The organism is Pseudonocardia nematodicida (genome assembly GCF_040105385.1).
Taxonomy (GTDB): Bacteria; Actinomycetota; Actinomycetes; order Mycobacteriales; family Pseudonocardiaceae; genus Pseudonocardia; species Pseudonocardia nematodicida.
On record NZ_JBEDNQ010000019.1, the window covers coordinates 1 to 85,916 of the forward strand.

An 85,916-nucleotide genomic window follows, 5' to 3' on the forward strand; every position below is an offset into this window, starting at 1 on the left:
GCGGCGGGGAGCGGGCGGGGTCTGGCCGGACCCGCGCCGGATCGGTGATCAGATCGTCCGGCGGGGCGGGAGCTCCGGCGGGCCGGGCAGCCGGCACGGTCTCCCGTCCGGCAGCGGGGCCCGTGCCGGACGGGGTCCGGCGCTCACCGGTGCACCGTCGTTCCCTGCGGGCCCGCGTAGTAGGAGAGCTGCTTGGCGAAGCAGTCGTCGGCGCCGAAGCCCTGGGCGTCGCACCAGGCGTTGGCGCCGGCCGCGGTGGAGTAGGGCTGCGCGACGACGACCACCCAGTAGTCGCTGCGCTGGAACACCGGCCAGTCCCCGGACCAGAGCAGCGCGGCACCCGGGTGCTGCGCGGCGAGACCGCGGTAGTGGTCGAGGATCGCGCGGTCGTCGTAGGAGACGCCGCCGTCGACGGTGCCCGCGCGCTTCGACGACAGCTGGGGCACCCAGTACCCGACGGTCGCCGCCACCCGGCCGGAGTCGATCGCGACCTGGTCGGCGAGCTGCACCGACGGCACCGGAGCGGTGATCACCGGCGGGACGGCGGGCTGCACGGTCGCCGGGACTCCGGCGCCCACCGGGGCCACCGGGGTCGTCGCGGCCGGGGTCGTGGCCCGGACGCCGGTCAGCAGGTCCGGACGCAGCGCGAACAGCGCCACACCGGCCGGCAGGACGGCGACCAGGAGAAGCACCGCGACGATCCACGGGGTCGACGAGCGGCCGGCGGGAGCGGGGGACCACCCGGCCGGGACCATCGGGACGACCTGCGGGAACGGGTGGTCGACGACCGGCGGAGCCGCCGGCGCGGCGGTCGTGGTCGGCAGTCCCGTCTGTGTGGCCGCGTCGTACCAAGTCCCCGGCTGCCTGGCCGCGTCGTTCCGGGGCCCCGCCTGCGTGGCGACGGGGTGCCGGTGTCCGGCCGGCCCGGACCCCGGGCGCGGGGCCGGACCGCGATCCGTCGCGGCGGCGGGAACAACCGGGAGGGCCGAGCCGGCCCGCTGCCGGGGGACGTCGACCTGGGGGGCGTGTACGCCTGCCGTGCGCTGCGCGGGCACCTCGACCGCGGCGGCGAACCAGCCCGCGTCGGCCGGAGCGGTGCTCCCGCCCGGGAACGCCGATCCCGTCCGCTGGCGTGGCAGCGCGAGCGGGGCGCGCTCGACCCCGCACCCGACGCAGAAGTGCAGCGTGGGCAGCAGCTCCGCACCGCACCGGCACCGCTCGACCATGACGACCCTCCTCCGACGACCTGCGGCCGGTCGCTCCGGCCGTGATGCCGGTACATCCGCCGGACGGAGGTCGCCGTTATCGGCCGTGCTGCTCCGAACGGCGTAGTTCATCTCTTTCGATGAGCGCCTCCGGCCCGGGGTGATCGACGGTTCCGGAGCGGATCGTCCGCTGAGCGAACGCCGCGCTCCGGAACGGTCGATCACCGGGGTTGGGAGCGGGACGCCCGGGATTCAGCTCAAGACCGGCCTCAGGCCGGGCTCCCGGCCGGTCGCGGCCAGGGTGAGGGCGCGGTCGTCCCACGCGTCGAGCGCGGCCGGGTCGTCGGTGAGCCGGACGACCGTGTCCCGCACGACCGCGAGCCCGGATGCCGGGGGCTCCGGAACCCCGGACAGCTCGACGGCCATGTCCAGGTGGTGCACCACCACCTCGACCACCCAGGTGGCGACGAAGTCGGACACCTCCAGGACGTGGCCCTGGAACTCCAGCCGGTACCCGGCGTCCAGATCGGACACCAGCCGGCGGAGCCCGCGGACCGTGGTGCGCACGTGCTCCAGCTGCCCGGACGGGCGGGCGTAGGCCGCGGCGACGGCGCGGGCGAACCGGACGTGCGCCCACTCCGGATGCTCGGCGCCCGGCAGCGGGGCGGACCAGTAGGTCGCCAGGTCGGTGTCGGCGTCCTGGGTGGTGCGGGCCGGGAACCCGGCGAGCATCTCGGCCAGCCCGAGGTGCAGGTGGGCCAGCACGTCACCGGCCACCCAGCCGCGGCACCGGCTGCGGGCGTGCAGCGCGTCGTCGTCGAGGTGGTCGAGCAGACCGCTCAGCCCGTCGAGCGAGGCGACGAAGGCGGTGCGGGCACGGTCGAGGGGATAGGGAGCCACCCGGTCAGGGTGCGTCAGCGGGCGGCGGCCAGCAGGTCGGCGGCCGAGCGGGTGCCGGGCTGCTCCCCCGCGGCGGCCATCTCCTCGGCCACCCGCAGCAGCTCGGCGTTCACCGGGGCCGGGACCCCGTGGGCCGCCCCGAGCGCCACGATCTCGCCGTTGAGGTACCGGGCCTCGATCGACCCGCTGCCCCGGCGCAGGCTCTGCCAGGACGACGACCCACCGCGGCCGCGGCCGCCCACCGGGCGTTCGGTGATGATCCCCTCGCGGCGGACCCGGTCGTCGTCGCCGGACCGGGCGGTGATCCCGGCGGCGGCCAGGACGGCCTCGCCCTCGCCGGTCGCCGCCCGCACGAGCTCCGCGAAGCGGGGGTCGTCCGCTCCGCAGGCGGCGTCCGCAGCGTTGCCCAGGTTGGTGAGCAGCTTGCCGTACTTGGCGTCCATCACCGCCTGGTCGGCCCGCGAGGAGAACCCGGCGGCGGACAGGTCGGCGGCGATCGCCGTGCTCGTCGCGTCGGCGCCGCAGGGATGGGTGCCGACGTCGAGCACGCCGGGCACCGGCACCGACGACGCGATCACCACGCCCGGCTCGTAGTGCTCCACCGGGAGGATCACCAGCATCGCCTGGACCCGCTCGAACCGTCGCGCCGCGGTGCGCTCGTTCGCGACGCCGTTCTGCGCGCACACGACGGTGATCCCCGGCGGGGCGACGGCGGCGAGCGACTCGACGACCGGTCCGGTGTCCTGCGACTTCACCGCCAGCAGCGCGACGTCGTCGGGCCGCCAGTCCACCTCGGAGACCGCCGCGACGGCGGGGACGGCCAGGGTGCGGGACCGGTCCGGGTCGTCGAGGCGAAGCCCGGCCGACCGGATCGCCTCGAGATGCGCCCCCCGCGCCACCAGCACGACGTCGCGCTGCGCCTCGTGCAGCAACCCGCCGATCGTCCCGCCGACGGCCCCTGCCCCGATCACCACGTATCGCACACGGGTGATCCTGCTCCACTCAGCCGTCGTGGCGTCGCACCAGGGTCGCCGGGGCCTTGCGCCGCCAGGCCTCCTCGATCAGCTCCGCGAGCGGGCCGGGGTCCACCCGGTCGAGGTCGACGAGGATCGAGCCGTGCCCGTCGTAGTGCGCGGTGGTGAAGAAGGCCGGGTCGCCGGATGCCAGCAGGGCCTCCTTCTCCTCGAGTGCGCACATCAGCACCAACCCACCCTCGGCCTCGGTGCGCAATCGGGCGAAGCCCTTCCCGCGCACCTTCAGTGCCGGCGTGCGGTACCAGGTCGACTCCTCGACCTCCGGCAGCGCGCACCCGATCCGCACGACGTCGTCCCAGCCGGCCATCACGTCTACAGGTGCCGCGCCAGGAAGGCGTCGACGGCGGCCTTCCCGTTCTCGACGTGCTCGGTGGCCTTCCAGCGCTCCACCAGCTCGGCGCCCGGGGCCAGCTCGGCGACCCGGCGCGACGCCGTCTCGGGGTGGAACTCGTCGCCGCCCATCAGCACCAGCCAGGGCGTCGTGAACCGGGCGAGCGCCTCGTCGGGCACCGAGAACAGCACCCCGCCGCCGTCATAGAGGTTGGTCCTGAACTGCTCCCAGTCCTGCGCCGAGGCCTCGGGGTGATCGGCCTCGATGCCGGCCCGCCAGTCGTCGAACATCTTCTCGAACCGGTGCTGGTTGCCGTCCCGCCCGATGGGCTGCAGGGTGACCGCGGCCCGGACCCGGTCCGGCGCGGTCGCGAGCAGGCTCGCGGTGTACGAGCCGCCGATGCACATGCCGAGCACCCCGAACTCGTCGACGCCGAGGTGGTCGAGCAGGGCGAGCTGGTCGGCGGTGTAGGTGGACCAGCCGTCGGTGCCGTGCACCTCGCCGGCCGAGGAGCCGGCGTTGCGCTGGTCCATCGCGATGACCCGGTACCGGCCGGACAGGTGCTCGATCGGGTTCCACGGGGCCCTGTCCCACGCGGAGATCGTCGAGCGGAGGCCGCCCGGCGCGATCAGCAGGACGGGGGAGCCGGCACCCCGCTCCTCGTAGTGCAGCGTCGCACCCGGACGTTCGAACGTCGGCATGGGGGAACGCTAGGCCACCCGAGGGGGTGTCCGCTTCTCCGGACGGCGCCGGGCCAGGACGACGGTGCCGTAGAGAACGAACGCGAGGCCGAGCACCAGCACCCAGGCGAACCCGGACCGGACGGTGTCGTCGAGCAGCGTGATCCCGACCATCCCCGGCACCACGACCTGCACGACCATGTAGATCGCGGTGACGGTGGCGATGTCACCGAGCTGCAGGGCGCGGGCGTAGTTGTAGATCCCGACCAGCGCCATGCCGCCGAGGATGTAGACCAGCGGCTCGCCGACCAGGCCGGAGACCGACACCCCGTCGGAGACGTGCAGCGCGCGGATGCAGACCGCCCCGCCGCCGAACCCCAGGCCGGCCAGCACCGCCGAGGGCCACGGACGGTGGCTGCGGGCGACGGCCAGCGTCGCCACCATGAGCACCACCAGGGCCCCGACGAGCACCGCGACGATCGTGTTGTGCCCGGCCAGCGACTCCTTCGTCTCGGTACCGGCGCTGGCCGCCACCAGCGCGAGCCCGAGGATGCTCGCCCCGATCGCGATCCGGTGTACCGGCCGCAGCCACTCACCGCGGAAGTACCGGGCGTAGAGCGCGGTCATCGCGATCGCGCCGGCCAGCGTCGCCTGCACCGCGAAGATCGGGACGTACTGCAGCGCGACGACCAGGCATCCCCAGGTCACCAGGTCCATGGCGCATCCGCCGAGGAACCGCGGGCGGGCCAGCACCGCGCTGGTCCGGCCGCCCTGGCGGGCCGCGTCGGCCTGCAGGACGGCGGCTGCGGTGCTGCACAGCATGGCGAGGACCGCGAAGGTCATCCCGATCAGCACGGGCGCCTCCGGGGCGCCCGTGGGCCACCCCGTGAACGGGCGTATCCGATGATCGGCACCGCCCGATTGTCGCCTACCGGCCGTCCACCCCGGTCGGGCGGGCGCCGGACGGCACCGGCTCCTCCGCGCCCGCCTGCGGGCTCAACTCGAAGAACCCGCTCATCAGACCGCTGCCCGCGCGCTCGCCGCGCTCCACGGCACTCTTCCACGGCGAGTCACCGGTGCGGGTCTCCCGGCGCTCCCGCAGCAGCGCCCGGGGGCGTTCGGTGAGCACGAGGACCACGACGGTCAGGGCTACTCCGACGAACAGCGGACCGCCGAGCAGCAGCGCCGGCCATCCGAAGGCCAGATAGCCGAACCCCAGCGCCACCGCCGCCATACCGATGACCGCCCCCGCCAACCGCGCCACCACGCGCTCCCCTCGTCTCCCGGCCACCCCCCGGTGACCAGGAGTGTTTGTATCACCTCGAGGTGCCACGAGCGGGCGACGCCACCGCGAGGGCGTCACACCGTCGCGCGGTCGGGTGACCGGGTGTCGCCGCGACACGGCGACATGGTGTCGCCATCGCGCCGTCGCCTCACCCCACCCGTCCGGGCCGGGTCCTCCGGAGACGCGGACCGGACTCCGGGTCACCGCATCGCGATGCGGGCGGGTTCCGCGGGAGGTGCCGAGCCGGCGTGGGGGCTCCCGGTTCCACGCCGGCTCGACGGTCTGAATCATCCCGTCCCGGCTCGGGGCACGGACGGGGTGGGGGTCACCAGGCGCTGTCAGGCCTGTGCAAGGGGTGAGCGACGGATCAGGCGAGCGGGCCTGTCCGGGTGGTGGGGAGCGGCGCCGCGGAGGTCGCCGACGCGGGCTCCTCCGGGGTCTCCGGCGTGGTCGGGACCGGTGCGGGGACCGTGCTCTCCGTTGCCGGCGGGGTGGTCCCCGTCGACGAGCTGGGGGGCGAGGACGACGACGGCGGCGGGGGCGGGGCCGAGCTGGACGCCGGCGGGGGCGCCGGCGCGGCGGGGGTGCCGGGCGTCGTCGGGGCCGGCGCGGCGGCCGGCGTTCCGGGGACCGTGCCGGCGGGGGTGCGGGCGCCTCCGGGCGCGGTACCGGTCGCCCGGGGAGTCGAGGTACCGGTCGCGCCCGGCGCCGAACCGGTCGTGGTCCCGGCCGAGAGGTCCGCGGCGGCGGGACCGGAGGTACCGGCCACCGGCTCGGCCGCCACGGTGCCCGGCGCGGCCGCGGGGGCCTCCGGGGTGCTGGTGCCCGGGGCCGTCGAGGTACCCGGCGCCGTCGGGGCCGCGCTGAACTCGCCGAGCGTCGACGACGAGGTCGGCCACAGCAGCAACGCCCCGGCCACCACGACCGCACCGGCCAGCCCACCGGCGCCGGCGAGCATCCGCTGCCGGGTCCGGGTCCGGGCGGCGGGAGCGGGCGCGTCCCGGGTGACGACGGTGTCCGGGACGGGACGGGCCGGAGCCTGCGGGGCGAGGGCCCGTGCCGCGAGGGAACCGGACGCCTCGGGGCCGCCGGACACGCCCGCGAACGGTCCGGAACGGGAGACCCGGGGTGCCGGGATGCCGGTGAGCGGGCTGGTGCCGGGGTCGAGCACGCCGACCGCGGCGACGGACGTGCGGGCGGTGCCGCCGTCCCGGTGCGCCGGGACCCGGCCGCTCGGGACGTGGCTGGTCGGAACGCTGCCAGCCGGAACGCTGTGGCCCGGAACGCGCCGGAGCGCGGACCCGGTCCCGTCCACGGTGGACCTGAGATCGTCCATGGTGGACCCGGGGCCGTCCACCGAGCTCCGGCCGGACCCGCCCTGCACCGGGATCCGGACGCCCGGCCAGGACGTCCCGGCGCCGGGTGCGGCGGCGAGCGCCGCACCCCGGGCCGCGTCGTGGACCGGGTCGGCGCCGACCACCACCGCGCGCCCCGCCGCGGCGGAGAGCACCTGGACGGCGACCGGCATCCGGGCCGCGCCACCGGTGAGCACGACGTCGGCCTCCGGCGTCGCGGCGAGCACCTCGGCCAGCAGGTCGGCGACCGGCTCGAGCACCGGGCGGGCGAGCTCGTCGATGTCGGAGCGGTGCAGCCGCACCGAGGTCCGGATCCCGGGTAGGTCGACGGGCACCGCAGCCGCGGTGTCCCTGGACAGCTGCTCCTTCGCGGCCCGGCAGTCCTCGCGCAGCACGGTCAGGTCGGCGAGCACCCGCGGGTCGTCGACGTCCATCGCGTCGAACGCGGCGGACAGGGCCGGGGAGGCGGTGCGGACGAAGCCGAACACGGCGTCGTCGACGTCGGCGCCGCCCGTCCGGCAGGTCTCCGCGGCCCCGGCGACCTCGGGCAGGGTGCCCGGGGTAGCCGGCGCCAGGACCGTCGCGGTGCTGCCGCTGCCGCCGAGGTCGAGCACCACGAGCGGCGCCGCGCCGGGGTGTGCGGACCGGTGCGCCAGCGCGACCGCCTGCGGCGCGGACACCAGGGAGACGGTCAGCCCGCGACGGGACAGCGCCCCGGCCAGCAGGTCGCGCTTGTGCCGGCCCCAGCCCGCGGGGTGGGTGACCGCGATCCGGGACGGGGCGTCGCCGTGCCGGGCGCTGACCTCGTCGACCAGCACGCGGACCAGCCGGGCACACAGGTCCTCGGCGCGGTGCGGGACACCGCCCAGGGACAGCGGCGTCGGGTCGCCGACCCGGTGCAGGAACCCGCGGGCGACCCGGTCCGGCGCGCCCGGGGCGCGCCGCCGGGCGGCGTCACCGCAGAGCAGGTCACCGGCCGGGGTGGCGACGAGCAGGGCGGGCAGCGCGTACCCGGCGCGACCGAGCCACACCGGCTCGGCCGTGCGGCCGTCGCCGGCGCCCTGGTGCAGCACGGCCGCGGTCACCGCGGTCGTGCCCAGGTCGATCCCGAGCAGGTAGGCCATGTCCCTTTCCCCTCCTCGCCGGCACGTGGAATGCGTGCCACTCCGGCGGGCCACGGCCCGAGAGTGGCAGCCCCCCGGGATTCGCGCCCTTCGCAACACCCCATCGATGGAGACCCGTCCGGTGTTAGCCCGTGCGGCCCAACAACCTCCGGGAGGGGGAGCGATCCCCTAACGCCCCCTCCCCGGACCCGGAGCGATCCCCGATGGCCGCGCCGGGCGCCGTCCCTAACTTTCTCCTCATCACCGGCCGACGCCCTCGGACCGGTAACCACCGACATCCGGAGGCACCTCATGTCGCTCATCGAGTTCATCAAGCTGCTGCTGGGCAACTCCTCGGAGAGCATCCAGACCCGCGACTGGTTCCAGAAGGACCCGGAGGCCGTCCTGGAGAAGCACGGCCTGGCCGACCTCTCCGTCGACGACGTCCGCGACGCCATCGTCATCGCCCAGGACAACGACACCGTCTCGTTCGACCGCAGCTACGACACCGGCTTCGACTGGAGCGCCAAGACCGGCGGCGGCTGGCACGGCGGCTCGGAGGGTGGCAAGGACGGCGGCCACCACGGCGGGCACGACAAGGGCCACGGCGACAAGGTCTTCGAGAAGGTCTCCGTCACGGACAACTTCTACGAGTACAACATCGACGACCGCGACACCGTCGTCGACAACTCGATCAACCAGAACGTCGACACCGGGGGCGGCAACTTCGCCCAGACCATCGACACCAACTCGGTGACCGCCTCCGGCGACGGCGCCGTGGCGGCCGGCGGCGACATCACCGACTCGACGATCACCACCGGCAACGGCAACCTGGTCGGCGACGGCAACAACGTGGTCGAGGGCGACGGCAACAACGTCGCGTTCGGCGACGGCTCGGCCTACTCGACCGGCGACATCTCCGCCTCCAACGGCGGCGCGATCTCCTTCGGCGGCAGCGCGTCGGGGAACCAGTCCTTCGAGGACTCGTTCAACGACACCACCACGAAGACCACCCTCGTGAACGAGAACTCCTTCGACAACTCGTTCAACGAGACGACGGACAACTCGACCAACACCGACCTGGTGGACAACAGCGAGACCAACGTCGGCTCGAACAACGACATCGACCTCACCGTCGGCTGACCGACGCACCGCCCGGGTGAGCGGGCCGGACCCGGCCCGCTCCCCACCCCCCGAACACACCTCCCGTCGCCCTCCTCGCGCGCGACGGCACCCCTGAGGAGACCGAGAAGCCATGTCCGCCGAGAAGTCGCTGATCCAGTTCATCCTGGACCTGCTGAAGGACCCGAAGCTGCTGGCCGAGTTCAAGGACGACCCGCACGGTGTGCTGTCGACCTGCGGCCTGACCGAGTTCGACGTGGAGGACGTCCGCGAGGCGATCCTGCTGATCCAGGACAACGACGAGGTCTCGTTCGACCGCGACTACGAGACCGGTGGCAAGTTCGGTGGCGGCAGCCACGGCGGCGGCGGCCACCACACCCCGCCGCCCCCGCCGGTCGAGCACGTCAAGCCGGGCGAGCACTCGCACGAGACCGCGGTCAAGTACCTCGAGAAGTACGTGACCAACAACCACTACACGTACAACATCGACGACCGCGACACCATCGTCGACAACTCGATCAACCAGAACATCGACACCGGCGGTGGCGACTTCTTCCAGGACATCGAGACCAACTCGGTCGTCGCGTCCGGCGACGGCGCGGTGGCCGCCGGCGGGAACATCTCCGACTCGACCATCACCACCGGCAACGGCAACATCGTCGGTGACGGCAACTCGGTGGTCGACGGTGACGACAACACCGTCGCCTTCGGCAACGGCTCCGCCTACTCGGTCGGCGACGTGTCCGCCGAGGACGGCGCCGGGATCTCCTTCGGCGGCAACGCCAGCGGCAACAAGTCCGCGGACAACTCGTTCAACACCGACGAGACCACCACGAACGTCAAGAACACGACCACGTTCGAGGACTCGTTCAACGTCGACACCGACAACTCGACGAACACCTCGGTCGAGGACAACAGCTCGACCGACATCCTGTCGAACAACGACGTGAGCAGCACCGTCGACATCGACAGCTCGCTCGTCTGAGCACGCTGCCCGGCCACTGAGCCGGGCGGAGCAACCCGCTCCACCGTACGACCCGGCCGGCCCCGGTCACCCACCCGTGGGTGACCGGGGCCGCCGTTGTTCGTGTATCCATGACGAGGACGTCACCGGCGGTGCCCGCACCGCTGCAGGAACGACAGGGGGGCATCGCGGCGTGGCGGTACCGGAGGCGGTCGGGCTGGTCGACCTCGCACTCAAGGCGGTCACCGCCTACGACCGTCCGGACCTGAAGCCCCGGCTCACCCACGCCAAGGCCCGGCTGACCGATCCCGCGGTGCGCGTGCTGATCGTCGGCGAGTTCAAGCAGGGCAAGAGCCAGCTGGTGAACGCGCTGGTCAACGCGACCGTCTGCCCGGTGGACGACGACATCGCCACCGCGGTGCCGACCCAGGTCGGGTACGGCGAGGACACCACCGTGACCCTGGTCCGCGACAAGGACGGCGGCGAGCACGCCGAGCGCACCTCGGTCCCGCTCGACCAGCTCGCCGACTACGTCTCGGAAGGGGGAAATCCCGGCAACCGCGCGGGCCTGACGCGTGCCGAGGTGACCCTGCCCCGCAAACTGTTGCAGAGTGGCCTGGTGCTGGTGGACACCCCGGGCGTCGGTGGGCTCGGCTCCGCGCACGGGGCCGCGACGATGTCGGCCCTGCCGACCGCCGACGCCGTGCTGCTCGTCTCCGACGCGAGCCAGGAGTACACCGCGCCCGAGCTCGACTTCCTCGAAGCGGCGCGCAAGCTCTGCCCGAACGTCGGCTGCGTCATCACCAAGACCGACCTGTACCCGCACTGGCGGCGGATCGTCGAGCTCGACGAGGGCCACCTGTCCCGCGCCGGGATCGACGCCCCGCAGCTGCCGGTGTCGTCGGCGCTGCGGCTGCACGCCGCCCTGACCCAGGACCTCGACCTCATCGCCGAGTCCGGTTTCCAGGACCTGGTGAGCTTCCTGCTGCGCAAGGTCGTGTCCCGGGCCGACGAACTGGCCCGGCGCTCCACGAGCCAGGACGTGCTCGTCACCTGCCAGGCGCTCGAGTCGAAGATGCGGGCCGAGCTGATGTCGCAGCGCGACCCCGAACGGGCCGGCGCGCTGGCGACGGAGCTGGAAGGGGCCCGGAGCCGGGTCGACGCGCTGCGCCAGCGGTCGGCCCGCTGGCAGCTGACGCTGAGCGACGGCGTCGCGGACCTGATCGCCGACATCGACTACGACCTGCGGGACCGGCTGCGTGCGGTGTCCCGCGACGGCGAGCAGCTGCTCGACGACGCGGACCCGGCCGACATCTGGGAGCAGTTCTCCGAGTGGTTCCACAAGCAGGTCGCGCACGCCGTCGCGCAGAACTTCGTGTGGACCACCGAGCGGGCGCGCTGGCTGGCCGAGCAGGTGGCCGAGCACTTCGCCGAGGACGTCGACGTCCACCTCCCCGAGCTGCGGATCGACGGCGGTGCGGTCGCGGGCAAGGTCGACGCCCTGGAGATGCCCGCCGGTGAGGGCTTCGGGATCGGGCAGAAACTGTTCGTCGGTGTCCGCGGTGGCTACGGCGGTCTGCTGATGGTCGGGCTGGCGACCACCATGGCCGGGATGTTCATCATCAACCCGTTCTCGCTCGCCGCCGGGGTGCTGTTCGGCGCGAAGACGGTGCGGGACGAGAAGAAGCGGCTCGTGCAGCGCCGCCAGCAGGACGCGAAGAACGCCGTCCGGCGGCACATCGACGAGGTGACCTTCCAGGTCGGCACGGACTCCCGGGAGAACCTGCGGCAGATCCAGCGCGAGCTGCGCGACCACTTCACCACCCTCGCCGAGGAGCTCTCCGAGTCGCTGGCGAAGTCGGTGGCGGCGGCGCAGACCGCGCTCAAGGACGACGCCGCCAGGCAGAAGCGGGTCGCCGACCTGGAGGCCGAGCTGGAGCGGGTCTCCGGGCTCGCCGACCGGGCCCGCACGCTCGTGGCCGAGGTGGCGGCGTGAACCCGCTGACCGAGCAGGTGCGCACGCTGCTGCGGCACACCCTCGCCGCCTACGGCGACTCCCCGCAGGCCGCCGGCTGGCTGCACCACCACCTGGACCGCTTCGACGAACCGCTGCGGGTGGCGATCGCCGGCAAGGTCAAGGCCGGCAAGTCCACCCTGCTCAACGCGCTGGTCGGCGAGCGGATCGCCCCGACCGACGCCGGCGAGTGCACCCGGGTCGTCACCTGGTACGCCGACGCGCCCGCGCCGGCCGTGCGGATGCGGCCGCGCACCGGCGGCCCGGACCGCCCGCTGACCCTGACCCGGCGCGACGGCGCGCTCCGGATCGACCTGCAGGGCACCCCGGTGTCCGAGGTGGACCGGCTGCTCGTCGACTGGCCGTCGCAGCACCTGCGGCGCACCAACCTGATCGACACCCCCGGCATCGCGTCGCTGTCGGCGGACACCTCGGCGCGGGCGGGGGAGTTCCTCACCCCGGAGGACTCGCCGTCGCCGGCCGACGCCGTCGTCTACCTGATGCGGCACCTGCACGCCGGCGACGTCCGGTTCCTGGAGTCCTTCCACGACCGCGGTGTCGCGCGGGCGACCCCGGTGAACACGATCGCGGTGCTCTCCCGGGCCGACGAGATCGGCGTCGGCCGGCTCGACGCGCTCATCTCGGCCCGCCGGATCGCGCGCCGCTACCGGGGCGACGACAAGCTGCGCGGGCTGTGCCAGACCGTCGTCGCGGTCGCGGGGCTGCTCGCCGAGACCGCCCGCACACTGCGCCAGGACGAGTTCGTCGCGCTGTCCGAACTGGCCGCGCTGCCTCGGTCCGATGTGGAGGCCCTGCTGCTGTCCGCGGACCGCTTCGGCCGCGGCGACCTCGCCTCGCCCGACCCGGCGACCCGGGTCCGGCTGCTGGAACGGTTCGGCCTGTTCGGGGTGCGGCTGGCCAGCACGCTGATCCGGCAGGGTGTCACCGACCCGACCGCGCTCGCCGACGAGCTGGTGCGCCGGTCCGGCCTCGACGAGCTGCACCGGGTGCTGCAGACCCAGTTCTCCGAGCGGCGCGACCTGCTCAAGTCCCGCTCGGCGCTGCTCGCGGTGGATCTCGTGCTGACCCGGGAGCCGCGTCCGGCGGCGGCGCGGCTGCGCACCGAGGTGGAACGGATCCTGGCCGGCGCGCACGAGTTCGTCGAGCTGCGGGCGCTGTCCGACCTGCGCGCCGGGAAGATCGTCTTCCCGCAGGAGGCGATGACCGACGCCGAGCGGTTGCTCGGCGGCGAGGGCGGCTCCGCGCCCGCGCGGCTCGGCCTGCCCGACGACGTCGGCCCCGGCGACGTGCACGACGCCGCGACCGAGGCGCTGCGGCGCTGGCGGCGTCGGGCCGAGAGCCCGCTGACCGGGCGGGCGTCGGCCGAGGCGGCACGGATCGTGGTGCGGTCCTGCGAGGGGCTGCTCGCCACCCGGTCCCGGCACCACGCCCACTACTGAGGCCGGGCAGGGCCACCCGTCCCACGCAGCGGCTCCAGCGGGCGCAGCCCGTGCCGGCGGGAGACCCAGACGGTCATGCCCGCGGTCACGACGAGCGTCGTCGGCACCGTCATCAGCAGCACCACCGGGTCGATCGCACCCTGGGCCAGGGAGTCGGTGTCGAGCGGCGCGATCGTCATCGCCGCCAGGTTGTTCGCGGTGTGCGCGACGATCGCCAGCTCCAGGCCGCCGGTCTTCCAGACCAGGAAGCCCATGCAGAGCGCGAAGACCGCGATGTCGACCTGCCCCACCCAGTCGTAGCCGTGGCCCGCCATGAACAGCGGCACCGGCAGCACGATCCCCCAGACCGGTGAGCGCAGCCAGGTGCCGAGCGCCTGCAGCGGCAGCCCGCGGAACGCGTACTCCTCGGCGGCGCACTGCAACGGCACCAGCACGACGACGACCGCGAGCACCACCAGGAGCGTCGCGTCGAACCGGCCGGCCGGCGACTCCGCGGCCGGGTCGAGCAGGTACAGCCCCCAGCTCAGGGCCAGGTACAGCGGCACGACGACCGCCGCCGCCTTCAGCAGCATCGCCCAGCGGACCCGCCCGACGACCGAGTGGATCGTCCCGCGCCGGCCGCCGCCCCACCGGACACCGAGCACGACCGCCGGGACCAGCAGGGCCAGCGATCCGAACAGGACGGCGATGTCGACCGGGTTGCGGGGGTCCTCGAACTCGGCCGACGGCATCGGGATCCCCGGGACGGCGAACGTCGCCAGCGCGAGGACGACGAAGGCGAGCACTGCCGCCGGCAGGTACAGCCCGAGGACGACGAGGACGGTCGTCAGCGGCCGCCACCAGCGGGCCGCACGCGGCTCGAGGTGCGCGAGCCGGTGGTACGGGAGCGGGGCCACCGTCGGCGGAGCGGTCGGGGCGGGTGCCTCGGTCATGATCCCCATCCTGCGCTCCGCGCTCGTGCGTGGTCGTCGCGGACGGGGCCGCGACGACCACTCACGGGCGCAGGATGCGCCGGAGCTCGTCCAGCAGCTCGCTGCGGCTGCCCACGCCGAGCCGCTGCCGGATCCGGGCCACGTGGTGCTCGACCGTCTTGGCGGAGATGAACAGCGTCCCGCCGATCTCGCGCTGGGTGCGGCCCTGCAGGACCAGCTCGGCGACCTCGATCTCGCGCTCGGAGAGCAGGGAGGGGGCCTGGCCGGCCTCGGCGCGGGTGCCGGGGCCGTCCCCGTCTCCCCCGTCCCTCACAGCGGACACCGTCGTGGCGCCGGGGGGCCGGGCCACCGGTGGGTCCGCCGCAGTGTCCACACCGGACACCCGGTCCAGGGTGGACGCCGAGGATCCGGCCGGGTCGGCGTCCGGACGCACCTCGGCCGCCGCCACCTGCAGCGCGCGGGCACAGGCCAGCAGGGTGGACGCGGCGCGCTTGTCCTCGGTGCGCAGCGCGGCCTGCCCGGCCAGCCGGCCGCCGTCGAACGACAGCCCGACGGCGTGCAGCCCGCGCGCGGCGTCCTCCACCGCCACCGGGTCGACCCGCCCCTCCAGGGCCCCCACCCAGTGCGGCGCCGCGGCGGCCATGGCGTGCGCGAACCGGCTGCCGCCGGCCGCGCGCTCGAGGGCCGCGGTCTGCACGCGGGCGGTCTCGACGTCCTCGGTCAGGACGGCGGCCTGCAGCTGCGCCCAGTGCAGCGGTGCGGACCAGAGCGCCGGCTCGCCGAGCCGTTCCAGCAACGCCGTCGCCTCGTCCAGGTGCGGCCGCACCCAGCTCCCCTCGCGCAGCCGGGTGGCGGCGGTGACCAGCTCGCCGAGCGGCTGCAGCACGAACAGGTCCACCGGGTGCCGGACGATCGCCTGCCGCGCCCGGGTCCAGGACCGCATCAACGCCCCGAGATCGGAGTTCCGGCGGGCGATGGCGACCTGCAGGGCCGCGGCCAGGAACTCGTCGCGGGGCTCCAGCGGGCGGTCACCGGCGTCGGCGTCGACCGCGCCGAGGCGCTCGGCGGCCGCGCCGGTCGCACCGCGCAGCAGCGCGATCCAGCCGAGCAGCAGCCGGTGCCGGGGCCTGGCCGGGGCACCGCCCAGCCCGGTGCGCAGCGCCCGGTCCAGCACCGAGGAGGCGACGTCGAACTCGCCGGTGTGCACCGCGACCAGCGCGGCCAGCGCGGCCGGCGTGTCCGGCAGCAGCGCCGCGCCGCGGGCGCTCTCCAGCAGCCCGGCGGCGCGCGCCAGGCCGGACAGCGCCGCGGTCGGCGAGCCGTCGACGGTGTCGAGCATGCCGCGCGCGATCAGGTCGTCGGCGCCGTCGACCAGGGTCGGGGCCCGGCCGGGGGCGAACCCGCCCGGTGCGGCGTCGAGCAGGTCACGGGCTTCGTCCAGGGCACCCGTCCCGATCAGCACCGGGACGGCCACCGCCGGGAGGCCCTCCCCGGAGACCGCCGCCGTCCACCGGTAGAGCTCCGCGCTGCGCGCCAGCAGGCCGCGCCGGGCCAGGACGGCCGCGGCGACGGCACCGGCCCGGACGGCGTCGTCGGGCTCGACGGCGTCGGTCGCCGACAGCACCGCGTCGGCGTGCGAGAGCGCGCCGTCGGAGTCGCCGGCCACCAGGTGCGCCTCGGCGCGCCGGGCCGCCACGGTGAGCGGTGCGGTGCCGGCCCGCACGGCCTCGGCGTAGAACCGGACGGCGTCCGGGTGCTCCTCGCGGGCCGCCTCGGCGGCCGCCGCCGCGAACACCGCTGCCGCCCGGTCGCCGCTCGCTCCGGACCCGCGCAGGGTGCGCGCGACGGCGAGCACGCTGCCGCCGCGGTCCAGCTCGATCTCCGCCAGCGCGCGGCGCAGCTCGGTGCGCCGGGCCGGGGGGACCCGCCCGCGCACCGCCTCGCCGACCAGCGGGACGACCCGGCCGTCGGGAGTGCACAGCCCGGCGGACACCGACTGGGCCACCAGCTCGTCGAGCTCGTCGATGCCGCTGCCGGCCGCGTCGAGCAGGCCGAGCAGCCCGCCGATCACCTCGGCCTCGAGCGGGGCGCCGAGCGCGAGGGCGGTGACCAGGTCGACGACCCGGCGGTCCTCGGCGTCCACGACGTAGCCGATCTGCTCGGCCAGCGCCGCGGGGACGCCCGCGGTGGGCGTCCCGGTGGCCAGCAGCCGGTCGACCAGGACGGGGGACCCGGCGGTGCGCTCGTGCACCACCCGGACGGCGTCGTCGGCGAGGCGCGACCCGGTGATCCGGGCGGCGCGCGCGGCGACACCCGCGGCGTCGAGCGCGCCGAGCACCAGGGGCGGTGCGGACGCGGCGAGTGTGCCACCGAGCCGGGCCAGCGCCCGGCCGCGCGGCCAGGGCCGGAACGCGACGACCAGGCGGGTGCCCGGTCGTCCGGCGAGCCGGCGCAGGAGGGCCAGGTCGTCGTCGCCGAGCTCCTGGGCGTCGTCCACGAGGGACACCGCGGCGGTCGTCGCGCCGCCGGGCACGCCCCACTCGACGGTCTCGCCCGCGTGCTGCCAGGCGCGGGCCAGCGCGTCGAGCACGGTGGACTTCCCGGAACCGGCGGGCCCGGTGACGGCGATCGTCCGCGGACCGGTGGGATCCTCGGCGACGGCGCGGGCCAGCGCGATCGAGTCCGGACCACCCGCCAGCGGGCCGGAGACGGCCGACGGCGCCGTCCCGGCCGGTGCCGTTGCTGTCACGCCGCCCTCCTCGCCGCCGGCCCCCGAAACGGGGGTCGCCGACGTTATCGGGTGCCCCTCGCGAGCCACCTCCCGACCCCGGGCAGGATCACCGGTGTGAGTTTCCCCCGAGGGAGTGACGAGACCTGGGCGATCGTGCTGGCGGGCGGGACCGGGTCCCGGTACGGGCGGCTCAAGCAGCTGGAGGAGCTCGGGGATGCGCGCCTGATCGATCACACGGTGGCGGCGGCCCGGCGGACCTGCGACAAGGTGGCACTCGTGCTGCCGTCCGGACTGGACTGGGACGGCGAACCGGTCGACGTGCTGGCCGTCGGCGGGGACCACCAGTCGGCGTCGCTGCGCCACGCGCTGGCCGCCGTCCCGGAGACCGCCGGGATCCTGGTGATCGCCGACCCGGCGCACCCGCTGGCCGCCGACCGGATCTTCCACGACGCGATCGCCGCGGTCCGGGCCGGCGCGGACGGCGCGGTGCCGGTGGTCCCGATGCTGGAGGTCGTGCAACGCGTGATCGACGGGGTCGTGGTCGAGACGCTACCCAAGGAGGACACCGTGATCGCCCAGTCGCCGCAGGCGTTCCGGGCCGACGTGCTGCGGGCCGCGCACGCCGACGCGCCCCGCCCGATCGAGAACTCCGGGATGCTCGCCGCGCTCGGGCACCGGGTCGTCACGGTGCCGGGGGACCCGGCGAACCTGCACGTCGCGACCGCGGTGGACCTCGCGGCCGTGCGGCGCCTGGCGGCGTCGGGTCAGGACACCCGGCGGGTACCGGCGCGCGGGCGGTCGAGGAACTCCGAGACCCGCGGGTGGTAGGTCGCCAGAATCGCGACGACCGTGAGCACCCCGGCGGTCACGCCGATCCCGACGGTCAGTGCGGGCCAGGTGGGGACCGTCGCCCCCGGTCCCGCCGGCGACGCGGGCACCGACGGCGGCAGCAACGCGACCAGCGCACCGACCCCGCCCGCGACCGCCAGCCCGAGCCGGGCCCGGCCGTACCCGGACCGCAGCCGGTGGGCGAGCGCGAGCGGCACCGCCAGCATGATCAGGACGAGCGCGGTGCTGGTCAGGACGCCACCGGTCGGTGGGGTCAGCGCGGCCGCGGACACCGCGGCGACCTGGAGCACGACGGCTGCAGCCCACCAGCGCAGGGCGCGGCGCACAGCGGTGGTCGAGTCGTCCATGGTGGGGACGACCCTACCGCCGGACCGGACATACAGCGCGAAACACACCCTCCCTCGTCGTACTCATGACGCTTTGGTTCGGCCATGCCGAACCAAAGCGTCATGAGTCGGGCGCGGGCGGGGCGCGGGCGGGTGTGTGAGGGGTGGGGCGAGGGGGCGGGGTCAGCGGTCGAGGACGCCCGGGGGGTCCTCGGCGGCCGGGACGGGGGAGCCGGCGGTGCCGAGGAGGCGCTGCCAGGCCGGGTGGTCGACGACGTCGGGCACGCTCTCGGTCTTCCGGTACCTCGCCAGCACCTCCACCGCCCGGGCGGCGTCGCCCTCGCGACCGGCCTGGACGGTCCGCGCCAGCTCCGGCCAGGACTCGCCGCCGAGCAGGCCGTTGGCGTCGTCGGCGCGGTGCGCGGTCTGGAACTCGGTCACGGCGGTGACGGTGCGCTCGTCGAACCGGCCGTCGGCGTTCCCGCGCAGGGTGCCGGCGTCGCGCAGCAGGTACTGGGCCGCCTGCACCAGCGGCCCGGTGTCGCCCTCGCGCAGCAGCGGCCAGCTCGCCTTGACCGCCTCGGACCGGGAGAGCCGGCGGTTGAGCAGGCCGGCGACCTCGGTGCGCAGCCGGGGGAGCATCCCGTACAGCCGGTCACCCGGGCAGAGGGTGTTCCGGTAGTCGCGGTGGCCGTAGAGCTCGGACGGGGCGATGCCGTACCTGTGGCAGATGTAGGCGCAGGTGGCCCGCAGCGAGTTCCACAGCGCCGGCGTCGGGTCGACCCCGGTATAGGTGCCCTCGTTCTCGATCCCGATCGCGATCACGTTCTGGCCGGGGCTGTGCGCGCCCTCGACGACCCGGCGGCCGCCGTTGAGCTCGCCCAGGCTCCACAGCCGGCCCTCCATGATGTGACCGCCCCGGGAGATCGTGAAGTGCTGCCCGGAGTCGAGCCAGCCGTTGCGGTCCATGTGGAAGTTCTGGATGCCGCGGGCCATCCGGTGCGCCTGCCCGACACTGAAGTCGCCCGTGTTCGGCCCGGCCGTGTGGTGCACCAGGATCCGGATCGGCCGCCGGTCCCAGATCTTGGGCGGGAACTTCGGCTTCCGCGCACCCCACTCGAAGCAGCGGGCGATGTAGGGCGCGCGCACGGCCTCCGCGCGCCCTCCGGCTCCGGCCGCCGGCCCGGGCACCCCGTCCGCACCGGTCCGGGCCGCCGAACCGGCCCGGGTCGCCGACCCCGGTGGCGTCGGTGGCTCGAGCTCGCCCGCGGCCGCACGTCCGGCGAACGCCGGGACGACCAGACCGGCCCCCGCCGCCAGGCCGGTCGTCAGCACGCCGCGCCTGGTCACGCGCAGCAGCCCCCGTGCATCGCTCATCGCCCCTGCTCTCCGGTGACCACCGCCCCACACGGCGGCCCCCTGCGTCACATACACCCCGGGCTCCCCGTGTGCCCCGGCTGTCACAGCGGTGCTTTATAACGAGCCGGTCGCGTCCGGTGCCCGGGGCGCGCCGGACCGCGGTGCCACACGGTCGGGTCGCGTCGCCGGGCGGATCGCCTTGCCTCTGGTTACCGGCTGGTAATACCCTGGAGTTCGGTTACCGGCCGGTAATGAGACTGGCCCTGGCAGGACGGCGGTGAGGGACGATGGGCCACTACAAGAGCAACCTGCGGGATCTCGAGTTCAACCTCTTCGAGGTCTTCCGGGTCCAGGATCATCTGGACACCGGCCCGTTCGAGGGCGTCGACGTCGACACCGCCCGCGGCGTGCTCTCCGAGCTCGCCGGGGTCTGCACCGGCCCGCTGGCCGAGCACTACGCCACGATCGACCGCCACCCACCGGTCTACGACCCGGCCACCTTCTCCGTCACCACCTCGCAGGAGCTCAAGGACGCCTACAAGGTCCTCTGGGACGGTGAGTGGTGGCGGCTGGGTCTGCCGGCCGAGCTGGGCGGCTACGGCATCCCGCCGTCGGTGCAGTGGGCCGCCTCCGAGATGATCCTCGGCTCGAACGCGGCGATCTTCATGTACATGGCCGGGCCGAGCTTCGCCGCCGTCGTGCACCGCAACGGGACCCCCGAGCAGCAGCGCTGGGCGCAGCTCATGATCGACCGCGCCTGGGGCGCCACGATGGTGCTCACCGAGCCGGACGCCGGCTCGGACGTCGGCGCCGGCCGCACCCGGGCCGTCCAGCAGCCGGACGGCTCCTGGCACATCGAGGGCGTGAAGCGCTTCATCACCTCGGGCGAGCAGGACTTCACCGAGAACATCATGCACCTGGTGCTGGCCCGCCCGGAGGGCGCGAAGGCGGGCACCAAGGGCCTGTCGTTGTTCCTCGTACCGAAGTTCCACTTCGACTCCGAGACGGGTGAACCGGGGGAGCGCAACGGCGCCTTCGTGACCGGCGTCGAGCACAAGATGGGCCTCAAGGCCTCCACCACCTGCGAGCTCACCTTCGGCGCGCACGGCACCCCCGCGGTGGGCCACCTGCTCGGCGAGGTCCACGACGGCATCGCGCAGATGTTCCAGGTCATCGAGTACGCCCGGATGATGGTCGGCACCAAGGCGATCGGCACGCTGTCCACCGGCTACCTGACCGCGCTGGAGTTCGCGAAGGAGCGGGTGCAGGGCGCCGACCTGACCCGGATGACGGACAAGACCGCCCCGCGGGTGACGATCACCCACCACCCCGACGTCCGCCGCAGCCTGATGCTGCAGAAGGCCTACGCCGAGGGCCTGCGCGCGCTCTACACCTACACCGCCGTCCAGCAGGACAAGGTCCGCCTCGGCGGGGAGGACGCGGAGCTGGCCGCGAAGGTCAACGACCTGCTGCTGCCGGTGGTCAAGGGCGTCGGCTCGGAGCGGGCCACCGAGCAGCTGGTGCAGTCGCTGCAGATCCTGGGCGGGTCGGGCTTCCTGCAGGACTACGCGATCGAGCAGTACATCCGGGACGCGAAGATCGACTCGCTGTACGAGGGCACCACCGCGATCCAGTCCCTGGACCTGCTGTTCCGCAAGATCGTGCGGGACAACGGGCAGGCGCTCGCGCACGTCGCCGGTGAGGTCGCGGCCCTCGTCGACTCCGAGACCGGCAACGGCCGGCTCAAGGAGGAGCGCGAGCTGCTGAAGTCCGCGCTCGGCGACGTCCAGGCGATGCTGGGCTCGCTGACCGGCCACCTCTACGCCTCGGCCGAGGACGTCACCAACCTGTACAAGGTCGGCCAGCACACGGTGCGGTTCCTGATGTCGCTCGGGGACGTGCTCGTCGGCTGGCTGCTGCTGCGCCAGGCCGGCGTCGCCCTCGAGGCGCTGGGCGCCGGCGACGGCGGTGGGAAGGACCGCGCGTTCTACGAGGGCAAGGTCGGGGTCGCGTCGTTCTTCGCCAAGACCGTGCTGCCGCGGCTGAGCTCGGAGCGGGCGATCGTCGAGCATGCCGACAACGCGCTGATGGAGCTGGACGAGGCCGCGTTCTGACCCCTGCGACGACGATGCCCCGGGCGCGGATTCCTCGCCCGGGGCATCGCCTCGTCACGAGCCCGTCACTGCGCGATGTAGCTCTCCAGCTGCTCGCGCTCCTGCTCCAGCATGTCGATCCGGGCCTTGACCAGGTCGCCGATCGAGACGATCCCGGCGAGCCGCCCGTCCACCAGCACCGGCAGGTGCCGCACCCGCCGTTCGGTCATGATCTTCGCGAGGTCACCGACGCCGTCGTGCGGCGTGCAGGTCACGACGTCGGCGGTCATCACGTCGGCGACCCGGGCGTCCAGCAGTGCGCTGCCCTGCTGGTGCAGCCGGCGCACCACGTCGCGCTCCGACACGATGCCCACCAGGCGGTCGCCGTCGACCACCGGGAGCGCACCCATGTTCTGTTCGGCGACGCAGCGCAGCACCACGGTCACCGGGTCCTCCGGCGACACGGTGGTCACCGCGTCGCCCTTGCCCTTGAGCACGTCCTCGATCCGCATCTCCGCAGTACCCCGATCCCTCGTCGGACACGGCCCGGGGATCAGGGTACGAATGTGATGCGGCTCTCGTCAGCCCCTGATGGAGATGATCACCGGATCAGCCGCCGCAGCGCACGATCGGCTGCGGGTTGTAGCGGACCGTGCGGGTCTCGCTCTCCGTCTCTCCGCTCTGCACGTTGCGCATAGTCCGGGTGTCGGTCGCGGTGAAGCCCGGCGCTCCGTTGCTCGCGCTGCACGGCTGCCCCGCGGGGATGTCGACGACCTGCGGCTCGGTCGGGTTGGTCCGCGGACCGGTCGCGGAGGTCACGTCCCACATCTTCTGGCCGTAGAAGGTCACCGTGACGTCGCTCGGCGTCCAGTTCGTCCGGATCAGCACCGCGGTCGGGCCGTCGTTGCGGAACTTCACGTCGATCACGTTGTTGAACACCGTCGCCTCGCGGGCCACCGGGTACCGGGAGATGTAGTAGCTGTGCTCCTTGTGCTCGATGTCGGTCATCCCGGCGAAGTACGACGCGTTGTACAGCGTGGTCGCGAGCTGGGAGACACCACCGCCGACGCCGCGGGCCGGGTGGCCGTCCTCGATGACCCCGGCCTCGACGTAGCCGTTCGCCTCGTTCCGCGGGTAGGTGAGCCCGTTCAGGCTGAACGTCTCGCCGGGCTGGACGATCTGGCCGTCGACCGCTTCGGCGGCGCGCCGGATGTTCTCGCCGGAGTCCGCGGCGAAACCGCCGGTGGTGAAGGTGCTGACCTCACCGGCGTTGCCCAGCGACTCCAGGTCCGCGGTGGTGATCTCGGCGGGCTGGTCGGCGTAGACCGCGACGACCTCGCGCGGGCCGTCGCCGGTCAGGACCGGCAGGACCTCGGCGAACGTCGCGTCGTAGTCGATGCCCCGGCCGTCCTCGGACGGGATGACCCGCGGCGGGGTCGAGGCGAAGTCCAGCTCGGCGTCGACGCCGGGACGCTCGGTGTCGGCCAGCTGGTCCGACGCCGCGTCCTGCAACACCTGCGTGCTGATCTCCGGCCGCAGCTTGACGGCGGCCTCCGGGTCCGGGGTGAAGCTCAGCGCCAGGGCGATCTGCTCCGGCGTGACGGTCGCGTTCGCGCCCTCGCCGGTGATCGTGAGCGGGCCGGACACCGCGGGCGTCGCGACCTGGTCGATCGCCAGCTGGACGTCCTCGGGGGTGGTGACGGCGTCGGAGATGATCAGCGGGAGCGCCACCGTCTCCCCGGAGGCCCACTCCGACTCGACGACACCGACCGCGGCATCGACGTCGAGCTCCTGGCCGGGCTCGGGCTGCACCGGCACCGGGGTCACGCCCTCGAACCGGACCGACCCCTCGGTCGGCTCGCGCATCACGAGCGGGGCCATCTGCTCCAGCGCGGTGCGGACGGCCCGGTCGTCGGTCGCGTTGACCACGCCGGCCTCGGTGGTGGTGAAGAACGACGAGATCCGGGTGATCGGGTTGAACGGCTGCGCACCGGCCTCGTCGAGGGTGCGCTCGTAGTCGACGCGCAGGCCGGCGGCCGTCGGGTCGATCTCGGTCTGGATCTCGCCGGCCTGGACGGGCACGGGCGCGCCGGCACGCGGCTCGATCGCCGCCTGCAGCTTCTCGGTGGCGGCGGCACGGGACAGCCCCCCGATGTCCTGCCCGGCGACGACGACGCCGCGCGGGACGCTGCCGGAGGTCGCCACCAGGTCGCCGACGTAGCCGAGCACGAGGACGCCGAGCACGGCCGCGGCGGCGATCAGGGCCTTGGGCTTCCTGCGGCCGGACCCGCCGTCGCCCGAGCCGGACCCGCCGCCGTCCGGGCCCGGTCCGTCCGGACCTCCCGGTCCGCCGGGCCCGCCCGGTCCGGTGGCTCCGGCCGCGCCGGCCCCGAGCACGGCCGTACCACCGACCATCATCCGCTCGGTCCGCTCGGAGGCGTTGCCGGCGTCGCCGGCCGGCGTGTGGGGCTGGTGGGCGGGCGGGACGGCGCCGCCGACCCGCGGCATGACCTGGGTGCGCTGCTCGCTCAGGGCGGAGACCCGGACGGTCTGCGGGTCCTCGGCCGGGCGGTTGGGCTGCGCCGTCGTCGGCGCGGCGTCCTGGGCCGGCGCCTGCGCAGCGGTCGTCTGCTGCGCACCCGGCTGGGCGGCGGGGTTCTGCGGGTGGCCCGTCGGCGTCGCACCCGCCTGGCCGGCGGCCGGGTCGGGGATCGGGGCGGGTTGGGTCACGGCCCCGGGCGCACCGGCCGCGGCCTCGTCACCGGCGGTCGCCGGGTCGGCCACGGACGGCTCGGCGGAGGACGGCTCCTGCTCCGGGGACACCGCCTGGTCGGCGATCGACCGCGCCGCGGGCGACGACGGCGGGGACTGCTCGGCCGCCTCCGCGGGGTCGGCCGGGCGCGGGGCCGGGGACGGCCGCGGCGCCGGGGAGGGCTTCTCGGCGGGACCCGACGTCCGGGCGGTCGGGCCGGGCGAGGGACGGCGGGCGGGCATCACCGGGCGGCTCTGGTGCGGCGCGGTGGCCTGCTCGGCTCCGGCGGCACCGTCGGTCGTGCCACGGTCCCCCGTCTTCGGGTCCGGCGCGTGAGCCGGATCCGGCGCGGGAGTCACCGGCTGGTCGGCGTCGCCGGACGGGGACTGACGCTCGGGCATGACGTGGGTTTCCTTTCCGCACTGCCGACGTTCTTCGACGTCGCCCGGGCCGAGTACGGCCGGGCCGACCGAACCGGGGTCAGAGGTAGAGACCGGTGCCCTGCGGGGCGGCGGCCTCGGTCGCCACCGCGTGCAGGTCCCGTTCGCGCATCACCAGATGACCGACTCCACCGACCTCGACCTCGTACTGGTCCTCGGGGGCGAGGAGGACACGGTCACCCGGCTTCACCGTGCGCACGTGCTGACCGACCCCGACCACCTCTCCCCAGACGAGACGCTTGGCGACCTGTGCGGTTGCCGGGATGACGATTCCGGCCGAACTCCGTCGCTCGCCGGCGCCCTCGATCTTCTTGATCATGACCCGGTCGTGGAGCATCTGGATCTCGAGTTTCGGCTCGGACACCTGCGGGATCCTACGGCCCGTCCGACGCGGTACCGGCGGCGCCCGGCCACTGCAACACGGGGCCCCGAACGTGGAAGGCCCCGCAGCGCAACCGAGTCGGGGGTCCGGTGGCGCCGCGGGGCTCACCTGGGCTTTCGCCGGAGGCCCGAGATCCGTTACACGCAAGTTGATAATCACTCGTCCGGACCAACGAGTGGATCGGACGTGGATCAGGCGTGGGCCAGCAGGTAGCGCCCGAAGTGCGGGACCGTGAAGGCGATCTGACCTCGCTGGGCGGAGAAGACGAGCCCCTTCTTCATCAGGCTGTCCCGGGCCGGCGACAGCGACGACGCCCGCCGGTCGAGATGCTTGGCGACACCGGAGGTCTCCACCGCGAGATCCGCGCCGTCGGTCAGCTCGGCCATGGCACGCAGGTACTCGCGTTCGGCCGGGGTCGCGCGCTCGAGACGGGAGCCGAAGAATCCGACGGCGAGCTCGGCCTCCGCCTCCGGGGAGGCCATCTCGACGTCCTTCACCCCGATCGGGTTGCCGGGGGCGGCGTCCCACGCGGCCTTGCCGTAGGCCTGGACGAAGTACGGGTAGCCGCCGGAGCGGCGGTAGAGCTCGTCGAGGGCGTCCTGGTCGAACGTCGCGTCCTCGCGCTCGGCCGGCGCCAGCAGCGCGAAGTCGGCGTCCTTGCGGTCCAGCCGGTCGATCCTGGAGTACTTGAACAGCCGCTCGGAGTACGACTTCGACGCGGAGAGGACCGCGGGGAGGTGCGGGAGCCCGGCGCCGACGACGACCAGCGGCACCCGGGCCTGGGAGAGCTCGTGGCAGGCGGCGCAGAGCGCGGAGACGTCCTCGGGACGCAGGTCCTGCATCTCGTCGATCAGCAGCGCGATGCCGGAGCCGACGTCCTGGGCCAGCTCGGCGACCTCGGTGAACAGCTCGACGAGGTCGATCTCGATGTCGCCGGAGTCGGCCCTGCCGTTGCGCACCGGGACGTCGATCCCCGGCTGCCAGCGGTCGCGGAGCTTGGCGCCCTCCGGCGCGGAGCGCAGGGCGAACGCCTTCAGGACGCCGAGGACCTCGTCGATCCGCTCCGGGGCACGGTGGCGCACCGCGAGGTCCCGGATCGCGCGGTGCAGCGCGGCGGACAGCGGGCGGCGCAGGTCGGCCTCGGGGCGGGCCTCGATCTTCCCGGCTCCCCATCCGGCGTGCATCGCCATCGAGCGGAGCTCGCCGAGCAGCACGGTCTTGCCGACCCCGCGCAGACCGGTGAGCACCAGGCTGCGCTCCGGCCGGCCACGCGCGACGCGCTCGAGCACGACCTCGAAGGCGTCGACCTCGCGGTCCCGGCCGGCGAGCTCCGGTGGCCGCTGACCGGCTCCGGGAGCGAACGGGTTACGCACCGGGTCCATGTCGCGAACGGTATCCGCCGGTCTTGCCGAAACCGTAGACGAAGGTAGGAAGCGCCCCGGCGTGTCGGACCGATCCACCCGGGCGGCGCAGCGCGATGACGACTACGCAGAGTGGCGAGAGAGCCCGTCTGCCCCGATTCCGGGGACGCCCGGTCGGCCCGTCCGGAACGGTCGGTGCGCTGGGCGGGGGTGAATGACATGCATGTCGTCACGATCCGGTGGCCTCGCCCGTCCCGGCTTCCCCCACCCGCCACGAGCAGCGACACTGAGTGACACGGACAACCCGGACGCGCCACGAGCGACACGAAGGCCGACACGAAGGGAAGCGCCGTGACCCGACACCGAGGACGACACCGCGCCACCGCGACCCACCCCGCGACCGCGACCCACCACTCCGTTCTGCGCATGCGCCCGATCACCCACCGCCGCCGCGTCCTGGACGGGCTGCGCGCACTGCTCGCCGGGACCCGCCCCGGCTGGTGAGAGACGGCGGGGGCGCCCCCCGAACGCCCCCGCCGCACCACCGGCTCCCCGAGCCACCACGGTCCGGGCCGCCGCGCTCCGCTCGGGCCCCCGCGCTCGCGGGCCGCTCGACCGCCGAGGGGTACACCAGCGCTGTCGTGGCGCCGCAGATCCGCTCTCAGATACCCCTCGATGCCCGTGCGGTGCGGCCGGCCGAGCCGGCGTGGCCCGGGGGCGGGTACCGGTGGCCGGGAACGCGGCCGCTCAGCGGTCGCGGCGCTCCGGGTCGTCGACGACCTCGCCCTCGATCACCGGACCGGCGCCGGGACCGTCTCCGGACCCCGGCCCGGACTCCGGGGCGCCGGGACGGGCACCGCCCGAGGCTCCCGGCGCGGCGGGCCCGGTAATCGTCGGGCGCGGCCGGTCGGTGGCTCCCGGACCGCCGGCCTGCTCGCCGTCCACGACCGTCTCGCCGTCGACCACGGTCGCGCCGTAGCGGATCCGCGCGGTCCGCAGCCCCGGCGCGGCCCGCTCGGCGGCGCTCACCATCCGGCGCCGGGCCAGCGCGCGGGTCGGCGGGAACACCAGTGCGAGGCCGAGCAGGTCGGTGATCAGCCCCGGCAGGAACAGCAGCACACCGCCGAGTGCGATCAGCAGGCCGTCGGTGGCCTCCTCGTGCGCGAGCCTCCCCCGCTGCACGGCGGTGGCCAGGGCGCGGGCGGCGCGGATCCCCTCGCTGCGGGCGAGCAGCAGGCCGAGGACCGAACCGGCGAGCAGGACCACCAGCGTCCAGCCCAGCCCGATCCAGGACGCCAGCGCGACGAGCGCCAGCACCTCGAGAACGATGTACCCCAGGACGAACGGCATGCCCGGACAACGCGCGGGCACGCCGTTCTGCTCCCGATCCGCCCGAATTCCTTCCGACGACGCGGGTCCGGTCACCGGTCTCACCAGGTGAAGGCGACCCCCGGGTCCTCCAGGAGGGTGCCGACGTCGGCCAGGAACCGCGATCCCTCCGCACCGTCCACCAGCCGGTGGTCGAACGACAGCGCGAGCCGGCACACGGTGCGGACGGCCAGCTCGCCGTCCACCACCCACGGCGCCGGCTTGATGGACCCGACGGCGAGGATCCCGGCCTCGCCCGGGTTGAGGATCGGTGTTCCCGAGTCCACACCGAGGACGCCGACGTTGGTGATCGTGAACGTGCCGCCCACCAGGTCGGCCGGCGCGGTCCGCCCGGCGCGGGCGGTCTCGGTCAGCTCGGCGAGGGCCTCGGCGGTGCCCCGCAGCGTGAGCCGGTCGGCGTCCCGGATCTTCGGTACGACGAGCCCGCGCGGGGTCGCCGCGGCGATCCCCAGCTGGACACCGGCGTAGTACACGATCTCGCCGGCCCGTTCGTCCCAGCTCGCGTTGAGCGCGGGGGTGCGGGCCGCGGCCAGGCAGACCGCCTTCGCGACGAACGCCAGCGGGGTGAGCTTCACCCCGGCGAACTCGCGGGAGGCCTTCAACTTCTCGCGCAGCGCCATCATCCCGGTGACGTCGACGTCGAGGAACTCGGTGACGTGCGGGGCGGTGAAGGCGCTGGACGTCACGGCGGCGGCGGTCGCCTTCCGGACCCCGCGGATGGGCTCGCGCCGGTCGCCGGCACCGGCGGCCCGTGCGGGGGCCGGCGCCGCGACACCGGCCCGGCCCGCGGCCGCGTCGGTGGCGCCGGCGGCACCCGGGGCGCCGGCGACCGCGGCACCGGCCGCCGCACCGACGGCTGCCGGGACCCCGGCGGTGCCGTTCGCACCGGCGAGACCGGAGCCGGCGGCGGCACCGGGCACGCCCGGGGTCGGGGACGCGGCTGCGGCGCCGGGCACGGCCCCGGAGCCGGGTGCGCCCGCACCGGCGGCGGCTCCGGCCGCGGCGGACCGGACGTCGTCGCGGGTGATCCGGCCGTGCGGCCCGCTGCCCGTGACCGTGCGCAGGTCGACCCCGGACTCGCGGGCGAGCAACCGCACCGGCGGCGGGGCGAGCGGCACGAGCCCGGCGCTCGGTCCGGTCCCGGCGCCCGGCCCGGCCGCCGCCCCGGGGCCGGGGCCGGGAGCGCCGTCGCGAACGGCACCGGCGCCGGGCTCGTCGGCGACGTCGGCCCGGACCTCGGCGGCCTCACCGGGGCCGACCGCGGCGGCGGCCGCCGCACCCGCCGGAGCGGGGGTCACCGGTGCACCCGTGTCGCCCGGGGCCCGGCGGGGCCGGCGCTTCGCGGCACCCTGCCGCGGCCCGTACCCGACGAGCGTCGCGATCCGGCCGTCCTTGCCGGCCTCGCCGATCTTCGCCCCGCCCTCGTCGGACGGGTCGTCGGTCGCGCCGGCGCCGGCCGCCGCCGTCTCGATCGCGATGATCGGCGTGCCCACGGTGAGCGTCACGCCGGGCTCGGCCAGCAGCTCGTGCACCGTCCCCGCGTAGGGCGAGGGCAGCTCCACCGCCGCCTTCGCCGTCTCGATCTCGACGATCACGTCGTTCACCGCGACCGTGTCGCCCGGCTCCACCCGCCAGGAGACGATCTCGGCCTCGGTCAGTCCCTCGCCCACGTCGGGCAGGTTGAACAGCTCACGCATCGGTTCTCGTTCCCCTACCAGGCCAGCGAGCGGTCGACGGCGTCCAGCACCCGGTCCAGGTCGGGCAGGTAGTCGTCCTCCAGCCGGGACGGCGGGTACGGGGTGTCGAACCCGGTCACCCGCAGCACCGGCGCCTCCAGCGAGAAGAAGCACTCCTGCCCGATCCGGGCCGCGACCTCGGAGGTGATCGACGACTCGGACGGCGCCTCGGACACCACGACCAGCCGCCCGGTGCGCCGCACCGAGTCCGCGACCGGACCCAGGTCCAGCGGGGACAGCGTCCGCAGGTCGATCACCTCGAGGTCCTGGCCGTCCTCGGCGGCCGCGGTGGCCGCGTCCAGACAGGTCTTGACCATCGGTCCGTAGGTGGCCAGGGTCAGCGTGCTGCCCGGCCGGACCACCCGCGACGAGTGCAGCGGCGGCGCCGCGGTCACGTCGGGGTCGACCTCGCCCTTCTCCCAGTACCGCCGCTTCGGCTCGAAGAAGATCACCGGGTCGTCGCCCGCGATGGCCTGCTGGATCATCCAGTAGGCGTCCGCCGGGTTCGAGCAGGCGACCACCTTCAGGCCCGCGACGTGCGCGAACAGCGACTCCGGGGACTCCGAGTGGTGCTCGACGGCGCCGATCCCGCCACCGAACGGGATCCGGACGACGACCGGGACCGGCACCCGGCCCTGGGTCCGGTACCGCAGCTTGGCCAGCTGGGACACGATCTGGTCGTAGCCGGGGAACACGAAGCCGTCGAACTGGATCTCGCAGACCGGCCGGAAGCCGCGCACCGCGAGCCCGACCGCGGCGCCGATGATCCCGGACTCGGACAGCGGCGTGTCCAGCACGCGCTCCTCGCCGAAGTCCTTCTGCAGGCCATCGGTGATCCGGAAGACGCCGCCGAGCCGGCCGACGTCCTCACCCATGATCAGGACCTTCGGGTCGCGTTCCATCGCGGCCCGCAGGCCGTCGTTGAGCGCCTTCGCCAGGGTCGTGGTGCTCATCGCCGGCCCTCCGACGTCTCGAACGACGCGTGGTAGTCCAGGTACTCGTCGCGCTGGCCGTCGACCTGCGGCGACGACGCCGCGTAGACCTCGGAGAACATCCGCTCCGGGCCGGGCTGGGGCATCGCCCGGCAGAACGAGCGGATCCGGTCGCCGAGCTCGTTCGCCTCGGCGTCGATCGCGTCGAAGAACTCCTGCTCGACGCCGTGCCGGCGGGCCAGGTGCACCCGCACCCGCTCGATCGGGTCCTTCAGCTTCCACAGCTCGACCTCGTCGGCCAGCCGGTAGCGGGTGGCGTCGTCGGAGGTGGTGTGCGAGTCCATCCGGTAGGTGAAGGCCTCGATCAGGACCGGGCCGTTGCCGGTGCGGCACTCCTCCAGCGCCCACCGGGTGACGGCGAGGCAGGCGAGCACGTCGTTGCCGTCCACCCGGATGCCGGGGAAGCCGTAGCCGCGGGCCCGCTGGTAGAGCGGTACCCGGGTCTGCTTGCTCAGCGGCACCGAGATCGCCCACTGGTTGTTCTGGCAGAAGAAGACCAGCGGCGCGTCGTAGGCGGCGGCCCAGACGAAGCCCTCGTGCACGTCGCCCTGGCTGGTGGCGCCGTCGCCGAAGTAGCAGATCGTCGCCTCGCCGGTCTCCGGGTCACCGACCTTCGACTCGAAGCGCTGGCCCATCGCGTACCCGGCCGCGTTCAGGCACTGGTTGCCGATGACGATCGTGTACGGGTGGAACCGGCGGCCGGTGAAGTCCCAGCCGCCGTGGTCGGTGCCCCGGAAGATGCCGAGCAGCTCGGTGGGGTCGATCCCGCGGGTCCAGGCGACCCCGTGCTCGCGGTAGCTGGGGAAGCACATGTCGTCCGGGCGCAGCGCCCGGCCGGAGCCGACCTGCGCGGCCTCCTGCCCGAGCAGCGGCACCCAGATCCCCAGCTCGCCCTGCCGCTGCAGGGCGTTGCCCTCGCGGTCGGCCCGGCGGACCAGGACCAGGTCCCGGTACAGGCTCTTGATCTCGTCGAGCCCGATGTCGCCGGCGAAGCGGTCGAACCGCTCGTCGGGAACGCGCTCACCCTCCGGGGTGAGCAGCTGGACGAGTTCGGGTCCGCCCTCGTCCACCCCCTTCAGACCGGCGACGACCTGTGTGTGGGTGGGGCGGGACCTCGGATCGGTCGGCACCCACGCCTGCGGTTCCTCCACGGCGTACCTCCTCGCTGTCGCCGGGCCGGGGTGACGGCCGGGGGCGACTCTGCCTCGCGCCGTGGCCCGCGGGGTGGGCGGGCCCGGGACGCGCCTGTGCGTCACCGGCGATCCTGGCACGAACACCCGCGACGGGGACACCGATCACCCCGCCCCGTCCCGCGGAGGTCCACACACGACGACCCCGGCACCACGGGTGCCGGGGTCGTGATCGGACCGCACGGGCGCGTCAGGCGCCCTGCTGGCCACCGGGGTTCGGCGGCGGGAAGGCCGGAGGCTGCCCCGGCTGCTGCTGCCCGTTGCCCGGGGCCGGCGGGTTACCGGCGGCCGGGCGGCCGGGGCCTCCGGCGTCGTACCGGGGGCGCCGTAGCCGAGACCGGGCTGCGGGATGCCCGCGACGTCCTTGGCCTTGCGGGCCGCGCCGGCGATCTGGTTCGTGTACTTGCCCCCCGTCTGCTTGTCGACGAACTGGGCGGCGGAGTCCAGCGCGCGGCCAGCCTTGTCCGGGTTGGATCGGGCGTAGCGGCGGGCGGCCTCGGCCGCACCGGCGAGGACGGCGAGTCGGCGGAACAGCGACATGTTCGTGGACCTCCCTGAGGGTGCGGTTGGTGCACCACACGGTAGGCCAACGCCGGCCGACCGGCCCGGAGTTCCCGCCCGGCCGGGTGAGGCGGCCGGGTCAGGTGCGCGGCAGCCGTCCCATCAGGAAGAACTCCGGGTTGGGGCGCAGCGCCGTGAGGTGGGCGAGCCGGTTCGACATCGCGAACAACGCGGTGATCGCACCGACGTCCCAGATCTCCTCGTCGGACAGCCCCGCGGCGCGGGCGGCGTCCAGGTCGGCCCCGGTGAGCTCCTCGGAGGCCCGCGCGACGACCAGCGCCAGGTCGACGATCGCGCGTTCCCGCTCGGAGAGCTCCACCGCGTACGGGTTGCTGGCGACCCGGTCGGCGATCTCCGGGTCCTTGTAGCGGATCCGCAGGATCGCCCCGTGCGCGACGACGCAGTAGGTGCAGTGGTTGGCCCCCGAGGTGGCGACGACGACCAGCTCCCGCTCCGCCCTGCTCAGTCCGGCCGTGTCGGACCCGGGGTCCATCAGCGCGTCGTGGTAGTCCAGGAACGCCCGGAGCTCGGCCGGCCGGCGGCCCAGCGCGCGGAACACGTTCGGGACGAACCCCGACCTCTCCGCGATCGCGCCGATCCGTTCGGCCAGGTCCGGCGGCAGATCCTCGAGCTCGGCGTGGCCGAACCTGCTCACCTCGTGCTGCGACTCCGCGGGCATGGTCGCCGAGGCTACCCAGCCCGTCGCCGAAGAGCAGCCGATTCCGACCCCGAGGGGCTTTCCGGACGGAGCCGGGTGGGGGACCATGAGCCCGCATGGGGGTCCCGGAGCAGGCGCGAGCGCAGCTCGCCGGCTGGTGTCACCGGCTGCTGCCGGAACAGGAGCGGGAGCACCGCCGGATCGGCTACACGACGGTCGGGAGCACCGTCACCATCCTCGACCGCCGGCCCCCGGCGTTCCCCGAGCTCGGCGCCGCCTGGTCGTCGACCTCGCTGGCCCGGCTCCGGGCCGACGATCCGGAGCCCGGGCTCTGGACGCTCTACCTGCCGTCCGACCCGGCCTCCGGACGGCGCTGGCGCCGCGTCGACCCACCGGGCGACGACCCGTTCGCGCTGCTGGAGCGGGTCGCGGACGAGATCCGGGCGGTCGGCTCCGGCTGACGCACCCGCTCCGGCCGACGCACCGGCGCCGGCGTTACCGGTCGGCCTCGCGGGACACCGGGACCACCGGACGGTGCGCGGGGGCCATCGCGGACGGCGCCGACGGCCGGCGCTCCTCGTCGCCCGCACCGGGCGACGCCTCCGCCGACTCGGGCGGTCCGCTCCGCGGTGCCGGGACCACCGGCTGCTCGACCGGACCCGGCTGTTCGGGGACCGACGACACCGCGGGCTCCGCGGCCCCGCCGGCCGTCCCCGCGGTGCCGCGCAGGAAGCGCGCCGAGGCCTGGTTCAGCACCTCGACCAGCGTCGTGCCGGAGGACGCCGCGCGCGGCTCGTCCCCGACCACGGCCAGCACCCGGGGGGCGGCCGCGGTCAGCAGCAGGCCGTCGGCCTGCATCGCACCGGCGCCGAGCACCACCACCAGGTCCGCCGAGTCGGCCTGCGGCAGGGCCGACAGCAGCGCGTCGGACCCGACGACGTGCAGCAGCCCCGACCCGGGCACCTCGCTCGCGGCGTCGGCCGCCCAGGTCCGGGCCAGCTCCGGGTGCGTCCCGGCGAGCTCGCCGAGCAGCCGGTCCAGCTCGGCGCGGTCGGTCACCTCGCGGTGCGCGCGGACCAGGTCGTCGAGCGCGCTCGCGTAGGCCTCCGGGTCCCGTGCCCGCAGCGCGGCCACCGCGGCCTCGTGCTCGGGGGACCGGACCTCCTCCGGAACGGCACCCTCCACCGCGGCGGCGAGTCGCTCGATCTCGTCGGCGGCCTCGATCGGGTCGCCGTGGTCGTCGTAGTCGGTGATCGCGCGGGCGATCCGCTCGGCCGCGGCGAGGTCGGGGACCGACAGCGGCGAGTCCTGCTGCAGGAACAGCACGTCGTGCCGCAGCGCGCCGACCGAGCGGGCGGCCGCGGCGACCCGGTCCAGGATCTCGATCAGTGCCGGGAGGTCGTGCGGCGAGCGCGGGACCGGCAGGTCGAGCACCGCGCACAGCCGGGCGATCTCGTCGTCCCGGCGGGCCAGGTACAGGTGCTCGACGACCGCCCGTACGTGCTCGTGGCTCTGCGGGACACCCCCGTCGACCCGGAAGCAGCGCAGCAGCGGCTCGGCGTCCCGCTGCGCCTGCGGGCGGAAGTACGCGCGGGCCCGGCCGCCGCCCTCGAGGTGGTCGAGGTACCGGCGGATCGTGTCGTCGGCACCCGGCGGGAGCGGCTCGACCTCCTGGACGCCCGCGCCGGTCAGCTGGTCGCGGTCGTCGCGCTGGCGGGCGGCCAGGTTCTGCAGCGACTCGAACTCGGCGCGCAGGCCGTGGTGCACCAGGCGGCCGGTGACCTCGCGGGCCCGACCGGCGTCGGCGGAACCGTCCCCGGAGAGCTTTCCGAGCGACCCGAGCACGCACCGCGAGACCTGGGTGACCGCCGCGCGCCGGTCGGCGTCGAGGCCGCGCAGCAGGCCGGGCACGATCCGGGCCTCCCCGGAGTCGGCCCCGGCCACGATCCGCGCCGCGCGCTCGCAGCACCCGGTGACCTCGGCGGTCGTCGGCAGCGCGGACGTCGACGGCAGCTCCTGGCCGGCGCGGGCGTCGCGGTCGGCTCCCGCGGTGGCCAGCAGCCGCCGGAGCCGGCGCAGGTCGGTCGAGCGGAGCCCGGGCAGCCGGTCCACCACCCGTCCGGCGACGGCGGCGGGGACGGCTCCGCGCACGTCGTCCAGCCGCCGGGCGTCGGACCCGGTCAGCAGGACGCGCATGCCGTACCCGGTCAGCTCACCGAGCGCGTGGGCGAGCTCCTCGGCGCCGGTGTCGGACAGCACGACGAACGGCCGGTCGGCGACGACGGACACGAAGGTCTCCGACTCGTCGTCCCGGCGAGGGGGTGGTGGCGCCGGGGACTCCAGCGCCGTCGACAGGGTGCGCAACCCGGCCGGGATCCGGCCGTCGCGCACGTCGCCGGCGATCCGCGACGTCGCCGACCGCACGGCCGGCCGGGAGTCGCCGCTGCCCGCCAGCCGTTCGACGAACGCGACGAGCGCCTCAGGGTCCGTGCCCTCGGACACCCGGACATCGAGCATCTCGTCCCCCACCTCCGCCGCACCGTCGGCGCCGCCCGTCGCGGCGGCGCTCACGATGTGTATCGCCGTGGTGCGCACGGTGTTCCGTACGCTCCGTCGGATCCGGCCGTTCCACCGCCGCCGTCGTCACCGACCGCGACCGTCGAGCGTCCGTCCGGGGCACGCCCCGGCGGCGGCCCACCACGGGAGTGGGACGCCGATCCCGCCCGGAGGCTACCTGTCACAGGCGTCACGCTGGTCCCTCTGACGGTGAGGGATTCGTGACGCCACACCGCTGCGACCGGCGGTCACCCTCCGGTGCCGCGTGCGACCCCCGGACTGGTCCATCAGGGTGGATTTCGGCCACTCTCCACAGACGACACACGACGGAGCCCCCGCCCGGGTGGGCGGGGGCTCCGTGGGCGGGTGTGATCAGGCGCCGAGACGCTGCTTCAGGGCCTCGAACTCGTCGCGGATCGAGGTCGGCAGGTTGTCGTCACCGATCGTGGCGAACCACTCCTCGATCAGCGGGATCTCGGCCTTCCACTCCTCGACGTCGACGGCCAGCGAGGCCTCGACGTCGGCGAGCTCGGCGTCGACCCCGTCCAGATCGATCTGCTCGGCGGTGGGCACGAAGCCGATCGGGGTGTCCACCGCGGCCGCGGTGCCCTCCATCCGCTCGATGCACCACTTGAGGACCCGGCTGTTCTCGCCGAAGCCCGGCCACAGGAACCGGCCGTCGTCGCCGCGGCGGAACCAGTTGACGTAGAAGATCTTCGGGAGCTTGTCGGCGTCCGCGCCCTTGCCGACGTTCACCCAGTGCGCGAAGTAGTCGCCGACGTTGTAGCCGAGGAAGGGCAGCATCGCCATCGGGTCCCGGCGCACCTGGCCGAGCCCGCCGGCCGCGGCCGCGGTCTTCTCCGACGACATGGTGGCGCCCATGAAGGTGCCGTGCTGCCAGCTACGGGCCTCGGTGACCAGCGGGATCGTCGTCTTGCGACGGCCGCCGAACAGGATCGCCGAGATCGGCACGCCCTTCGGGTCCTGCCACTCCGGCGCGACGACCGGGCACTGGTCGATCGGCACGGTGTAGCGCGAGTTCGGGTGCGCGGCGTCGGTGCCCGCCCCGGGCGTCCAGTCGTTGCCCTTCCAGTCGGTCAGGTGGGCCGGGTCGCCCTCCAGGCCCTCCCACCAGATGTCGCCGTCGTCGGTGAGGGCGACGTTGGTGAACAGCGCGTTGCCCTTCTCGATCGTGCGCATCGCGTTCGGGTTGGTCTTCCAGTTGGTGCCCGGCGCGACACCGAAGAAGCCGAACTCCGGGTTGATCGCGTACAGCCGGCCGTCCTCGCCGAACCGCATCCAGGCGATGTCGTCGCCGACGGTCTCGGCCCGCCAGCCCGGCACGGTCGGCTGCAGCATCGCGAGGTTGGTCTTGCCGCAGGCGCTCGGGAACGCCGCCGCGACGTAGTACGCCTTGTCCTCGGGCGAGATCAGCTTGAGGATCAGCATGTGCTCGGCGAGCCAGCCCTCGTCGTGCGCGATGGCCGAGGCGATCCGCAGCGCGTAGCACTTCTTGCCGAGCAGGGCGTTGCCGCCGTAGCCGGAGCCGTAGCTCCAGATCTCCCGGGTCTCCGGGAAGTGGCTGATGTACTTGGTCTCGTTGCACGGCCACGGCACGTCGGCCTGGCCCTCGGCGAGCGGGGCGCCGATCGAGTGCAGCGCCTTGACCCAGCGGTCGTCGGCGGCGTCGAGCAGCGGGAGGATGTGCGACCCCATCCGCGTCATGATCTTCATCGAGATCACGACGTACTCCGAGTCGGTGATCTCGACGCCGAGCATCGGGTCGTCCGAGTCCGTCGGCCCCATGCAGAACGGGACGACGTACATGGTCCGGCCGGACATCGAGCCGCGGTACAGCTCGGTCATGGTCGACTTCATCTCGGCCGGGGCCATCCAGTTGTTGGTCGGCCCGGCGCCGCGCTCGGTCTCGGTGCAGATGTAGGTGCGCTCCTCGACCCGGGCGACGTCGTCGGGGTCGGAGGCCGCGTAGAACGAGTTGGGCTTCTTCTCCGGGTTCAGCCGGGTCAGGGTGCCCGCCTCGACCAGCTGGTCGGTCAGCCGGGTCCACTCCTCCTCCGACCCGTCGCACCACACGACGCGGTCCGGGGTGGCCAGCTCGGCGATCTCCTGGACCCAGGCCGCGATGCCCTGGTTGGTCGTCGGTGCCTTGTCGATTCCCGGAACGGTCGCTGCAGTCATGTCGTCCTGTTCTCCTCGCCGGCCCCGGCCCCGCCGCCCGGGGAAGTACTGCGTGCCCGTACCGGATCGGCACGGGCTGCTGCGGGAAAAGGTGAGAGCCGAGGCTACCTGCGAAAAGCGAGCCCACACACGGGCGGACTTGAGAGGTCAGGCACAACACCGATCAGGTAAATCGATCCAGAACACATTCGGGCGCCCCGATGTCCTCGCTGGTGACGGGCATGTCACATGGACGCAACCGGGCCCGTGTGACGTATTCGGAGGATGCCCGCGGCCGTTTTGTATTACATGCACACGAGACCCTCGCGGAAATTCATTTCCGACGGCCGAATGGTCCGTTTCAATGCATTATCGGGACCGAGTTCCGTCCTTCGGGAACCGAAGGGTCAGCGAGCCCCGGCCAGCGACGCCGCGGCACGGGCCAGCTCCGGCACCATCACCGGCAGCCGGTGCGCGGTCACGTTCCAGTAGCGCGCGGCCGGGTCGGCGGCCCGCCAGGCGTCCGCGAACCGGACGACCGCGTCCGAGTCGACCCGGCGGCGCGGCCGGGGCCGCATCCCGCAGCGCTCGCGGACGCCGGCGTCGAGCGCCCGCCAGGCGTCGTCCGCGGTGGTGTGCACGGACACCTGGGGCGCGGCATCGTCGTGGCCGTCCTCGCCGAGGACCAGGGTGTAGGCGCTGACCACCTCGTACGGCACGGATCGCCTCCACGACAGTCGGATCGGGCGGCGGCCGCACGCCGGTCGCCGGGGTCGTCGTAGTGAACCAGCCGGGGGAGGCCGTCTCGGCCGATCGGGGCCCGGACGGGTCGGCGCGTCGCCGGAACCACCCGTTCGGAAGGGCAGGCGGTCGCCCATCACCGTCACGGGTGGTCGCCCACCGCTCACTGCGTGCGACCAACGGTGCGGTCTGCGCGCCGCCGCGTCGGGCCGGAACCGCCATGATCACGAACTGTGGAACCCGGGTGCCGGTCGAGTGGCACCCGGGCTCCACAGAAGAGGATCTTCGGCCCGCGCGGGCCGGTCAGCGACGGCTGCCGGCCGGGATCCGGGCCGCGCCGTCCGCGCCGGCGGTGCCGGCCGCCGGGGCGGCGGCGGCGACCGCGTCCGGCGAGATCGCCCGGTGGGCCCGGCGCAGGCCGAGCCCGGCGGTCACCAGCACCACGGCGACGACGGCCGCGGCCGCACCCGCCGCGACGTCCACCCCGGTCACGAACGCCGCTCGGCCGGAGTCGAGCATCTCCGCCGCCGCGCCCGCGGGCAGCGAGCCCGCCGCGGCGACCGCGCCACCGAGGGTCTCCCCGGCCGAGGCCGGCGCACCGTCCGGCAGGACGACCCCCGCCCGGTAGACCGCGGAGAGCACGCCGCCGACCAGCGCCGTTCCGAGCACCGCGCCCACCTCGTAGGCGGTCTCGGACACCGCCGAGGCGGCGCCGGCCTTCTGCGGGGGCGCCGCGGCGAGGATCGCGTCGTTGGTGACCGTCTCGGACAGCCCGATCCCGGCTCCGATGAGGACGGCGGCGGTCATCAGCAGCACCACCGCCGAGTCGCCGTGCAGGAACAACGCCGTCACGAAGCCGGCGAGCACCAGCGCCAGCCCGACGGTCACCAGCTGGTGCAGCGGGAACCGGCGGGCGAGCCGGGCCGCCGCCAGCCCGGCGACGATCGTCACCAGGAAGCCGGGCAGCAGGAACAGCCCGGCCTCCAGCGGTGAGGCGCCGACGACGAGCTGCAGGTACTGGGCGGCGAAGAACAGCAACCCGGTGAGACCGAACATCGTGGCCGCGTTGGCCAGCGCGCTGTAGCGCAGCACCGGCCGGGAGAACAGCTCGAGATCGATCAGCGGGTCCCGGCCGGCCCGGACGCGGCGCCGGTAGTGCGCGACGAACGCGACACCGGCACCGACCCCCACCACGACCGACACCGCCGCGGCGGGGGTGAGCCCGTCGGCCCCGACCAGCTTGACGGCGAGCACCAGCGGACCCATCGCCAGCAGGGACAGGACGACGCCGACCAGGTCGAGCGCACCGGGGGCCTCGGCCCGCGACTCGGGAAGCACGACGGGCGCCACGAACAGCAGCACCACCATCGGCGGCGCGCTCATGATGAAGATCGAGCCCCACCAGAAGTGCTCCAGCAGCAACCCGCCGACGATCGGCCCCATCGCCGCGCCGGCGGCGAAGCCGGTCGCCCAGACCGCGAGCGCCAGCCGGCGCCAGGTCCGGTCGACGAACACCGTGCGCAGCAGGGCGAGCGTCGAGGGCATCAGCATCGCGCCGAACACGCCGAGCAGTGCCCGGGCGGCGACGAGCTGGCCGGCCGAGGTCGCGAACGCCGCGGCCAGCGAGACCGCCCCGAAGCCGGCGACACCGATCATGAGCAGCCGCCTGCGGCCGATCCGGTCGCCGAGGGTGCCCATGGTGACGAGCAGGCCGGCCAGGACCAGCGGGTAGATGTCGACGACCCACAGCAGGGTCGACGCGTCCGGGCGCAGCGCCGCGCTGAGCTCGGGCAGCGCGACGCCGAGGACCGTGTTGTCGATCGACACCAGCAGCGTCGGGATCGTCAGCGCCGCCAGCGCCAGCCAGGCTCGCAGGCCGGGTCGGGCCGCGCCCGGGGCGGTGATCCGGTTCGGCTGGGCGGGGGCGTGCCGGGACGTCACTGCGACTCCTTCCGGGCGGCGCAGCGCGCCGCAGGCTATACCGTCTGGACGGTAATGTTTATACCGTCCAGACGGTACAGTCGCCAGGTCGTGGCGCTGTGTTCCGGCGCACCACGGCCGGCGCCCGGCCCGGACCCCGGGTGCCCGCCCCCGGCGACGCGTTCCATCCCGGACATTCCCCGGCGTGCCACTAGGCTGCGCGGATGGCCGGGCGGGGACAGCGCAACGAGAACGCCCCGGGGTCCGCGCGGGACCGGGTGCTCGACGCCTACGAGACGCTGCTGATCGAGCAGGGCCCCGGCGGGGCGACCCTGGACGCGGTGGCGGCGAGCGCCGAGGTCTCCAAGGGCGGGCTGCTCTACCACTTCAACTCGAAGGAGTCGCTGGTCGCCGGGCTGCTCGAGCGGCTGCGCGACCGCAGCGCCCGCGATGCGGCACTGATGCGTGCCGACCCGGCCGGTGCCGTGGCCTACTACCTGCGGACCTCGGTGCCCGGCGGCGGGTCGCCGGTGGGGCTGACCCGCACCTACCTCGCGACGCTCCGGATCGCCGACGGCAGCGGCCCCGGCGAGGCCGCCCGGGAGACCCTGGCGACGGTGGACGCCGACGGCCTGGCGGCGCTGCGCGAGGAGATCACCGACCCGGTGCTCGCCTGGCTGGTGCAGCTGGTCGGCGACGGCCTCTACCTGCGCACCCTGACGGGCGCCCCGCTCACCGGCGGGGTGTCACCGGACGAGCTGCACGACGCGCTGCGGACGATCCTCGCCGACCGGTCCTGACCGTTTCGTGACCTCGCGCGCGGAGCGCGTCGATCGTGTCGATCGGGGTAGGCTCGTCCCCTGCTCACGCTCGGGGAGGGGCCCACTGTGGAGGGAACCGGCAGCTACATCGTGCTGGTGCTGATCGGCGTGCTGATCACGGTCGCCGTCGGGCAGATCCTGCTGCGCTCGGGACAGCCGTTCCTCGAGGACGTCTTCCAGAAGAAGGAGACCGCGGACTCGCTCAACCGGCTGCTGGTGGTGCTGTTCCACCTGCTGACGCTCGGCGTGCTCGGGATGATCTCCGTCGTCCCGCTCGGTGACGACTGGTCGACCGCGCAGACGATGGTGTTCCGGATCGGCGTGGTGCTGCTGATCGTCGGCCTCGCCTACGGCATCTCGATGCTGGTGCTGCTGCGCATCCGCGAGCGCCGCCGGCAGGCCGCGGTGTCCGCCGCGATCGACGAGAAGCTCGCGGAGCAGCGCCAGAACAGCCGGGGCGGTCGCACCCGGCGGGCCGACGCCACCGGGCCGGGCGAGGCGCGCTCGGCCCCCGGCGACGAACCGGGCGACTGACCTTACGCACACCACACCCACCCCGCCGTGGAGCCGTCACCGGCCGGGCGGTGCGGTGCGGTGCGGTGTCACCAGCCGGCGCGGTCGGTGAGGACGCCGAGCGGACCGTCGCCGGACGTCGACGACGCCGTGTCGGCGAGCCCGTCGCCGTCCAGGTCGGTCCAGAGCACCGGGCCGTCGAGCCCGTCGATCACCAGGGTGTCGGGGACGCCGTCGCCGTCCGCGTCGCGGGCGGCGGGCCCGGTCACCGGGACGGCCGCACCCGGCAGCGGGTGCGGCGCACGCGGGACCGGGACCGACGCCCACCAGGGGGCCGCGGTCCAGCCGGCCGTGGCGGCGCCCGCCACGACGCCGGCCGTGCCCCACGGGAAGCGCGACCGGTCGTCGTCCGGATCAGGCCGCACGACCGGCTCCCGCCCGGCGCGGACCGGCCCCGGCCGGCGCCGGCACCCGCACCGCCCGCTCCACCGCCAGGGTCCGGCGCAGCAGCTCGCGGTCCGCGGCGGCGAGCACCGCCGCGCGCACCCGCCGGGCGAGCTCGTCCGCCCGGGCGGCCCGGACCGTGCGGACCCGGGCCAGCGTCACCGCACCGATCACCAGCACCAGCCCGGCCAGCGCCAGCGCCAGACCGGGCCCGGCGGTGGCGACGACCTGACGGAGACCGAGGACCCCGGAGACCAGCGAACCCGACCCCAGCCAGACCGGGAGCAACGTCCCGGTGAGCGTCGCACCGGTCACCCTCGGTGCACGACGACCGGGCGGAATCCTCCGGACCGACGACCGGGGGAGCGCTCCGGCCGCGGCCGAGGCGAGAAGCGGCGCGCCGGATCGTGACGGAGGGTGAATGACATATGCCATACCTGCGCCCGTTCGGCCCAACGAGACGGTGGCGTACGCGCGACGCAGGGCCGGGCCGCAACGGCGCGCCCAGTCGTCGTCGAGGGCCGTGCCGGCGGGTTCCAGCGCCGTCGCCCACCACGCCGGGTCGGCCGACCGGCCGGGACGCCGCACCGCCCGCCTCGCCACGGCGTCGACCTGCGACGACAGCGCCTCGGCGCAGTCCATCCGGGCCATCGCGAGTGCCGGACGCAATTCGCCGAGAGGGTCGACCCGGGCACGGAACAGCGGCATGGGCGGAAGTGTCGCCGGCACCCCGGATGATCGGCTCCGTAGGACTGCGGAACGATCACGAGGGGCGGTCGCGACGGCGCTACCGTTCCATGAACCACATCCCGGATCCGGACGAATCAACCGACCGGGGCAACCCCCCGGACGTCCGATGCGTCTGAACGGTCGGGTGACCCCGACCGCCCGAACCGGCACGAAGACCGCAACCGGACCGTGACGTCGTCGTTGGACGTACCGAGCGGACCTGTATGGAGGAAGTGTGAGCGCCGTTACTCCCGCCCGCCCGGCCGTCGACCCCGAGATGGCCGCGCCCGCGCGCCCGGGGCACCAGACCGGCTCCGGGACGGGACAGACGCCCTTCCCGGCGAGTGCCCCCGCCCGTGGTGCGGCTGCCCGCGCCGTGGAGCAGCCGATCGACGGCCCGGAGGGCTTCCGCCGCCCCCGGCCCCGCCCCGCGCCGCGCCGCAGCCCGAACCCGGCCGTGTCGGTGATCGTCCCGACCCGGAACGAGGCGCGGAACCTGGAGATCGTGCTGCCGGCCATCGCCGCGGTGCGGCCGGCCGTGCACGAGGTGATCGTGGTCGACGGCAACTCGACCGACAACACCGTCGCCGTCGCCCGTCGCACGCTGCCCTGGGCCCGCGTGATCACCCAGACCCGCAAGGGCAAGGGCAACGCGATGGCGTGCGGGTTCTCCGCCGCGACCGGTGACGTCCTGGTCATGTTCGACGCCGACGGCTCGGCCGACCCGAACGAGATCCCGGCGTTCGTCAAGGCGCTGGTCGACGGCGCCGACTTCGCCAAGGGCAGCCGGTTCTGCAAGGGCGGCGGCTCGGACGACATCACGCTGCTGCGCAAGTCCGGCAACGCCGGCCTGAACACGGTCGCGAACCGGCTGTTCGGCACGAAGTACTCGGACCTCTGCTACGGCTACAACGCGTTCTGGGCCGACCTGCTCCCGCAGCTCGAGCTCCCGGACCCGGCCGCCCCGAAGCCGGAGGACGGCTCGATGATCTGGGGCGACGGTTTCGAGATCGAGACCGTGCTCAACTGCCGGGTGGCCGCGGCCGACCTGACGATCACCGAGGTGCCGTCGGTCGAGCGTGAGCGCATGTTCGGCGAGACGAACCTGCGGACCTTCGCGGACGGCACCCGGGTGCTGCGTACGCTGATGGCCGAGCACCGTCGCATGGAGCAGCGCCGCAAGGCCTCGGGGTACTCCCGCTAGATCGGCCCCGCCTCGATCGGCCCTCGATCGGCCCTGCCCGAGAACCCGGCCCCTGCCGACCCCGGCGGGGCCGACCTTGAGGAGCGAGTACGCCGTGAACGCCCTGCCGACCGCCACCGTGGTCGTGTGCGTCTACACCGAGAAGCGCTGGTTCGACATCAAGGCCGCCGTCGAATCCGTCGAGGCCCAGGACGTCACGCCGGTGGAGACGATCGTCGTCGTCGACCACAACGAACGGCTGCGCGAACGCGCCGAACACGAGTTCGGCCCGCGCGGCGTCGTCGTGGTGGCCAACGAGCGCGCCCAGGGCCTGTCCGGGGCCCGGAACACCGCCGTCGAGCTGGCCTCGGGCGAGGTCATCGTGTTCCTCGACGACGACGCGGCCGCCCGGCCCGGCTGGCTGGCCGCACTGCTCGCGCCGTACACCGACCCGGACGTGATCGGCGTCGGCGGGATCGCGCACCCGAAGTGGCCGGACGGCCGCCCGCGCACCCTGCCGGGCTCCGCGCCGACCGATCCGGACGCCACCGGCGAGCTCGACTGGGTCGTCGGCTGCACCTACACCGGCCAGCCCACCGAGCGCTCCGAGATGCGCAACCTGATGGGCTGCAACATGTCGCTGCGCGCCGAGGTGTTCAAGCGGGTCGGCGGGTTCGCCGAGGACATGGGCCGGATCGGGAAGAACCCGCTGGGCTGCGAGGAGACCGAGCTCTGTATCCGCGCCCGGCAGGCCTACACCGCCGACGGCCGGACGCCGCGGATCCTGTTCGAGCCGCGGGCCGCGGTCGACCACCGGGTGTCCGACGACCGCGTGTCCTGGCGCTACCTGCTGCGCCGCGGCTGGGCCGAGGGGATCTCCAAGGCCGCGGTCTCCAGGGTCGTCGGGACCGGGGACTCGCTGTCCACCGAGAGCAGCTACACGATGAAGGTGCTGCCCAAGGGCGTGATCCGCGAGGCGAAGGACCGCAACCCGGCCTCGGCCGCGGCGATCGTGGCGTGCTTCGGCGTCACCGCCGCCGGGTACGTCCGGGGCCGGCTGCCCGGTGCGACGGCGCACGTGCGGCTGCCCGCCGCCGGCGAGAACCCACCCGGTGCCTGAGCCGGCGACCGACTCCCGCCGGGCCCCCGGCACCCGGATCCGTTCGTACGTCCACCAGCGCGTCCGGCTCTCCGAGGGCCAGGAGGCCGCGTGGGAGCGGCTGTGGCCGCGGCTCGGCGGTGAGGTCTCCGACGTGCTGCCCGGTGCGTGCGAGTCGTCCTGGGACCCGCACGTCGCATTCGGACGGTCGGCGCCGCTGGTCCTGGAGATCGGCCCCGGGATGGGGGAGACGACCGCGGCCCTGGCGGTCGCGGAGCCGGGGATCGACCACCTGGCCGTCGAGGTGTTCGAGCCGGGCCTGGCCCAGCTGCTCATGCGCGTCGAACAGGCCGGTCTGACCAACCAGCGGGTGCTGCGCGGTGACGCCGTCGAACTGCTGGACCGGGCGATCGCCCCGCGGTCGCTGGACGGCCTGCGGATCTTCTTCCCGGACCCGTGGCCCAAGCGGCGGCACCACAAGCGACGGTTGATACAGCCGGACTTCGTCCGGCTGGCCGTGTCCCGGCTCGTCCACGGTGGACGGCTGCATCTGGCCACCGACTGGCCGCACTACGCCGAGCAGATGCGGCGGGTGGTCACGGCGGAGCCGGCCCTGCGACCGGATGACGCCTTCCCCGTTGGGCCGGACGGTTGGCAGGCCCGTCCGTCCTGGCGGCCCGTGACCAAGTTCGAGGACCGCGCGCACGCCGAGGGCCGCCCGGTGCGTGATCTGGTGTACACCGCAGTTCACGGATGAGCTACCGATGACACACTCAGAGTCACCGACTACCGTCGGAGTGTCCCCCGACACGCATCCCCGCCCGAGTGACCCCCGAAGGACGCCCGTGACGACGGTGGAGCACGCCGCGAGCAGCCCGCAGCCCGCGAACCCGACCAGGCCGGTCCGCCGTCCGCCCGGGTTCCGGCCGAGCCCGACGCCGCGTCCGGTGCCGTCCGAACCGGCCCGGCCCGCGGACCGGTCCGACCCGGCGCGGCCGGGGACGTCCGACCCCGCCCGGCCCGGCGAGGCCGAGACCCGGGCGGTGACCGTCGTGCCGCTGGTGGGGGCGGTGGAGGGTACCGAGAGCAGCGGACGCGGAACGAGCATCGGCGCCGAGAGCAGCGGACGCGGAACGAGCATCGGTCCCACGCCGCCGCCCGCGCAGCCGAACGGTGGCGGGAGTGCCGACGCGGGTGCGGAAGCCACCACCGTGGTCGGTCGCGGCGACGCCGCCCCGGTGCCGGAGGCCCCGACCCTCAGCACGCCCCTGCGGGGATCGTCGGAGCAGAACAGGCCGACCCTCGCGACCCCGGCGCCGGAGGGCGCGACCGTCGCGACACCGCTGCCCGAGCGGGCCACGGTCGCGACGCCGCTGGACGGCCCCGCGCCCCGCGCCCGGCTGACCGTGATCCCCGCGCACCCGGCCCGGACCGGGACCGAGGGCCCCGCGGCCGCGACGGCCGTCGTCCCGGCCAACAGCACGCCGCGCCCGGCCGGTGGCTGCCCCGTCACCGGGCACCCCGGTGGGGGGCATCCCACCCCGGCCGCCGTCCCGGACGAGCGCAACCCGGCCCCGGCCGACCCGGACGCCGCCGAGGACTTCCTGCGCCAGGTGTACGCCGAGACCGAGCCGCCGGCGCCGTTCGCCGACCGGCTGCGCCAGGTCCGGGCCGAGATCGACCGGCACGGCACCTACACCCACACCGCCCACGAGCTCGTCTTCGGCACCCGGATCGCCTGGCGGAACTCCGCCCGTTGCATCGGCCGGCTCTACTGGCAGTCGCTGCAGGTCCGCGACCTGCGGCACCTGCAGGACCCGGCCGACGTCGCCCAGGAGAGCGTCGGGCACCTGCGGGCGGCCACCCGCGGCGGGAAGATCCGGTCGACGATCACGGTGTTCGCGCCGGACCGCCCCGGCCGGCCGGGCCCGCGGATCCGCAACGACCAGCTGGTCCGCTACGCCGGTCACCGCAACCCGGACGGCAGCGTGGTCGGCGACCCGTCGCAGACCGAGTTCACCGACCGCGTGGTGGCCATGGGCTGGCCGCGGCCGCACCCGCGGGGCCGGTTCGACGTGCTGCCGCTGCTGATCACCGGTTCGGACGGCCGGTCCCGGCTGTTCGACGTGCCGCCGGACGCGGTGCACGAGGTCCCGCTGCGCCACCCCGAGCACCCGTGGTTCGCCCGGCTCGGGCTGCGCTGGCACTCGGTCCCGGCGATCAGCAACATGCCGCTGGACATCGGCGGCATCGTCTACCCGGCCGCCCCGTTCAACGGCTGGTACCTCGACACCGAGGTCGGTGCCCGCAACCTCGCCGACCCGGACCGCTACGACCTGCTGCCGGAGATCGCGGCGCGGCTGGGCCTGGACACCCGCTCGGTCCGCACGATGTGGCGGGACCGGGCGATGGTGGAGCTGGTGCGGGCGGTCACCTACTCGTTCGACGCCGACGGCGTCACGATGGCCGACCACCACACCGAGTCCGAGCGGTTCCTGCGGCACGTGGCCCGCGAGGAGGCCGCCGGGCGCAGCTGCCCGGCGGACTGGAGCTGGATCGTGCCGCCGATGTCGGGCTCGCAGACCCCGGTGTTCCACCGCTACTACGACACCCCGGACGCCGACCTGCGCCCGGCATTCCTGGACCCGCACCGCATCTGACTCTCTCCGGACCTCGCATCCCGGCGCCGTTCGCGCACCGGCTGCAGGTGGTGCGCGGTCGGTCCCCGGGGTGCGGGACCGCAACCGGCCTCAGGCCGGCGGCGGGGCCAGGCCCGGCACCTGGCGGGTGCGGCCGCGGAACTCGGCGACGACCTCGCCGGCCGAGCCGTCGGGGCCGTCGGGGCCGTCGGGGCCGTTCGCGATCCGGACGGTGACGTCGTAGAGCCCGGACCGACCGGCCAGTGCCCGCTCGACCGCCTCGGCGACGAGCACGTCCCCGGTGCGGGCCGGGCGCAGGAAGGTGATGTCGGCGCCGGAGGCCACGGCCGAGACCCCGTGCGCGTTGCTGGCGTAGGCCATCGCCGCGTCGGCCAGCAGGAACAGGTACCCGCCGTGACAGATCCCGTGTCCGTTGGCGTGGTCGTCGCCGACCGTCATGGTGGCGGTCGCGCGGCCGGGCGCCACCCCGCTCAGGTCGACGCCCGCGGCCCGGGCCGCCCGGTCGGCCGCGCGCATCGCGGCGGCCGCCTCCTCCGCGACCCGCTGCGGTCCGGTCACCGTCTCGCTCGTCCGCGCCGACTCACTCATGCGCACAGTCTCACCCGGGATCGCCCGATCCGTCCTGGTCCGGCCCACCGGCGTGGATGATCGCCGGCTCCCGGCTAGGCTCGCCCCATGAACGGCGGGGCGAACACCGGTACGGGCCACTACGGAAAGGCCGCACCGACCGGTCCGCTGGAGCGGGTGCTGCTCGTCTGGGACGCCCCGAACATGGACATGAGCCTCGGCTCGCTGCTCGGCGCCCGCCCGACGTCGGCCTACCGGCCGCGGTTCGACGCCGTCGGCCGCTGGCTGCTGGACCTGGCCGGCGTCGAGGCCGAGGCCGAGGCGTGTGTCTTCACCAACGTCGCGCCGGGCAGCATCGAGACCATCCGCCCGTGGGTCGAGGCGCTGCGCAACGTCGGCTTCGCCGTCTTCGCCAAGCCGAAGACCAGCGAGGACTCCGACGTCGACGACGACATGCTCGCCCACATCGACCTGCGGACGGGCGAGGGCCGGCTGCGGCACGTGGTGGTCGCCTCCGGCGACGGGCGCGCGTTCAAGGACCCGCTGGAGAAGCTGGTCGAGGGCGGCACCGACGTCACGGTGATCGGCTTCCGGGAGTACGCCGGGTTCGCGCTGTCCTCCGAGGTGATCTCCTTCCTCGACCTGGAGGACATGGACGGGGTGTTCCGCGAGCCGCTCCCGCGGGTCTCGCTCGACACCCTGCCCGACGAGGGCGCCTGGCTGCCGCCGTTCCGGTCGCTGCGCTCGCTGCTCGAGCGGCGCTGAGTACGGAGCCGGTGGTGACGGTTCTGCAGCGGCTCACCGCACCGGTCGCGCTGAGCTGCGCGCCCGGCTTCCCGGTCGTCCGGGACGCGGTGCTCGACATCGACGACACCGGCCGGATCGCCTGGTTCGGTCCGGCCACGTCGGCGCCGGCCACCGACGCCGTCGTGCGCCCGCTGCCCGGGCTGCTGATGCCGGGGCTGGTCAACACGCACTGTCACACCCCGATGTCGGTGCTGCGGGGGATGGGCGGCGACCTGCCGCTGATGCCGTGGCTGACCGACGTCATGTGGCCCGCCGAAGGCCTGCTCACCGAGGACGACGTGCACGCCGGGATGCTGTCCGGCTGCCTGGACCTGCTCCGGACCGGCTGCACCACCAGCGTCGAGATGTACTTCTTCACCGACGCGCTCGCCGACGCGGTGCGGACCGCCGGCTCCCGCGCCGTGCTCACCCCGGGGATCATCGCCGCGCCCGGCTGGGACCGGCTGGGCAGCTGGGAACAGATGCGCGACGCCGTCTCGGCCCGGATCGACGCCCACGGCCTGGTCCCGGACCCGGACGGCCGGATCGAGCTGGGCTACGGCCCGCACTCGGCGTACACGCTGCCGCCCGGGGCGCTGGAGTCGGTCACCGCCGCGGCCCGCGAGCGCGGCGCCCTGGTGCACACCCACGTCGCGGAGTCCCGCGGCGAGGACGCGGCGGTCCGCGCCGAGCACGGCTCGGTCCCGGCGATGCTCGACGCCGCCGGGGCGCTCGGGGGCCGGGTGCTGGCCGCGCACGCGGTGCACCTGTCCGACGACGACATCGGCGTCCTCGCCCGGCACGGCGTCGCGGTGGCGCACTGCCCGGGCTCCAACGCGAAGCTCGCCGCGGGCACCGCCCGGCTGCTGGACCTGCGCCGGGCCGGCGTCCGGGTGGGGCTGGGTACCGACGGTCCGGCGTCCTGCGACGACCTGGACCTGTGGCAGCAGGCCCGCCTCGCCGGGCTGCTGGCCCGGGTCGGGGCCGGCGACGCGGCCGCGCTCACCGCCGCCGACGTCCTGCTGATGGGCACCGCGGACGCCGCCGCCGCGATCGGCCGCGACGACCTCGGCGTGCTGGAGCCGGGCCGGTGGGCGGACGTCGTGCACGTCGACACCGACGACTCGGCCTTCGTCGCGCCGTCCGACGACGCGCAGCTGGTGTCCAACCTGGTCTGGGCCGGGGGGTCCCGGCTGGTGCGTGACGTGTGGGTCGGCGGGGAGCAGGTCGTCGCCGACGCCGAGCCGACGAGGGCGGACCGCCGCGCGTCCCTGGACGCGGTCCGCTCGATCTCGTCCCGGCTGCGCCACGAGCTCGCCCCCGCCCGGACCTGACACCCGCCACCACCGACCCGCATCCCGGTACGCGCACCCCGTCCACCGTCCCCGCACCGACTACAGCCGGTGCGAGAACGCCGCAGGTTGCGGGACCGTCGGCCCGGTGCGGGACGGCGCCGCGTGCGAGGCCGGCGCCCGGGGTGCGCGGAACGGCACCGCGCTCCGCGGAACGGCGCAGACGCGATCGAGGGGTACGTGAGCGTCGTGACGCGATGATCGAACTGATCCCAGGCACCCCTCGGCTGCGCCCGGGCGACCGAGGCCGGACGGTCAGGGGCCGAGGTGGGCGGCCAGGGAGGGTGCGGTGAAGCGGCGCTCGGGGTCGAAGCGGTCGCGCAGCGTGCGGAAGGTCTCCCAGCCGGGGTAGGCGGCGGCGAGCTCGTCGGGACCCCACTCGTGCCGGGTGGTCCAGCAGGGCCGGCCGCCGGCGTCCTCGAGCACCGCCGCGGCCAGGCGTCGCACGGGTTCTCCGGCGGCGCCCCGCGTCCGGACGCGCAGGTAGGCGGTCTCCCGTCCGCTCGCCGGGTGCAGCAGCCCGGTCTCGGCGGCCCCGAGCCGCACCCGCACCGGGCGCAGGTCGTGGCCGCGGGAGGCGACCGCCGACCCCAGCTCGGCCAGCGCGGTCGCGAGCGCCGCACGCGGCAGCGCCCACTCGGCGAGGTCGGGGTCCCAGGGCTGCGGATCCGGCAGCACCTCGTGCGGCGCGCCGACGGTGCCGGGGGCCCACCGGGGCGGCGGTGGCCATGCCCGTCGCGACGACGCCCACCAGGTCGACGCCACGCGGGACACCGCCCGTCCCCAGCTCTCCGCGGCGGGTCCGGAGCCCGCGTCGCCGGCGTCGACCGGACCGGCGGGATCGTCGGCGAGGGTGGCCCAGCGCAGGACGGCCTGACCGGTCCGGACCGAGACGTCGCACTCGGTCCACAGGTGTCCCGACAGGCCACCGTCGGCGAGGATCTCCTCGGTGCGGGTCGTGGTCTCGTGCACCCGCAGCCGGCGCAACGGCACCGTGCGGAGTTCCAGCGCGGTCAGCACGCCGAGCGCGCCGAGGCCGCACCGGACCGCGTCGAGCTCGGCGCCGGTCACGTCGCGGACCGTGCCGTGGCCGTCGACGAGCCGGGCCGAGACGACCTGTGCGGACAGCGATCCCTCGGCGGGAGCGCCGCCGTACATGCCGAGCTGGACCGCGCCGGCGACGGTGGCCCGCGGCGCGTCCGGCACGGTGGCCAGCGCCCGTCCGGCCCCGGCGAGGAAGGTGCACAGGTCGACCAGCGTCTCGCCGGCCCTGACCCGCACGGTGCCGTCGGTGTCCGGGCCGGGCTCGGACACCTGGATCACCCCGGTCAGCGCGGAGGCGTCGATCAGCACGTCCTCGGTGCGCACGAGCGGGCCGGCGAGGCGCCCGCCGGCTCCGGTCGGACGGACCGGGTTCCCGCGCTCCGCGGCCCGGCGCACCGCGGTGACCACTCCCGCCTCGTCCAGCGGGCGGTCGGTGCGACGGGGTCCGGTCGCCGCGGCATCGGTGCTCATCCCGTGCAGAGTAGAACGCCGGAGGTCACCGTGCGGAACGATTCGTGCGCCACGCGTCCCCATCGGACACTGCTGGACGGTGACGGGTGTGACCGAGGTGACCGACGTGTACGCGTGGGAAGCACGAGAACATCGACGACCCACTCTTGTCACCCGGACGACTGCCGGATACGGTCACCGTCCGTGGCGATCTTGTCGCCATCCGAGGCCGGGTCGACGTCGCCCCGAGCCCGCCCGACCGCCCGGAGCCGCGCTCCCCACGGCTCCGGTCCGGCGCGGCCACACCCTCCGGTTCCGCACGACCGTGCCGGAGGCACGCCATCGGCACCTGCCGGAGGCACGCCATCGGCACCTGCCGGAGGCACGCCATCGGCATCCTGCCGGAGGCGCACGTGCGAGGGCCGGGTGCGGCGTCGGCTCCCTCCGACCTCCGTACCCGGCCCTCGCCTTGCGTGCTGACGACCCTGCTCCCCAGCCGGCTCGCCATCACCCCGCGGCCCCAAGATCTCCGCGGGACGTCGTCCCCGGTGTCCGTCCGGTCGTCGCCGGACACCACTCGAGTCCCGGCCGGCACCACCGGTCGGGTCCGTGCCGGCGCGTGGGCGTCCCGGGACGCGCTCCGGGACGCCCGCGCCGTCAGGCGCTGCGCGTCAGCCGGTGTCGCCCGGTGCCGCCCAGCAGGTCCTCGATCGCGGCCCGGTCCGCGGCGCGCTCGGCGTCCCGCCGGCGACGGAGCATGGCCATCGCGGTGTCGCCCGGCTCGTTCCACCGGTCCCGGCCCACGGGCTCCGACGGTGCGGGGACCGGGGCGTACAGCGGGTCGGAGTGGAACGCGGCCACGGTGTCGGCGGTGCGGCGGGCCGCCGGTGTCGCGGGGCGGCGACCGCGGACGGTGCCCCGGTGCACCCGCCGGACGCCCCGGCCGGACGAGCCCGAGCCGTGCGGCTCCCGCCAGCCGCCGACGGTGAGCGCGTGGAAGATCGGGGTCTCGTGCTGGATCTCGGCGTGCGACTCGTGCCGCCCCGGGAACGGCCACCTGTCGGCCGCCTCACGTCCCCGCCGGATCGACGACTCGAGACCACGGGGTCCGCTGAACCCTCTGTCGAACTCGTACACCGCCGTACCTCCTGCTTCCTGAGTCGATCGTGAGCCGGAGCGTGATCACCCGAAGCCCGTATCGCACGTACCGCCGTTCGGCCCACTCACTCGGTCAACGGGTGACACACGACCGGGGAAACGGCGCGGGAGCGGTCGTTACAGGCTCTCGGCGAGTTCCCCTCGGACGGGTGTCGGACGCGATCCGTCACCATCCACAGCGTGTACGGAAAGTGACGGATCGGCGCACTCCTGGAGCAGTGGGTAGCCGTTGACCGCCACGCCCCGCGCCGGCCGCGGCGCCGGCGGGGCGGGGAGTGCCGGGCCGACGTGCGGATGACGCCGCCGCGGAACCGAGGGTGATCACGCGGCCACCGTTCCGTGTCCGTACTCGACCGTCGGGCGTCCACGGCCGGGGCGGGTCTCGACGTTCCGTGAGCGATCGGCCCGCTCGCTGCGCCGTCCGCACGCCTGCTGGGCCGTCCGTGCGGGGCCGGACGAGGAACCCGTGCGGTCCGGCGAGGACGCGGCGGGTCCCCGCCGGCACCTGCCTCACCGGGGAGGGCCGGCGTCGGTGGCTCCGGGAGCACGGGACCGGGCGGGGGACCCGGAGCGTCCGGCACCGCCGCCGACGGGCATCTCGAGGACAACGTCCTGCAGCCGCTGCTGCTCGGCCGGGGTGGTGATCGCCGCGACCCCGTCGCGGCATGACCTGCCGACGGGACGTTCCGGTGGGACGATCGCAGACGTGCGGTATCTCCTCACCGGCGCGACCGGGTACATCGGGGGACGGCTCGCCCCCCGCCTGCTGGGACACGGCCCGACGGACGAGGGGTTGAGCCCGGACCCGGCGAACGGCCCGGTGCGTCTGCGCTGTCTGGTCCGCGACCCGGGCAAGCTGGCCGACGTCCCGTGGGCCGCCGACGCCGAGATCGTCCGGGGAGACCTGCTCGATCCCGAGAGCGTCCGGGCGGCGTGCCGGGACGTCGACGTCGTCTACTTCCTGGTGCACTCGCTGTCCGATGCGGACTTCGCCGCGACCGACCGGCGGGCCGCGCTGATACTCGCCGAGGCCGCCCGGGACGCCGGCGTGCAGCGGATCGTCTACCTCGGCGGACTGCACCCCGACGGTGACCCGTCGGCCCTCTCGGCGCACCTGGCGTCCCGGGTGGAGGTGGGCGAGACGCTGCTGCGCTCCGGGGTGCCGACGATCGTGCTGCAGGCCGCGGTGATCCTCGGCTCCGGATCGGCGAGCTTCGAGATGCTGCGCCACCTCACCGAGCGGCTGCCGGTGATGGTCACCCCGCGCTGGGTGAGCAACCGGATCCAGCCGATCGCGGTGCGCGACGTGCTGCGCTACCTGGTGCGGGCCGCGGAGCTGCCGGGCGACATCAACCGCACCTTCGACATCGGCGGGCCGGAGGTGCTGACCTACCTGCAGATGATGCAGCGCTACGCCGCGGTCGCCGAGCTCCCGCGGCGGCGGGTGCTGCCGGTCCCGGTGCTGTCGCCGGCGCTGTCGTCGCACTGGGTGAACGTCATCACCCCGGTGCCGAAGTCGATCGCGAAACCGCTGATCGAGTCGCTGGTGCACGAGGTCGTCTGCTCGGAGCAGGACATCCTGGATCTCGTGCGCGACCCGCCCGGCGGGCGGATCGGCTACGACCGCGCCGTGGAGCTGGCGCTGTCCCGGATCACCGACGGCCGGGTCGAGACCCGCTGGTCGGGCGCCACCGTGGCGGACGTGCCGTCCGACCCGCTGCCCAGCGACCCGGACTGGTCGGGCGGCAGCGTCTACGTCGACGAGCGCGAGCAGGCCGGCACGGCGTCCCCGGCCCGGCTGTGGCGGGTGATCAAGGGGATCGGCGGTCAGCGCGGCTGGTACTCGTTCCCGCTGGCGTGGTCGGTGCGCGGCTGGATGGACCGGGCGGTCGGCGGGGTCGGGCTCGCCCGCGGCCGGCGCGACCCGGACGAGCTGCACACCGGCGACGCGCTCGACTGGTGGCGGGTCGAGCACATCGTGGAGCCCGGCGGGTCCGGGGACGAGGGGCTCCTGAGGCTGCGCGCGGAGATGCGGGTGCCCGGCCGGGCGTGGCTGGAGATGTCGGTCCGCCCGGCCGGGACCGGCTCGGTCTACCGCCAGCGCGCCGTGTTCATCCCGCACGGGCTGCCCGGCTACCTGTACTGGTGGTCGGTCGCACCGTTCCACGGGATCGTCTTCGGCGGCATGGTCCGCAACATCACCCGCACCGCGGAGCGCTCCGGCGACGGCGAGGTCGCGGAACCGGAGAGCCGGCGTCCGGCCTGGCTGCGGAGCGGCCGGCGGCGCGGGACCGACCGGGCCGCCTGACGAGCGATCTTCACCCGCCCGGCCCAGTGTGATCTGACTGATCGTCACTCTCCGCTCCGCCACTCGTTGTCGTCTGCAGTACGAGAAGCAGGTCGGAGCCCCCGTGTGTCGCGGTCGGTGACCGGCCGCGGGAGAGGAGCGGCGGGTGCACGTCCTGCGGACCGTGGTGCCGGACGCGTTGCTGCTCGACCCGTCCCGGCGCGGAGCCGGGGAGTCCCGGAAGGCCGTCCGGCACCCGGACCCGGCCGCGTTCCCGGTGCGGCGACGCCGGCGGATCGCGCACGGCGCGGTGTACGGACTGCACGGCCACGGCACGGGCGCGGTGCTGCTCGGCGTGCCCTCCGGGACCGGCTACGCGGTCGTGATCGACACCCGTCCGCGGGCCGAGACGTTCGGCCGGGTCGCCGTCGCCTCGCTCGACGGGCCCCGCGCGCTCCTGGTGCCGGCCGGTTGCCTCTACGGCGTCCAGGCACTCACCGACCGAGCCGCGGTGGAGGTGCGGTCGGCCACGCGCGAGCCACGCGCGCAACGACTCTCCGCCGACCCGGACGACCCGGACCTGCAGCTGCGCTGGCTGGTGCCGCGGCTGCTCCGGACGCCACGCGAGGACCGTTCCTGGGCCGGGCTGTGCACCCGGCTCGGCGCCCCGCCCGGCCCACGACGGGACCGCGTCTCCCTCTGGTGACCCCACCGACGTGAGGACGGACACAGGTGTGACGCCCTCCGTTCCACCGGAAAAGTCACGATTGGATCACGTAACCTCGGACGAATCGCCCCGGTCGACGCCGACCGGGCCGCTCCCTCGGGCGCCCCGCACTCCCGCCCCCGGATCCCCACCGAGGAGTACCCCCGTGCTCAGTGAACGTGAGACCCGGCGACTGCACGAGATCGAACTGCAGTTCCGCCTGAACGATCCGCGCCTGGTGCGCCGCTTCGCCGTGCTGCACCAGGTCGTCCCGACCTCCCCCCGCGCCGGCGGGCTGCTCGCCGGGCTCGCCGGGGCCGGGAGCCGCTCCGTGCACGGTGCCGGCCCGCTCCCGTCCGCGCTGCTCGCGCTGTCGTTGCTGGTCCTGCTCGCCGGCGCGATCGCGGTGAACGTCCCGGCGGTCATCGCCGGGACCGTCCTCGCCGCCGTCGCGCTGGCGACCGCGGCGACGGTGTCGCGGCCGCGTCCCGGCACCGCCTGACCCGCTACCCGGTCACCTCCAGCAGGCCCAGCCGCTGGGTGGCCCGGGTCATCGCCACGTAGAGGTCGGCGGGGTTCCGGGCCCGGATCCGCTCCGGGTCGACGATCACCACGACGTCGAACTCCAGCCCCTTCGACGACGCCGGCGTGTGCAGCGGCACTCCCGGGTCCCCGAGGCCGCCGGTGCCCGCCGCGATCACCGCGAGCGTGCCGCGACCGGCCCTGGTCCGCTCCCGCTCCACGATCCGGCGCAGCTCCCCGGCGAGCCGGTCGGCGGGGACCTCCGCGGACCACGGGCTCTCGCCCGTCTCCCGGACCGACTCGGGCGGCCGGTGGCCGGGCGCGTACCCCGCCAGTACCTCGGCGGCCCGCTCCATGATCTCGGCGGGCGTGCGGTAGTTGACCGTGAGCGACCGGTGCGTCCAGCGCGTGCCGAGGTAGGGACCGAGGACGTCGCCCCACGCCCGCGTCCCCGCCGCCGCGCCACGCTGCGCGAGATCGCCCACCGCGGTGATCGACCGGGACGGGCAGCGGCGCAGCAGGACGTGCCAGTCCATCGCCGAGAGCTCCTGCGCCTCGTCGACGACGAGGTGCCCGTACCGCCACTCCCGGTCGGCCGCCGCCCGCTCGGCCACGGTGCCGGCGAGCCCGGGTACGTGCCGGGCCGCGAGCACGTCCGCGGTCACGAAGTCGGTCGGGCGCAGCTCGTCGGGGTCCTCCCCGGCCAGGTCGCGGTCGTGCGACTCCAGGAAGCTCAGCACCTCGCCGGCGTAGCGCCCGTCCGGCTCCGCCGGGGTGCTCCGGGTGGCCTCCGGCAACGGTCCGAGCAGCTCGGCGAGCTCGTCGAGCAGCGGGGCGTCCGCGACGGTCCACGCCGCGCCGAGGTCCCGGTGCAGCGTCCCCAGCCCGTCGCCGGCCGCGGCCAGCCGCTCCGGCGCCGCGTACAGCTCGGCCAGGCAGCGCTCCGGGGCCAGCTCCGGCCAGAGGAGTTCGACGGCCTGGTGGAAGGCCCGGTGCGCGCGCAGCTCGTCGCGCAGGTCGCGGCGGAGCTCCTCGGAGAGCCCGGCGGCGCCGGCCGGGTCGATCTCCGGCAGGTCGCCGAGCCCCTCGAGCAGCTCGGCGAGCTCGGGCGGGTCCTCCAGCTCCTGCTCGAGCCGCTCCAGGCCCTGCGCGACGAGCAACGTGCCCAGCGTGTCGCGGAAGACCGGCCGCGCGGCGTTGTGCGTCCGGCCGGTCTCCCGGGCCCGTCGCCGTGCCTGGGCGGCGGTCTCCCGGTCGATCTCGACGGTGACGTCCTCGAGCACGATCGCGATCGGCTCCTCGGGCAGCTCCTGCCGGTCGGCGACGGCGCGGCGCAGCACGTCCACCATCGCCAGGTCGCCCTTGGTACGCGCGACCGCGTCGTCGTCCAGGGCGGTCGCGACGACACCGTGCGCCAGCCGGCCCGGCGTCGTGAACACGACCGCGGACTCGCCCAGCGCCGGCAGCACGCCGCCGACGTAGTGCACGAACCCGGCGCTCGGGCCGACGACGAGCACGCCGCTGCGGGCCAGCTTCTCGCGGTGCGAGTAGAGCAGGTAGGCGATCCGGTGCAGCGCGACCGCGGTCTTCCCGGTGCCGGGACCGCCCTCGATGACGACCGTGCCCGCCTGCGGCAGCCGGATGATCTCGTCCTGCTCGGCTTGGATCGTCGTCACGATGTCGCGCATCGTCGACCCGCGCGGCGCCCGCAGCGCGGCCAGCAGCGCCGGATCGGACGCCGTCCCGGCGTCGGCGTCGGCCAGCGCCACGCGGTCCAGGACGTCGTCGTGCAGGTCGAGGACCCGCTCGTCGGGCGCGGTGCCGCCGATCCGGAAGTGCCGCCGCCGTCGCACGCCGAGCGGGGTGACCGGGGTCGCGCAGTAGAACGGCCGGGCCGCGGGCGCCCGCCAGTCGACGAGCGCGCTCTCCGAGCTCGCCGGATCGGTGAGCCCGATCCGTCCGATGTAGCTCGTCTCTCCGCCGGCGTGGTCGAGGCGGCCGAAGCACAGCCCGGACCGCGCGGCGGTCAGCGCCGTCATCCGGTCCGCCCAGCGCTGCACGGACACGTCCCGCTCCCAGCGGGCACTGAGCTCCTCGCCCGGCGCCGCGGCCAGCGAGCCCCGGGCCTGCAGCCCGGCGGCGGCGAGCTCGTCGGCGAGCAGCGCGTGCAGCCGGCGGATCCGTGCGGTCTCCGCCGCGAGCTCGTCGGCGGGAGACGGTCTGTCGCGCAATTCCGAACCCGTGCTAAGATTAATTTGCAGAGGCGCGGATTCCCATTCTGAAGGCACCCATCAGAATAGCGCGACCGCCTTTTTTACCTCTACCCGTGTGCGAGATCCGAGAACCGGCTGTAGTGCAGCTGGTGCGCGACGGTGATCGTCGTCGTCGGGCCGTTACGGTGCTTGGCCAGGATCAGGTCCGCCTCGCCGGCGCGCGGGTCGTCGTTCTCGAACGCGTCCGGGCGGTGCAGCAGGACCACCATGTCGGCGTCCTGCTCGATGGAGCCGGACTCACGCAGGTCGGACAGCATCGGCCGCTTGTCGGTCCGCTGCTCGGGGCCACGGTTCAGCTGGCTCATCGCCACCACCGGGACCTCGAGCTCCTTGGCCAGCAGCTTGATCTGCCGGGAGAACTCCGAGACCTCCTGCTGCCGGGACTCGACCTTGCGGCCCGAGGTCATCAGCTGCAGGTAGTCGAGGATGATCAGCTTCAGGTCGTTGCGCTGCTTGAGCCGGCGCGCCTTGGCCCGGATCTCCATCAGCGTCAGGTTCGGCGAGTCGTCGATGAACAGCGGCGCCTCGGAGATCTCCGACATCCGCCGGGCCATCCGGGTCCAGTCCTCGTCGGACATCCGCCCGGCACGCATGTCGGCCAGCCGGATCCGTGCCTCCGCCGAGAGCAGACGCATCACGATCTCGGACTTGCTCATCTCCAGCGAGAAGAACGCGCTGGCCATCCCGTTCTTGATGGAACACGAGCGCGCGAAGTCCAGACCGAGGGTCGACTTGCCCAGACCCGGCCGGGCCGCGACCACGATCATCTGGCCGGGGTGCAGGCCGTTGGTGACCTGGTCGAGGTCGGCGAACCCGGTCGGCACGCCGGTGGACTGGCCGCCGCGCGAGGCGATCGCGTCGATCTCGTCCATCGTGGGCTGGAGGAGCTCCTCCAGCACCGTGTAGTCCTCGGTGGTGGTGCGCTCGGTGACCTCGTAGACCGCGGCCTGGGCCCGGTCGACGACATCGTCGACCTCGCCCCCGTCGGCCCCGTGGTAGCCGAGCTGCACGATCCGGGTGCCGGCCTCGACCAGCCGGCGCAGGATCGCCTTCTCCCCGACGATCTCGGCGTAGTACGCCGCGTTCGCCGCGGTGGGGACGGTCGCGATCAGCGTGTGCAGGTACGGCGCACCGCCGAGGCGGACCAGGTCCCCGCGCCGCTGCAGCTCCGCGGACACGGTCACCGCGTCGGCGGGCTCACCGCGGCTGTAGAGGTCCAGGATCGTCTCGTAGACGGTCTGGTGGGCGGGCCGGTAGAAGTCGTCCGGCTGCAGCACCTCGACGACGTCGGCGATCGCGTCCTTGCTCAGCAGCATGCCGCCGAGCACCGACTGCTCGGCCGTGAGGTCCTGCGGGGGCTGGCGGTCGAACGTGCCGTGCCCGCCGCTGTCACCGGAGCCGCCGCCCTGCTCGCCGTCGCGAACGGCACGCGGCCGCCCGGTGGGACGGTCGTCCGTCAGAGCCATACGCAGCGTCACCCCCGGTGAACATGTTACCGAACACGCGTTCGACGCGCGAGCGGTGCTCGCCCGTCCGCACGGATCTCCCTCTCCCAGCGGCGGCGCGCGCCGTGTCCGCCGGGACGTCCGGCACGCGGGGTGTCCCGCCGGGCCGGTCGGACCGAGGCTAGGTCGCCCGGGCAGGCACTCCTAACCCGGCTGGGGGTGGATCTGGGGATGAACTGTGCACGGAGACCGCCCGTCCCGGGACGGTGCTGTGGACAACCTGGGGAGAACAGCCGGATTTCCGCCGTATCTGCTGCTCAGAGGCGCATTCGCCGATGTGGACAACATCGGCGTGGCGTGTCGTCGCACGGCCCTCGGACGGCGTGTCGGGCCGGCTCGGAGACCGTTCGCCGTCCGGCGCATCCACAGGCCCGTCCGACGAGTACGGCGTCACTTCTCGGCGTGTCGCCTGCGTGACAACGGATCCGGTCCGTGTCCGCCATCCGGGGTGGAGTGTCCACTCCCGACCCCGGAGTCCGTCGCGACGATCTTCGCGAGCACCGTCCCGACATGCAGAAGGGCGGTGCCCGGAGCTCGTGGCTCCGGACACCGCCCTGACTACTGCGAGTGGTCACCCACCCACGGTCATGCCGGTCGCGCTCAGTTCGTGACGACCGCGATGGGCAGCTCGGTGGTGACCTCCGGGTGCAGGCGGACCTGCACCTGGTGCTTGCCGAGGGTCTTGATGTGTCCGGGGACGTCGATGGTCCGCTTGTCGAGCACCGGACCACCGGCCGCCTTGACCGCGTCGACGACGGCGGTCGGGGTGACCGAGCCGAACAGGCGACCGCTGTCGCTCGCCTTGGCCGGGACGGTCACGTTCAGGTTCTTCAGCTGCGAGTCGACCTGCTGGGCGTGGCCGAGGTCGCGGATCTCCCGCGACTTCTGCGCCCGGCGGATCTGCTCGACCTGCTTCTCGGCGCCACGGGTGGCGACGACCGCGAGCTTGCGCGGCAGCAGGTAGTTACGGCCGTAGCCGTCCTTGACCTCGACGATGTCGCCCGGGCCGCCCAGGTTGGGGACGTCGGCGTTCAGGATGAGCTTCACGTGTCTCCCCGTCCTCAGCGCGCGGTCGAGGTGTAGGGCAGCAGCGCGACCTCGCGGGAGTTCTTCACCGCGACGGCGACGTCCCGCTGGTGCTGCCGGCAGTTGCCGGTGACCCGACGGGCACGGATCTTGCCCCGGTCGGAGATGAACTTGCGCAGCAGACCGGTGTCCTTGTAGTCGATCTGCTGAGCCTTGTCCTTGCAGAACGCGCAGACCTTCTTCTTCGGCTTGCGCACGATGGCCTTGGCCATGGTGGTGCTCCTGTGTGTGAGTCGAGCGCCCCGCCGGGGCGGGGGAGTGGATCAGAAGGGGGGCTCGTCGTCGGACGCCGCGCCGCTGCCGGCGGGCGGGGCCGAACCCCAGGGGTCGTCATAGCCGCCGGAGTTGCCCCCGCCGGAACCGCCGCCCTGCTGGCCGCCGCCGCCGTCGTAGCCGCCACCGCCGCCGCCACCGAAGCCGCCGGAGCCTCCGCCCCGGCTGACCTTGTTGACCTTGGCGGTCGCGTAGCGCAGCGAGGGGCCGACCTCGTCGACCTCCATCTCGACCACGGTGCGCTTCTCGCCCTCACGGGTCTCGAAGGACCGCTGCCGGAGACGCCCCTGCACCACGACCCGCGAACCGCGGGTCAGTGACTCGGCGACGTTCTCCGCCGCCTGGCGCCAGATGTTGCAGCGCAGGAACAGCGCCTCGCCGTCCTTCCACTCGCCGGACTGGCGGTCGAAGGTGCGCGGGGTGGACGCCACGGTGAAGTTCGCGACCGCGGCGCCGGAGGGGGTGAACCGCAGCTCGGGATCCGCCGTCAGGTTGCCCACGACGGTGATCACGGTTTCGCCGGCCATGACAGCCCCTCTCAGCTCGCGACGGGCGCCGGAGTGCGGACGACGTCCTTGCGCAGCACCTTGGTGCGCAGCACGGACTCGTTCAGGCCCAGCTGGCGGTCCAGCTCGGCGACGGTGGCCGGCTCCGCGGTGATCTCGGTGACCGCGTAGATGGCCTCGCCCTGCTTCTTGATCTCGTAGGCCAGCCGGCGCTTGCCCCAGACCTCGATCTTCTCGACCGATCCGCCGTCGCTCTTCACGACGGTGAGGAACTGCTCCAGGGACGGCTGCACGGTGCGCTCGTCCAGGCTGCCGTCGAGGATGATCATGACCTCGTAGTGACGCATGAGAACCACTCACCTCCTATGGACTCGAAAACGGTCACGACCCCGACGGCCGTGACAGGAGGTTCTCAGTGCCCCCCGACAGTTCTGCGTCCGCGACCGGTGGCCGCGCACGGAACTGCAGGAGGACCGGACGAGGCTACCAACCGCGATCCGGTCGCCGACCTGCGGGTACGGCGGATCCCCAGATCGCTGGGATGGGCCGTGGCCGCGGGGCCGGTGAAGGTGATCGGGACCGACACCGACACCGAACCGGGAGCCCACGTGTCCGACGCCCCCTACTACCGCAGCCACGCCTGGATCCTGTCCGGGATCATGAACACCCCGGGGATCCTCGTCCTCCGGGACCGGCGGCTGTCGTTCGTCTCCGACGAGGGCCCGGTGTTCGACGAGCCGCTCTCCGCGGTCACCGACATCCGATTCCCCTGGTACGAGTTCACCGGCGGCTTCCGCGCAACGGTCGCGGGGACCCGGCGGCGGATCTCGCTGGTCCGGCCGAACGGGGCCGGTACCGCGACGGCCTCGATGTTCGACACCTACGTCGGGGACGCGGTCGTCGCCGCCGGCGCGGTGCACGACATCGCCGACGGGCGCCGCGCCGGCAAGGCCTGGCGCGCCCTGCTCCTGGACGGGGCCGCCCCGTCCGCGCACGCCGGATGACCCCGCTGTCCCCTCGTCGCCATCACCGGGCGCACGTCCGTGCCCCGCATCCCACCCGGAGCCGTTCCGTGCGCCTGCCGCCGACCACCCCGACCGCGACGACCCGGTTCCTGACGGTCACGCTGCTCGCCGCCGCCCTGCCGGCCGCCGCCGGCTGCGCCGCCGTCGTCCCCCGCGACCAGGTCGCGACGACGATCGCGACGCAGCTGGGGCAGCAGGGGTCACCATCGACGGCGCCGCCGTCACCTGTCCGGACGACCTCGACGCCGAGGTGGGCCGCAGCACCCGCTGCGAGTTCACCACCGGTGGTCAGCCGGTCGACGCCGTGGCGACGGTCAGCGCGGTCGAGGGCGACACCGTCGAGTTCGACATCGGCACCGAGGCGCGCCCGATCGCGGCCGGGCTCCTCGCGACGACCGTCTCCGACCAGGTCGCCGCCCCGAGCGGATCACCGGTCGAGGACACGGTGTGCGACGGCGAGCTCGCACCACGCGTCGACGCGGTCCAGACCTGCACGCTGACCATGGACGGCGAGCAGCTCGCGGCCCTGGTGACCGTGACCTCCGTCCACGGCGGGCTGGTGAACTTCTCGATCGAGCAGGCCTGACCCGCGGGCACCACCGGCACCGGGCCGCGACGGGGGCGGCCCGGTGTCGGTGGTGCTCGCTACCGTCTGCGGCATGCAGATCGGAGCGCACGTCCGGGACGCCGAGGACCCGCTGGCCGCCGCCGCGGAGGTCGGCGCCGAGGTGATCCAGCTGTTCCTGTCCGACCCGCAGGGCTGGAAGAAGCCGCCGCCGCACCCGCGCGCGGCCGAGCTCGCCGCGTCGGACGTCGCCGTCGTGGTGCACGCGCCGTACACGGCCAACGTGGCGTCGACGAACAACCGGATCCGCATCCCGTCGCGCAAGATCGTGCAGCAGCACCTGGCCGGCGCGGCCGAGGTCGGCGCGTTCGGTCTCGTCGTGCACGGCGGGCACGTCACGAAGGACGACGACCCCGCGGTCGGGATCGACAACTGGCGCAAGTTCGTCGAGCGGCAAGCCGGTGAGCACGGGTTCGACGTCCCGGTGCTGATCGAGAACACCGCCGGCGGGGACAACGCGATGGCGCGGCGGTTCGACATGCTCGGCCGGCTGTGGGACGCGGTGGGCGAGTTCGGGGTCGGGTTCTGCCTGGACACCTGCCACGCGTTCGCCGGCGGCGAGGAGCTCGCCGGGGTCGTGGAGCGGGCACGGGCGATCACCGGGCGGATCGACCTGATCCACCTCAACAACTCGCGCGACGAGTTCGACTCGGCCCGGGACCGGCACGCCAACATCGACTCCGGGACGATCCCGCCGGACGAGCTGGCCGCCGTCGTCGCCGAGGCCGGGGCGCCGGTCGTGGTGGAGACCCCGGCCGAGGGCCAGGCCCGCGACATCGCCTTCCTGCGGGAGAACGCCTAGCTGGAGGGGTCAGGCGGTACCGGCGAACCAGCCCGAGGGCGTGACCCCGGCACCGACCTGCAGCCGCGGCGCGTACTGGTCGAAGTAGACGCGCGCGGTGAGCTCGCGGCGGCTGCGCACCCCGACCTTCGCGAACACCGACTTGAGGTGGTCCTGCACGGTCCAGGCCGACAGGTGCAGCGTGCGGGCGATCTCGGCGGTGTCGGCCCCGCGCAGCACCAGCCCGACGACGTCCCGCTCCCGCGGGGTCAGCCCGAACGCGGCGGTCACCAGCGGAACGATCTCCGGCGGCCGGGCCTCCTCGATCGTCACGACGATCGAGCCGGCCGTCCCGTCCGGGCCGCTCAGCGGCGACGCGTGCGCGACCACCCACTGGCCGGACCGGGTGCGCAGCCGGGTCCGGGGCAGCCGGGCCAGGTTCCCGGCCGCGAACCGGCGGGCCGCCCCGATCAGGCCGAGCAGCGGGAAGGGCAACGCACCCCCCGGTTCCCCGCCGAGGTCCGCGAGCCGCTCGGTGACTCCGGGGCCGCCGTGCATGAGCTCCCCGTCCCGGCCGACGACCAGCACCGCGGGCCCCTCGGTCCGGTAGGTGTCGTCCGCCGACGCCGACGCCGCCCCGGCCACCAGGCCCGCCCGCATGCCCCGGCCGAACAGCCGGCCGACGTCGCCGGCGAACTCCTGCTCGGCCTGGCTGAACCCGCGGCCGTCGTCGCGGAACAGCGCGACGAAGCCCCAGTGGGCGCCGTCGGCGGGCGTGGTGAAGCGCAGCTCGTCGCCGAAGCCGTAGATCGGCGAGAAGAACTCGTCGAACCGGCGCAGCCGGCGCAGGTCACCCCCGGTCTCGGCCAGTGCGGTCGTGGTGCCGCCGGGGCGGCGGAACACGTCGAGGGAGTTGTAGAGGTCCACGACCTCGTACTCGTGGTGGGCCCACAGGTCGTCGTTCTCGTCGGTGAGGTCGGTCTTGACCACACCGGTGACCAGTTCGGTGGCCGGGTCGACGGTGGCGAGGCAGGCCGCGGAGAACGGGAGCGCGGGCCGCAGCACCTCCAGCGCGGCCAGCGAGAAGCCGCGCGCGTCCAGCCCGGCCGAGGCCAGTGCGGTCAGTCGTTCCCGGACACGGGCCGGAGCAGCGGAGGGCACCCGTCGAGTGTCGTTGCACAACGGTGCGTCAAGCATCGTCAAAACTGCTGAGCTGACGACTCCCTTCGCAGGTCAGAGACATGATCCCAGGTTTCTGGGGTGCTGCTCGCCCAGGCTCCGGGGATGGGGCGCGGGCCGCGGGGACGGCACCGTCGGCGGTGTCCGAGCCCGCGCCGTCTCCCGGGAGCCCCTGCATGACCACCGAAGCCCAGCGTGCCCTCCCCGTCGGCGATCTCGCCGCGGCCGTCGACGGACCGGTGTTCGTGCCGTCCGACGCCGGCTTCGGCGACGAGGTCACCGGGTTCAACCTCGCCCACCTGCCCACCCCGGCGGTGGTCGTCGGCGCGACCGGCGCCCAGGACGTCGCCGCGGCCGTGCGCTGGGCCGCGCGGCACGGCCTGCACGTCGCGGTCCAGGCCACCGGGCACGGCCTGACGTCCGATCTCGACGACGTCCTGCTGGTCTCGACCCGCCGGATGACCGATCTGGCCGTCGACCCGGTGGCCCGGCTCGCCCGGGCCGGCGCCGGGGTCCGCTGGCGCGCGGTGATCGACGCGGCCGCCCCGCACGGCCTGGCCCCGCTGAACGGCTCGAGCTCGGGGATCGGCGTGGTCGGCTACACCACCGGCGGCGGGCTGGGCCCGCTCGCCCGCCGGCACGGGTTCGCCGCCGACCACGTCACCCGGTTCGAGATCGTCACCGCGGACGGCCGGGTCCGCCAGGTCGACGCCGCATCCGACCCGGACCTGTTCTGGGCGGTCCGCGGCGGCCGGGAGAGCTTCGGCATCGTCACCTGGATCGAGTTCGGGCTGGTCGCCCAGCCCCGGTTCCACGGGGGCGGGATCTTCTTCCCGGGCGAGCGGGCGGACCGGTTGCTGCACGCGTGGCGGGACTGGGCACCGCGGCTGGGCGAGGACACGTCGACCTCGATCGCGCTGCTCGCCCTCCCACCGGACCCGGCGCTGCCGCCGCCGCTGCAGGGCCGGTTCGTCGTGCACCTGCGGTTCGCGCACCTCGGCGACGCGGGCGAGGGCGAGCGGCTGCTCGCCCCGATGCGGGCGATCGCGGAGCCGTTGCTCGACGGCGTCGCCGAGATGCCCTGGGCGGGGGTCGACGCCGTCCACATGGACCCGACCGCGCCGATGCCGGTCTGGGACCGCGGTGTCGGGCTCGGCTCGCTGCCCGCCGAGGCGGTGGACGCGATCCTCACCGAGGCCGGGCCGGACAGCTCGTCACCGCTGGTGCTGGTGGAGCTGCGCCTGCTCGGCGGGGCGCTCGCCCGGCCCGCCGCGGTGCCGAACGCGGTCGCCGGCCGGGACGCCGCGTTCTCGCTGTACTGCCTGGGCGTGCCGGCGGGCCCGGAGGCCGCGGTGGCCGTCCCGGCGCGGGCGACCGCCCTGATCGAGGCCGTGCGCCCGTGGACGGCCGGCGGGCTCGTCGCGCTGGCCGGTCAGGCGGGCCCGGACCCGGTCGTGGCGCTGTGGGACGACGACGACCGGGCCCTGCTGCGCGAGCTCAAGCGCCGGTACGACCCGGCGGGGGTCCTCGGCGGCCCGGTCCGGGCCTGACCCCGGGTCTGCTACTTCCAGGCGAACACCGGCTGTTCCAGGTGCGCCACCCGGGTCGGCCGGCCGTGCAGCACGACCTCCCGGAACTGGTACAGCACCGCCCCGGTCGGCGCGTGCACGAAGCGGTCGAACAGCGGCACCTGGATCACCGGGGCGTCCGACTCCGGGATGGTGAGGAACCGGGGCTCCCGGTCGATCTCGGACAGCGGGAGCCGGTGCAGCTCACCGACCTCGTCCGGGTTGGGCACCGGCTCCCCGGCACCGCCCGCCCACAGCACCACCGGCGTGATCACGTAGCCGGACCGGGTCGGGTAGTCGTCGAGCAGCCCGAGCACCCGGTCCGGGCCGAGGGTCAGCCCGACCTCCTCGGCGACCTCGCGGCGGCCGGCCTGCTCGGCGGTCTCGCCGGCGTCGACCCGGCCGCCGGGCAGCGCCCACTGTCCGGAGTGCGCGCGCAGTGACCGGGCGCGGCGGGTGAGGACGAACGCGACCTCGTCGGCGAGCGGGCCGTCGCCGCTCGCGCCCGGAACGGGGAGCAGGGTCATCGTGACGGCCGCGGCGCGGCGCCCGGCCCGTTCCCCGGCGGTGGCGCTGCCCCGCGGCGCGGGGGCCGCGGTCAGTGCCGCCTCGACCCGCTCCCGCAGCCGCTGCGCCACCCGGTCCGGGACCACCGCGTCGTCGCCCATGCCCCTGATCGTCGCGCACCGGCCCGCCCGCCGCGCCCGCGTCGAGACCCCCGTCACGATCCGGGCCCTCCCACCTCCGCCGAGATGCAGCTCAGGGCTGGACCGGCACCGCCCACACGACCGTGGTCTGCATCTCGGCGCGGATCCGAGGCGCGGCGGGGGGCGCCGCGTCAGCGGCGGGCCGGGTCCGGCCGGGCGGTGTGCGGGCCCGCCGGCCAGACCGGGTCGGGGTCGCGGCCGGGTTCGGGCGCGCGGCGCAGAATCTGCCGCACCACCAGCACACACAGCGCGACCACCACGGCGTCCCGCACGAGCACGGTGACCAGGAAGGGCTCCATCGGCAGGCCCTTGTTGGCCTCGCCCAGGTACTGGTACATCCGCGGCACCCAGACCAGCGCGTCGACGGTCATCCAGGCCAGCAGCAGCCGCCAGCGGGGCAGCGCGAGCACCGCCAGCGGGACCAGCCACAGCGAGTACTGCGGGCTCCACACCTTGTTGAGCAGCAGGAACGCGGCGACGGTGAGGAAGGCCAGCTCCGCGACGGCCGGCGGCCGGGGCGCCCGCACCGCCAGCAGCGCGATCGCGGCGAACGCCAGCGCCATCAGCACCGCGGTGACCGCGTTGAGGATCGCGGGCGGCTGCCCGTCGGCGAGCGGGCCGTCGAACCCGGACCACCCGGTGAACCAGTTCAGCGCGTACCAGATCGAGTCCGGGTCTGCGGGCCGCACGCCGTTGAGCCGGAAGAACTCCGCCCAGCCGCGTGGCCAGGCGAGCGCGACCGGGAGGTTGACCAGGACCCAGGCGGCCAGCGCCGCCCCGATCGTCCAGGCCGCGCGCACCAGGCCGCCGTCGGCCCGGCGGCGCCAGCCGACGAGCAGCACGGGGAGCAGGAGCAGCAGCGGGTAGAGCTTCGCGGCCCCGCCGAGCCCGAGCAGGATCCCGGCCCAGCCCGGCCGGTCCCGCCGGAGCGCGAGCAGCGCGCCGGTCGCCAGCGCGACGGTGAGCGCGTCGAAGTTGGTGAACACGTGCACCAGCGCCAGCGGTGACAGCGCGACCAGGGCGGCGTCCCACGGCCGTTCGGGGCGCAGCGCCAGCACCGCCCACACCACGGTCAGCCAGGCGCCGGCCAGCCAGAACGCGGTGATGTCGAAGTAGACGACGACGTCGAGCGCGGTCGGCAGCGGCAGCCGCTCGGCCAGCCACTGCCAGCCGTCGGTGAGCTGGGCGTTGAGGTACTGGAAGAACCCGGTGAGCACCGGGTACTCCATGTAGCGCTCCACCGTGCTGCCGTCGTCGCGGGTCTCGAACCAGGCGTCGCGGTAGGGGACGCCGTCGTCGGCGAGGCCCTCCAGCCCGTACAGCGGGACGGTGTCCGAGTAGCACATCGCGACGTACTGACGGTCGTTGCGCCAGTCCAGCGCCAGCGCCCCGTCGTCGGTCCGGTACTGCTGCAGGCAGGCCGCCTTGCCCAGCCAGCTCAGCGCGAGGACGGCGACCGTCAGCAGCAGGACGACGCGCAGCGGCGTCCAGTACCGGGACCGGCCGACGAGCGCGTGCCGGCCCATCGGGCCGCCGACCACCCGGCTGGCCGAGCGCGCGAGCGGTTCGGTCCAGCTCGGGACGTCCCGGTCACCGGAGCCGTCCCCCGTGCGCGACGCCCGGGGCGGGGCGTCACCGGAGCGGCCGCCTCGGCTCAGTTGCCGTCCCCGTCCGAGCCGTCGCCGTCACCGCCGTCCGAGTCGCCGCCCCCGCCGCCGTCCGGTCCGCGGCCACGGTCGGAGAACCGTTCCTCGCCCCCGCCGTCGCCGTCTCCGCGATCGCGGTCGCGCTCCTCGCGGGCCTGCTCCTCGTCCCGGTCGCGGTTGCGGTCGTCGCCCTCGCGCTCGGAGTCGCCGCGGCCCTGCTCGGACTCGCGCTGCTCGCCGCCGCCGTTGCGGTCGGTGTCCCGCTCGGCTCTCGAGACCTCGCGGACCGGCGCCTGGCCGATCGGCTGGAAGTCGGAGAACTGCTCGACCGGGGTGCCGGACAGCATGTCGCTCATGTACGACTGCCACATCGAGCCGGGAAGCATCCGGCCGAAGATCGGGCTGCCCGACGAGTTCTGGATCGGGGAGTTGTCGTCGGTGCCGACCCAGACCGCGGTGGACACCGACGGGGTGTAGCCGACCGTCCAGGCGTCGTTGTTCTGGCCCTGCTGGGCGCTCTGCACCGTCCCGGTCTTGACCGCGGTCGGGCGGCCGTCGCCGAGCCCGATCCGCGACGAGCTCGCGACGTCGATCATGGACTCGGTGACGTTGCGGGCCACGCCCGACTCCATCACCTGCTCGCCCGGGTCGGCGGCGCCCCGGTCGAAGATGACCCGGCCGTCGCCGGCCGTCACCCGGGTCACCAGGAACGGCTCGTGCCTCGTCCCGTCGTTGGCGAACGTCGCGTAGGCGGCCGCCATGTCCATCGGGTGCACCTCGCGGTCGCCCAGCGAGATGCCTCCGGTCGGCTCCTGGAGCAGGTTCTCCGGGATGCCCGCCTGGTGTGCGGCGGCCGCGACCTGCGCGGGTCCGATGTCGAGCGCCATCCGGTAGAAGATCGTGTTGATCGACTGCGTCATCGCCTGCTTGACCGAGCAGTTGCCGCAGCTGACGCCCTCGGAGTTGGCGACCTCGGTCCCGGCCAGCGTCTGCGGCGAGGACCCGTCGTAGGTCGCGCCCAGGCCGATCGGGTCGGCGGCCTGCAGACCGGCGGCGACCACGAACGGCTTGAACGAGGACCCGGGCTGCTTGAGCACCGCGGCGTAGTCCAGGCCGACGCCGTTCGCGCCGCCGTAGTAGGCGAGCACCGCGCCGGTCTTCGGGTCCACCGAGACCAGCGAGGCGCGCAGGTTCTCCGGCTGGCCGTCCAGCTCGCTCTCGACCGCCTCGGCGGCCTCCTGCTGAGCCCTCGGGTCGATGGTCGTGGTGACCGTCAGCCCCTGGGTGTTGATCTCGGTGTCGGAGATGCCGAGACGCTCCAGCTCGGCGCGGGCAGCGTTGTAGACGTGCCCGCGGTGGTCACCCGGGATACCTCCGCCGGCCTCGTTGGACGGCTCGCGCCACTCCGGGAAGACCTGCCGGCCGCGCTCGGCCGGGTCCAGCCAGCCCTCCCCGACCATGCCGTCGAGCACGAAGTTCCAGCGCTGCTCGGTCACGTCGGGGTTCTTCGCCGGGTCCCACCGGCTCGGCGACTGGATCATCCCGGCGAGCATCGCGCCCTCCGAGACGTCGAGGTCGGCGACGTCCTTGCCGAAGTAGGCCTGGCTCGCGGCCTGCACGCCGTAGGTCCCGCGACCGAGGTAGATCGCGTTCAGGTAGTTCTCCAGGATCTGTTCCTTGGTCATCTCCTTGGAGATCTTCGCCGCGAGCACCACCTCGCGGAACTTCCGGAACAGCGAGAACTGGTCCTGGCCGGTGGTCACCTTGATGTACTGCTGGGTGATCGTCGACCCACCGCCGATACCGCCGGTGAGCTGGTTGATGACCGCACGCCCGATGCCGGTGACGCTGAAGCCCGGGTTCGAGAAGAACGACCGGTCCTCGGCCGACAGCACGGCCCGCTGCACCGACTCGGGCACCCGGTCGAGCGGGACGCTGGTCCGGTTGACGTTGTCCGGGCGCACGGTCGCCAGCGGGCTCTCGTCGGCGTAGGTGAACGTCGCGACCTGGGTGACGGCGATGTCCTCGGCGCTGGGCACGGGATACACCAGCCACCCGATCGCGAAGGCGACCAGCGGGCCGATCAGCGACAGGGCGCCGAGGGCGATCAGCGCGTTCCGGATCCGGCGACGCCGTGTGCTCGGCCGGCCGTCACCGTCCCCGCCGGAGCGGCGGTTCCCACCACTCTTTCCGGGCGGACCGGGCGGGCGGCCGTTGCCTCCGCCACCCGGGCGCGAGCCGGCCCGGGCCGACGCCGCGGCGCCTCCGGTGCGCCGCGTGTTCGAGCGGTGCGGCGGGGGTGGCGGCGCGGCGGGGCCCGGCATGCCGGCGTTCATACCGGCGTCGTGCGTCAGCAGCGGCGGCGGCGCGCCGGGCGGACCGGGTGGTGGACCCGGTGGTGGACCGTGTGGGTGACCGGGCGGCGGACCGGGGCGGCCCTGCGGCCCGGGACCGCCCGGCGGACGGCCGGGCGGCGGCGGCGGGGGACCGGCACGGCGCGGAGCGCCGCCGGGGCGGGGCGCCGGCGGGGGGAGCGGGCGCCCGTGGGGAGGCGGGGGCCCGGGCGGTGGGCCCGGCGGTGTGCGCCGGGGGTCACGCTCGTCGTTCACCTGGCGGCTCCGAATGCATCGCTGGTCCGCCGGGTCCCGGGGCGGGGGCGTCCGGGACGGCGGGGGTCGGAGAGGAGTCGGTACGGGTGCGCGCCGTGCGCGTCACCGGCGGCGACCGGGTCGTCGGAGGTGTGGGGGTCGGCCATCGGTCTCAGCCGTCCGCCGTCCTGCGTCCGCGGCGGGGTCGGCGGCCGGTGCCGAGGACGAACGAGCGGACCAGGTGGTTCCATGCACAGGTTCCGCAGACCTCGACGACGTGCACGGTGAACTCGGGATGGTGGGCGGCGAGCAGCTCGAGGTCCTCGGTGGACCGGGCCGACCCGGAGACGTGCCGCAGGCTCTCGCCGAACACCCAGGACACCTGGACGAGCCGGTCCTTGCGGCACACCGGGCAGCTGTCCTCGACCGGTGCTCCGTGGAAGCGGGCGGCGCGTTGCAGGTAGGCGCCCGCGTCGCACACCGCCTCCTGCCCCACCCGGCCGGCGCGCAGGTCGGCCAGCAGCGCGCGGCGCTGCAGGGCGTAGTCGACCACCTGTCGCGGGCTGAGCACCCGACCAGGGTACGCGCGGCCGTCCACCGTGGGAGATCGCCGTCCTCCCCCGGCGCCCGCCCGCGACACCGTCGTCCGCTGTCCTGCCTGTGAAAACGATCATTCGCCGGGCACGCCGATGTATCGGACCGATATGCTGGGCGCACGGATCCGCACCGGTGCGACCACGGGGGACAGGAGGGTGTGCGGAGTGCTGGAGTTCGCGATCCTCGGTCTGCTCCAGGACGGGCCGTTGCACGGCTACGAGTTGCGCAAGCAACTCGGTCGCCGGCTGGGCGGGTTCCGGGCATTCTCCTACGGGTCGTTGTACCCGGCGTTGCGCCGGCTGGTGCGCGCGGGACTCATCGCCGAGGCACCGGACCCCGAGGGGCCCGGACACGGCGCCGGCTGGTCGCGGCGCGGCCGCCGCGTCTACCGCATCACCGCCGAGGGCAAGGAGCGATTCGCCGACATGCTGGCCGACGCCGGCCCCCAGGCGTGGGAGGACGGGAGCTTCGGCGTCCACCTGGCCTTCTTCTCCCGGACACCGGCCGAGACCAGGATCCGGATCCTGGAGGGGCGCCGGCGGACCGTGGAGGAACGCCGGGACGGACTGCGCAGCGCGCTGAGCCGGACCGGCGAGCAGATCGACCGCTACACCCGTGAGCTGCACCGGCTCGGGCTGGAGAGCTCCGAGCGCGAGGTGCGCTGGCTGAACGAGCTGATCGCCACCGAGCGGGCCGAACAGGCCGACGCGTCGGGGGGACCGGCCGGGCGGCCGCACACGACCATCACCGGCGACGACGCCGGCACGGCCGCCGGACCAGGGTCCGGCGGGGAACGACAGGACGAGACAACAGGAGGAGCCTGACATGAGCCAGGTTCGGGTCGCGGTCGTCGGCGTGGGCAACTGCGCCGCGTCGCTGGTGCAGGGCGTCCACTACTACGCGGACGCCGACCCGTCGACCCAGGTCCCCGGCCTGATGCACGTCGACTTCGGTGGCTACCACGTGCGTGACGTGACGTTCGTGGCCGCGTTCGACGTCGACGCCAAGAAGGTCGGCCAGGATCTCGCCGATGCCATCTCGGCCAGCGAGAACAACACCGTGAAGATCTGCGACGTGCCACCGCTCGGGGTCACCGTGCAGCGCGGCCCGACGCTCGACGGGCTGGGCCGCTTCTACCGGGAGACGATCACCGAGGACGACGCCGAGCCGGTCGACGTCGCGCAGGCGCTGCGGGACGCGCGGGCCGACGTTCTGGTCTCCTACCTGCCGGTGGGCAGCGAGGACGCCGACCGGTACTACGCGCAGGCCGCGCTGGACGCGGGCGTCGCGTTCGTGAACGCCCTGCCGGTGTTCATCGCCTCCGACCCGGAGTGGGCCGAGAAGTTCCGCGCGGCCGGCGTGCCGATCATCGGCGACGACATCAAGTCGCAGGTCGGCGCCACCATCACCCACCGGGTGCTGGCGAAGCTCTTCGAGGACCGCGGCGTGCAGCTCGACCGCACGATGCAGCTCAACGTGGGCGGGAACATGGACTTCCTGAACATGAAGGAGCTGGAGCGGCTCGAGTCGAAGAAGGTCTCGAAGACCCGCGCCGTGACGTCCCAGGTGGACCGGGACATGGGCAAGGGCAACGTGCACATCGGCCCGTCCGACTACGTGTCCTGGCTGGACGACCGCAAGTGGGCCTACGTGCGGCTGGAGGGCCGCGCCTTCGGTGACGTGCCGCTGAACCTGGAGTACAAGCTCGAGGTCTGGGACTCGCCGAACTCGGCCGGGATCATCATCGACGCGGTGCGCGCGGCCAAGATCGCCGCCGATCGCGGTATCGGTGGCCCGATCCTCTCGGCGTCGAGCTACTTCATGAAGTCCCCGCCGGAGCAGTACCGCGACTCGGTGGCGCAGGACCGGGTGGAGTCCTTCATCCGGGGTGACATCGACAGCTGATCAATTCTCTCGGGGACGGCCCGGTTACTGACTGCGCAGGTCAGGACCGGGCCGTCGCCGTTTCCGGATGTTGATATTTCCTGTCCGGAATGTTCTCGTTATACGTCGTGAGCGCAGTCATGTACGAAATGTGCGCCACGTCATTTAATTGGGCGATATGTGTTCGTAATGTGCCGTCCCGGCCCTGGCGCGATCGCCGTCCACCCGGGATGGCGGGCGCAGGGTCACCGCCCGGGTGAGGAACGCGGGCGGGCCGCCCGGCCCCGGTCGCGCGCCCCGCCGCTCCCGGCCTCCGGGCGGTGCGACACCTGCGAGGACGTTCCCCCGTGTCCCAGCGACCCGCTCCGGCGCTCCGCGTCGCCGTCGTGGCTGCCACCGCAGCCGCGGCCGCCGCCCTGTCCGTGCTCCCCGCCGCCACCGCGGCGCCCGCCACGGACGCCACCACCTCCGCCCCCACGACCGTCACCCGGGACGTCGCGCCGGCCGCGTTCGCGCTGCCGGCCGCACCGGCGGCCGGCTCCGGACCGGCCGTCACGGCCGTGGCCGACGCCGCCGCGGCGACCAGCCCCGCCGCCGTGCGCACCAGCGCGGTCTCGACCGCGCTGGCCCAGCTCGGCAAGCCCTACAGCTGGGGCGCCACCGGTCCCGGTGCGTTCGACTGCTCCGGTCTGGTCAGCTACGCCTTCGCCCAGTCCGGCAAGGACCTGCCGCGCACCAGCCGTGCCCAGTCGACCGTCGGCTCCCCGGTGTCCCGCGCGAACCTCGCGCCGGGTGACCTGGTCTTCTTCTACAGCCCGGTCAGCCACGTCGGCATCTACATCGGTGGCGGCCAGATCGTGCACGCCTCCACCAGCGGGCAGCCGGTGAAGATCAGCAACGTGGACGCGATGCCGTTCAACTCGGCCCGCCGCGTCTGACGCGGTCGCGACCCCGCCGGCCCCGGACCCGCGCCCCCGCGCACGGTCCGGGGCCGTCGTCGTCCCGTCCTGTTCTTCCGGGAGCCGGGCCACGTCGGCTACACCTGCCCGGTGACCACCGAGCCCCGCCCCCCGACCGCCGACGCGCTCGCGGACCGCGTCGCCGGACTGCTCGCCGACCGCCCGCGGATCCTCCTCGGACTGGCCGGCAGCCCCGGTAGCGGGAAGACCACGCTGGCCGCGGCGCTGGCACGGCGGCTGGGCCCGGCCGCCGTCGCGCTGCCGATGGACGGGTTCCACCTCGCGAACAGCACCCTCGACCGGCTCGGGCGGCACGACCGCAAGGGCGCGATCGACACCTTCGACGGGGCCGGGTTCGCCGCCCTGCTCGCCCGGATCGCGACGACGACCGGCGAGACCGTCTACGCGCCCGGTTTCGACCGGTCCGTCGACGAGCCGGTCGCCGGGTCGATCGCGATCTCCCCGGAGCACCGGATCGTGCTCGTCGAGGGCAACTACCTGCTGGTTCCCGACGAGCCGTGGGCCCGGATCCGTCCGCTGCTGACCGCCGCGTGGTTCGTCGAGACACCGTCCGACGAGCGGCTACGGCGGCTGGTCGACCGGCACACCCGGCACGGCCGCTCGCCCGCCGCCGCCACCGCCTGGGCGCACGACGTCGACGGGGCCAACGCCGCCCTGATCGAGGCGACCCGCTCGTACGCCGACCTCGTCGTCCCGGGCACCGCCGGTGCCGGGTGCGTAGGTTCGGGCTCATGATCTCTCCCCGCCGACCGCTCGCCCTGGTCACCGGTGCCTCCCAGGGCATCGGGGCCGCCGTCGCGCAGCTGCTCGCCCCGCGCTACGACCTGCTGCTCGGCGGCCGCGACGAGCAGCGGCTCGCCGCGGTGGCCGAGAGCCTGGCGGCCGGGCCGGGCACCGTGACCCCGCTGCCTCTCGACCTCACCGACGACGACGCGCTGGCCGGGGCGCTGTCCGGCATCGAGCGGCTGGACGCGGTGGTGCACTCGGCGGGGACCGGGGAGCTCGGCACCGTCGCCGAGACCCCGGCGGCGCTGTGGCGGCACATGTACGACGTCAACGTCGTCGCGGTGGCCGAGAGCACCCGGCTGCTGCTGCCCGCGCTGCGCGCCGCCGGCGCCGACGGCGGGGCGGACGTGGTGCTGATCAACTCCGGCGCCGGGTTCACCGCGAAGCCGGGCTGGGTCTCCTACGCGGCGACGAAGTTCGCGTTGCGCGCGTTCGGCGACGCGCTGCGCGCCGAGGAGGCCGGCAACGGGATCCGGATCACCTCGGTGCACCCGGGCCGCACCGACACCGCGATGCAGCGAGGGGTGGTCGCGCACGAGGGCGGGACCTACGACGGCTCGAGGTTCCTGCGCCCGGAGTCGGTGGCGGCCGCGGTGCTCGCGGCGCTGACCGCGACCCGCGAGGCGCAGCTCACCGAGATCATGGTGCGGCCGCAGGGATGACACCCGGCCGCGCGACCCCGTGCAGCTCCTCCAGCACGGCCCGCACCGGTGGGGTGTGCGCGGCGGCGTCGCGCACCACGGCCAGGATCGAGCGCACCGGCGACGGCCGCACGACCGGCACCGCGCACGTCCCCGGCTCGAGGCGGGCCGCCCCCAGCGCGGGCAGCACGGTGATCCCGACCCCGGCCGCGACGAACGCGATCGCGGCCGGGTAGTCGTGCGCCTCGACGTGGAACGGCGGCCGGAACCCGGCGGCGGTGCACGCCTCGACCAGGGTGAGCCGGCACCGCCCGCGGGCGAAGTCGTTGTCCACCCAGCGCTCGCCCGCGAGCTCGACCAGCTCGACCTCGTCCCGGCCGGCCAGCGGGTGGGTGTCCGGCAGCACGACGACGTACGGGTCGTCGAGCAGGTGGTGCACGGTGAACCCGGGCCAGGCGGCGTAGTCGGCGCGCTCCACGGCGATCTGGACGTCCGACCGGTCGGCCGGGTCGTCGGGCAGCCACTCGCGCAACGCCAGATCCAGCCGGACGCCGGGGAACTCACCGGTCAGCCGGTGTACCACCCGGGGCAGCCAGGCGGCACCGACCGACGCGAAGTAGGACAGCGACAGCGTCCCGGTACGGCCCGCCCGCAGGTCCCCGACGACCATCTCGGCCTCCCCGATCCGGGCCAGCACCGCGTCGGCCTGCTCGGCGAGCACCAGGCCGGCGGCGGTGACCCGCAGCCCGCGGCCGGAACGCTCGAACAGGGCCAGCCCGGTCTCCCGCTGCAGCGCGGTGACGTGCTGGCTCACCGCTGAGGGCGTGTAGCCGAGGTTCGCGGCCGCGGCCTGGACCGAGCCGCTGGCCACGACCGAGGAGAAGACCCGCAGACGGTGGGTGTCGAGCATGGCCGGACAGTACAGAGGGACTGAATGGTCCGGTAGATGAAATCGCTGGTACTGAACTGTTGCCGGGCGCAGGATCCTCCTCGTGACCCGCACACTCGCCCCGCACCACCCGCTGTTGCCACTCGCCGCCGCCGCCGTGACGGTCGTGCTCTGGGCTTCGGCGTTCGTCGGCATCCGGGCCGTGGGACACGACCTCTCGCCGGGCGCGCTCGCACTGGGCCGGATGCTCGTCGGGTCGCTCACGCTCACCGTGATCGTGGCCGCGGTACGCGCCCGGAGCGGCCGCCGGGGCCGCATCCCGGCACCCCTCCCGCGCGGCCGGCTGCTCGTCGCGGTCGCGGTGTGGGGCACGGCCTGGTTCGGGCTCTACAACATCGCCCTCAACGCCGCCGGGCGACACCTCGACGCCGGGACCAGCGCGCTGCTGGTCAACATCGCCCCGGTGGTGGTCGCGGTGCTCGCCGGGCTGCTGCTGGGGGAGGGCTTCCCGGCCCGGTTGCTCGCGGGGATCGCCGTCGCCTTCACCGGCGTGGCGCTGATCGCGGTGACGACCTCCACCGGCGGTGACCTGACCGGCGTCCTGCTCGGCCTGCTGGCCGCGTTCACCTACGCCGGCGCCGCCACCGGGCAGAAGCGGCTGCTGGTCCGCATCGACCCGTTGACGGTGACCTGGGTCGGCGCCGCCGCCGGTACCGTCGCGCTGCTGCCGTTCGCGCCCCGGCTGGTCGCCGAGCTCGCCGACGCCCCCGGCCCGGCCATCGCCGGGGCCGTCTACCTCGGCGTCTTCCCGACCGCGATCGCGTTCCTCACCTGGGGATACGCGCTGTCCCGCACGAGTGCGGGCCGGCTCACGGCCTCGACGTACGCGGTGCCGCCGCTGGTGGTCGCGATGTCCTGGACGCTGCTCGGCGAGGTCCCGGCCGTGCTGGCGCTGGTGGGCGGTGCGGTGTGCCTGGCCGGCGTCGCGATCGCCACCGGCCGCGGTTTCCAGCGGGCCACCGGCTCATCGGTGCCCGACACGCCGGTGCCGGCATCGACCGGACGACCGACGCCGGGCGCCTGAACCCCGGCTACTCTCGGCTGCATGGGGGACGAACAGGAGAACAGCCAGGAACTGGTCCGGGTGTCGGACGCGGACCGTCAAGAGACGGCGGATCGTCTGAAGCTGGCCCAGGACGAGGGCCGGCTCTCGCTGAGCGAATACGACGAGCGACTGCGCGCCGCCTACGCCGCCGCGACCCGGGGCGAGCTGGACCAGGTCGTCGCCGACCTGCCGAAGGTCAAGCGCAAGCACCTGCCCTCGGTCCGGGCCGATCGGGCCGAAGCCCAGAAGGCAGAGTCGAAGCGCGCCTACCTCAAGGAGTGGCGGTCCTGGGCCGGCGTCGCGGTGCTGCTCACCGCGATCTGGGCGATCACCTCGATCGCATCCGGTCAGCTGAACTTCTTCTGGCCGATCTTCCCGATCGGCATCTGGGGCGCGGTGCTCGTGGCGCACCTGTTCTGGGGCGACGACGAGGACGACTGACCCGGACCCGCACTACAGTCGCCGCATGCTGGATCCGGGCCGCGTCGACCTGTCCGCGCTCGCCGACGCGCTCGACGACCGGTCGCCGGACATGCGGTGGTTCCTCGACCCGGCCACCGGTGAGGTCGGGCCGTACTCCGAGGACGACCCGGACGGCGGGGAGCCGCCCGGGCACTTCGTCGAGATCGAGCCCGTCACCAGCAGCGAGTCCTACCGCGACATGGCCGACTTCACCGCCGGAGTCCAGCACCGGCGGGCCGCCGACCTGCTGGACCGGGCGATCGAGGGCCGCGGCGCGTTCCGCCGGTTCAAGAACACCCTGTTCGAGTTCCCCGAGGTCCGCGACCAGTGGTTCCGCTTCCGAGACGCCCGGGCGCGGCGCCGGGCGATCGACTGGCTCGCCGACTCCGGGCTGATCACCGACGACGACGCCGGACGGGCCCGGGCCCAGCACCCCGATCCGGACCCGTCCAACGACGACGTGCCGGCCGCCGTCGCCCAGGACCTGGCCGGGTTCTACGGGGACCGGCTGCGCCAGGTTCTGCTGTTCGGGTCCTGGGCCAGCGGCGAGGGGTCCGTGGAGTCCGCGCTCGACCTGCTCGTGGTGCTCGACGACTCCACCGGTCACGTCCGGCCGTGGGACGAGGTGCGCGCGATGGACGACCTGCTGTGGCGGCACTGCGAGCGCTCCGGCCTGACCATCAGCGTGCTCCCGGTCGGGCAGGGCGAGCTCACCCGGCCCGGCGACCCCACGGTGATCCGGGCCCGCGGCGAGGCGGTGCGGCTGCTGTGATCCAGGGGCTGCTGTGAGCAGGACCGGCATCGCCCGGGCGCGGACCGAGCTCGATGCGGCCCGGCTGCTCACCGAGCACGGCTACGCCGACGCCGCCGTCTCCCGCGCGTTCCACGCCGCCTTCCGGGCGGCCGAGACCGCGCTGCTCGTGCTGGGGGAGACCCGGGCCGAGCACTCCGACGTCGTCAGCGCGTTCGTCCGGCGGGTGGTGCGGGAACGCTCCCTCGACCCGCGCGCCGGGCAGCTGCTGCGTTCGCTGTTCAACCGGCGTGGGCTCGCCGACCACTCGGACTCGCCGGCGCCGGAGTCGGAGGCGAAGGCCGCGGTCGAGGACGCGTCGTTCGTGGTGGACGCGGTCGCCGCGTGGCTCGCGGAGCCGGGCCTGAGCAGCCCGCCCGATCCGGCGAGCGGTGCGACCCGCCGCCCGGCGAAGCCCCCGCGGCACCACCCGCGCTGACCGCGCGCCGGGTGCGGGACCCGTCAGAAGAAGTCGCCGCCGAAGTCCCCGAAGTCGCCGCCGCCGTCGAACATGCCGCCGTCGCCGCCGTCCATCCCGCCGGGGTCGTCCATCCCGCCGTCCATACCGCCGCCGTCCATGCCGTCGGCACCGGCGAAGGCGGCCTGGTCGGCCCCGGCCATCCCGGCGAACATCGAGCTGAACAGCAGCGCCGACCCGACGCCCCAGGCACCGGCGACCAGCGCCGGCTTCCACCACGGCTCGGAGTACCAGCCCCGCGGGACCGGGCGCCCGGCGACGGTGCCGCCCGGGTAGAAGTGGCTGTTGCGGTCGGTCGGCTGCGGTGAGGCGCCCAGCGTGCGGCCCTCGACCTGGACCTCGCGCTCCTCGGTGACCTCACCGGCCCTCGCCTGGCCGGGCAGCGGCGGCAGCTCGGGACCGGGGTCCATACCCATCGCGGTCCGGGCGGCGCGCACGTAGTACAGACCCTCGTAGGCGGTCTCGGTGACCTGCCGGCACTGCGCCTCGGTCTTCGCCTGCTCCATCTGCGACCCGGCGGCGGTGTACCGCTCGGCCGCGTCCGCGAGGGCCTGGCGCGACGGCTCGTCGTTGCCGACCAGCGACAGCACCTGCCCACCGAGCCGCTCCACCCAGCGGCGGGCATCGGCCTGCGCGTCCTGAAGCCGCGCCGCCTGCTCGGCGTTGCGCCGGCGGACCAGCCAGACGACGGCCGCCACGGCCGCCAGCGCCACGATCAGCGTCAGCAGTGCTCCGGTCATTTCGGACACCTCCGCCCCGCACAACGACCGGCCGGGGAACTTCGTTCCCGTGGCGGCTCCGCCGCTCGTGAGTGGTGATCGCGGTGGGCACCGCGATAACCACTCACGAGCGCGTCAGCGCACGATGTTGACCAGGCGACCCGGCACGACGATGACCTTCTTCGGCTCCGCGCCGTCCAGCGCGGCGACGATCTTCTCGTCGGCCAGCGCGGCGGCACGGATCTCGTCCTGCTCGGCGTCGGCCGCGACGGTGACCCGGGACCGGACCTTGCCGTTGACCTGGATCGGGTACTCGACGGTGTCGGCGACCAGGAAGCGCTCGTCGGCCTCCGGGAACGGCGCGTAGGCCAGCGAGCCGTCGTGGCCCAGCTTCTGCCACAGCTCCTCGGCCAGGTGCGGCGTCAGCGGCGCCATCATCAGCACCAGCGCCTCGGCCACCGGCCGCTCGACGGCCGTTCCCCGCTTGGTCAGCACGTTGTTCAGCTCGATCAGCTTCGCCGCGGCGGTGTTGTAGTGCAGCGCCGGGTAGTCGGCCCGGACGCCGGCGATCGCCTTGTGCAGCGCGCGCTGCACCTCGTCACCGGGCTCGTCGTCGACCACGGTCGGCTCACCGGTCTGCTCGTCGACCAGGTTGCGCCACACCCGCTGCAGAAACCGCTGCGGGCCGACGACGTCCCGCGTCGACCAGGGACGCGAGGCCTCCATCGGACCGGTGTACATCTCGTACAGCCGGAACGTGTCCGCGCCGTAGCGGTCGCACATCTCGTCGGGCGTCACCACGTTCTTCAGCGACTTGCCCATCTTCCCGTACTCCCGGGTGACCGGCTCGCCGTTCCACGTGAAACGGCTGGTGCCGTCCGCCCCGATCTCCTCGGCGACCTCCTCGGCCGGCACGTACATGCCGCGCGCGTCGGTGTAGGCCCACGCCTGGATGTAGCCCTGGTTGAACAGCTTCCGGAACGGCTCCTCGCTGCTCACGTGGCCCAGGTCGAACAGCACCTTGTGCCAGAACCGCGAGTACAGCAGGTGCAGCACCGCGTGCTCGACGCCGCCGACGTACAGGTCGACGCCGCCCGGGTCCTCCGGAGACCGCGCCAGGTCCTTGCCCACCCAGTACTGCTCCGCCTCCTTCGAGACGAACCGGTCGGCGTTCTCCGGGTCCAGGTAGCGCAGGTAGTACCAGCAGGAGCCGGCCCACTGCGGCATCGTGTTCGTCTCGCGGCGGTAGGCCTTCGGGCCGTCCCCCAGGTCCAGCTCGACGTTCACCCACTCGCTCGCCCGGGACAGCGGGGGCTCCGGCTCGGAGTTCGCGTCGTCGGCGTCGTAGGTCTTGGGCGAGTAGTCGTCGACCTCCGGCAGGACGACGGGCAGCTGGTCCTCCGGCAGCGAGACCGGGCCGTGCTCGTCCCACACGATCGGGAACGGCTCACCCCAGTAGCGCTGCCGGGAGAACAGCCAGTCGCGCAGCTTGTACTGCACGACGCCCTCGCCGTCGCCGCGGGCCGCCAGCCAGTCGATGATCGTCCGCTTGGCCTCGGCGATGCCCAGCCCGTCCAGGCTGACCTCGTCGTTCGCCGAGTTGATCGCCGGGCCCTCGCCGGTGAACGCCTCGCCGTCGTAGCTCTCGCCGCCGGGGCCCGAGCCCGGGTCGACGGTGCGCACGATCGGCAGTCCGAACGCGGTCGCGAAGTCCCAGTCCCGCTGGTCCTGGCCGGGCACCGCCATGATCGCGCCGGTGCCGTAGCCCATCAGCACGTAGTCGGCGACGAACACCGGGACCGGCTGCCCGTTCACCGGGTTCACGGCATACGCGCCGGTGAAGACGCCGGTCTTGTCCTTGTTCTCCTGGCGGTCCAGTTCGGACTTGCGCCCGGCCTCGGCCCGGTAGTCCGCCACGGCCTCGGCCGGGGTCGCGGCGCCGCCGGTCCAGCGGGCGTCGACGCCGGCGGGCCAGGCCGCCGGGACGATCTTCTCGACCAGCGGGTGCTCCGGGGCCAGCACCATGTAGGTGGCACCGAACAGCGTGTCCGGACGGGTGGTGAAGACCTCGATCGCGTCGGCCCCGTGCTGCACCGGGAACCGCACGCGCGCGCCCTCGGAGCGGCCGATCCAGTTGCGCTGCATCGCCTTGACCGACTCGGGCCACTCGACGCGGTCCAGGTCGTCGGCCAGCCGGTCGGCGTAGGCGGTGATCCGCATCATCCACTGCTTCAGGTTGCGGCGGAAGACCGGGAAGTTGCCACGCTCGGAGCGCCCCTCGGGGGTGACCTCCTCGTTCGCCAGCACCGTGCCCAGGCCGGGGCACCAGTTGACCGGGGCCTCGGAGATGTAGGCCAGCCGGTGCGAGTCGATCAGCGCGCGGCGCTCGCCCTCGGACAGCTCGGTGTACGGACGTCCGTCCGGAGTGGAGCGCTCGCCCGACTCGTACGACGCCCGCAGCTCGGCGATCGGGCGGGCGCGGCCGGCGTCGGCGTCGTACCAGGCCTCGAAGATCTCCCGGAAGATCCACTGGGTCCAGCGGTAGAACGGGATGTCGGTGGTGGACACCGAGCGGCGCGGGTCGTGTCCCAGGCCCAGCTGGCGCAGCTGCTCCCGGTACCGGGCGATGTTGGCCTCGGTGGTGGTCCGCGGGTGCGTCCCGGTCTGCACGGCGTACTGCTCGGCGGGCAGGCCGAACGCGTCGAACCCCATGGGGTGCAGCACGTTGTGCCCCGTCATCCGCAGGTAGCGACCCAGCACGTCGGTACCGATGAAGCCCAGCGGGTGCCCGACGTGCAGCCCCGCCCCGGACGGGTACGGGAACATGTCCATCAGGTAGAACTTCGGCTTCTCCGAGCCGGGCTCGCCCGGGTTCGGGGCGTGGAAGGTCTGCTCGGCCTCCCAGAAGTCCTGCCACTTCCGCTCGATCCGGCCGGCCATCTCGGCGTCGTACCGGAATGCGGGGCGGTCGGGCTGCGCAGCCCGCTCCCCGGTCGTCTCGGCGGTGCTGGTCTCGGTACTCATGTCCGTCTTCACCTCGGGAAACCTGTCGCGACGGCCCGGTCGGGGCCCGGAACACGCTGCGACCCCTCGCGCCGCAGGAGGCAGGAGGGGTCGTCGCCGCGTCGCCGTCGAGTCGCTCTCGCTACGACGCGGCGCCGGGAAGTCGGCGAGCCGTGCACATGTGCCCAGGGTAGCCGGGGCGGGCGACCCGGTTCAGCCGGGTTCTACCCTGGTCACGTGCCCCCCACGCTGCGCCTCGTGCTCGCCGTCCTGCTCGTGGCCGTCGGAGCGGTCCTCGTCCTGCTCGCCGTCCTCGGCGCGACCGGGAAGCTGCCGCGGAACCGGTACGTCGGCGTCCGCACCCCGGACAGCCTGCGCACCGCCGACGCGTTCATCCTCGCCAACCGGGTCGCCGCGGCTCCGGTCGGCGCGGCCGGGGCGATCGGCCTGGTCGGGGGTGTGGCGCTGCTGTTCACCGAGCGCGGCGGGGCGACGCCGTGGGTGCTGGCCGTGATCGCCGTCGCCGGACTGGTCGTACTGGCCGGGCTGGGCGGGTCGCTCGGCGCGCGGGCCGCCGCCGTCGCGATCGCCGCGCAGCAGCCCGCCCCGACCTGTGGCGGGGCCTGCAGCGGCTGCGACCTGGTCGCCGGCTGCCGGGACGCGATCGAGGGCACGTCGTCGACGCCGGACGACGCCGGCTCCCGCCGCACCTGACCGCCCGCTCGTCCCCCGCCCGCGTCCCCACTCATGACGCTTTAGTCCGGCCATACCGGACTAAAGCGACGCTCCTATGGGCTGTCAATGGTCAGCGGGGTGTTGGGCCGGGTGGGTGGGGTTTCGAGCTGGCGGTGGAGCTGGCGGGCGATGTAGCGCTTGAGGCAGCGGCGGATCTCGCGGTCG

The 85,916-nt window shown here is 74.3% G+C and carries 78 protein-coding genes; 33 read left to right on the forward strand and 45 right to left on the reverse strand.

All coding sequences use genetic code 11. The annotated features are described in order from the left end of the window. Window positions 1–143: 143 nt before the first annotated feature. From WIS52_RS30975 to WIS52_RS31010, 8 genes are all read right to left on the reverse strand, one after another. Window positions 144–1,226 carry a hypothetical protein gene (locus WIS52_RS30975; protein ID WP_349301982.1) on the reverse strand — a complete coding sequence of 361 codons (1,083 nt, stop codon included), beginning with the start codon at window positions 1,224–1,226 and terminating at the stop codon, window positions 144–146. Window positions 1,227–1,457: 231 nt separating this feature from the next. Continuing rightward, the gene (locus tag WIS52_RS30980) at window positions 1,458–2,105 is read right to left on the reverse strand and encodes a maleylpyruvate isomerase N-terminal domain-containing protein (protein WP_349301983.1); all 648 of its coding nucleotides are present in this window, start codon (window positions 2,103–2,105) and stop codon (window positions 1,458–1,460) included. A 14-nt stretch (window positions 2,106–2,119) separates the two neighbouring features. Continuing rightward, window positions 2,120–3,088 (reverse strand): ketopantoate reductase family protein, encoded by a 969-nt coding sequence (locus WIS52_RS30985; RefSeq protein ID WP_349301984.1) that lies wholly within the window; start codon window positions 3,086–3,088, stop codon window positions 2,120–2,122. Window positions 3,089–3,107: 19 nt separating this feature from the next. Next, window positions 3,108–3,446, reverse strand: coding sequence for an MmcQ/YjbR family DNA-binding protein (locus WIS52_RS30990; RefSeq protein ID WP_349301985.1), 339 nt, complete (start codon window positions 3,444–3,446; stop codon window positions 3,108–3,110). Window positions 3,447–3,451: 5 nt separating this feature from the next. Continuing rightward, window positions 3,452–4,171, reverse strand: a complete 720-nt coding sequence (locus tag WIS52_RS30995; protein ID WP_349301986.1) for an alpha/beta fold hydrolase — start codon at window positions 4,169–4,171, stop codon at window positions 3,452–3,454. Between the two features lie 9 nt (window positions 4,172–4,180). Further along, window positions 4,181–5,005, reverse strand: coding sequence for a hypothetical protein (locus WIS52_RS31000; RefSeq protein ID WP_349301987.1), 825 nt, complete (start codon window positions 5,003–5,005; stop codon window positions 4,181–4,183). A 73-nt stretch (window positions 5,006–5,078) separates the two neighbouring features. Next, window positions 5,079–5,414, reverse strand: coding sequence for a hypothetical protein (locus WIS52_RS31005; protein ID WP_349301988.1), 336 nt, complete (start codon window positions 5,412–5,414; stop codon window positions 5,079–5,081). 388 nt (window positions 5,415–5,802) lie between these two features. Further along, entirely contained in the window at window positions 5,803–7,914 is a 2,112-nt protein-coding gene (locus WIS52_RS31010; RefSeq protein WP_349301989.1) for an Hsp70 family protein, read from the reverse strand. Window positions 7,915–8,205: 291 nt separating this feature from the next. Between WIS52_RS31010 and WIS52_RS31015 the strand changes: the two genes are divergently transcribed. From WIS52_RS31015 to WIS52_RS31030, 4 genes are all read left to right on the forward strand, one after another. Continuing rightward, on the forward strand, window positions 8,206–9,036 hold the full coding sequence (locus tag WIS52_RS31015; RefSeq protein ID WP_349301990.1) for a hypothetical protein: 831 nt from the start codon (window positions 8,206–8,208) through the stop codon (window positions 9,034–9,036). Between the two features lie 112 nt (window positions 9,037–9,148). After that, a complete protein-coding gene (locus WIS52_RS31020) occupies window positions 9,149–10,000 on the forward strand; it encodes an IniB N-terminal domain-containing protein (protein WP_349301991.1) in 852 nt (283 codons plus the stop codon). Window positions 10,001–10,172: 172 nt separating this feature from the next. Continuing rightward, complete coding sequence (locus WIS52_RS31025; RefSeq protein ID WP_349301992.1) at window positions 10,173–11,975, forward strand: dynamin family protein; 1,803 nt, start codon at window positions 10,173–10,175, stop codon at window positions 11,973–11,975. Continuing rightward, a complete protein-coding gene (locus tag WIS52_RS31030) occupies window positions 11,972–13,453 on the forward strand; it encodes a dynamin family protein (protein WP_349301993.1) in 1,482 nt (493 codons plus the stop codon). Before WIS52_RS31025 ends, WIS52_RS31030 begins: the two co-directional genes overlap by 4 nt. On the opposite strand, the gene WIS52_RS31035 is transcribed toward WIS52_RS31030, so the two are convergent. Next, window positions 13,447–14,385 (reverse strand): CPBP family intramembrane glutamic endopeptidase, encoded by a 939-nt coding sequence (locus WIS52_RS31035; RefSeq protein WP_349301994.1) that lies wholly within the window; start codon window positions 14,383–14,385, stop codon window positions 13,447–13,449. The genes WIS52_RS31030 and WIS52_RS31035 overlap by 7 nt on opposite strands. A gap of 61 nt (window positions 14,386–14,446) precedes the next feature. Continuing rightward, entirely contained in the window at window positions 14,447–17,134 is a 2,688-nt protein-coding gene (locus WIS52_RS31040) for a helix-turn-helix transcriptional regulator (protein ID WP_349301995.1), read from the reverse strand. Window positions 17,135–17,230: 96 nt separating this feature from the next. Here WIS52_RS31040 and WIS52_RS31045 point away from each other — a divergent pair, with 96 nt between their 5' ends. Further along, entirely contained in the window at window positions 17,231–17,944 is a 714-nt protein-coding gene (locus tag WIS52_RS31045) for an IspD/TarI family cytidylyltransferase (protein WP_349301996.1), read from the forward strand. Here the strand turns inward: WIS52_RS31045 and WIS52_RS31050 are convergent. Together WIS52_RS31050 and WIS52_RS31055 are read right to left on the reverse strand one after the other, a co-directional pair. After that, window positions 17,881–18,312, reverse strand: a complete 432-nt coding sequence (locus WIS52_RS31050; protein WP_349301997.1) for a hypothetical protein — start codon at window positions 18,310–18,312, stop codon at window positions 17,881–17,883. The two genes, WIS52_RS31045 and WIS52_RS31050, sit on opposite strands and share 64 nt — an antisense overlap. 162 nt (window positions 18,313–18,474) lie before the next feature. Further along, on the reverse strand, window positions 18,475–19,668 hold the full coding sequence (locus WIS52_RS31055; RefSeq protein WP_349301998.1) for a peptidoglycan recognition protein family protein: 1,194 nt from the start codon (window positions 19,666–19,668) through the stop codon (window positions 18,475–18,477). Between the two features lie 269 nt (window positions 19,669–19,937). Between WIS52_RS31055 and WIS52_RS31060 the strand changes: the two genes are divergently transcribed. Then, window positions 19,938–21,764, forward strand: a complete 1,827-nt coding sequence (locus WIS52_RS31060) for an acyl-CoA dehydrogenase (protein WP_349301999.1) — start codon at window positions 19,938–19,940, stop codon at window positions 21,762–21,764. A gap of 65 nt (window positions 21,765–21,829) precedes the next feature. On the opposite strand, the gene WIS52_RS31065 is transcribed toward WIS52_RS31060, so the two are convergent. The 4 genes from WIS52_RS31065 to WIS52_RS31080 form a co-directional block, all read right to left on the reverse strand. Then, window positions 21,830–22,255: a CBS domain-containing protein gene (locus WIS52_RS31065; RefSeq protein ID WP_349302000.1), complete on the reverse strand. Its 426-nt coding sequence runs from the start codon at window positions 22,253–22,255 to the stop codon at window positions 21,830–21,832. Window positions 22,256–22,352: 97 nt separating this feature from the next. Next, on the reverse strand, window positions 22,353–24,896 hold the full coding sequence (locus WIS52_RS31070) for a VanW family protein (RefSeq protein ID WP_349302001.1): 2,544 nt from the start codon (window positions 24,894–24,896) through the stop codon (window positions 22,353–22,355). A 79-nt stretch (window positions 24,897–24,975) separates the two neighbouring features. Next, window positions 24,976–25,299, reverse strand: coding sequence for a GroES family chaperonin (locus WIS52_RS31075; RefSeq protein ID WP_349302002.1), 324 nt, complete (start codon window positions 25,297–25,299; stop codon window positions 24,976–24,978). A 209-nt stretch (window positions 25,300–25,508) separates the two neighbouring features. Then, a complete protein-coding gene (locus WIS52_RS31080; protein WP_349302003.1) occupies window positions 25,509–26,699 on the reverse strand; it encodes an ATP-binding protein in 1,191 nt (396 codons plus the stop codon). 330 nt (window positions 26,700–27,029) lie between these two features. Here WIS52_RS31080 and WIS52_RS31085 point away from each other — a divergent pair, with 330 nt between their 5' ends. Beyond that, complete coding sequence (locus WIS52_RS31085) at window positions 27,030–27,182, forward strand: hypothetical protein (protein WP_349302004.1); 153 nt, start codon at window positions 27,030–27,032, stop codon at window positions 27,180–27,182. Window positions 27,183–27,425: 243 nt separating this feature from the next. Here the strand turns inward: WIS52_RS31085 and WIS52_RS31090 are convergent, their stop codons facing one another. The 6 genes from WIS52_RS31090 to WIS52_RS31115 all read right to left on the reverse strand — a co-directional run bounded on the left by WIS52_RS31090 (window position 27,426) and on the right by WIS52_RS31115 (window position 33,225). Then, on the reverse strand, window positions 27,426–28,028 hold the full coding sequence (locus WIS52_RS31090) for an FxsA family protein (RefSeq protein ID WP_349302005.1): 603 nt from the start codon (window positions 28,026–28,028) through the stop codon (window positions 27,426–27,428). Between the two features lie 80 nt (window positions 28,029–28,108). Beyond that, window positions 28,109–29,764: a dihydrolipoamide acetyltransferase family protein gene (locus tag WIS52_RS31095; protein WP_349302006.1), complete on the reverse strand. Its 1,656-nt coding sequence runs from the start codon at window positions 29,762–29,764 to the stop codon at window positions 28,109–28,111. A gap of 14 nt (window positions 29,765–29,778) precedes the next feature. Beyond that, window positions 29,779–30,756: an alpha-ketoacid dehydrogenase subunit beta gene (locus WIS52_RS31100; RefSeq protein WP_349302007.1), complete on the reverse strand. Its 978-nt coding sequence runs from the start codon at window positions 30,754–30,756 to the stop codon at window positions 29,779–29,781. Beyond that, a complete protein-coding gene (locus tag WIS52_RS31105) occupies window positions 30,753–31,946 on the reverse strand; it encodes a thiamine pyrophosphate-dependent dehydrogenase E1 component subunit alpha (RefSeq protein WP_349302008.1) in 1,194 nt (397 codons plus the stop codon). Before WIS52_RS31105 ends, WIS52_RS31100 begins: the two co-directional genes overlap by 4 nt. Before the next feature lie 144 nt (window positions 31,947–32,090). Further along, window positions 32,091–32,525: an antitoxin gene (locus WIS52_RS31110; protein WP_349302009.1), complete on the reverse strand. Its 435-nt coding sequence runs from the start codon at window positions 32,523–32,525 to the stop codon at window positions 32,091–32,093. Window positions 32,526–32,625: 100 nt separating this feature from the next. Beyond that, on the reverse strand, window positions 32,626–33,225 hold the full coding sequence (locus tag WIS52_RS31115) for a peroxidase-related enzyme (RefSeq protein ID WP_349302010.1): 600 nt from the start codon (window positions 33,223–33,225) through the stop codon (window positions 32,626–32,628). A 95-nt stretch (window positions 33,226–33,320) separates the two neighbouring features. Here WIS52_RS31115 and WIS52_RS31120 point away from each other — a divergent pair, with 95 nt between their 5' ends. After that, window positions 33,321–33,665: a DUF3024 domain-containing protein gene (locus WIS52_RS31120; protein WP_349302011.1), complete on the forward strand. Its 345-nt coding sequence runs from the start codon at window positions 33,321–33,323 to the stop codon at window positions 33,663–33,665. A 34-nt stretch (window positions 33,666–33,699) separates the two neighbouring features. Here the strand turns inward: WIS52_RS31120 and WIS52_RS31125 are convergent, their stop codons facing one another. From WIS52_RS31125 to WIS52_RS31140, 4 genes are all read right to left on the reverse strand, one after another. Continuing rightward, window positions 33,700–35,775: a hypothetical protein gene (locus tag WIS52_RS31125; RefSeq protein WP_349302012.1), complete on the reverse strand. Its 2,076-nt coding sequence runs from the start codon at window positions 35,773–35,775 to the stop codon at window positions 33,700–33,702. Between the two features lie 357 nt (window positions 35,776–36,132). Then, entirely contained in the window at window positions 36,133–37,959 is a 1,827-nt protein-coding gene (locus tag WIS52_RS31130; protein WP_349302013.1) for a phosphoenolpyruvate carboxykinase (GTP), read from the reverse strand. A 386-nt stretch (window positions 37,960–38,345) separates the two neighbouring features. Beyond that, complete coding sequence (locus tag WIS52_RS31135; protein ID WP_349302014.1) at window positions 38,346–38,657, reverse strand: hypothetical protein; 312 nt, start codon at window positions 38,655–38,657, stop codon at window positions 38,346–38,348. Window positions 38,658–38,982: 325 nt separating this feature from the next. Beyond that, a complete protein-coding gene (locus tag WIS52_RS31140) occupies window positions 38,983–40,620 on the reverse strand; it encodes an MFS transporter (RefSeq protein WP_349302015.1) in 1,638 nt (545 codons plus the stop codon). Between the two features lie 203 nt (window positions 40,621–40,823). Here WIS52_RS31140 and WIS52_RS31145 point away from each other — a divergent pair, with 203 nt between their 5' ends. Together WIS52_RS31145 and WIS52_RS31150 are read left to right on the forward strand one after the other, a co-directional pair. Continuing rightward, the gene (locus WIS52_RS31145; RefSeq protein ID WP_349302016.1) at window positions 40,824–41,399 is read left to right on the forward strand and encodes a TetR/AcrR family transcriptional regulator; all 576 of its coding nucleotides are present in this window, start codon (window positions 40,824–40,826) and stop codon (window positions 41,397–41,399) included. Between the two features lie 87 nt (window positions 41,400–41,486). Next, the gene (locus WIS52_RS31150) at window positions 41,487–41,954 is read left to right on the forward strand and encodes a hypothetical protein (protein WP_349302017.1); all 468 of its coding nucleotides are present in this window, start codon (window positions 41,487–41,489) and stop codon (window positions 41,952–41,954) included. Between the two features lie 68 nt (window positions 41,955–42,022). Here WIS52_RS31150 and WIS52_RS31155 read toward each other — a convergent pair whose 3' ends face one another. Together WIS52_RS31155 and WIS52_RS31160 are read right to left on the reverse strand one after the other, a co-directional pair. Next, window positions 42,023–42,358: a DUF6802 family protein gene (locus WIS52_RS31155; protein ID WP_349302018.1), complete on the reverse strand. Its 336-nt coding sequence runs from the start codon at window positions 42,356–42,358 to the stop codon at window positions 42,023–42,025. Further along, window positions 42,348–43,085, reverse strand: coding sequence for a hypothetical protein (locus WIS52_RS31160; RefSeq protein ID WP_349302019.1), 738 nt, complete (start codon window positions 43,083–43,085; stop codon window positions 42,348–42,350). The genes WIS52_RS31155 and WIS52_RS31160 overlap by 11 nt, the downstream gene beginning before the upstream one ends. A 256-nt stretch (window positions 43,086–43,341) precedes the next feature. Between WIS52_RS31160 and WIS52_RS31165 the strand changes: the two genes are divergently transcribed. From WIS52_RS31165 to WIS52_RS31180, 4 genes are all read left to right on the forward strand, one after another. Further along, window positions 43,342–44,310 carry a glycosyltransferase family 2 protein gene (locus WIS52_RS31165; RefSeq protein ID WP_349302020.1) on the forward strand — a complete coding sequence of 323 codons (969 nt, stop codon included), beginning with the start codon at window positions 43,342–43,344 and terminating at the stop codon, window positions 44,308–44,310. A gap of 94 nt (window positions 44,311–44,404) precedes the next feature. After that, window positions 44,405–45,409 (forward strand): glycosyltransferase family 2 protein, encoded by a 1,005-nt coding sequence (locus WIS52_RS31170; RefSeq protein ID WP_349302021.1) that lies wholly within the window; start codon window positions 44,405–44,407, stop codon window positions 45,407–45,409. Beyond that, window positions 45,402–46,145 (forward strand): tRNA (guanosine(46)-N7)-methyltransferase TrmB, encoded by a 744-nt coding sequence (gene trmB, locus WIS52_RS31175; protein WP_349302022.1) that lies wholly within the window; start codon window positions 45,402–45,404, stop codon window positions 46,143–46,145. Before WIS52_RS31170 ends, trmB begins: the two co-directional genes overlap by 8 nt. A 649-nt stretch (window positions 46,146–46,794) precedes the next feature. Continuing rightward, entirely contained in the window at window positions 46,795–48,048 is a 1,254-nt protein-coding gene (locus WIS52_RS31180) for a nitric oxide synthase oxygenase (protein ID WP_379612230.1), read from the forward strand. A gap of 90 nt (window positions 48,049–48,138) precedes the next feature. Here the strand turns inward: WIS52_RS31180 and paaI are convergent, their stop codons facing one another. Next, entirely contained in the window at window positions 48,139–48,636 is a 498-nt protein-coding gene (gene paaI, locus WIS52_RS31185) for a hydroxyphenylacetyl-CoA thioesterase PaaI (RefSeq protein ID WP_349302023.1), read from the reverse strand. Window positions 48,637–48,723: 87 nt separating this feature from the next. On the opposite strand from paaI, the gene WIS52_RS31190 reads away from it, so the two are divergent. Both WIS52_RS31190 and WIS52_RS31195 read left to right on the forward strand, forming a co-directional pair. Next, window positions 48,724–49,380, forward strand: coding sequence for an NYN domain-containing protein (locus WIS52_RS31190; RefSeq protein ID WP_349302024.1), 657 nt, complete (start codon window positions 48,724–48,726; stop codon window positions 49,378–49,380). Between the two features lie 14 nt (window positions 49,381–49,394). Next, window positions 49,395–50,735 (forward strand): amidohydrolase family protein, encoded by a 1,341-nt coding sequence (locus WIS52_RS31195; protein ID WP_349302025.1) that lies wholly within the window; start codon window positions 49,395–49,397, stop codon window positions 50,733–50,735. A 273-nt stretch (window positions 50,736–51,008) separates the two neighbouring features. On the opposite strand, the gene WIS52_RS31200 is transcribed toward WIS52_RS31195, so the two are convergent. Together WIS52_RS31200 and WIS52_RS31205 are read right to left on the reverse strand one after the other, a co-directional pair. Continuing rightward, a complete protein-coding gene (locus WIS52_RS31200) occupies window positions 51,009–52,268 on the reverse strand; it encodes a D-arabinono-1,4-lactone oxidase (RefSeq protein ID WP_349302026.1) in 1,260 nt (419 codons plus the stop codon). 636 nt (window positions 52,269–52,904) lie between these two features. Then, window positions 52,905–53,384, reverse strand: coding sequence for a hypothetical protein (locus WIS52_RS31205; RefSeq protein WP_349302027.1), 480 nt, complete (start codon window positions 53,382–53,384; stop codon window positions 52,905–52,907). 727 nt (window positions 53,385–54,111) lie between these two features. Here WIS52_RS31205 and WIS52_RS31210 point away from each other — a divergent pair. From WIS52_RS31210 to WIS52_RS31220, 3 genes are all read left to right on the forward strand, one after another. Beyond that, entirely contained in the window at window positions 54,112–55,713 is a 1,602-nt protein-coding gene (locus WIS52_RS31210) for an SDR family oxidoreductase (RefSeq protein ID WP_349302028.1), read from the forward strand. 145 nt (window positions 55,714–55,858) lie between these two features. Further along, complete coding sequence (locus WIS52_RS31215; RefSeq protein WP_349302029.1) at window positions 55,859–56,398, forward strand: dTDP-4-dehydrorhamnose 3,5-epimerase family protein; 540 nt, start codon at window positions 55,859–55,861, stop codon at window positions 56,396–56,398. Between the two features lie 166 nt (window positions 56,399–56,564). Then, a complete protein-coding gene (locus tag WIS52_RS31220; protein ID WP_349302030.1) occupies window positions 56,565–56,900 on the forward strand; it encodes a hypothetical protein in 336 nt (111 codons plus the stop codon). Window positions 56,901–56,904: 4 nt separating this feature from the next. On the opposite strand, the gene WIS52_RS31225 is transcribed toward WIS52_RS31220, so the two are convergent. The 6 genes from WIS52_RS31225 to rpsF all read right to left on the reverse strand — a co-directional run bounded on the left by WIS52_RS31225 (window position 56,905) and on the right by rpsF (window position 62,910). Further along, window positions 56,905–59,151 carry a UvrD-helicase domain-containing protein gene (locus WIS52_RS31225; protein WP_349302031.1) on the reverse strand — a complete coding sequence of 749 codons (2,247 nt, stop codon included), beginning with the start codon at window positions 59,149–59,151 and terminating at the stop codon, window positions 56,905–56,907. Window positions 59,152–59,240: 89 nt separating this feature from the next. Further along, window positions 59,241–60,659: a replicative DNA helicase gene (dnaB, locus tag WIS52_RS31230; RefSeq protein ID WP_349302032.1), complete on the reverse strand. Its 1,419-nt coding sequence runs from the start codon at window positions 60,657–60,659 to the stop codon at window positions 59,241–59,243. Window positions 60,660–61,298: 639 nt separating this feature from the next. Continuing rightward, window positions 61,299–61,745 (reverse strand): 50S ribosomal protein L9, encoded by a 447-nt coding sequence (gene rplI, locus WIS52_RS31235; protein ID WP_349302033.1) that lies wholly within the window; start codon window positions 61,743–61,745, stop codon window positions 61,299–61,301. A gap of 14 nt (window positions 61,746–61,759) precedes the next feature. Beyond that, entirely contained in the window at window positions 61,760–61,996 is a 237-nt protein-coding gene (rpsR, locus tag WIS52_RS31240; protein WP_093350843.1) for a 30S ribosomal protein S18, read from the reverse strand. A gap of 51 nt (window positions 61,997–62,047) precedes the next feature. Next, window positions 62,048–62,584, reverse strand: a complete 537-nt coding sequence (locus tag WIS52_RS31245; protein WP_349302034.1) for a single-stranded DNA-binding protein — start codon at window positions 62,582–62,584, stop codon at window positions 62,048–62,050. A gap of 11 nt (window positions 62,585–62,595) precedes the next feature. Then, window positions 62,596–62,910 (reverse strand): 30S ribosomal protein S6, encoded by a 315-nt coding sequence (gene rpsF, locus WIS52_RS31250; RefSeq protein WP_349302055.1) that lies wholly within the window; start codon window positions 62,908–62,910, stop codon window positions 62,596–62,598. Between the two features lie 201 nt (window positions 62,911–63,111). On the opposite strand from rpsF, the gene WIS52_RS31255 reads away from it, so the two are divergent. From WIS52_RS31255 to WIS52_RS31265, 3 genes are all read left to right on the forward strand, one after another. Then, window positions 63,112–63,567, forward strand: a complete 456-nt coding sequence (locus WIS52_RS31255) for a hypothetical protein (protein ID WP_349302035.1) — start codon at window positions 63,112–63,114, stop codon at window positions 63,565–63,567. Window positions 63,568–63,793: 226 nt separating this feature from the next. After that, window positions 63,794–64,174: a DUF4333 domain-containing protein gene (locus WIS52_RS31260; protein ID WP_349302056.1), complete on the forward strand. Its 381-nt coding sequence runs from the start codon at window positions 63,794–63,796 to the stop codon at window positions 64,172–64,174. A 73-nt stretch (window positions 64,175–64,247) separates the two neighbouring features. After that, the gene (locus tag WIS52_RS31265; RefSeq protein WP_349302036.1) at window positions 64,248–65,015 is read left to right on the forward strand and encodes a deoxyribonuclease IV; all 768 of its coding nucleotides are present in this window, start codon (window positions 64,248–64,250) and stop codon (window positions 65,013–65,015) included. A 9-nt stretch (window positions 65,016–65,024) separates the two neighbouring features. Here the strand turns inward: WIS52_RS31265 and WIS52_RS31270 are convergent, their stop codons facing one another. Beyond that, complete coding sequence (locus tag WIS52_RS31270; protein WP_349302037.1) at window positions 65,025–66,155, reverse strand: helix-turn-helix transcriptional regulator; 1,131 nt, start codon at window positions 66,153–66,155, stop codon at window positions 65,025–65,027. Between the two features lie 194 nt (window positions 66,156–66,349). Here WIS52_RS31270 and WIS52_RS31275 point away from each other — a divergent pair, with 194 nt between their 5' ends. Further along, a complete protein-coding gene (locus WIS52_RS31275; RefSeq protein ID WP_349302038.1) occupies window positions 66,350–67,723 on the forward strand; it encodes an FAD-binding oxidoreductase in 1,374 nt (457 codons plus the stop codon). 11 nt (window positions 67,724–67,734) lie between these two features. On the opposite strand, the gene WIS52_RS31280 is transcribed toward WIS52_RS31275, so the two are convergent. The 4 genes from WIS52_RS31280 to WIS52_RS31295 all read right to left on the reverse strand — a co-directional run bounded on the left by WIS52_RS31280 (window position 67,735) and on the right by WIS52_RS31295 (window position 73,253). Beyond that, window positions 67,735–68,409 (reverse strand): NUDIX hydrolase, encoded by a 675-nt coding sequence (locus WIS52_RS31280; RefSeq protein ID WP_349302039.1) that lies wholly within the window; start codon window positions 68,407–68,409, stop codon window positions 67,735–67,737. 170 nt (window positions 68,410–68,579) lie between these two features. Further along, window positions 68,580–69,974 (reverse strand): glycosyltransferase family 87 protein, encoded by a 1,395-nt coding sequence (locus WIS52_RS31285; protein ID WP_349302040.1) that lies wholly within the window; start codon window positions 69,972–69,974, stop codon window positions 68,580–68,582. Between the two features lie 128 nt (window positions 69,975–70,102). Next, window positions 70,103–72,418 (reverse strand): transglycosylase domain-containing protein, encoded by a 2,316-nt coding sequence (locus WIS52_RS31290; protein ID WP_349302041.1) that lies wholly within the window; start codon window positions 72,416–72,418, stop codon window positions 70,103–70,105. Window positions 72,419–72,854: 436 nt separating this feature from the next. Beyond that, window positions 72,855–73,253: a DUF5318 family protein gene (locus WIS52_RS31295; RefSeq protein ID WP_349302042.1), complete on the reverse strand. Its 399-nt coding sequence runs from the start codon at window positions 73,251–73,253 to the stop codon at window positions 72,855–72,857. Window positions 73,254–73,443: 190 nt separating this feature from the next. Here WIS52_RS31295 and WIS52_RS31300 point away from each other — a divergent pair, with 190 nt between their 5' ends. The 5 genes from WIS52_RS31300 (at window position 73,444) to WIS52_RS31320 (ending at window position 77,591) form a co-directional block, all read left to right on the forward strand. After that, a complete protein-coding gene (locus tag WIS52_RS31300; RefSeq protein WP_349302043.1) occupies window positions 73,444–74,103 on the forward strand; it encodes a PadR family transcriptional regulator in 660 nt (219 codons plus the stop codon). 1 nt (window position 74,104) lies between these two features. Continuing rightward, window positions 74,105–75,184, forward strand: coding sequence for an inositol-3-phosphate synthase (locus WIS52_RS31305; protein ID WP_349302044.1), 1,080 nt, complete (start codon window positions 74,105–74,107; stop codon window positions 75,182–75,184). Between the two features lie 326 nt (window positions 75,185–75,510). Next, window positions 75,511–76,101 (forward strand): C40 family peptidase, encoded by a 591-nt coding sequence (locus WIS52_RS31820; protein WP_379612225.1) that lies wholly within the window; start codon window positions 75,511–75,513, stop codon window positions 76,099–76,101. A gap of 111 nt (window positions 76,102–76,212) precedes the next feature. Then, window positions 76,213–76,878, forward strand: coding sequence for a nucleoside/nucleotide kinase family protein (locus WIS52_RS31315; protein WP_349302045.1), 666 nt, complete (start codon window positions 76,213–76,215; stop codon window positions 76,876–76,878). After that, on the forward strand, window positions 76,875–77,591 hold the full coding sequence (locus WIS52_RS31320; protein ID WP_349302046.1) for an SDR family oxidoreductase: 717 nt from the start codon (window positions 76,875–76,877) through the stop codon (window positions 77,589–77,591). Before WIS52_RS31315 ends, WIS52_RS31320 begins: the two co-directional genes overlap by 4 nt. On the opposite strand, the gene WIS52_RS31325 is transcribed toward WIS52_RS31320, so the two are convergent. Then, window positions 77,569–78,480, reverse strand: a complete 912-nt coding sequence (locus WIS52_RS31325) for a LysR family transcriptional regulator (RefSeq protein WP_349302047.1) — start codon at window positions 78,478–78,480, stop codon at window positions 77,569–77,571. The two genes, WIS52_RS31320 and WIS52_RS31325, sit on opposite strands and share 23 nt — an antisense overlap. 82 nt (window positions 78,481–78,562) lie before the next feature. Here WIS52_RS31325 and WIS52_RS31330 point away from each other — a divergent pair, with 82 nt between their 5' ends. Genes WIS52_RS31330 through WIS52_RS31345 form a run of 4 tightly spaced genes read left to right on the forward strand, consistent with a single transcriptional unit; the run spans window position 78,563 to window position 81,255 of the window. After that, entirely contained in the window at window positions 78,563–79,543 is a 981-nt protein-coding gene (locus WIS52_RS31330) for a DMT family transporter (protein WP_349302048.1), read from the forward strand. 21 nt (window positions 79,544–79,564) lie between these two features. Continuing rightward, entirely contained in the window at window positions 79,565–80,005 is a 441-nt protein-coding gene (locus tag WIS52_RS31335; RefSeq protein WP_349302049.1) for a DUF1707 SHOCT-like domain-containing protein, read from the forward strand. Between the two features lie 25 nt (window positions 80,006–80,030). Then, on the forward strand, window positions 80,031–80,798 hold the full coding sequence (locus tag WIS52_RS31340) for a UPF0158 family protein (protein ID WP_349302050.1): 768 nt from the start codon (window positions 80,031–80,033) through the stop codon (window positions 80,796–80,798). A 13-nt stretch (window positions 80,799–80,811) separates the two neighbouring features. Then, on the forward strand, window positions 80,812–81,255 hold the full coding sequence (locus WIS52_RS31345) for a HEPN domain-containing protein (RefSeq protein ID WP_349302051.1): 444 nt from the start codon (window positions 80,812–80,814) through the stop codon (window positions 81,253–81,255). Between the two features lie 23 nt (window positions 81,256–81,278). Here the strand turns inward: WIS52_RS31345 and WIS52_RS31350 are convergent, their stop codons facing one another. Together WIS52_RS31350 and leuS are read right to left on the reverse strand one after the other, a co-directional pair. Further along, a complete protein-coding gene (locus WIS52_RS31350; RefSeq protein ID WP_349302052.1) occupies window positions 81,279–82,034 on the reverse strand; it encodes a hypothetical protein in 756 nt (251 codons plus the stop codon). Window positions 82,035–82,148: 114 nt separating this feature from the next. Continuing rightward, a complete protein-coding gene (gene leuS, locus WIS52_RS31355; protein ID WP_349302053.1) occupies window positions 82,149–85,037 on the reverse strand; it encodes a leucine--tRNA ligase in 2,889 nt (962 codons plus the stop codon). Between the two features lie 216 nt (window positions 85,038–85,253). Between leuS and WIS52_RS31360 the strand changes: the two genes are divergently transcribed. After that, a complete protein-coding gene (locus WIS52_RS31360; protein WP_349302054.1) occupies window positions 85,254–85,730 on the forward strand; it encodes an SdpI family protein in 477 nt (158 codons plus the stop codon). The last annotated feature ends 186 nt before the right edge of the window (window positions 85,731–85,916 follow it).

Coding starts and splice junctions, on each gene's coding strand:
- WIS52_RS31200 (WP_349302026.1), bottom strand. CDS start 52,268: ATGAGCACCGATGCCGCGGCGACCGGACCCCGTCGCACCGACCGCCCG.
- WIS52_RS31130 (WP_349302013.1), bottom strand. CDS start 37,959: ATGACTGCAGCGACCGTTCCGGGAATCGACAAGGCACCGACGACCAAC.
- WIS52_RS31080 (WP_349302003.1), bottom strand. CDS start 26,699: ATGGACCCGGTGCGTAACCCGTTCGCTCCCGGAGCCGGTCAGCGGCCA.
- WIS52_RS31245 (WP_349302034.1), bottom strand. CDS start 62,584: ATGGCCGGCGAAACCGTGATCACCGTCGTGGGCAACCTGACGGCGGAT.
- rpsR (WP_093350843.1), bottom strand. CDS start 61,996: ATGGCCAAGGCCATCGTGCGCAAGCCGAAGAAGAAGGTCTGCGCGTTC.
- WIS52_RS30975 (WP_349301982.1), bottom strand. CDS start 1,226: ATGGTCGAGCGGTGCCGGTGCGGTGCGGAGCTGCTGCCCACGCTGCAC.
- WIS52_RS31145 (WP_349302016.1), top strand. CDS start 40,824: ATGGCCGGGCGGGGACAGCGCAACGAGAACGCCCCGGGGTCCGCGCGG.
- WIS52_RS31065 (WP_349302000.1), bottom strand. CDS start 22,255: ATGCGGATCGAGGACGTGCTCAAGGGCAAGGGCGACGCGGTGACCACC.
- WIS52_RS31050 (WP_349301997.1), bottom strand. CDS start 18,312: ATGGACGACTCGACCACCGCTGTGCGCCGCGCCCTGCGCTGGTGGGCT.
- WIS52_RS31020 (WP_349301991.1), top strand. CDS start 9,149: ATGTCCGCCGAGAAGTCGCTGATCCAGTTCATCCTGGACCTGCTGAAG.
- WIS52_RS31110 (WP_349302009.1), bottom strand. CDS start 32,525: ATGTCGCTGTTCCGCCGACTCGCCGTCCTCGCCGGTGCGGCCGAGGCC.
- WIS52_RS31280 (WP_349302039.1), bottom strand. CDS start 68,409: ATGGGCGACGACGCGGTGGTCCCGGACCGGGTGGCGCAGCGGCTGCGG.
- WIS52_RS30995 (WP_349301986.1), bottom strand. CDS start 4,171: ATGCCGACGTTCGAACGTCCGGGTGCGACGCTGCACTACGAGGAGCGG.
- WIS52_RS31070 (WP_349302001.1), bottom strand. CDS start 24,896: ATGCCCGAGCGTCAGTCCCCGTCCGGCGACGCCGACCAGCCGGTGACT.
- paaI (WP_349302023.1), bottom strand. CDS start 48,636: ATGAGTGAGTCGGCGCGGACGAGCGAGACGGTGACCGGACCGCAGCGG.
- WIS52_RS31350 (WP_349302052.1), bottom strand. CDS start 82,034: ATGACCGGAGCACTGCTGACGCTGATCGTGGCGCTGGCGGCCGTGGCG.
- WIS52_RS31335 (WP_349302049.1), top strand. CDS start 79,565: ATGGGGGACGAACAGGAGAACAGCCAGGAACTGGTCCGGGTGTCGGAC.
- dnaB (WP_349302032.1), bottom strand. CDS start 60,659: ATGGCTCTGACGGACGACCGTCCCACCGGGCGGCCGCGTGCCGTTCGC.
- WIS52_RS31115 (WP_349302010.1), bottom strand. CDS start 33,225: ATGCCCGCGGAGTCGCAGCACGAGGTGAGCAGGTTCGGCCACGCCGAG.
- WIS52_RS31265 (WP_349302036.1), top strand. CDS start 64,248: ATGCAGATCGGAGCGCACGTCCGGGACGCCGAGGACCCGCTGGCCGCC.
- WIS52_RS31015 (WP_349301990.1), top strand. CDS start 8,206: ATGTCGCTCATCGAGTTCATCAAGCTGCTGCTGGGCAACTCCTCGGAG.
- WIS52_RS31055 (WP_349301998.1), bottom strand. CDS start 19,668: ATGAGCGATGCACGGGGGCTGCTGCGCGTGACCAGGCGCGGCGTGCTG.
- WIS52_RS31160 (WP_349302019.1), bottom strand. CDS start 43,085: ATGCCGCTGTTCCGTGCCCGGGTCGACCCTCTCGGCGAATTGCGTCCG.
- WIS52_RS30990 (WP_349301985.1), bottom strand. CDS start 3,446: ATGGCCGGCTGGGACGACGTCGTGCGGATCGGGTGCGCGCTGCCGGAG.
- WIS52_RS31190 (WP_349302024.1), top strand. CDS start 48,724: ATGAACGGCGGGGCGAACACCGGTACGGGCCACTACGGAAAGGCCGCA.
- WIS52_RS31305 (WP_349302044.1), top strand. CDS start 74,105: ATGAGCCAGGTTCGGGTCGCGGTCGTCGGCGTGGGCAACTGCGCCGCG.
- WIS52_RS31285 (WP_349302040.1), bottom strand. CDS start 69,974: ATGGGCCGGCACGCGCTCGTCGGCCGGTCCCGGTACTGGACGCCGCTG.
- leuS (WP_349302053.1), bottom strand. CDS start 85,037: ATGAGTACCGAGACCAGCACCGCCGAGACGACCGGGGAGCGGGCTGCG.
- WIS52_RS31290 (WP_349302041.1), bottom strand. CDS start 72,418: ATGCCGGGCCCCGCCGCGCCGCCACCCCCGCCGCACCGCTCGAACACG.
- WIS52_RS31275 (WP_349302038.1), top strand. CDS start 66,350: ATGACCACCGAAGCCCAGCGTGCCCTCCCCGTCGGCGATCTCGCCGCG.
- WIS52_RS31320 (WP_349302046.1), top strand. CDS start 76,875: ATGATCTCTCCCCGCCGACCGCTCGCCCTGGTCACCGGTGCCTCCCAG.
- WIS52_RS31100 (WP_349302007.1), bottom strand. CDS start 30,756: ATGAGCACCACGACCCTGGCGAAGGCGCTCAACGACGGCCTGCGGGCC.
- WIS52_RS31325 (WP_349302047.1), bottom strand. CDS start 78,480: ATGCTCGACACCCACCGTCTGCGGGTCTTCTCCTCGGTCGTGGCCAGC.
- WIS52_RS31010 (WP_349301989.1), bottom strand. CDS start 7,914: ATGGCCTACCTGCTCGGGATCGACCTGGGCACGACCGCGGTGACCGCG.
- WIS52_RS31035 (WP_349301994.1), bottom strand. CDS start 14,385: ATGACCGAGGCACCCGCCCCGACCGCTCCGCCGACGGTGGCCCCGCTC.
- WIS52_RS31090 (WP_349302005.1), bottom strand. CDS start 28,028: ATGCCGTTCGTCCTGGGGTACATCGTTCTCGAGGTGCTGGCGCTCGTC.
- WIS52_RS31095 (WP_349302006.1), bottom strand. CDS start 29,764: ATGCGTGAGCTGTTCAACCTGCCCGACGTGGGCGAGGGACTGACCGAG.
- WIS52_RS31120 (WP_349302011.1), top strand. CDS start 33,321: ATGGGGGTCCCGGAGCAGGCGCGAGCGCAGCTCGCCGGCTGGTGTCAC.
- WIS52_RS31060 (WP_349301999.1), top strand. CDS start 19,938: ATGGGCCACTACAAGAGCAACCTGCGGGATCTCGAGTTCAACCTCTTC.
- WIS52_RS31340 (WP_349302050.1), top strand. CDS start 80,031: ATGCTGGATCCGGGCCGCGTCGACCTGTCCGCGCTCGCCGACGCGCTC.
- rpsF (WP_349302055.1), bottom strand. CDS start 62,910: ATGCGTCACTACGAGGTCATGATCATCCTCGACGGCAGCCTGGACGAG.